Raw genomic sequence first — 115,343 nt, 5'->3', positions numbered from 1 at the left:
AGGCACCAAAAATATGCACAATACAAGGACTAGGATTCCTATAAAAATAATAGCTAGCTTTAAAAAGAGTGTCGTAACTTGTTTCATAAAAGCACCTCGCTTATTTAATAACAAAATGATTTTATCACATAATTTATTTTTTAACGATAAATATTAGTTGTTTTTTATTATATTATTATTGTTAACAAAATATCCTTTTCATTTCAACAAAAATAAAAAGCATTTCTCATTACAAAGAAATGCTTTTACTTTAAAATATTAATTTTATAAATCATGTTATTAAATTTCTCCTGAACTCCCTAATTTAATGGTTTTTTTTCACACAATACAATTGATTTTATCACAACTAAAGATTCCAAAAGAAATTATATTTAATATAATTTTTAAACTCCCCCATTCACTAGCTCGTTTATCGAATTTAATTTGGAAGAAAGCTTGATAAACCATTCTTCATCCCCTGTTAATAATGCAAGGTCTATAAGATAAAGGATTTGTTCCTTGTTTATTGCTTTTGATTCAGGGAGTTTTTTTACGTGTTTACTTAAAAAGGACATTGTTCTACTTATTGTATCCCTGTTGTCACATTTAACAACATTAACCTTAACTACTTCCCCTACATGATCAAATGATTCAATATAACCAAGTATTAATTCACCCTCTACTGATATTCCTCGAACCCAATCTCCTACTTTTAAAACAGGATTATTTGACATCATACTTTTTCACCTTCCTAGAAATGATTTTAGTATTAATTTATTAGGATTCGTTCCTCGTTTTTTAGAGACGACAAACAAGATACACAAAACAACTCGAACTGTAATGTTTTTCATTACATTTAGACATTAAGAACTCCACGGCTATATAGAAATTAAGCCGTTTATCGTTCTTGATTGATTAGATCGACTACTTCTTTCATCGTATAGTTCTTTAAATATTCACCTAGATGTTCTTCAGCACCTAAGAAAATAGTGAAAAGAACTTTTCGCATATTCGAGCCTACAATACACTGGTCATTCGATTCTGGACATTTAGGTTGCAAAGCACCTTCTGAGGTTATTTGATAAATATGCCAGAGATTAACTTCACTTAAATCTCGAGCGAAAATAAAACCTCCACCAATTCCCTCTTTTGATTGTATAAACTTATGTTTTTTTAACAAACTTAGCACTTTGCGAATGCGTACTGGATGAACACCTGCACTTTCTGAAATAGCATTGCTTGTTGACATCCGGTCTGGCTGTAGTGCTAAATAAGTTAAACTGTGAATGGCCAAGGTAAAGTCACTGTTCATGGTCTTCCTCCTACGATATAAATTGCTAATCACTTTTCAACTTACTGTAACTATAAATATTACAGATAGGTTTGTCAAACGTTAAGATTTATAAATAATTTTTACTATGAAGAAATACATTCATTTATATTCTATACGAGCTCACCGATGTCTATTAGTTACATTTATCTTTTTGAACTACCTATTATCATTTATGTTTTTTAAGTCTAAAAATAATTTTAAAAATCCCACTGTTTCTTGACTTGTTCTTCTGCCAACTGTTTAATTTTTGTCCAGATTGTATCTTTGCTCACAATAACATTTGTTTGATAATTTCTATTTTTATAATTCACTGTAACGCATACTTCAATCATCTCTTGCTTCCTCCTTTCAAAAAATTTCACTTATTTATATTTAATCCCTGAAAAATTTTGGATTTAGCTAGAATCTCTAACCTATAACTTCACTTTTTAAATAATCAAACTTAAAAACCCCACTGTTTCTTGACTTGTTCTTCTGCCAACTGTTTAATTTTTGTCCAGATCGTATCTTTGCTCACAATAACATTTGTTTGATAGTTTCTATTTTTATAATTCACTGTAACGCATACTTCAATCATCTCTTGCTTCCTCCTTTCAAAAATTCCCTTTAAGAAATATTACTTATTAATTAGCCAACTTTTGCAATTCTATGTTCAGAACTGTTCGAACGCTACGTGGTAAAAATTTACGAATTTCTTCCTCGTTAAAACCAATCTGCAATCTTTTTTCATCCAACATTATTGGGCGGCGCAACATTTGAGGATACTCAATTATTAATTTATAAAATTCATTAAGCGAAAGCGCCTCGATATTTATATTTAATTCCTGAAAAATTTTGGATCTAGTTGAAATAATTTCAGTAGCCCCTTCTTCAGTTAAACGAAGAATTGATTTAAGTTCATCGACTGTAAGAGAGTTTGATACGATATTTTTTTCGGTATAATCAATTTGATTCTCTTCAAGCCATGCTTTTGCTTTTCGGCATGAACCACAGCTTGCTGTCGTATATAAAATCACCATATTTTATTCACTCCTTTAATGTTCTTTATCAAACGTACAATTATTTTAAATATGGATTATTGAAATGTATTAAAAAAAATTACAGTTTAGAATCAAATTCACGTAATGTTATTTATTCGACAATGTTTAATTTATCTCAACTATCCGTTTCCTTTTAAAATGATGCTTTCATACAATTACTGTATCTACATTTTACAGACGATGACAACTTACTTCTTAAAACTATACTGTAATTTTAAACTTTACAGTTAGATTAATCAACTGTTAAGTCTTGGATTAAATCTATCAACGTAACAAATCGTTTTCTTTTGTGTGAATGTCCCCATAGTTATTATTCTCACCAATTTCAAATGCACTTCAAAGTATATTATACTCATTTCTTGCTTACATGTGTTATTATGGAATATATTTAGCACAATAAATAGTACGCACTTTAAAGTATTATAGGTACTAAAAAGTAACATATAAACTTTCTAGTCATGTTCTGTTTACTCCTCTCTTACATTGGTTATTATGAACGATATTTAGCACAATAAATAGTACGCACTTTAAAGTGTTATAGGCACTAAAAAGAAATAATTTTAGTATTCAAACGTATGTAGGCCCAAAACTGTCATCTAAATTCATCAAAGGAGTTTTTTTATGAAAACATATAATATTCCTGTAGAAGCGACTTTAGAAGTTATTGGTGGAAAGTGGAAAGTTGTTATCCTTTGTCATTTAAAAAAAGGAACAAAAAGAACGAGTGAATTAAAACGTTTAATGCCTGGTATTACACAAAAAATGTTAACACAGCAATTACGTGAACTGGAAGAAGACGATGTAATCCAAAGAAAAGTATATGATCAAGTACCACCGAAAGTAGAGTATTCTTTAACAGATTACGGTTCATCTTTAGGAGCCATACTCGATTCCCTCTGCGCTTGGGGAGAAGGTCATCTTGAAAAAAACGGGAACACATCCATGCTTATTACAGCTGATGAATAATAAAGTGAAACTTTAATCAGTGGGGGGTGTTCATCCCCCACTGATTATTAGCCTTCACCAATCGGGCTTTTATGGGCAGTGAGACTCCCACCTAACCTCTTTGCTTTCGCTGAATTTTGAGGTGGGAGTCTCACTGCCCTCAAATAGCGGGATACCTATTCCTCTATTTGTGTAAATTCTATCGAAGACATAAAAAAAGGTTGAGACACTACTTGCCTCAACCTTTTTTATGTCTCTTTATAACTTTTTGCGGTAATAACTGTTTCAAATTCAAAGGTTTCTGGTAGATGATCGGCATAAGAGTACTCGAATGTGCGTCCATCCGTTAAGTAGGCCACTTGTTCAACTCTCATTAGGAAATCTTGATTTGTTAAGTTCATAAACTGCTTTTCTCGATCATCTGGTCGAACTCCTTTAACCCTGACAACGGATGTCCCTACTTCAAGACCAAGTTTATTTTGAATGTGTGAGTATATCGATTCCTCTAAAACGGAAGCTTCAACACCTGGGATGACCGAAATCGGCATCCACGTATGCTCCATAATCGTCGGAATGCCGTGGATGATTCGAAGGCGGATGATTTTATAGACGAAATCACCGATTAAAACTCCCAATTTTTCAGCAACAATTTCATCGGCACCGACAATCGTAAACTCGATAATTTTACTTTCTACCTCACTGCCGTAAACAGCTTTCGTACCTGTTAAAGTTTGAATCATTCGTGCCTTTTCCTGTTGACGCCAATCTTGAACCACGGTTCCACTTCCACGCCTGCGGATGATGTAGCCATCTCTGACTAACAAATCCAGCGCTTTTTTAATAGTAAGTGCTGAAACGCTAAATTCTTCAGCAAGGACGGGGCTACTCGGGATTTTTTCGTTAATTTTATATTCGCTGTCTAAAATTTGCTGTTTAATTTTTTGGTAAATGCCGAGGTATTTTACTTGTGTTGATCCACTTGCCATTTCCATACCTCCTTTATACTGTATTCCCTCTTCTATTCATTCAAATGTAAAGCCTCAAGTTTGTAAACAGAAGGTGATGGAGCAGCAAATCCGTTTTCCAAGATTTCAATATTCGTTACTGCTTCTTCGTCTTTCACAAGTTTTGGTGCACCATTTACGATTGTTTCATACGCTGCATCATAGAAACGACCGTAATCACCAAGCGGCGTTTTAATTTGTTTTTCAATCCAATCACCGTTTGCGTTACGATATTTAGCAATTCCATAGTACATCGGCGAATCTTCACCAAATCCTGCACTCTCAGGCATAATACCCGCTTTCAGATCATTTTCCTGCTGATCTTCACCGTATTTAATAAATGAACCATTTGTTCCATGAACGATAAAGCGTGGATAATCTTTCGCTACAACATGGTTTGTTTTCAATTTAATTTTCAGCTGATTGCCGTAATGTAGACCAACATCGAAATAATTATCAACCGCACCTTCCACTTCATTATTACGAATATCGTATGTCACCGTATCCGGACGGCCGAATAGTGAAATCATACGGTCCATCGTATGAATACCTAAACTGTAAAATGAACCTTCTTCTTTTAGACCTTCGTGAGTGATTGAACCAGGACGGAAATAATCAATATGTGATTCGACCTCAACAATATCACCGAGGAATCCTTGTTCCACAACTTGCTTCACAGCTAAGAAATCACCATCAAAACGACGGTTTTGATAAGGCATAACTACTACACCTTTCTCTCGTCCTAAAGCTAATAATTCTTTCGCATGTTCAACTGTATCGCAAAATGGTTTTTCAACGATAACTGATTTCCCAGCAAGTATAACTTTTTTCGCCAATTCGTAGTGGGTATGCGCTGGCGTACAGATTGTCACTACTTGAATTTCTTCATCATTCAACAATTCGTCCAAATCAGTAGTGAAATAAACACCTTTCTCCGCATATGGAGCCGCTAATTCTTCATTAATTTGGCGTGCAAAAATTGTTTTTACTTTTATATTTTTACGTGTGTTTACATAAGGTAAGTGATAACGGTTAGCTGATTTCCCAAATCCGATAAAGCCCATTGTTAATGTCATGTTCTTCAACTTCCTTGCTCATAAATTTTTGTTTCTACATTTATTATATACCTTCAAAACAAAAAGTATATAGTTTTATACTTAAAGTTATATACCAAATAAAAAACCGAGATAGAAATCATTTTCGATTTTCATCCCGGCTTTTTACTTTAAGTTATATATCTGTTAATTTATATATATTTTTTTACGATGAGATTATTTGATCTTATTTATACATATATGAACGTGTCATAGGAATTGTATCATTTACGCCTTTTGTAAATACAAATTGATGTAAATCAATATTACCTGTGAAGAACGAAGCTGCACATGCATTTAAATATAAGCGCCACATACGAATGAATCGCTCATCTTTCGTTTTGCGAACTTCCTCCAGTACGTTTTCAAAATTTCGGGCCCAATGTTGTAATGTTTTCTCGTAATGTCTGCGTAAGCTTTCCACATCAACAATGAAAAATTGTTCGTTTGTCATGTTCGTGATTAATTCGTTAACAGCAGGAACATATCCGCCAGGGAATATATACTTTTCAATCCAACCATTCGTAGCACCACCATTAGCCGGAGAAGTAATACAATGAAGAAGCGAAATTCCTCCATCGTTTAGCAGTTCATTCACTGTCTCAAAGTATTGCGTAATGTTGTCTTTCCCTACATGTTCAATCATACCTACACTAACAATTTTATCAAATTTACGATTCTTAATATCGCGGTAATCAAGTAAAGATACTTCAACTAAATCCGTAAGTCCCTCTTTTTTAATTCGCTCGGAAGTCTTAGCATATTGTTCCTCACTTAACGTTACCCCCATCGCTTTCACACCGTACTGCTTAGCGGCAGCTGTAATGAGCTCACCCCACCCGCAACCAATATCTAATAGCGTATCACCTTTTTGAAGGTTCAACTTTTTCAAAATATGATTCACTTTATTATGCTGAGCTGTCGTTAAAGAATCTTGCTCATTTTGAAAATACGCACAAGAATACGTCATTGTTTCATCAAGCCATAATTTATAGAAATCGTTCCCAATATCGTAATGGTGAGCTATATCTTCTTTATTTTTTTGTTTTGAAAAATTCCATTTACTTTTGAAATATTGCAACTTACTATCACCTAAAAAGCTATCTTGCCTTTTATAAATAGATTGAATTGCTTTTTCAAGATTCCCCTCAATTTCAAGGTCCCCATTCATATATGCTTCACCGAATGCAATAGAAGGATCCTTAGCGATTTCTTTTTTGGAAAGCGGCTTATGGAATGTTACATGAAATTGAGGTTCCCCTTCTCCATATTGGATTGTTTCTCCATTCCAAAGTGTAATTTGAACTGGATCTAAAAAAAGATTTTTAAGTATTTTTTTATAAAAAAGTTCTTCAACCATCTAGACATCTCCTACTAAAAAAATTGAACAAAAAACTATACTAGTTAATAAGTTTTTTTGAACATAGCTTAAAACCATTATGACTTCTTGCTACGAGTGTCATTATAAAACGGTTATATTATGAAGCATAGTACGTACTTTAAAGTGATGAAGGCACTTTTAAGTACCTATTAAAGCCTTAATCAATTATTCATCACGGCTAAAACAGTCGTTAATATGGTATAGATCCTTACTTTTACTTTCTAAATTTTTAGTATTACATATAGAGATTTCACTTAACTTTACTATTTTTTCTATCTATGCATTGTTCTCCCCATACGGTCAATTGATTTAATACATTTTGCAAAGACCACCCATAATCAGTTAAGGAGTATTCTACTCGGGGTGGAATTTCTTTATAGATTTCACGTGTAATCACACCATCATCTTCCAGCTCACGTAATTGTTGCGTCAACATTCTAACAGAAATTTCAGGAATTAGACGCTGCAACTCACTCGTTCGCTTCGTTCCTTTCGTTAAGTGACATAAAATGACGACCTTCCATTTTCCACCGATAATTTCTAAAGTTGCTTCTATCGGTATATTATATTGTTTCACGCGATCTCCCTCCTTTTTTCTAAATTTCTTCTCTATTGTTACGTAAAAATAACTAATTTTCTATACGGTACATTTTAGTTCCTACAGCACAAAAAAGTACCTATATTACCAAAAAGGAATTATGCCGCTTAAAAATCTCCTTCTATACAAAAAGAAAAAACGAACATATTCTCGTTCGTTTTTTCCTTCTTTATTCAGCTACTGTTATAAGCATAGACGTGTTACCATTCTTTTCAAGATGATTTTCTCCCCAGTTACAAAGAGAATCGAGTATAGAATCTAAAGAATGACCGTAATCAGTTAAAGAGTATTCTACTTTTGGTGGCACTTGGTTATACACTTTTCTTTCGATTACACCATCTTCTTCTAGTTCCCGTAATTGTTGTGTTAACATTTTTTGCGTAATACCAGACATTAATTGTTTTAATTCGCACGTTCTCTTTTTGTCTTTCTTTAAATGACAAAGGATAACTACTTTCCACTTCCCACCGATAACCTCTAAAGTCGCCTCTACAGGAATATTGTATGTTTTCATATAAAAATCTCCTTTAATAATGTTATAAGGCAATTAAGCTAAAGATTTAAATATTACTTTTAAGTATCTATAGCACCTTAAAGTACGTACTTTTTATTGTATTAAACATGTTTCATAATAGCATACGTAAACAGCAGATGAGTAGTACGGCACCAAAAAGTACCTGTATTACTTTTTAGTATCTATATCACTTTAAAGTACGTACTTTTCATTATGTAAAATACATTTCATAATAGCATTTGTAAGAGTTGAGTGAGTCATGCAGTGTTAGAAATTACCCATGTTATCTTTTAGTGCTAACGTACTTTTTTAACTGTTTATATACTTTTATCATGCCTTTTGTCAGACAATAAAATGATATATATATTGATTTTCAAATATATTTTAGGAGGATATCTATAATGAGTAAATTACTAAATGAAAAAATCGGTTTTGGTACAGCACCACTAGGAAATATGTACCGTAATATCCCAGAACAAGAAGCAATCGCTACAGTGGATGCTGCTTGGGAGAATGGCGTTCGTTACTTTGATACAGCTCCACTTTATGGATCTGGCTTAGCGGAGATTCGTCTTGGTGAAGCACTATCAAAAAGAAATCGTGATGATTACTTTTTAAGCACAAAAGTAGGTCGAACGATTTCAGATGAACTAGAAGATCCATCTGCACGTGATTTAGGTGAAAAAGGTGGACTCTTCGAATTTGGTCGTAAAAATAAAATGATCAATGATTATAGCGCAGATGCAACACTTCGTTCTATCGAGCAAAGTTTGAAACGTTTAAAAACAGATCGACTAGACTTTGTTTTCATTCATGATTTAGCACAAGACTTTTATGGTGATGAGTGGATTTCACAATTTGAAATTGCTCGAACAGGAGCATTCCGTGCGCTAACACGCTTACGTGAAGAAGGCGTCATTAAAGGCTGGGGACTTGGAGTAAACAAAGTAGAATCGATTGAACTTATGCTTGATTTAGAAGAAGCGAAGCCAAATATATCTTTACTAGCTGGTCGTTATTCATTACTAGACCACGAGCGTGCATTGCAACGAGTAATGCCTGCAGCTGTTAAGCATAATATGGATATTGTTGTTGGTGGCCCATATAGCTCAGGTATTCTTGCTGGAGGTGCTCACTTCGAATATCAAAAAGCATCGCCAGAAATTATTGCAAAAGTTGAGAAAATCAAAGCTCTTGCAGATCGTCACGAAATCAGCATCAAAGCTGCTGCATTACAATTTTCATTAGCAAATCCAGCAGTTGCTGCTGTTGTTCCTGGTGCAAGTAAACCAGAACGAATTGTAGAAGATCAAAACGCCTTAAACACAATAATTCCAGTAGCATTCTGGGAAGAAATGCGCGAACAAAAACTAGTAGCACCTAATGCACCACTACCAATCAACGTAAAATAATTTGAAACCTTAATCAGTGGGGTCATCCACCACTGATTATTTGCTCGCAAATATCGAGATAAAAAGGAGCGTAATGAACATGGCACATACTACTACATCTATGGAAGTGTTCGGTTCACCTGAACAAGTATGGCAATTAATAGGCGGTTTCAACTCCCTTCCAGACTGGTTACCTTATATACCTAGCAGTAAATTAACGGAAGGCGGTCGTGTACGTCACCTAGCTAATCCAGATGGTGATACGATTATAGAACGCTTAGAAGTATTCAATGAGAAAGAACGCTACTACACGTATTCAATCATGAATGCACCATTCCCAGTCACTAATTATCTATCTACAATCCAGGTGAAAGAAGGTACTGAAAGTAACACATCATTAGTAGAGTGGTCTGGCACTTTCACCCCTGTAGAGGTTAGTGATGAAGAGGCAATAAATCTGTTTCATAGCATCTACAGCGATGGACTGAAAGCATTGCAGCAAGCATTTCTAGATTGACTACTAAAAACAATGAAAAGCAAAGCGATATCGCTTTGCTTTTTTATAAAATCCCTTTTAACTTTTCACCAATCAACTTCGCTACATACTCATACCCTGCTGGTCCAAAGTGTAGCCCATCTCTTTCATCATTTTCTACAAATGTTTTATAATTCCGTTCTTGAATCATTTCAGCATACAAATTTAGAAAATAGCTTCCTGTTTCTTTCGCCACTTCCTCTACCACGTCTGCATACTGACCGAGCACTTTATTTGTTCTATTATGCTGTCTTTCTTCATCAACTGGTGCAGGACTAATAAGCAGTACTTTACCTGACGAAATATGGTTCACAATCTTCTCTAAATTTTCTTTGTATGCTTGTAATGACCCTTGTGAAAAAGAAACTGCATCATTCGTGCCAAGAAAAACTGTTACGAAATCTGGTTTATGTGATAATACATCTTCTTCAATCCTATTTAACGCATCGAATGTATTATCACCTGGAACACCTGCATTCACCACTTCCCAATTTGAGAATATCCTTTGTAACCTTGGTGTTAATCTAGGTGTACCATCAAAAAATACATCTTCAGCTGTAATACTATCACCGAAGCATACTAACGTTTTCATTAGACTTGCTCTCCTTTTACGTATGAAATAACTTTCCTTCTACCGCCTTAATATATCTTTCAGCAGAACGTTCCACTGCCTCATTTGCATTCTCTTTTACTACGCGATGAAAAGCGTTGTATAAACGATTAAACTGTAACGACTTCACTCGATTCACCATTTCTTCCACTTTTCTCGCTGGTAATGGAATTAAGTTTGGATAGCTGTACATAAAACTTACCCATCGCTCATCCGCTACAACTTGAATAATATCACCTGTTAACAAAATTCCTTTTCCATCATTACCTTCTTCCCAATGTAAGACAGATCCACCTTTAAAATGACCTCCTAAACGATGAATGACCAATCCATCAGCTAATTGTAAAGACTCACCAGACCAATAAATAATACGACTACTCGGGCGCATCACCCACTCTTTATCATCTTCGTGTATATAAATTGGTACATCAAATGTCTCTGCCCATTCTACTTGCGTTGAATAATAATGAGGATGAGACAATGCAATTGCATCTAATCCGCCAAGCTCTTTTATTTTCGCAATTGTCATTTCATCTAAATAAGTAATGCAGTCCCATAGTAATCGATATGATTCTATTTTCACTACAAATGCTGTTTGACCGATCGCAAACCCTGGTTTTGTCGTAATACTATAAAGCCCGTTTTCTTCTTCGATTATTTCATTTTTATATGTATCACTTATTTGCAAGTTTTCTAAAGTCGTCCAAGACTGCCCTTTCGGATTCACATATTGCCTTTCTTCATCACAAATATGACAACTCACCGGTTCCTCTACACTCGCTGCATACTCCACACCACACGTTGTACAAACGAAATTTTTCATCATAATTCCCCCTATCCCTATATTTTTATTAAGCTGATTTTTGTTGATACTGATCTGCTTTTTTATTTTCAATTAATAAACTTATATAAGTAAGTAAATAAACAGCTGTAACCGACAATGGAATCACCGTAAATCCTTTTTCTGCAAACAGAATCCCGCAAACTGACGTCACGAATACAGTCCCTACTGACAATAGACCATAACTTTTGCTTTCATAAATCCATACGTACGGGATAAAATGAACACCTATTAACATTGCTACTACAAAAGGTAACCATTCTGGAAATTGAAAATAGGCAAGTAATACAAGCGGAATATTCAATACATTTATCCCACCAATTAATCCTGCCAAAATCCCTAACGGATTTCCTTTCGCAAACATATCAATTTTCAATATAGCAGCTATCATTAAGCCGACAGGAAACACACATCCCATACCGATTAAATATACCCACACCACTTGTTTTTCAGAAAGAACAAAGCCCGTTATACTCATAACCATCCAAAATAAAACACCAGCTAATATAATCGGTAATCCTCTCTTCGTTTTGATTGCTAAATCCTTTTTCGCTTCTGCAATATTCATCTCACCATCTCCCCAAAAATATTTGTGCTATAAAGTAGTCTCAACCTCGCCCATCCAATAACGCCAAGCTGCTAAATAATCTTCTAAATCTTTCGGGTGGTGTCTTAAACACGTATCTATCCGCAAATATAAACCTATGACCATTTCTTCATATAAATTACGGTCTTTTCTATGAAATACACTTTGTTTCATCACATAATCAATTGCTTCTTTCGTTAAATCTTCCGGAGTTGAACAAAACGCGTAAATTAAATCGTATATAGGATCTCCTAATACTGGTAAAGGATCAATTACTCCATGTAACCTATTCTCTTGAACTATAAAATTATGGAATCCGAAATCGCCATGTAATAAAAATGGCTCATCTATTCCAGCCCCTCTATTCGGACTATTTGCTAACTTAAAAACAAGTCTACATTCTTCATCACTTATGTACGACTTTACATTTTCGTGAGCTTCCATCACAGTTACTGTTAAAAATTCATTCCAAGATTGAACCGTACTGTCCTTCCATCCCCAGCCACTCACCTTTGGAATTTTTTCATACTTATTGATAACATCCTTTACAAGTTTGCACAGTATACTTCGTTTATGGCCAGATTTGCACGAAGTAGTCCCCTCAAGAAATGAATAAACAATATATCGACTTAACGGATCCTTATATAAAAGCTTTGGAAACGCATCATTCTTTTTATAAAACTGAAGAAAATAAGCTTCTTCACGTATTACATCCGATTCATTCAGTTTTACAACGTATTGTTCATCCAACAAATATATCGTACTTGTCGTTCCCCCGTTCAAACCTTTCATGTTTTTTGGATAATGTAAAATAACCTTCTCTTTAACTAGTTGTGCAGCGATTATTGAAATGTCCATTCCCTCACCCTTGCACTCTGAATATTCCCTTAATTCAAAAGGAAACTTTACTATTATTTGACAGACATAAGGGGATTCCTCCCACCCATCTTAATATAACAAATTACACTTTCATTACTTCATCATATAATTCATTCCATTTATGATATTGCGATGCGATTTCTTTATTCCAAATGATCTTCATTTAATCTAGTAATTTCTATTGCACGATCTCTCTCTTGTAATTTACGAGCCAAACTTTCTACACCAAACACTTCTGTAAATGTGTGGCTACCTACTATTAAGTTGATACCTTTAAATTTTGCATGTTGCACTGTATATAATGTTTTTTCTCCTGTTATATACGTATCACAACCTTTTTCTAATGCTCGCTCAATCAAATTTGTATTGTTACCTGCACCAGTTAAAATCGCAATCCGTTTTATTGGTTTATCGTGATTCCTCCAGCTCTTCACTTTCTCTTCCATTCTTTCTTCAAGTTTTTCAACCAAGTTTGAAAATGCAATCGCTTCTTCAAATTCTCCTATTCCAGGTAATTCCTCTTCCTCATACGTAGAGTATTCTAGAATTGTATCTATCCCCATTTCCTTAAATAATGACGTACACGTACCAAATTCAACAAAATCTAACGGCAAATGAATCCAAAAATGATTCATTTCATATTGTTTTAATTTCTCAATACAAGCCTCTTCCATGCCAAACAAAAAACTCCAAGGAGCATGATGTGTAACTATCATATCGACTCCATTTTTATACGCTTCCTCAATCGTCTCTAGTGTCAAATTTGTTGTGTAACCGATTTTATGAAACTCCTCTTTACTTATATGAGTATAACCATATTCATCATCGCCGTATTTATGAAGATGCTCTCCAAATAGCGATTTTATATGTTCGTTAAACTGCGTTATATTCATTTTCATTTCTCCTTTCATTTACTTTTATATTTCATAAATAAGGAAATACTAAATAACAACGTTACATACATATAGGAGGACAATATGAAACCTGAATTTTTAAAAGCTGTACATGATGCGATTGGAAATGTCGAACACATTCATATAGAAGAAAGTGGCGCAGACAGTTTACTTATTCACCACGATGATGCGCAGCAATTAAAACAAGTTGCTGAGACTTTAGAAAATAATAATTTTCGCTCCGCTTTAAGAACAACGGGAAATGCTTCATATATTGAAGTGTTGAATAGATAAGGAGAAGTCCCGGTTATATGCCGGGCTTTTTCTAACCCTCATTAAAAATTTTATAATAAAGCTCTATCTCCGTTTTCAACAAACAATTATTTCTCCAAAATATCCTCTGCATCTTTTGATTCGACGTATGTGTGCTCCCAATATAATAAGTAGCACCCATTTCCTTTAACATATGTAGAGATTGAAGATGTAGTTGGGAAGCAATTCCTTTCCCGCGACAATAAGGCATTACCCCAAAATAAAATAACCGTCCTTCACTTTCTGTTCCAGATTCTATATGCGGTATGGACATACCAATTGGCTCATTTTTATCATAAAAAACAATACATGACTTTTCCCAGCCCTTACCTAACTCTGTTTGCACTGAATAAAAATGCTCATCGATAGTTAAAATTGAAGTTTGATTCCCTGAATCCAACATACATTGTTCCCAAATATATTTAAATTCTTTTTCTGATAATGTTTCTTCTATTGAACAATATGTATATTGTTTTTCAAGCGCCTCTACATTGTTTAACCCTCTACACACTTCTATTTTTGCTGCGTGCAAAGAAAAACCTGCATCAAGTAACACTCTCGCACTTGAGTTATAACCATTAAACCTTTTGTTTAATACAATACTCGCTCTTTTTAACTCCCAGTTAAAACAAACCTCTTCAAATCTACATATCTTCTCTGTATAAGTTTGTACATCATAAAGAACATCCTCTTCTATTTCTTCAATTGTGACTGCATTTGGTAAGCCATTTAATACTTTTTTAGAAGAGCCAAATAAATTTTTGATAACTGTAAGATCGTTCTTCACCACTTCGTTTCCCCTACCCCTGGTTCAATACATTCACCTGAAGTTTCATTTATATCTCACCCTCGGTTATTGATTGAATATTCTTTATCATCTTACACAAAATACAAAATTTAGTAAATTATTATGTTTTTTATAAACAAAAATCCAGTTATACATACTACATAACTGGATTTCTCATTATTTAATACCCTTTTTATTTCGCAAAAAAAGCATCCCTTAATTCCCTCTTCAACACTTTCCCTAAAGCATTTTTCGGTAATTCTTCCATAAATACAACTTCTGGTATTTTATAGCTTGCCAATTTTTCTTTACAATGCTGCATAATCTCTTCTTCTGTTAAAAATGTTTGAATGTCTTTTACAATATACGCTGTTGGAACCTCTCCCCAAAAATCATTGGGAACTCCAACTACTGCAACTTCTAAAACACCATGTATTTCATGAATAATATCTTCTACTTGGTCTGGATATACGTTGTCACCACCGCGTATAATAACATCTTTATATCTTCCCATAATATGCAAGAATCCATCGTCATCTATCATGCCAGCATCGCCCATGTTAAACCAATTATCTTTTACTACCTTCTTTGTCGCCTTTTCATTATTCCAATACCCTTTAAACATGTATGGACTTCTTACATGTATCTCTCCAACTTCATTTGTTGTTAGTTCATGTCCTGTTTCTGGGTGAACAATTTTTAACTCTACATGTTTTAGTGTTTTCCCTACAGAAGACATCTTTTCTTTTCCCATCATTGGATGCCATGAAGTTACAACCCAACCTTCTGTACTACCATAGCCTTGCACCATATAGATTCCTTTTTCCAAATATTTTTGAATGAGCGTTTCTGGCACTTTTGTTCCACCGCTTTGTGCTACTTTAAAGGTTGAAATGTTACGTTCTTTTTTATTTAGTTCATCAAGCATGTAGCTATAAACAGCCGGGAATGCAAGCATCGTAGTAATTTTCTCTTCTTCAATCTTATCCCAAATAAGAGTAGGATTCGAATCAGCTAAGAAAATCATCGTAACACCATGATAAATGCAATTTAAAATAGAAAGCACGCCACTCATATGAAACAATGGATGCACGGATAAAAAGCGTTCACCTGCTGGAATTTCTCTTTGTCCCGCAACCTCAGCAAAATAGTGATGTAAGTTTTTATGACCAATTACACATGCTTTTGCCTGTCCAGTCGTTCCTGAAGTAAATAAATAAATTGCATCATCATCTTCATGAACTTCTACGTTCGGTTCTGTCATCGGCTGTTCTTGTAATTTTAATTCAAATGAACCGAAGCCTTCTTTTGTCGTTTTAATTACATAAGGAATTTCTTTAACGGCATCAATTTTTAATAAAATTTCACTAAATTCTTCATCAATAACTAATACTTTTAATTTCGCTTCTTTTACAATCGTTTCTAGTTCATAAACAGTAAGCTGATGATTTAGCGGAATAAATACCGCTCCAATTTTTAAGCTTGCCATCATAACGCTTGGAAACGGGTGATTATTTTTGCATAAGATTCCTATACGATCCCCTCTTTGCACACCGTTATGTAACAAATAATGCGCAAACTGATTTACTCGTTCATTATACTGCTGAAATGAATATCTTTTTTCTCCGCCTACAAGCGCTTCCAAATTTGGTGATTGCATTGCTCTCTTTTGTAATAATTGTCGCATCGTTCTCAAGTAAAACTCCCCTTTATATATGTTAGGGTTTTTATTTTATCAGATTAACTATTAATTTACTAAAGATTACACTTAGTGAATTTAAAACGAATAAAGTGAAACTTTAATCAGCCCTCACCAATCGGGCTTTTGCAGGCAGCCCAAATCTCACCTAACTCCCTCGTATTCGCTGATTTTTGAGGTAGGAGTCCTGCTGTCCACAAATAGCGGGATTTAAAAATAGCCATCTACTTATCAAGTAAATGGCTATTTCTCCTTATATATTAGAATACTTCTTATTCATCACATATTGCACATACTCAGGCGCACTATTATTAATCTCTTCATCACTTAGCTTATATTCTGCACCATATAAATAAAACGAAGGTATAAATTCCATTCCCGTGTATAAGCTTGTAGCGTGAAATGGTTTCGTCAACTCAATCATTGTGATCCCGCTATTTTCATAGTCTGTTTCTAATCCACCTATAGAAATAGCTACACCAAACTCTTTTCCCTTCACTTTATCCCCTTTAGATCCGTAAGCAAATCCATATGTTAATACATCGTCAAACCATTTTTTTAATAGTGGTGGTGAGCTGTACCAGTAGAATGGAAATTGAAATATATATCGGTCGTGTTCTACTAATAGCTTTTGTTCCTCTTCAACATTAAACTCCCAATTTGGTGCCGCTTTATATAGTTCATGCACCGTAATTTCATCAGAATGTTTCTCAAGTTCTTCTACCCATCTTTTATTAATTCGAGACTTTTCAATATCAGGATGTGCTACAATTACAAGTGTTTTCATATATTTTCTTCCCCCTTATAAATAATTCAAACCCTTTAGTATTAGTATGAATGAGTCACATATAATTGAAAAGTACGTACTTTCAGGTACTATAGGAACCTTGAGGTACCTTTGGAGGTGTTTTATGAATCAAAATGATGACTGCCCAATTGCAACGACACTCGATGTAATCGGCGGAAAATGGAAAGTTTATATTTTATGTGTTTTGATGGATGGAAAAATGCGAACAAATGAAATTAAACGAGAAATTCCAAACCTTACACAAAAGGTTCTTACACAGCAACTGCGGCAACTTGAAGCTGATGGGATTATCCATCGTACCGTATATCAAGAAGTACCACCAAAGGTTGAGTACACACTAAGTGAACACGGAAAATCTTTAATGCATATTATGAATGAACTATTTGAATGGGGAAAAGATCATCAGATGAAAAGATTAAATGACTAAAAGAATTCTACCTACTTTGTTACATCTTCTATACAAAGAATTCTTTTGAAATTTTGTAATAGGAGTATTGTCACATAACTATTAAGTTAAGAAAATAGATTACCCCCATTTGATATAGATTCATACTTTTAAGAGTTAATAAAGAAGAAAACTAGAATTATGGGGGCACAATCTTTCTTAACGTTCCAGTAGAAAATTCATGATATTAACAAGATTTGATTTGCTTACTGGCTCAGCACGCCCTACTACACAAATATCAAAATCAAATCCTTCCATCGCTGTAATTAAAGACCTCAATTTTTCTTTATCTAAGTGGCAATTATTATAATAATCCACTCCAACAGCATCGCCAATAAATAATACTTTTTCTTGAGGTACAAATATGTAAACAGAATCGTCACTATGTGGAGAGGTTACATGATGTAATTGTGCAACAATACCTCCTAAATCAATTTCCATATAACCGTTGAAGGAAATATCGGAAGTCACTACTCCTATTTCAGATAACAAAGGATACTCTTTACGTATACAAGTATCTACAAATTCAATCTCAACCTCTGCTACTCTCTTTTTCATTTCAGAATCTGTCCATTCCCACATAGCCAATTCTGCTAATTTATCATTCGTTCTTTTGTGGGCAATTGTAATTCCTTCCACTGCATGCATCCCTAAAATATGATCCCAGTGCCAATGTAGAATTACAATTCTTTCCAGTTTCCTTAATCCTTCATTACGCACAGCTTCATTAAACAATTCAACATGATCTTTAGAGTTACCTGATTCTACCATTAAAGAACACTTTTCTCCATACCTAAAATATTAAAGACTGTCTTTTTCTCTTAACAGTGGAACTTTCACCCGTTTTTCTGTAGGAGGATAAACAAGCGAAGCAGGATCACTTGAGTTGGAAGCTTTTGATACAATCCGATATAGGTTTCGTGAATTTCGTGTGTTTATCCTGGTTGTAGCTGGAATGGATTTGGCAATTGTTACAGAAAAAAGAACCGACATTCTTACAAATCTGGAAAATCAAAAATGGTTGTTTATGAAACTTTCTATATTTATGCTTAAAGTTGGTGCTACTTCTTTATTGCACTAGATAGTAATGTAATTTATAATACGTTTAAATGATTAAATTATTAAACGGAAGGTAATGTTAACGAAATGAACTGTAATGATAAAGTAATGCATATTTTAGAAAATTTAAGACCATGTTTCCAAGGGTTGGGAGATCCAACTCGTCAGCAAATTGTATCGCTTTTAATTGATAAAGATAGCTTGAATGTGACGCAAATTGCGGAGCATATTCCCATGTCAAGACCTACTGTATCTCATCATTTGAAAATATTGAAACAATCAGGGTTACTTCGAGTTCAGAAAAAAGGCACTGAAATGTATTATTGTCTTGAATTTAATGAAACAATAAATCTTTTAAAAGAACTTGTTTCTTTAGTTGAAGATGAATGTAAGAATTAGGTACTCATTTATAGTTTAGGGACACCTTTTGTCCCTTTTTTTAGCGACATTATGTTGAAATGTTTAAGTTTTTAATCATTTAAACTTATAATCTCATACTAATTAAAATGGAGGTTTCAGATGAATAAGAAAACTGTGTTAATTGTTGGTGGGTATGGTGTTGTTGGTAGTCAAATTGCTCAAATTTTACATGATCGACATCCTGATTTGGAAATTAGATTAGGGGGAAGAACCTTAGGGAAAACGTTACCTTTTGAATCAGAGAGAGTAAAAATAGTCAATGTAGACAATACAACAGATGATCCTTTAAGAAATTTGGATGATAATTTCACAGTAGTTGTTAATGCAGTTAATGACCCGCAAGATAGACTACTTCTATCTGCAGTTCGAAAAAATTTTCCATTGGTTGACATTACTCGTTGGACTGAACGCTTTAAGAGTTCTATTGATCGATTAAAAAATGTTGAGGTCCAATCCCCTGTTGTATTAGCTTCAGGGTGGATGGGAGGGACAGCAGCCCTTTTTGCTAAAATTTATTCAAAAGATCTTCAAGAGGTTACGGTTGATATCAACGCACTATATTCTCTTCAAGACAAAGCAGGGCCAAATTCAACAGCATATATGGACCGGTTAACTATTCCATTTGAAGTTAAAGCTGGAGAGGGAATGCGACAGGCTTATCCAATGACTGATCCAATCAAAGTCCGCTTTCCTAACGGTTATATAACCAAATGTTATCGTTTGGATACTCCTGATCACGTAACCCTGCCAGAATCAATTCATGCTGTTTCGGCTAACTTTCGTATTGCTTTTGATAGTAAAATATCTACATATGGACTGGTCTCTCTGGTGAATACAGGGATTTGGAAAATGATTAGCGGAGAAAAATTTACCGATTTGCGGAAAAATATTCTCTATAAACCCGGAAGAGGAAGTGCACATAACATAGTTATTCACCTTAAAGGTTATGATGCTACTGGTGTATTGCATAGTCGATGTGTGAACATATCAGATCCGTTAGGACAGACCCATCTTACCGCTTTAGGAGCAGCTGTCCAAGCAGAGAACATTTTACAAACATCTGATATTGTGGTTCCAGATTCTGAAATTTACTTTCCGGAAAATCTATTAGATTTGGGTGTGAATCCATCTGCAATTTTAGATTTTTATAGGGAATATGGGGTTACTATTACGAAAGAAGATATATAAAAGGTACCGTTCTATTCGTGGTAGTACACATATGGCTATCAAGCTAAAAAATACAACTATATCAAAAATGAGAGAATGTGCATCTTCATGTGAAAATGTACATTCTCTCGTTTTGCGGTGTTATAAAATTATTAGGCTGATAGGCATGGGCAGTATCCCCCAAAACAAAAAATTCTTTTGGGAGATTTATTTTGTTAGCTTCATAGTCATTATGCATCGTCACATCACTATGAAGCTAACAAAACGCTGACTTCTCAAAAAAACTAACTGTAGGGAAAGAAAATTACATATTCTTATAAATATAGCTCTTGTATAAAACTCTTAAAAATTATAACCACAGAACTACTTTCGTAGCATCTTCTTAATTTTGAAGTCTAGAAAGTCAGCATTTAAACTAAGCTTGCTAATATCGCTTTTGTACGATTGTCCGTTACCTCATAATAAATTTCTAATCCTTTTCGAGTACCTGTTACGATTTTAGCAGCCTTTAGTTTGGATAAATGTTGACTAATTGTACTTTGGGGCATTTGTAAATTCCCATACATTGTTGTTACATTTGTAGCGCCTTTTGCAAGCATTATTTTTACTAAGGATAAACGGACAGGATGTGCCAATACCTTTAATACTTCAGCGATTTCTACATACATTTCTTTTTTTTCTTTCATGTTTCTTTCTCCCCTTTTATATAAATATTAATGATATCCATATATATAATTCGTAAGCATATATGTTTTTGTGTCCGTCATTTTAAAAAAATATAAAAAAACTTTACCCCGAAAACAAAGGAGTGTCTTAACATAACGTTTCACTATCAGTAATGAATAGAAATTTCGTTATGGAAGCAGAAGGTTTTATGTTACTACTCTATATTCAACTAGCTAAAATCAATGAAAAAGAGAGCAGATAATCTGCTCTCTTATGATGCCTCCTTATGTTCCGTGGAATGTTTAACACTCCCCATTCTCTTTAGTTTATTCCACCCTACTGCTACTCCTCGAATCGATGAGAATATAGATTTAATGACTACATACGTCATAAATTGACGATAAATAAAGCGTTGTAAAATTAACCATGCTAATGGTTTTGGATTCTCTTTCTCTAATTTAAATGCAAATAGTGAAGCGAGAAGATCTATGACAAAGAATACAAGATAAAATCCTAATACTTTTAGCGGATTGCTACCAAAAAGCCCCATAATCATTAATATATCTGCTAAAGGTGCAATAAATTGCAGAACATATTGGAATAACCACATATTGGGCAATGCAATAAATCCTAATGCTTTATATTTGGAATGAAACAGCGCTTTTCGATGTTTCCAAAGACATTGGAGTGTACCGTATGACCAACGATATCGTTGTTTAATGAGACTTTTCACATCTTCAGGTGACTCCGTAAAAGCATATGCTTTTTCTTCATATACAATTCTATGTCCTTGACGTAAAAATGTAATAGTAAGATCCGTATCTTCTGCCAATGTGTCTTCGCTTAAATAACCAGATTCAACTACATTCTTTTTACGCCATGCTCCAATCGCTCCAGGAACAACTGTAATACAATTTAACTCATCAAAAGCTCTACGTTCTAAGTTAAATCCTGTAATATACTCAACATGTTGCCAAGTAGTCAATAAATTCCGTCTATTTCCAACTTTAACATTCCCTGAAACTGCCGCTACATTATGATCTTCAAAGTGTCTAATCATTAAAGAAATAGCATCTTGTGCAATAATAGTATCCGCATCTAACGTAACAATGATTTCTCCTCGTGATTGCTGAAACCCTAAATTCATTGCCGATGATTTCCCGCCGTTTTCTTTCTGAATTAAACGAACTTTAGGATGCTTATAAAATGTTTCTTCCATTACTTTTGACGTACCATCTTTCGATCCGTCATCCACAACAATAACTTCAAACTCTCTATAATCACTATCCAAAATGGAGCGAATCGTCTTAGCTATCACCTTTTCTTCATTATATGCTGCTATGACAACAGTAACGAAAGGTTGATAAGAAGAATTAGTAAATAAGCGAGCGCTTACTGTCTTTTTCTGCTTGTATGCAAAATAAATTAAAAATAGGAATCGAAAAATACCTAATCCAATAGCAATATAAAAAATCGTTGTTAATATATGCTTTGCATATCCCGCTCCTGAAAAGACAGCTTTATTGTAAAGTAAATATTGCTTACCCTCAGAAGAAACAGGTGGCATAACTTCATCGCGTTCTTTATTCATTAAATCTGAAATTGTTACAAAACTATATCCATGCTTTTTAAGGTCTTTAATAATGATCGGTAGCGCCTCTACCGTATGGGTACGATTCCCTCCTGCATCATGAAGAAGAATAATATTTCCCTCTCCCTTATAAATCGGATTAAGAGTACGCTTTACCAATTCATTTGTTGATGGCGTCGCCCAGTCCTCAGGATCAACTTTTTCTGCCACCATTGTATAGTTCATATTTTGCGCACGCAAAATAGGCATTATTTCATTTGATGAATCTGGATTAGCATCCGCTTCATATGGTGGCCTAAATAAAACAGTAGAATGTCCAGTTATTTCTTGAATTAGACGTTGCGTTGTATTCAGCTCTACTTTTGTTCGTAGTAAAGACGTATTAGCTACGTTAGGATGCTTGAAGGTATGATTACCTATTTCATGTCCTTCATCGTATATTCTTTTCACAATACTAGCATTTAGTTGCGCGTTTTCACCAAGTACAAAAAAAGCTGCTTTTATATTATTCTCTTTTAATATATCTAGAATTTCCGGTGTGTATTTAGGATCTGGTCCATCATCAAATGTTAATACTACTTGTTTTCCTTTTGGTTTTCCATAACGTTGCACTTCGTATGCAGATGGTAATGATTGATATACTTCATCTGTAAGATAACCATTTTTACCTGCTTTATAATCTCTTAATCCATTTTGTCTTTCATTCTCAATCTGTAAAATTTCACCTTGTCCTGAATAATTCACTTCATCTAAACTAGCAATTTTATGTAATGCATCAGGATTATTTTGTACTTCAATCGGATTTTTTAAAACTTTCCATATAGTAGGATCTTCTGCTCCTAATCTCCATAGTGCAAACCCCTTTGCATTGTTGTTCATTGCTATTTTCACTTGATTATAAAGAGTAACACTATCTAAGAACCAAGCAGTATGTTCTTTCTCTTCTGTTTTATATCGAAAATAAGGGTTTCCACTCATCTTATCCCATTGAATTTTTATATTTGAATCGTGAGCCATTGCCATAACTTCTGAAAAAGTTAAAGACTTCGCAGCTTCTTTACTATTCACTTCCCAATCATATCCATAGTTACCGAAAGCAACTATAAGTTTCTCAGACGGTATATCTAGTTCATTGAGCGTATGTTCGAACCATTTATTTGAAGCAATTGGTCCTGGCGCCCCTGCACCATAGTGCTCGTCATACATCATTACAATCATTCGATCTATTACTTTGGCTAACGCACCATAATCGAAAGCTGTATCATTAGCAGGGACATCTTGCGTAACGAGCAAATGATGTTTATGAAAGACCGTAGTAAGTTCCTGCATGAATTTTGTTAAGTTTTCTCTATCGCTCTCGGGTATTGCCTCAAAGTCAATATTAATACCCGAAAATCGATTCTTTTCAACTTGCTTTACTAAATCATTAATAAACTTTGTCTTTACATCATCTGGGGAATTCAGTAACTTATGAACAAGTCCACTATCAGGGCTTGAAGCTTCCTCAGTATAGTTAGTAAGCAAAGGCATAATCTTCACTTGATTTTTTTCTGCCAACTTTACTATCTCAGGTTTTATCTCACTTCTAATCGTTAAATCTGCTTTTAAATGATACCACTCTGGTACTAACGTAGTTAAGGAATCGATATTTTCTTTTAAAGAAGCTGTACTATTTTCATCCCAGTTTACATAAAAACCATAAACTTCTTTAGAGTTTTTACTATCGTTCGACGTATTAACCAAATTTTTATTATCCTTCGTTTCGGTACTTGGTTTGAATTCTTCCTTCTTTAACTGCTGATCACTAAGTTTTTGATTAATAGGTACAAGTTTATTATCTTGTTGTACAGCGGTATTCATATTTGGAATTTCTGGCGTTGAAAAAATACTTTGAAAGAAAAAATAAAATACAATACTTAAGCTAACTATTGCGATACATAGCAACCAACTAAAAGCTATGTTTCTTCTTCCTTTCGGATCATAAAAAACAGGCTTTACTTTATCTTTCTCTTGTTGAATTTTTTTCTTCATTATATCTTTTACATACCCCTTCTTAATAGAAATATAGAATAATAAATCCTATTAGCTTTGAAATAAATCTCTCACTTCCATTTTTTATGGATTCTTCTTTTCATTCCCTTACTGATGTCCTCTATTTCCTTGTTGAGACCCTCTTCCGTTATTCCCTTGTTGATTCCCATTATTTCCTTGTTGAGACCCTCTTCCGTTGTTCCCTTGCTGATTTCCATTATTTCCTTGTTGAGACCCTCTTCCGTTATTCTCTTGTTGATTTCCATTATTTTCTTGCTGAGATCCTCTACCATTACTTTCTTTTATTTGCTTCGATGGCTGTTCCTCGGTTTTCTTTTGTTCTTTCTGCTCTGGCTTCTCGTATTTTTTTTCTTTTACAGAAGACAAGTCCGCTGATGCATCAGGAGATGACTTTGGCTGCGATTGCACCTCTTCTTCGTTTTCCACTTGATTAGACGGCAAGGCAGGTGGAGTAAGCGCTTTTTTCTTCTCTTCCTCTTGCTTTATATAGACACCTGTGCCAATTCCTGCTTTCCTAGCATTCTCTCGCACTTCCAACGTACTGCTTTGATATACGACTGTAACATGTTTTATTTCATATTCTTTCTTTAATTCCTTCATTTCCTTTTCTAACTGTGGTTGTAACGCCTTATCTTTTGTAACAGCTGTTAGCATCACTTGTTTATCATTCGTTAAATACTTATCTTCTTGACTTTGCTTTATAATAGTACGTATTACGTCTTGCAACTGTTTATTTTCCCACCGTTTTATTTCTTTTAAAATACGCCTTCCATCATCATTACAAGCTTGCAAATCTATAACACGAAGATCCTTTGTTACACTCACCTCTAAACTTGGATTTATATCAACTGAGACATAAGCAAATACTTTTTCTTCCGGTTGGTTGTAGAAAAATAACAACGCGCATAGAAAACAAGCAACAAGTAATGATGCAGGCTTTAAGAAAGAAGGCATCGAAAAACGCGATGCTCTTTGCTCTTGCTCATCAAATGAGATTTCCTCCCCAACCATGTAAGAATTCTCTTTTCTTTTACACGTAATAAACTCTCCATTTTGTGTTAAAACAACTACGCTATGTTTTTTTATATCCATTACAATTCCTTTATTCATCATGCTTCCCTCCTCTTATATAATCAAGAATGTATGTATAGTTGTTTGCAAAGATAATACACATTGCAATGATATATTTTCTATGCCTCTCTAACGTTTTACGACTTACCCTAACACGCGGTTCAATATGTTTAAGCGGTAGCTTTTTCTTTCGGAACAGCTCTTCCATCATTTCCTCGTCTTTTATAATTATCTTTACTATTTCTATTAAATGTTCACGCGTATCACGATGCTTAGGAGATTCTTTAGCAAGCTCTGAAAATGTGATTTTAAACTCAGCTAGCACATTTTGAAAATGAAGAATTTCCTCCTTACGGTTACTATTTTCCATCTCTTTCATATACTCCGTAAGCGACACTTGCATTTCTAACATTTCCTCTTGCTTATCTTCTTTTAAAAAGACAAGATTATGTTTAGACTCCTTGCGTATATAGTCAATTACATCTCTTTTTATAAGAAGATCAGCAAACGCTAAAAAGGATTTTCCTTTTGTATATGAATACTGTTCAATTGCTTCGTTAAATGCAAACAATCCAATGCTATATTCATCATCCTGTTCTGTAATATATCGGCGGCAGACAGACGAGATTGATTTTCTAATAAAAGGCTGATACTGTACGATAAACGCTTCTTTATCTCCTTCGTTGTTTTGTATGTTACATACGACATCTTCTATTTTCGGTTTTCTTAAGATCTTCATTACTAAACTCAACACTTGTAATCTCCCAGCCTCCTTCAAATAGCAAAATGGCCACTAAACAAGTGACCATTTAACCAAATTTTATTAGTACTTTTCTTTGGTCTTGTCTTCTTGCTGTTAGTTATATTTTTCGAGTCTAACTTTTCCCAACGTTTTCTCTCGGCACTAAAGTTAAGTTTGTATTTTTATCTACTTTCTTATTTTCTACCGTTCGTTTTGCTTATTCTTTTTCTATTTTATCTGCAATCCTTAAATAACTCTTCTCTATATCATTGGTAATTTCATCCTTTTATTTCAGATGCTCAACTTAATCTAGTAATTTTTATTAATACTCTGATATTCTTTTATAGTGATTTTTCTTCTATTTATTTTTTCACTATATATATTCGGAGGAATACATAGTTTTATGGGGGTCAAAAAATATTTTTTATAAAAAATAGATATTAATTTCAAAAATAAAAACCATTAATTTGAAGAAGAGCTAATCAAATTGATGGTTTTTTTGTAGTATCTATTAAATTCAGTTGTGCTCTCATTATATATTAGACAACCAACTGTTCTCACTATTTCCTACCGATTTTCTCAAGCGTTACCTTTCTTGATTATCATAATATGTCTTATCTGCAGATTTTCTATCATTTCCTTTTAGATAAGCTAATATTACTTTTGGGTTTTTAAGTAAGGCCCAATCTCCATATGTATCAAATCTTCTGCATGAAGTTATCATTCCATTTTTAATAGTACCGAATTTCTTATTATTTCGCTTTCCCCACTCTTTTAAACGTTTAGCGAAATCTGCATCTTCTGCCATAAGCATGTTTTCATTAAATCCGTTGATTGCCATAAAGTCTTTTTTATAGCACCAAAAAATCCCTACAGATATAGCTCCGTACTTAAAAAGTAAGGGGATTATTATTAACATTGCAGAGAGAAATATTCCTAAAGATATTCTTTCAAACTTCCCATTCACCCCACCACCAATGTATTTACCTGAAGCTAAATATTTATCTACATTAGACAACATAGACTCTGTCATTATCGTATCAGCGTCTATAGTAACGATTATTTCTCCACTAGCTATTTTAGCCCCTGCATTTCGAATTTTAGATAAGTTTTTATCGTTATTTTTTAATGTAATACAGTTATAAGATTTTGCTATTTCCTCTGTTTTATCTGTACAACGATTTAAAACAACTATGACTTCCATTTGATCTTTATATGCCTCTGATGCCGTTGCAATTGAATCTAAACATTTTCTAATATACTTTTCTTCATTATGTGCAGGAATTATAATAGAAAATTTCACATCTTTTTTCAAATTGACTCCTGAAGATTCAGTTGTCTCAGTCATAATATCCCCCTTATTTTATAAGATAAATATCTTTTATATATAACGTATATTAACATTTATTAGGTTATATTATAGAAACTGAAGGTAAAGAGGCTCTTACTGTCGACGTTCAAAAGCAAGACGTACAGCAAGACCTGTCAAGACGCTTGCCATAAGCCAACGTTGCACTCGTAACCACGTTGGGCGTGTGCCAAACCATTTGGCAACTTTACTTGCTGTAAATACAATTAGGAGGTTGACGATAAAGCTAATAGTAATTTGCGTAAGGCCCAAAACTGCACCTTGTAGAAGCAACGATCCTTTCTCAGGATCTTCAAATTGAGGTAGCAGTGATACATACAAAATTGCAATCTTTGGATTCAGAAGATTGGTCATGAGTCCCATTAGAAATAATTTCCGTGGTGGTTCATTAGAAATAGTACGAGGTTCCATAATAGATGTAGCACCAGGTTTAATCGAATTCCAAGCTAGCCAAAGTAAATAAGCGGCACCTGCCCACTTTACTGCTTCATAGACAGCAGGAACAGCAAGGAAAAGAACTGTAAGTCCAAACATTGTTGCGATTATATAAATTACAAATCCGAGCATAATGCCCAAGAGAGAAATAAATCCTGCCATACGTCCTTGCGTAATGGAACGAGAGATGAGATAAATCATATTAGGACCAGGTGAACAAACCATGCTAAGTGAAACAAGTGCAAAAGCTAGCAAAGTACTAAAGCTGACCATGAATCTTCCCCCTTTACGTTACATAAAATTTCCTATTGTACATTTTATCATGATTGAGGGGAGAAAAGATTAACTTTACGCACTATTATCGGTAACAAAAAAAGCTAACAACTCAAGATCGTTAGCCCCTACTTTCCATACTCGTGCCTATTAAAATACATCAAACGACTAGATTCTTCAACTTACAATATATTCTCCTTTTATTACAAAAAACGAACCTCGAATTGTTCCAGCTAATTTAGACTTCTGCCTAGCAAACTTAAACTTCTCTGCTAATTCCGTTGGTACTTCCATTCCATCAGAAAGCTTAAATCCAACAGCCCGCTTTTTCGGGTTATCCAATGTATACATGACGTTGATCCCAAGACCATCCTCATAAAAGACGTAGGTAAATTGAATATTTTCCACTTGAAAACATGAAGTTTCTAAAGGTTTCGCCGCAAACTCAATATCGCGTTCTTCTTTCAAAACGCGGTTCACATAATCAAGAGTCTCCTTGCTTTCACTAGCTGGTACAACTATAAACTCATGCTTGTATTTATTCATAAAGTAACGGGCTTCATGAGCACGTAATCCAGCAAGCGCTTCTGACATAGGTGAAGACTCTAAACCAACTGTAGTTACATTTTTAAAATCAACGTTATAGGACAATTTCATCTCTCCTTTTATCTCTTTACTTCCTAACAACCGGAATCCATATTTCACCAAATACTAAACCATTTCGCTGCCCCATCTCGACCGTTGTATTTGGTCCACCAACATAGGCAAAATCCTTTGCTTCTAGTAACACTTGACCAAAAGCAATACCAGTAAGTTTATTACTTAGCTCCTCAGCCGTCTTACCTTCTCCTTTAACTACTACGTATGCCCCCTTAGGAAACTGGATCACTCTACATTCTTCTTGTATTTGTTCTTCTGTCATGACACCAGCATAATACATCATCTTATTATTCACAGCTTCGCTCACGGAAAAAATGTAATCATTTGTAGCTAAAGCTTTTAAATTGTCCAGCCTTCCATCTTCTTTAACGGCCGACCAAAAGTCTTCCTTTTCTTTATTTATTCCAGCAAAGTCGGTGTATTCACTCTTAATTTCAGTTCCAATACCTAAAACGATAAAGCTATCTTTCTCTTCTAACGTATAATTTTTCATATTCAAAACCTTCCTCTTTTTTTATTAATCAAACGATTTATCTTTTCATCTGATAAGTTTATAATATCTTTAAATCATGTCAAAAAATGATACTGTTTAGGAGACAAAAATGAAAAAAGTTGAACGGATTAATACGATCATGCGCTATATTAACAACCGCTCCCACTTTACTATTTCTGAAATTATACAAGAATTTAACATCTCTCGGTCAACAGCTATTAGAGACATTAGAGAAATTGAAGCTATGGGGATGCCACTTGTCGCTGAAGTTGGCAGGACTGGAGGATATTTTGTTATGCATAACTCTATCCTGCCCGTCGTTCGCTTTACTGATAATGAAGTGAAAGCTCTTTTTATTGCCTTTATGGCCACAAGAAATCAACAACTTCCTTATCTAAAGAGTCGTCAGTCTTTAGCTGAAAAACTACTGGGACTTATCTCAGAAACCCAGCAGGACGACCTTGTTCTTTTAAATCAAATCTTACTTTTTGGAGGAACTAATCCTCATAACCCCGATTTACTTGAGCTTTCTGACCTTCCCCATCCTATGTTAGAAAAACTCATCCAAATCCTTCTTTCGGATAGCCATTTATTGATTACTATCAATGAAAAGGAGGAAATCAAATCTTATCCAATTTATTTACTACACCTTTATCAAGAAAAAAGCCATTGGATAATTGAAGGCTTTGACATAAAAGAAGAAAAAAAGAAGATGTTTCTTGTCGATCATCTTATTAATATCGAACCCTATACGACGAAAAAGAGATTAAGTAAGAAAAAGATTTTAGAAAAACTAAGTAAGAAGGACGAAGCAATCAACCTTGTACTTGAACTTGGTCCAAAAGCGATTGCCCAGTTCAAAAAATACCATCCTTTCAAAATTTCAATTTCTTATACAAATCCTTACCAATCTACAGCCATTTTAAAAACTTTTATCAATGTTAACAGTCTCGATGAATTAACAGAAATAACGAATTGGCTACTTTTCCTAGGTAAGGATATCAAAATTAAGGAAATGCCTGAAGACGTGTTAGCAGGTTTACAAGAGAGATTATGCTTATACTTCCCATAAACATTGAACAGTTAAAACTCATTACATCGCTTTTTTAAAATCCTATTTTCATTACATGCTCCCATATAAAAATAAAAGCACAATTCTTATTCCAGAATTGCACCCAATTATTGTATACAGTAAAGGTATTATATCGACAACTGTTACCTTAAAAACATGACAAATAATGAAAGCACGGAAAGTCTTCCCGTGCTTTTCTAAATATATATTATTCCGGATGATTTAGTTACCTCGGTACTTATCCTAACTGACGTTTAAATGCTTTACTAGCGAAGAAGTAAGCAATAACCATGATTCCCACGCACCAAGCAAGGGCAATCCAAATATCGTTGCCAACAGATCCTTCATATAAGAGAGCACGAATCGCATTCACGATTGAAGTTACAGGCTGGTTCTCAGCAAACGCACGAACAATTTTTGGCATCGTTTCAGTAGGAACAAAGGCAGAACTAATAAATGGTAGAAAAATTAGCGGGTACGAGTAGGCCGTCGCCCCTTCCATAGACTTCGCTGTCAGCCCTGGAATAACAGCAAGCCATGTTAGCGCAAGCGTAAACATTCCGAGTATCCCAGCAACCGCGAGCCAATCTAGCATGTTAGCGTTGGAACGGAACCCCATTAAAAGTGCAACAAGGATAACCACCACGATAGTAAGCACATTTGCAACAAGTGAAGTCAATACATGAGCCCATAATACCGATGAACGCTTGATGGGCATAGTAATGAAACGTGCCATCAATCCGCTCTTTACATCCGTAAACAATCGTACGGAAGTGTAAGCGACACCAGATGCGATAGCCATCAACAAAATTCCCGGTAATAAATAATTGACGTAGTTATCCGTTCCTGTCTGTATGGCACCACCAAATACGTAAACAAATAACAGCATCATCATAATCGGTGTAATCGCTACCGTAATAATCGTATCTGGACTACGCATAATGTTTCGCATTAACCGTCCTAATAAAACCCCTGTTTTGCTTTTCATTTACATCTCCTCCTTTTTTCCAATGATCGCAAGGAAAATTTCTTCCAATGTCGGTTGCTTCTCTATATACTCTACTTTTGCTGGCGGAAACATCTCTTTTAATTCAGTAAGAGTACCAGTCGTAATAATTTTTCCGCCATGCAAAATAGCGATACGGTCCGCCAGTTGTTCTGCTTCCTCCAAGTACTGAGTCGTAAGCAAGATCGTTGTGCCACCACCAGCAAGTTCCTTGACGGTATCCCACACTTCAATCCGTGCTTCAGGATCCAGCCCTGTCGTTGGTTCATCAAGAAAAATGACTGCTGGCGTCCCAATCAAACTCATGGCGATATCAAGTCGGCGCTTCATCCCTCCCGAATACTGGTCAGCCCTCTGGTTAGCTGCATCAGTCAGGCTGAATCTTGCAAGCAAATCGTCAGCGACTTGAGCGGGATTTGATACTCCACGCAAATCGGCAATCATCATTAAGTTTTCTCGCCCGGTGAGCATACCGTCTAAAGCTGCGAACTGTCCTGTGAGACTGATGCTTTGGCGAACATGGTCTGGTTGACGTTGGACGTCAAAACCGCCAATACTTACTTCGCCACTATCTTGCTTCATTAACGTCGAGAGGATATTGACCGTCGTCGTCTTGCCAGCTCCATTTGAGCCCAGTAGTGCAAAAATTTCGCCACGCTGCACCTCAAAATCCACGCCCTTTAACACCTCCTTGTCTTTAAAAGATTTTTTTAACTCTTTTACAGAAATCGCTGCATTGCTCATATTTTTTCCTCCTTTTAAAAAATGTTTTTCACACATAAGTTGCATACACCCCTCTATTCAGTAACACTTAGTACCTAGTTAAAAATATAACTGAATAGCGATGGTGGCAATTCACATTTGTAACCAGCTAATCAGTCGGTATTACCTATTGCATTTATTTTTTTCTCAATTGCTTCATGATACTCTCGTTCAAATCTTCACGATACTTAGAGACATACGTTTTAGCGTTTGCCACTAATTCGTCAGCAAAAGATGCCACGTCCTCGCCAGTGATTTCAAGCACTTGTCTACCTTCCGCCGCACCAGCTTCAAACAAATCGATTAATTCATACTGAATGTGCAGCATATCCATCCCGTTACCCGCTGAGAAATTCCACATGTAGTTTTGAATTTTCTTAAACACAAATTGGTAATCCTCCGGTAAGGCTCCAACCCGTGCCATCATCATTCTGTACTCTTTTTTATCACCAATTAATTTTTTGAACATTTCCATCATATTATTTTTCCTCCTTTTTTATAAAGCAGAACAAGAAACTCCAAAAACGTTAGACGCAATAACTTATTTTATGAGGCTAGTTTGACTTCAAGACGTTAATTTTTGATGATACAAAATCCCATTTTTCCCAAAACAATTCAAGCTCCTGGCGGCCAGCATCATTAAGTGAATAAAACTTACGGGGTGGCCCCATATCTGACGGTTTCTTTTCAATATTCACAAGCTTTTTCTTCTCTAATCGTACAAGGATAGTATAAACCGTTCCTTCCACGACTTCGGTAAACCCAAGATCATTCAGATGACGAGTAATCTCATAGCCATACGTTTCACGGCGGCTAATGATTTCCAGCACACATCCTTCCAACGAACCTTTCAGCATTTCAGTTAAATTTTCCATATTATGATCCTCCTCTACCCCCTATTCTGTCTGACTTATATTCAGTATCACAGAGTACTAAGACGAATTTTTCACTGAATAGCTTTTGTGAAATCATACTATTCAGTATTACTTATTACAACTACATTGTATGACTAAGTAGCAGTGGATGTCAACTGATTTTCAAAATTTTTCTAAAATCCGCTATTACCTATTGTTTACTGAATACGTTTTGAGAAACAACACTATTCAGTATTACTTATTACAACTACATTGTATGACTTAGTAATGGCGGATGTCAACTGATTTTCAAAATTTTTCTAAAATCCACTATTACCTATTGGATACAACCTATTTTCTTTCTGAAGAAGCCCCTCCACATACCTATCCAGCTAAGAAAAGAAAATACCCCAAAACAAAAAATCTACACTTTTTTATTTTGGGGCGCTATAATATTTCGAAGTTAGTGAATATGGATGGCTCTCCTTATTCATAAGACGGATTATTTTTTGTTCTTCTACTATTGTACCTGTGTATCTAATAAATTAGTTTTTGAATACATACAAATTCTTTATAAAGCCACTACTACATGTACAACATCTTTTCGTTACGATAACATCATAGCCATATCTTCTGCTGCAGTTGTAATTAGTTTTAAACCAAATGTTTCTTGTAATACATCAAGCACACCAGGTGAAATAAATTCAGGCGCTTTTGGACCGATGCGAATATCTTGAATGCCAAGACTAAATAGCCCAAGTAAAATGGCAACCGCTTTTTGTTCAAACCATGATAGGACAATACTCACTGGTAATTCATTCACTTCACATTGAAAAGCATCTGCTAAAGCGGCCGCTATTTTCACTGTAGAAATTGAATTATTGCATTGTCCTAAATCAATATAACGCGGGATCTCCGTACCAGGTACAACACCGTAATTTACATCATTAAAGCGGAATTTCCCACAAGAAGTTGTTAAAATAACCGTTTCTGGGGGCAGTGACGTTGCTAATTCACGATAATATTCTCCGCCTTTTCCTGGAGCATCACAACCTGCAATGACAAAGAAACGCTTTATTTTTCCTTCCTTTACTGCCTCAATAATTTCTGGAGCTAATGATAATACTGTATTATGATGAAAACCTGTTACTAACTGCTCATCCGACTCCATATGTACTTCTGGAAGTTCTAGCGCTTTTTGAATCAATGGTGTAAAATCATCATTTTCAATTTTTTGTACGCCCTCTAGTCCTGCAATATCATATGAAAAGAATCGGTCAGAGTAAGATCCTTTAATCGGCATAACACAGTTCGTTGTAGCCAATATAGCACCAGTAAATTTTTCAAAAAGACGTCGTTGATCATACCAAGCCTTACCAATATTTCCTTTTAAATGTTTATATTTTTTCAATTGTGGATAACCGTGTGCTGGTAGCATTTCAGAATGCGTATAAATATTAATTTCTTTTCCTTCTGTTTGCTTTAATAATTCCTCTAATGCAAATAAATTATGACCAGTAACTACAATTGCCTTACCTTCTACATGATTTTGTGTAATTTGAACAGGCTCTGGAACACCAAAGTGATTCGTATGTGCCTCATCTAATAATTCCATCACTCGTAAAGCTGATTTCCCAACTTTCATAGCCATATCAATATGTTCTTGTTCATTAAAATTAGAATTTGTTAATGTCATATATAACGCTTCTTGCGTTGTAGCATCTACAAATGCATCCGTATAACCTAACTGAGCAGCATGCGTACGATAAGCCGCAATTCCTTTTAGTCCAAACACAATCGTATCTTGTAAACTTGCAATTGTTTCATTTTTACCGCAAACACCTATTACTTTACATCCGCCTGTTGGCGTTTGTTCACATTGATAACAAAACATTATCATCCCACCCTCTCCCAATCATTCCTTACAACCTAAGCATAGTACCCAGTGAGATAAAAGGATGTGATATCAATCACAATAATATATGAAAATTTGTGACAGTTCATATTGTTGACATAATATTTTTACTGCCTTCTTATATTAATACATAGGAATAATCATTTATTAACATAATATATAGACATCCTTTTAAGGGATACAAATACCATATTTATCCAAGGTTTCACAAAATTCCCTTTACTAATGGTACAATTAAAGTTATGGAGGGATAATATGGTATATATGATGTTTTATTATGGAATACTGTTTCTTATACTCGGTATTGCAATATTTCTGTTTATTATGGCTGGGTCACGAAAAATTAGGAATAAAAATCTTTCATTCGTAATGATCGGTTTAGGGATAAATATACTTGCAAGTCCAGTGGCACTTTTTATAGGGGTGATGGCAACAGATTCTCCATATAGTACTAGACTTGATTTTTGGAAAGGATTTCTCTTTATTCAAGGAATACCTCTTTTCTTACTACTTATAGCTTTCATTTGGTGGTTTATTCGTCCGCCAAAAGTAACAGTTCAAACGAGTATTAAAAAAGACCTTGAACAAGATAGTAAAAGCACTAAGAAAAAAAGGAAACGAGGCCGTCCAATTACTGCCTTACGTATTGTAATTCCAATTATTTTAGTAGTAGGCTGTTTTTCTTACCTTTTGTATTTATACGACGTTACACTTAAAAAAAGTCAGTCTCCAAATAGTATAAATACGATTAAAGTAGTAAAAATAGATTCAGACTCTTCTCATGGTTCCTTTCCTGTCAGAATTAAATACGGCTTATGGGAACATTTTGACACAAATATTGCAAATGACGGGGAACGTCTCGATTCCTCAAACGTTTCCGTAGATTGGAAAAACGATTATGAAGCAACGATAACGCTACGTGGAAAAGAAACAGTACCTGAAGTTGTGGAATTTAACATATCAAATAAATCCAATGGTTCTGTTTTTAAGAAGGTACAAAAAGTGGTCAGTTCCTTTACCTTTCAAAAAAGTGAATCTCCAAATCTAATAAATATTATCGAGTTTAGAGAAACAATAAAATCAAAAGGACCAAGCCCCAGTTCAACTGTAAGAATCTATTATGGGAAAAGGGGGAGCATTTTAGAAAAATATAAAGAGGTCACTCTTAAGGAAATGTATACGACAGAGAACTTCAATATCAATTGGAGCAACGATGAACAAGTACAGGTAGATGTATTAGAGGAAAATGTAATAACATCTACCATCGTGATTGATTTGTCAAAGTAAATTTATTTTTCACATGTTATAACTGTTTCCTACATGGCACACGAGAAATACATAGTATATACAACTAAAAAGATTTATAGACATTATGAGCAACCTCTTTCTTTCTTTACAATACATTTACACTATCTTTACATTATTTACATTATTTATATGATATATTTATATAGAAACTACTTAAGAAATTTCATGTACATTTTATCTTTATGATCTCTTATCTGATTGATAAAAAGATCATGTTATATTTTTATAGCAGGGGTGAATTAGGATGACTGAAACTTTAAAAACACTTATAATGCTTGATGCTACTTATGTTGTTATAGCAATTATGACGGTACTAGTATTTGTATACTTGGAATTAAAATCTCAGTAATATATGCTGGCGTAATCGACAGATTCAGCATTTAAATATAGTTAGGAGCAAGAGAGGAGAAAATTATTTCCCCTCTCTTTTTTCTTCCCAAAATTTCTTACATCTACAATAAGCTTCATCATTATTTTATTCTTTGTTCCTTATTTCAACAAATCCAGTGTATGTAAAAGCAATCCTTTGTCCCCTACTTCACCATGTCCAGGTAGTACTACATTCATATTTCCATATCGCTTCAACACATTTCCAATCGATGTGGACCATTCATTTACATACGCATCAGCAACATTCCCTAAATCTTTCGCTTCAGCAGATTTCACTAAACAGCCTCCAGCTAAAATTTTATATTGTGGTAACCATACAACGATGTTATCTTCTGTATGACCTTTTCCCGGATAGAACGTTTCTACTTTCATGTTTCCAAACTTCATATTCGTAATTGTTTGCAAGTCTCCAAGCGGCTCATCGTATCCATTTTTCTTTGCTAGTTCCGCGGTTAACGCTGTACTATGCGCTTTAATCCCTCTTTCTTTCAACGTTCTTATTCCGCCAATTCGATCAGCGTGCGCATGTGTAATAATGACATCCGTTACTCGCTTCTGAAATTTCTTTTCTACCATCTCTATTAGTTCCTTCGTTAACTTATCATCCCAAGAAGAATCGACAAGTACTAATCCTTTAGAAGTAGTAAGAACTAGACCGTTTGAAGGAACTGCTTCTTCGTTAAAATAACCTAACTCCGTATGAACCCATACATTTTTATTTAACTGAGAAATTGAAATGGTTTCTGTCTCATTTTTTATTACTTTTTGCTCTAGCTTTTGTTCCGCTTTCACAGAAGAAATTGTGCTAACAAATTGAGTTAACCCTAGTAAACTTACACATACCCCTACTTTTAATAATGTAGTCTTTTTCATTTCCTCCACCCTTTCTTTCAAACTAAATAGTTATTACCTATATTAGACATTTCAGCTCAAATGTTTGTTCCATCTTTTCTTACATATTTTTCATGTAATGAATAAAAAAGCATACAACATTCTGTACGCTTCAAAACTTAATCTTTCATTCCATAATTCTTAAATTCTTCCTCATTCCCACAAAATACATTCAAATCAATATACTTTTCTTTCCCGTTATACCCTCTTAACCTTCCACGATTTGTGTATTGCCAAAACGTCCAATTTCTTTCATCCGATAAACTCGGTTTTGTAAGAACACTACGAATCCATATATCACATTGAGGATATGCATCTTTTATGTACAAATCATACGCCTCTTGAGTTGCATACAATATTACTTTCTTGTCATAATGTTTTTCTAGCATTTTTACCATTACTGTCAACTCTTTCTCAACATCTTCACGATGAGGTGGATTATCTTTTTTATTAGCATAAAACTCAACATCAATTACCGGTGGCAATGCTTGTTTATATTTTGGAACGGTTCGTATATATTGCTTTGCTTGCGTTTCACCTTTACTATCAAAACTAAAAAAATGATACGCTCCGGTGCGCATACCTGTCTTATTTGCATTCATCCAATTTGTCGAAAAGTACTCATCCACAAACGCACTTCCTTCAGTAGCCTTTATAAACGCAAACTTCATATTTTGTTTTTCTAACTCTCTCCAATCTATCTCTCCTTGATAAGATGCGACATCTACACCTTTTATCTCATATTTGTCCGCACTGAATTGATTCGGAATGAATATACCTTGAAAAACTAAATAAGCGACAACACCCATTACACTAATTAAGGTTAAAACTCCTCCTATAATAAACTTCTTTTTCATTCATATCCCCCATCTTTGCGCATTAAAATTCTACCTACCATTCACGTTTTTTATTAATCATCATTTTTTCTTCAAACGCCTTCTCTAAATCAATATTTAGTTTATTCGCTAAATCACATACATTCCAAATTACATCAAACATTTCTAAACCGATTTCTCGTTTCGACTCTTGTATTTTATCACGCTTTAAAATAGCTTCTGTTAATTCCCCTAATTCCGCCATTGCATACATCGTGCGCTCTTCAATTGTTGTATGTTGAAACCCTTTTTCTTTACTAAAACTTGCTACATATCTCTGGAATTCTGAAATATTCATACTTAATCTCCCTTCTTCACAAATGCCAGTTTTCTATTAAACTTAAAATCAAAACTGGATTTTGTTAAATTATAACATTCATACTATAATTTATTTATAGCCCATTAACGGAGGTGTTTCTGGTGACTCTCTTCGCATATCCATCATTATTTATTCTAGCAATCATTTCATTTGCACTAGCATATTTCATCGGAGTAAAGCAATACACTTGGCTCTTATCAGGATTCAATGAACGACGCGTGCCGGATAAAGTGAAGTTATCAAAAATAGTCGGTCTTTATAATTTATTTGCTGGTGTTATTGCCACAATTGGCAGTGTCTTCATTACTCCTAATGTTAAAATAATATTTCCCATCATTATTATTGGCCACGTTATAATTGCTGCTTATGTAAATACACGTATGGTTCAGTAAAAAAGATCATCCAATTAGATGATCTTTTTTTATAACTTATCAACATATTGCTTCGCTTCTAACAATGAAAAACCAAAAGCCTCTCTCACTCTCTTAACTGCTGTAATCGTTTTTCCATCTTCCACAAGCTGGCGTAATTCTTTATTAATTTCATGTTCTCTTTCTACAATTCCCATTTCTTTCTTAATTACTTGTAATCTATCTTCAATCCGCTTTAAACGCGTATTTGTTTTCTTTTCGATTTTATTTAATTTTTCAACGATATAAATGAATCCAAAGGCTGCTATCGGTATAATTATCCATAATTCCATAAACGCTCCCCCTTATTAGTTTTCATTTGTTTTACTTCACTAATTTATGTAAATTTTACCACAAAAAACATTTAATGTATAATAGTAATATACAACACTATTGATAAAACCTATTATTTTAGGAGGACACTTTATGAAAAGATTTTTGAATACGTTATTGCAATTTGTAGTTCTTTCAATCATGCTACATTTATCATTTGATATAGTTGGTTGGCTTGTTTTCAGCGCACCAATTGAAAACAAACAAATCATCATTTCTTTAATAACAACCTCATGGCTTATGTACATGTACAGAGATAAATTTTTTAGAACATATACTTCGAATTAACTTAAAATAAAAAAACACTTCATCAATATAAAATGAAGTGTTTTCTTTTTCTCTCTTTCTCTCTATTTATTACTGTATAATAAAACTAATATTCTATCTTTTCTAAAGAAGGAGTCACTATGAACTTAAAAAGTAACAATATATATGAGAGAATGAACGAATATTCCGTTGCAGGATTAAGCCTTGCCGTTATACGTGACGGTAGACTTGATGAAACTACTGCCTTCGGAACACTTGAATCTGGAACAACTAGAACTGTCAATACGAATTCCATATTCAATTCTTGTTCTATTAGCAAGTTCATCACCGGCATACTCACACTAAAATTATGTGATCAAGGCATAGTACATTTAGATGAAGACGTAAATGATAGACTCACATCTTGGAACATCCCTACTAATCTATTTACTCTACAGAAAAAAGTCACGTTGCGAAACTTATTAAGTCACCAATCTGGGATGATTGATCCTCCTAATAGTTTTGAACATTATACACTTGCACAAGGGCTACCAAGCATGTCTGAACTCCTTGCTGGTAAAACATTATATTGCCCAGTACCTATAGAAACAACTTATAAACCAGAAAGTGAATTTCACTACTCAGATGCAAACTTTTGTATAATCGAGCTACTACTTGAAGATATTACAGGGAAATCATTTGCTCAGTTATTAGAAGAACATATCTTCCAGCCACTACAAATGAAAAATAGTAGACTCTTCTCTCCCGAAGTCATAGATAAAACCGATGATTTTGCTTGCGGTCATAATAAAGATTGCACCGTTACAAATGAGAAGTATCTATTTTATCCATTCGCAGCTGCTTCAGGTATTTGGACAACACCAACTGACTTATCAGCTTTAGTTATTGAAATCATTCATTCCTTACAAGGAAAGGGCAAACTAAAACTTTCTCAAAAATTAGTAATAGACATGATTTCTCCTCAAGGTTGCTCAAAATGGACTGGATTAGGTGTTTTTCTAGATGATCCTAATGAAGAATTACAGGTTTATTCACTCGGATGGGGCGTTGGATTTCAATGTATGATGGTTTGTTATCCATACTGCGGGAATGGTGCTGTTATTATGACCAATTCCGATTTAGGTGTTCATCAAATGGAAGGGATCATTGGTGAGGTTGTAAAAACGTTATCCTTATAATGAAAATAAAGAAGCTGTTCCTTCCAGCTTCTTTACCTATATAACATTTTTCGCAACAATTTTAATATGTTCTGGTGCGATAATTTCAGTTATACTTTCTTGAAAATCTTCACGCAACATTTCTTCAATATGTTCTAGTTGCACTTCAACATGAGTACATTCTAAATTATGTATGTTTAATAATGCATAATGATCTTTTTTCTTAATTACTAAATATTGATTTTCCTCTGTTACGAGCATTGAACCTAATCGGACTCCTAGTAGGCGTTGATCATCAAACTTCATAATTACTTCTCCTTCCTTCACATATATATAATTAGCATACAAATAATTATATTTATGGAAATTCCTATAATGTAGACTATATCATAATTTACTAAAATATAAATATCATTTTTCTTCCCAATGAAAATTCCTATTTTTTGATATATTTCGATACAAAAAAACTTTCTCAACAAAAAATAAGAATTTTCAGTTTTTTATTCCGTGAAAATCTATTATAATAAAGTTAATAAATGTTTGACCTCTCCTAATTCATGTACATATGGATGATCAGTAGTTGCTGCTACTGATCTATTTTTTTGATTTCAGAAAGCAAATATGCTGCATCCTTTCCTACACCACAAATAAGTGCAGAACCCCTTTGAGATTGCCATGGTAAACCGATATAATACAATCCTCTTACTGGACTAATCCCCTTTACATGATTAGGACATCCATTCCCATTCACTGCCCTTTCTATTTCAATCCATTTATAATTCTGAATAAAACCTGTTGACCATATAATGCTTTCTGCACTATACGTGCCACCGTTCTGAAACATAATGTTATTTTCTGATGCACTTACTACTTTTTCCTGTAGCTGTATTGCTCCATTACGAATGAGTTCCTTACCTTCAAATCCAAAAATGGGATCCTTTCTCTTTTGAAACCATTTCCCCCTCTTTGTATTTACTTCGGCGTACAATAAACCCAATTTTTCTAACCAATTAAAAATACTTTTTCTAAAAAGATGTAACGGTAAATACGTTAAAGGATGACTAATAGACATTGTAACTTCATGAGTCTTTGCCAGTTCTACTGCAATTTGCATTCCTGAATTCCCGCCACCTACTACTAGTACTTTTCCCTTAGGGATTTGTGATGGTGATTTATATTGTGATGAATGTATTTGATAAACATGCGATGAAAGATGTTGTGAAAATGAGGGAATGAATGGCTGCTGAAAACCACCTGATGCGATAATAACTTTTTTTGATTGTAATATTTCTTTAGAAGTATGTAATTCAAATATTTCTTTCTCTTTCCTTATTTTTAAAACTTCCGTTTGCAATTGTACCGGTAGTTGAAAATACTGTGCATATTCTTCTAAATACATTGTAATTTCATCTTTATGTGGAAATTCATTCTTTTCTCCTTTTAATATCATCCCTGGTAAACTGCTATATTCCCTTGGTGTGAAGAGCTGCAAAGAATCATATCGATTTCTCCATGAATCACCAATCCGATTTCCTGACTCAAGTAGTAAAAAATTATATCCTTCTTGCTTCAAGTAGTATCCCATTGTTAATCCAGCTTGACCCGCTCCGACGATAATTGCATCTAACATCCTTTTCCTCCTTCTCATTTCACATGAATATATGCTCATTTGTTCATATGTTTTATCATACGATTTATTTTTCAATAATTCAATCTGTTTAACAAAATGAAAAAGAGCAGTTCACTACTTTATGAACTACTCTTCATTCCATTTATTTAATACGTAATTACACTGCACTATCTCTGAAAAATTTATATATTAATCCCTTCCGGTTCTACCATCTCTCCTCATAAAATACGATTCTATTTGAAAACGGATCAATTACAGTTAGTTCGATTGTATCCCAAGGTGTTTTTTCTATATTTGGCTTCGAATAAGCATATTCTTTATTCAATAATATAGAATGATAATCCTCTACATTATCTATTTTGACGCGAATCGCACCGCCTGGCGAAGCATCTCCATGATGTTCTGATAAATGCATTACAGCATCATGTAACGAAATTTGTATATATAATGGCATATGTTCCTCATAACGATGTTCCCAATCCATTTTAAATCCTAAAAAATCCAAATAAAATAGCTTTGCTTTTTCAACATCAACAACTCTAAATATAGGTGTAATCATTTATAATCCTCTCCTACTTATAAACATCTGCCGCCAATTCCCTCAATACATCCACATTCACTACTTCAAAACAACCATTGTTCTTTTTTATAACCTCTTTATCACAAAAAATATTTAATGTGCGCAATAAATGCCGATAACTCGTTCCTAACAATTCAGCTGTTTCCGTTAAATTCCCACTAAATACAATTCGATTTCCGTGCTGCACTGCTCGTTCCCCTGCTGCTAACATGTAACTTGCAAGTCTGTTTTCAAGTGGATATAGTAAATTAATTGTACTATTTTTCGAAAGTCGATTTAACTTATGTGCTAACGATCCGCAAATACATCGTAAAAATTTCGCATCATAAAATAGTTGATTTCTCACTTTCCCTAAAGGCAAACCAACACAATATGAATCTGCCATCACTTGTACGTTTGAAGCAGTCTTTTGAGAATGAATTAACTCAACATCCCCTAGCAGCTGCAAACTATCATAAAAGCATAACAATACAGATTTCCCGTTACTTAACGTATTAAACGCTTTCGCTTTTCCTTCAACAAAAAAATATAAATAATCTATCTCTTCATTTTCTCTACAAATAAACTCATTCTTTTTAAAAAATATAAGTTCCATATACGGTTTCATATCATTACTAAAAAAGGAGTCAATATTATTTTGTTTCATATACTCTGCTAATTTAATTGAATTACATACTTTCTTCATAGTTCCCCCGCCTTTACAACTCATCCCCATTGTAATCAAAATTTTCTTCTTCCACTATGACATATGTCATAGTAATACACAATTTTAGCATGATACAGTCATTACAAATATGAAAATTAAAGGGGATATTACATTGTATAACTTTCTTTCTGTCTTTATTGGTGTGCTCATCGCCGTTATGCTTCCACTGAACGGGATTTTATCTGAATTAATTGGCAAGTACACAGCGAGCGTTGTCATTCACCTTGTCGGTTTAATTGCAGTTATCTTCATTTTAATCATAAACAAAAATAAAATTCATTTTAATAAAAGCATTCCACTTTTTTTATATAGTGCTGGAGCGATTGGGGTATTCACTGTTCTTTTTAATAATATAAGTTTCTCCGTCCTTGGTGCCTCTATTACGATCGCATTAAGTTTACTCGGTCAATCTATTGCTTCCATCGTTATTGACCATTTCGGTTTATTAGGAATGAAGGTTGCAAAGTTTGAAAAGAAAAAACTAATTGGATTATGCTTCATCTCTTCCGGAATTATAATCATGACAATTTATTAATGGAGGCAAGAAAATGTTATATATTACTATCGCTATTTTAGCTGGTGTTTCTATCGTTGTTGCTAGAATTATTAACGCGAATTTAGCAAAGGAAATTGGCAATTGGGAAGGTACCTTTTTCAATTATATTACTGGATTATTTTTCTCCGCTCTATTTTTAATTTTCAGTTCAGATTCATTTTATATTCCAATTCATACGTTGCAATCCATTCCTATCGCTGTATACTTAGGCGGATTAGTAGGCGTTATCGTCATTTCATTATCAAACTATATTACTCCTAAAATATCTGCATTTTATTTAACGTTACTCATCTTTATTGGACAATTATTTGCGGGCACTATCATTGATTTCTTCCTATCAAATGAACTATCAATCGGCAAAGTGGTCGGTGGAATTTTCGTATTAATTGGGCTTACTTACAATTTACTCGTTGATCGCCCTATAAAAACTGTGAAGCATAACCAAGTTCAACTATAATACTTTACGCTTGCCTATCATATATTAATAGAAAAGCTCTTCACACGAAGTAATAGAGAGGAGAATACCCTATTAAGAAAATCATTTTATTGCTAGGTAGTGCATTGATTATTTTTGGAATCATATGGTTTTTCAACTTTGGAAAATCTATTCAAGATTTCTATACAGCAAGTAAACCAAAGAAGAAAGCTACTATCATTTCAACTCAAAGGGACCCAAATGAGCCCCCTGTCTTTTTAGGAAAACAGGAAATAAAAGATATACATGTCGAGTCAATTAAAACAAAAAAGGATATCTTTCTTACAAAAACAGATGAAGTAAAAACGTTTATTAACAGTATGGATACCGCCAAAAAAGGAAAATTAACATTAGATGAAGAAGGATCAGATTTAATAGATTGTGATATGTGGATTACTTTCGAAGATGGAACTTATAAAAAATATTTCATATGGGTAGTTGACCATCATAGTAACGAAGTGATGATTGCTCGGCAAGATACTCCTGATGATGTAAACCTTACGTACTATCAATTAAATGAAGGTAGTTCAAAAAAGGTTTATAACTTATTTAAAAAAATTATTTAAACAAAAAAGTCATGAGCACGTAAGCTCATGACTTTTTGCACTATATATATTCCGGGAACACTTTACAGCTCTTTTCCTGTTCTATATCATGTCCAAAGAAAACAATTGGATTCTCTTTCCTAACAATTTCTTTTAAACGCTTAATTGAAGATAAAGCTAATTCCGAATCAACCCCCGCGAACGGCACTTCATCTTCAAAATTCTCTTTCGTATACGATGCATCAATCGTTAATAACACTGGGCCAGAGTTTTCCGTCTCAATGAATAGTGACTGATGTCCTGGAGTATGTCCTGGCGTATACAATAATTGAACACCTGGTACGACTTCATAATCCCCTTCAATGATTTTGTAGTTTAAATTCGGCAATATACATTCTTTCAAATATTCTTCACTATGTTGTGCCGTCTCATATTCAGCACGCTGCACAAGAATCGGTGTATTTGTAAAAGCACCATTTCCCCCTGCATGATCAAAATGCAAGTGAGAACTAATAATATAAAGAAGGTCTTCCGGCTCATAACCAACGCGTTTTAAAATATTCACGATCCTATCTTCTTCAGTCATTTTCGGTAAAATCTGCCCTTCAACAAATGTACCGTCAAATAAATTTTCATTATTAACCGCACTTTCTGGCATACCTGTATCTACTAAAATTGGCCCTTTTTCTGTCTCCAATAAATAACACCATACTGGTAAGTTTAATAAATTCCCCGGTGTGAGCGTACTATTAACAGAAGAATGATCTAACATACAACGACCAGCTGGCACGAAATAAAGCTTCTTTACCGTCATTATGTATCCACCTTTACATTTCGTTTTGAATAAAACAATACAGTAAAAAATTCTACTTTTTAGAAATAAACTCCTTCTACTCTTTCATTCCAGCATACAAAAAAATGTACTTTTTACATAACAGCATTTCACCATCTATAATAAAGGAGTAAATGATTCTTACTTTAATGGAGGGACTACAAATGAAAGCAATTGGTTTACATGAATACTTACCTATTGAAGAAGAAAACAGTTTAATTGATATTGAAGTTGAAAGACCTGTTGCTATAGGAAGAGATATGCTTGTTAAAATTAACGCGATTTCCGTTAATCCAGTTGATGCAAAAGTTCGCTCTCCGAAAGATAAAAAAGAAGATGTAGCGAAAATACTTGGCTGGGATGCTAGTGGTGTTGTCGTACAAACTGGCGAAGGTTGTACGTTATTTAAAGAAGGCGATGAAGTGTTTTACGCTGGAAGTATTACGAGACAAGGTACATATAGTGAATACCACCTAGTCGATGAAAGAATCGTTGGTAAAAAACCTAAAACTTTAAGTGATACTGAATCTGCCGCAATTCCTTTAACAGCTATTACGGCGTGGGAAGGTTTATTCGAGCGTTTAGGCATTAATTACGCTAAGAAAAGCGAAAATACATTTAAAAACATTTTAATTATCGGCGGAGCTGGTGGTGTCGGTTCAATCGCAATTCAGCTTGCGAAATGGGCTGGATTAAATGTAATCGCAACTGCGTCTCGCGATGAAACGATAGAATGGGTGAAAAACTTTGGAGCTGACCATACAATTAACCATCATAAACCTTTAAAAGAGCAACTACAAAGCCTTGGATTCAACGATGTAGATTATATTTTCTGCTTAAATAATACAGATCAGCATTGGCATGGTATAGGTGAAGTAATTAAACCACAAGGTAAAATTTGCTCTATCGTAGAAAATGAACATCCTCTTGAAATGGGCATTCTAAAAAGTAAAAGTGCGACCTTTGTTTGGGAGTTTATGTTCACAAAGCCGATGTATGAAACTGGTGATATGATTACGCAGCATGAACTATTAAATAAAGTGAGCGAATTATTAGATGAAGGTATTTTAAAGACCACTTTAAATGAAACATTAGCACCAATTAACGCTGAAAACTTAAAGAAAGCACATGCATTACTTGAGAGTGGACGTACAATTGGGAAGATTGTATTAGAGAAGTTTTAATAAAAAAGTCCGATTTCTAAAGAAGAAATCGGGCTTTTTTTACCTTTATTTACTTGAAATCTCTTGATCATTTTGAGTATCTAATGGCGCTCGCTTCCCTATTCCGAAAGAATAGAAACTAATTGTAACGATAGCTAAGAAAACAATACCTACAACTAGTGAGATACGAGTATCATCGTTAAACCACATTCCGATTAATACCATAATTAAAAAGGCAATCGTTAAATAGTTTGTAACAGGAGCAAATGGCATTTTGAACGGATGATCCTTCATCTCTGCCCCTTTTTCTTTTCTAAAACGAATTTGACTAATTAAAATGACGAACCATGGTACCATACCTGGAAGTACACTCGCACTATACACATATACGAATAAGTTTTTTGGCGCAATATAACTTAAAACTACACCAACCGCTAAACCAATTATTACACCAACTGTACCAAATAATGGAACACCGTTACTAGAAATTTTCGTAAAATATTTCGGTGCTTGTCCATTTACACCTAACGTATACAGCATACGTCCAGCACTATAAATACCACTATTACAACCAGACATCGCCGCTGTAATAACAACGAAGTTAATAAGTCCAGCAGCTGCCGTAATACCAACCTTCGCAAAAGTTGCCACGAACGGACTACCAATTGTACTTAATTGATCCCACGGATACACAGTTACAATAACGAAAATAGCACCAATATAGAATATTAAAATACGCCAAATTGTACTTTGAATCGCTCTTGTAAGTGTCTTCTTCGGATCTTTCGCTTCACCAGCAGTAATCCCAATTAATTCCACACCTTGATATGCTCCAACTACAAGTGATAATGCAAAGAAGAATCCTGAAAAACCACCTGTAAAGAAACCGCCATTTGACCAAAGATTAGATATGCCAATCGCTTCTCCGCCGTTACCAATTCCGAAGAAAATAAGGCCAAATCCAGCAATAATCATTAATAAAATTGTAACGATTTTAATCATCGCAAACCAAAATTCAAATTCACCAAATGACTTAACAGAAATTAAGTTAGCTGCACCAAGAATAACCATTGCAATCACACCTGGTATCCAAGCCGGTAGACCTGGGAACCAATATTGCATATACGCTCCAACTGCGATAATCTCTGACATCCCAACGATAACCCACTGGAACCAGTTACTCCACGCTGTCATATAACCAGCTAACGGGTGAATATACTTATGACCGAACGTCGCAAATGAACCTGTACTTGGCTCCATATACAACATTTCTCCCATGGCACGCATGATGAAGAAGATAAAAATACCTGCAATTGCATAGGCAAGCATTACTGACGGACCTGTCCACTTAATCGTGCTAGCTGAACCCATAAACAAACCAACACCAATTGTTCCGCCTAAAGCAATCATTTGAATATGACGTGCTTCTAAACCTCTTTTCAATTCTTTGTTTGCCACTTCACTTCCCCCTCTTAGATGATTCATAGCCGCATTTTAAAATAAGATGCTTTCCCCTAATTCCTTTTGGCCTGAAAATGATGAAGCAAACGTCATTTTACACTAGCTTTAAAGCTATCCTAAAATCGTTTTTTGCCTCTTACAAAATTCTCAAAACCTTTCATCTTCCAATATTCTATAAATCTTAAAATTACTTATTTTATATTAATTCATTTATCTGAAAAATTCAATTATTTTTTCAATAAATTAATATACATAATTATGTTTAATTTTTAACTGAATTAGCAATAAAATACATCTATTCAAAATGGTGCCGATATGAATATTATTACAATATAAATAACCGAGGAGAGCAGTTCTCCCTCGGCTTCATATATCATATAACTCAATATTTATAGTTGCTAACGTATTTTAAAAGAATTTCATTCCTATTGCTACTAGCATTTTCAAAATTTATTTTCATACTTTTTAAACACTCTATTAACATCTCAAACAAGAATACAATATATTAGTAAAGTTACATACCATATACACCCTTAGCAAAGACCTCCTTATCAAAGCGAACAAATTTACTCTGTACTTCCATTTCAGCTGCTTCATATACGCGAGGTGCGCCTGTAATATTTTCAGAATCTACATTCAGTTGAACTTTTAAAATCCCTTCTTCGTACAATTGACTAAATGCATGGTGTAATAGTGATAATCCTAACCTTTGTTTCCGCTTAGAACATCTTACACCTAGGTGCGTAATTTCAGCTTTATTATCAGTACCCTTTTTACTAAATATAAAACCAACTACCTCATCCCCAGCCATTGCTAGTGACCATAATGTAGGATGAAACCCATCTCTTTCAGTACGTTGCAAAAACTCTTCTAACGTAGAAGGTTGCGAATTCCAGTGGTCCGCAAAGGCTTCATTAAAAGCTTGATGTAATCTCCCATCATCCACACCCTGTATGTAATGTCGCACTGTAACCCCATTTGGCCATATTAGTGATGGAACATTCCCCTGCAATTCAATCCCCATCCCCCACCAAATACGAGTTGGAATAAAACCAGCTTCTTCTAACATTTTTTTCTCATAGAAATTATTTGCTTGTGTTACAATCTTGCCATTCAAGCGAGACGAATTACTAACAAGCTCCTTAGCCCGCCCTTCAAGCTTTGACCATATTATTTGTTCAATACCTTGATTCATATAATTAGAATGAATAAGTACAGCAGATGGAAACTGTCTTTCACTCCCTGTCAAAATACCATAAGCAATTATTTCTTCTTCATTCATAACAACGTAAGAACTTTTACTAACATCAATACCTTTCCATGAGTTCGTAATATCCTCTACCGTTGTATCAACTTCACCGTAAATGGCTTGATCATAAATTGTACATAGTTTTAAAATTTGTTGTAAATCTTCTTGTGTAGTTGCTTTAACATTTAGACCGTTCATATTGTACCTTCTTTCTTTTTAATTAATTTAATTTTAACTCTATTCTAATAACTTATTAAAAAATAATAAAAAAGAGCCTCATTTTCCAATGAGACTCTTTTCCTAATACATAATTAAACTGTTTTTTCATCTCGTTTACCAACAATAAACACCTTAGTAAACACCAACATGATAGCTACAATAGCTAGAAAATAAAGTGGCATCACCAGTAACGAGCCCGTATGAAGTTGACTCATTCCCCAAATTGTCACCGTCACTATTATATAGTACCCTAAGCTAAACAATGCTCCAGCTGTACCAATGACATCTTGAAAATCTACTAATGCTAAACTTAAACAGTTAGGTAATGCTACCCCAATTCCTAATAGCAATATAAACATCGCTACTAAAAATCCAATCATATATATTATGTTTGGATTTGATCCAACTGAAGTAATAATAGATAAAGCGACTGCTCCACCTGTCATTACAAAACAACCGATATATATAATTTTCTCTGGTTTATAAGTGGTAAGTAACCGCTTTGAAACTTTCGCTCCAATAATAGAAGCGGAAGCAACAACAATTCCTAGAAATCCGTACATACTAGGCGATAACTGAAAGTATTCAATAAAAATAAACGGCGCTTCTGCATAATAGCTAAATAAAACGCCATTCGCTCCTCCAATTAATAGCCCATATGTTACTACTTTCGGATTTGTAATCAACCGTTTTAAAACAGAAAACACATTTATTTTATCCGTTACTGCACCCGTTTTTGTTTCTGGAAGAGAAACAAACGTATACAGCAAAATTCCGATACTCATAACTACTAAACTTAAAAATACTATTTTAAATCCAAACATTTGATCAAGAAAGCCACCAATTAACGGTCCTATTGCTGGTGTAAAAGCAATGACTGCCGAAATTTGAGCAAACATAACGTGACGTTTATGCCCTTCTACACTTTCACGAAGAATCGTTTGCGTCACAACTGATCCTGCACTTGCTCCAAACGCCTGAATAAAACGACTTAACAATAAAAATTCAATGGAACTTGCAATAAAGCATAAGAAGCTCCCCGCGCCATATATGACAATTCCAAGTAACATCGCCGGGCGACGACCAATTATATCGGATAACCATCCAATAAAAAATACACCTAAAGCAAATCCAGCAAAATAAACACTAAGCGTTAACTGCACCTCATTATTGCTTACATGTAACGCCTTTGAAATGTCTGGTAAAGACGGTGTATAAATTGTTTCACTAATTTGCGGAAATGCTACAAGAATAATCATTAACCAAAGTGATGGTACTGAGACTTTTTTCATTTTTCATACCCTCCTATAACTTTGAAAATCTCAGAAATAAAAAGACTTTCCTAAGCTACGGAACAGGAGGGGCCATTATAGAAATCCGATCATAAAACAACAAAGAAAACACCTCAATTACGTATGTTAATACTTATAGGAGGGTAATATTAACATTGATTTTTAAATATACTTTTTCAATTATATTACATATTATCTCTACTTTTCTAGTGTTGATGCCTTGATTATTTGTTAGAAGATTATCATTTTTATATTATCTGAAAACTAATTCATTTCAAAAAACAGTAAAAAGAGCTGATTCAAAATATAGTTTAAGTCAGCTCTTTTTTAGTACTTTTATGCTGATCTATTTTGTTTTTCTCGTGTTGCAAATTGTTTTTCACTACGATTCCCCATAAATCTAAAACATAAAGATAGGTGCAATCAGAGAAAATTTAACAAAAATAATTTATGAAGCATTTGAAGATAAACTTTTATCTGGAGTAAGACCTTTCCGTTAAATATAGCGTTTATAAAAGGGATTAGCCGTACATAAGACGAGCGCCTAAAATACAATTCTGTTAGAAAATTTTGCGCTATATTCTCTTTTATTTTATTTATGATAGCTGATTAATAACACATTCTAAAAATTTGTCTACCTTTTCTTTTGATGTCTCCGGCGCATGATAACCAATCGTAAATGTAAGTCTTCCATTATAAGTGCTTGCTCCCATTGAAAAGAATGGTGCATACATAATGGGTGATGTCATATACCCGTCCTCAGCTTGAATTTCACCAAACTGAATAGGTTCATCAGCGATCACCCCGAAATTTGTCATTAATGGCAACGCCATCCCCATCTGTACAGCCTGCTCGTATTGCTGATTATACATTTCCTTCACCGTAGATAGCTTCATACCTGCCAGTATCTCCATTCCTGCCGCTGAAGAAAGACCTGGATTTTGGCCCTTTATTTTATCCATTGATTGTTTAACTCGAACAAGAGTCTGATTAAATGATTCACCATCTTCCATTTTAATCACTGGCATTTCCATTCCGGATAAGTTGCAAATAGCACCAGTCGTATAATTAGGCAGATATCGACGTAAATCAATTGTCAAACCGATCATTTTTTCTGCGGTGCGAGGTTCTGCATACACAGTGAAATGTGATAAAGCACGGAAGTATGCAGTCATGATTACATCATTCAAGGTAGCCTGTTGTGCTTTTGTCCATTTGGTTAGACATAGAGTTTGTTCACGGCTCAACCGCCCTACAGACATTTTTGGGGATTTATTTTTGTTGGGTTGAGATGGAAAAGACCATAACGATGCCTGCTGTTCTTGGTTAGGACGATACGCACTTTTTACGTCCGATATTCCAGCATATTTGAATACATGTGATTGATCTCGAAAACTCTCATTTCCCTCACCAAATTCCTTTATAATTTGATCCTTAGATCCTCCTAAGGAAAGGTGCGTATAAATTGCTCCAAGCAAATTAATATATTCCTTGACTCCTGCACCATCTGAACATAGATGAGATAATTTCACAACTAACATATCTGTTGTAGTGCCTCGTAATAATATTGTTTGAACCATAGGCCCCTGAATACGATCACCAGGTTCCTTAATAAAATCTATTGCCATTATTTCAAGTTCTTGATCATTTCCTTCAGCAAAAAAGCAAATAGATGAGTTAGTACCAGATGAATGTTCCTCCCAGTAAGGAATATCATTTTCTACAAATCGGCTATTCAAAACTGGCTGCAATTGTAACGTTATCCTTACTGATTGTTCAAGTATTTCCTTTGATAGACCTACAGGAAAATAAAGAACCGCATTAATTTGTTGATCTGCAGAATAAAGACCTAATAAATAATTCATTCGATCTTGAGGTGTTACTGAATACTTTCCTTGTTCCATAATTTTGTCCCCCTTTTAAGATTTTTTGTATAACCTTATGCTCCATCTAGTTGTAACTTTTCTAGTCATTTTTCTTCAAAAGCTAATAATGCTTATTTTATGAATTTTTTCACGAAAGCACCTTTTCCATACTGCTTCCATTCTTTTTGCAGCTCTTTGTAGGTGATATGCCCATTATTTTATTGTTATCGATATCCCCTACCCTTCAACAATATCAAACAAAAACGTTTTTAGTCTATACATATACAAACATAATATAATAACGTTTACAAATTATCAATAAAACAAATAAATCATTTTTTATACCTGTTAATAAAAAACAATAATATAATACGTTTATGGATTACTTCATAAACAACAAACAAGACGCCACCCAAATCGTGGGAGCGCCTAGAATAATGCTACAAACTTAATGAAATCTATTTATCCTCACGTCATTTATTTCTTTGCTTCCATACCCCATTCTCTTTACGATAAGTATTCTTTCCATTCATGAATCCAGCTGTATTACCAGGAATGCTATATTTCTTATTTTTAGCCTTCTTCTTCATCCTCTTCTCTTCTTGAATAGCTTGTAAATCCACCTTCCATTGTTTCAACAAATCCTTTTTACGTCGCATCGAATTTGTACCCCTCAGATTTAAATATAAATCTATTAATCATATTATATAAATTTTATTATTTTCTCAATACAAAAGAGGGCACCCTCGCCCAGGTGCCAAGAGATACATATATATTGAGATAACTAACACGCTAGAAAAGACTTCAACCGAATCAAGGCAACACCCATTGATAATTGCTATTAATTTAATCATTAACAAATATATCTGGCCCCTTCTTCAACATGTACGAGAAGCCCGAAATAAATACAACACTAAATATAATAATAGAAGACCACATATTAAAATGATATTCTTTACCTGCAACCAAATTATATATGTTATGGACCAAGAAATTAGCACCTATAATAATTCCACCTAACATTGAACTAATTAAAATGCTCATTAAATAAAACTTAAGCTTTTGAAACATTTCCCCTCTACCTCTTTTCTAAAATAAACTTTATTTAGGTTATCCTAGAAAATTATACCATTTAATTTCCAAATGTTATTAAAGCTATATTTTAATTAAGGTTATTTTAAGGAAGGCATCATTTATTCCAATATCTAGTTTGTTCAAATTTTCGTTTAACATGTACCAAATTATGTTTTTCCTTCTAAATAGACCAACAATATATTAAAATACTTTATATATCAAGGAGGTTTATCATGATCAACTTTCATAAAACATTCCCCATCTTAGGATTCTTTTTATTTCTATACAGTTTTATCAGCATCATTTTTTTATTACTATTCCTTAGCGTTTAGTAACAACACGTATAAGTATATATTTAATGTGTAATTTCTATATTAAAAAAGAAAAAACAATAGTTTTGGATGCTTTTCTAGTTTTATTTTAAGATACCTCTTTGTAATCTGTAATAATTTGCTGACTCTCATCATCATTATCAATTTCTTTTCTTAAGTATTCAAAGGTAATTTCGATTTCTTCCTTACTCTCATAATAAATCCCTTTTGTACTTTTAATTTCTGGGTCTAGTTGTTTTCCTCTGTCTTGAAGCGGGTTTATTTCTGCTCTTACGAAAAGGCTTTTTAGAATTTCAAAAGCCAGAAAAAAAGTTTTGGATTACACTCGAATCTTTAATTCTAATCGGAACAGCCTGGATGTTAATAGGACTTTTTATGTAACCTACATAATCAGTAAATCCCCTGAATAAAACTCCATATTCCGTCAACACTGTAGATGACATTAGATTTTTCTCCTTGCTCCCCCTTGGAGATGAGCAGTTAGCTTTTGCTAACTGCTCCTTTATTTATAACAAAAAGTAAGGTAAAAGTTACTCTCATTTTAATTAAACAACTTACTATCAATCCCCCTTCCTTTAAACCCTTGTTGCTAATGTAGTCATTCTTTTCTTATAAATTAAGCTTGCCACTGTTAAGTAATATTTGGTCATTGAGAAAAAATAAAAAGATAATGAATCGTAATTTTTTTACAAATCATCATCTTTTATTTTCCGTATTTTAACACTCTGTAAATGCATTAGCCCCAAAATAGCGTACTTTTATAATTTGCCGATGATGAAGCTCATGACCAGCAATAATGTTTGCTAATGCACGAACCGTAACTTCAGAATTGTTCGCAATTCCCCTTTGTAACCAGGCATCTTTATCTAAACTTTTAAGTAAATGCACAGTAGATTGGCGAACAACTGTTAAATTCGTAAGAAGATCTTGCATAGATTGCTTATCAAAAGCTGCTCTAAGAACATACATATCGTCATTATAGCCAGGAAGTTCTGCTGTCTCACCTCTTGCTATGGACAGCAAACGATATGCCATAATACGTTCAGCATCTGCAATATGACCGATTACTTCTTTTATACTCCATTTATTAGGAGCATATCGAAAATGTCCCTCACTATCAGAAATATCCTTCAATAAAAGATTCGTTTCCTTCATTTGTTGCTCTAGAATATGTATGATATCTCCATCTGGTACTAATTTTATGTACGTTGAATAGTATGGGTTATATTCATTTGTTCCTGGTCTCTTTTGCATACTTACCCTCCTCAGTATTTCATTTACACCCTACTTCAAAATGTTATCACATTAATCTAATTATTTGAATTACAAAACAAACGGTCTCCACATATGTTCATCAACTTAAGGTAAGCGGTTTGATTCTATTACAAAGTTTTCTACATGAGGCTACAATCTAGAACATTTTTCAACAGATCCATATTGTTCTAGTAGTAATTAAAAATTTTAAAACTAAAAAAGGACTCTATTTATGTAGGTCTGTTTTTCAGTATTTATAATTGATTTGTATCTAAAAATAAACATTCTATACGTATACATGCATAGTATGTTTTATCTAACTGCTATATGCTTTGTGCCAATTATAATATGAAGGACCTAAATACTCTTTTCGTTGACAAATAATGCTCGGTTCTCATAGTATCCATTCCTAATTAGATTTAGTTTATAAAACTCGTTTAGCACATTGTTTCAGTTTTTTTGCAAAAAATAGGTTCGTCCTCCACCTTCATTTAACGCTTGGAGGAAAGCGATTTCTCATTCGTATAATAAAAAGAGGGAGAATTGCCCCTCTTTCGTTTATATTGAGCTATTTTACAAGGTTAAATCATCCCTTTTAATATCAATCCTAAAACTGACATTACTATCGCACTAATAATAATTCGCAAAATCCAAGTTGTGTTTGTACTTATTTTCTCTAATTGCTTATTGATTGTTGCTATGTCTTTCTCATTAATAGTGGTACGCGTTTCTAAAGTACGAATGTCTCTCATAATTTCTTTTTGCTCTGCTTTTAGGCTGTCAATTTTCGCGTAAACATCTTCCATATATTCACACCCTCTGTTCATCTTAATAGAAAAATTTATATATATTATGAGACAACCCTCTTACCCGTGAATACATTCCATATATTCGCGCACCAAATTATTTGTACAATCTAATTGAATTACTTACATGTTTCCATTCTTCTATATAAGTCAGCGTTTAGATAATATGCGATATGAATAAGCATTGAATTATTCTACTTTAAGAACGTATCCTGAACACTCTTTATATGCCGTTTCATAAAGACTTTCATCTTATTTAAAGGCTTTTTTATTTCTTTAATAACAAACAAGGTGCAATCCAACATACGGGAGCACCTACAATAATTACTATTATTTAAATCACCATTCTCATATTTACAACTCATTATAGTCAGTATAATTTTCTGAAGGAATTCTCTTTTTTAGCTGCTTAATGTAAACTAATATTAATTCGAAATAACTGTAATGATAAACTTTCTAGAACAATAAATATACTAGCTGAAACGGACCTATAGCCGATATTTTTTCCAGTAACATTAATGGTGATTTCAGCTAAATTCGTTTGAATATTATTTCCCTCAAAAATCTTATCTTCAACCTTTACAATATCTGCTTTACAATCTACTTCTTTAAAGGTTTTCAGTAATTTTGTTTCTAATAAACTAAAATCAAAGTTTTCATCTTTTATTACGGCAAATTTAATCTTCATATTGATTTCCTCATTTTTAATAAATTAAAATCATTAAATCAATATAAATATATATTATTCTATTAATTAATTCAAAATATACGCTTTATATGTATCATTACTAAATATCATTTCTAATGAATTAAGTGCAAAAGAAACGAAATAAACAAAGTCTCTCTTTCAACCACTTAACCAATTAATTTAGAATCCCCCTTGTGTCCAATGTCTAAAATTTTTTCATTTTAAACCCGTAGATAACATTACTAAACCACTTCACGCATTCTGTAGCATTGGTAATAACAATATAATGAAGCAGATTAATATTAGGAGTACCACTTATGTTTAATATAATGCGGCTCTAAATTATTTTGCTCATTGTTGCTTTTTTATTTCTCACTTGAAACTTATGTAATAATACATATTTCAAATAAATTATCATCTTCCCCGTATTTTTATGATTGATTTTTTGTTCATAAATTCGTAACACATATACATGAGTTATCATGCTAAAATTAGTTTATTCAAAAAAATTATTCTTAATGAATCAATAATTTTTAATACCCTGTTTAAAGCCTCGCCCCCCTGCGAGGCTTTTCCTATTTAACTAGAGTAGTAGTTGTGCTGTTACGCATTCCTATCTTTAGCTATATACTATAAATAACACTGCATGTTCATTTTAACTTTTCAGCATCAGCACACGTAAAATTCTCTCCTGCATCATTTGATTTACAAATTTTATTTATCGATTTTTCGGTTATTTTTTCATTCTCATTAGAAACTCGGTCTAAATCCATTCGAAATACTTGTTCCGGATTCTCCTTTGAATTTCCTTCAATATGAATTGTACGATCGAACATCTCAGCCGTGAAGCTGCTAGATGTATTTATCATTTCCACTCCATTATTTTCACCTACATAGCGTTCAACTACTTTTTCGGCTGCCTTTAATTGCTGAGATGTAGGATACGGTATAGATTCCGCTAAAATAACTACACCTACTAAATAAGTAATATACAAACCACCTGTAAACAAGATAACTTTTTTTACTGTTTTATTAATCATGCTCTAACTCCTTTTTCTTCTTTTGCTATTAAGATATATAACTTTCCTAATTTCTATCAATTTCTTTTTAGTACATAACATTCGTTTTACATTTTATAAAAAGCACCTCTCTTACTAATTTTCAATTTGATATTAACACGATTTTTATCGTTTTTCAATAAATAATTATTATATAACATTTTATTTTTACTGTTTTTTAGTTTTAGTTGAATCTAAAAACAACCGATTTATTTAATTGCACTACATCATCAGCAAGTTTAAAAATTTGTTAATCACTAAAATAAAAAAGAGCAACTATATGTAAATACCCCTCGATATATCTATGTAGGTTAGTAGGTTAGTCGTTTAGCTTCAGCACTCACTCTATCTGAGAATACTTTACCGAATATTCAATATAATGTTAAAATTGACCCAATTAGTATTTTTGTCTATCACTGTATAAAAAAGTACAATAAAGAAACGTCAGTACTTTCACAGTTAAGTAAACGCAAACTTGTTCTTCTATCTACTTACTATTTAAGGTTAATAGTGACATAACCAGCTCAAAAAATTCGACTTAAATTCATTAATGAATGGAGAGGTTTATATGAAATTAAAAGACAAAGTAGCAATCATAACTGGTGGTGCAAGCGGAATTGGCGAATCTACCGTTCGTCTTTTTATTGAAGAAGGTGCAAAAGTAGTTATCGCTGACTTTTCTGAACATGGAAAAGACCTATCAGATGAATTGAACGCAAATGGATATGATACGTTATTTATTAAAACTGATGTAACAGTAGAGGCAGATATTAAACAACTAATCCATGAGACAGTAAGTAAATACGGTAAATTAGATATTATGTATGCAAATGCCGGCGTTGCTGATGATGCACCGGCAAACGAACTGTCCTATGAAAAATGGAAGAAAACCATTGATATTAACTTGTCTGGGGTATTCCTTTCTGATAAATATTCGATTGAACAATTCCTTAAACAAGGTACAGGCGGTGTCATCGTTAACGCTGGTTCGATTCATAGTTTTGTTTCATTACCTACCCCAACAGCATACTCCTCTGCAAAAGGTGGCGTAAAACTATTAACTCAAAATTTATGTACTGCCTACGCTAAATATGGAATACGTATTAATGCGGTGTGCCCTGGCTATATTGATACCCCTTTGCTTGGTAGTGTTAATCCTCAACAGAAAGAATATTTAGCTTCCCTTCATCCACAAGGCAGACTTGGAACACCAGAAGAAGTGGCTAAAGCTGTCTTATTTTTAGCAAGTGATGATGCTAGTTTTGTTAATGGTACAACACTTCTTGTTGACGGAGGCTATACTGCACGTTAATGAAAAAATTTCAATGCACATCTCTAAGAAATATAGTCTTTAACAAGAAAAAGCGCCATCACAAGTGACGGCGCTTTTTCTATGTAAGAGCAACTAGAAGATATACTTCTAGCCTACTCCCATTTATAAGTCCAAAATTGTTCAAGTTGCAGCCATTTCAATGTTGCTGCATCTTTGTTTTTTATTTTTGCATGTGTTTCTTCAAGCATTGCTTCTGTTTGTGAACGATGCGCGCCTAGTGCAGCTAATTTATGTTCAAATACTTCACTAATATTATTTACAACATCCGGTTCACCGAGCACCGCTTCACGATTTCTCGTAATCGCAACCGCATGAATAACTGGACGTTCTTCTTTTGGCATACGTGATACAGCGCGAACGACAGCGCGGCCAAATGCATCATGATCTGGATGTACGCCGTGTTCTGGATAAAATGTAATAATTCGAGATGGATTTACTTCTTGAATTATCGCTTCGATTTTATCTGCAACGAAATCAACATCTTCAAATTCTAACGTTTTATCATGGAAACCGAGCATTCTTAAATCTTGAATCCCCATCGCTTCACATGCATCTTTTAATTCTTTTTCACGGATATTTGGAATCGTTTCACGGTTAGCGAATACATTCTTCCCCATGTTACGTCCCATTTGTCCAAGAGTACCACATGCATACGTTACAGGTACTCCTTGATCTGTTAATAAGCGAATTGTCCCTCCCGCAGCAAATGCTTCATCATCTGGATGCGGAAATACAACAAGTACATGTCTCTCCATAAGTTTCCCTCCTTCTTACTTAAATGGCGTTAAGCTTAACTCAAGCGCTACCGCTAAGCGACCTTGGTTATCATGCCCTGCTAGTAATAAACGCTCTTTATCGTCTACTTCCCAGTGCGTAATACCTTCTGCATATACCCAGCCATGATCCATTTTCAAACCAACTCGGTATGGGTTTGTTCCAGTTATTTTCCCGCGCTCAAAGCGAATAATTGCATTTCGAATGAATGCTCCAACTGTCATCATCTTTTCATTAAAGTGTGACGCATACGCTCCGTTCGTTGTTTCTAAATGAATATATACATCTTTATTTACAAAACGTTCAATTTCATTTTGAATAAGAGAACTATCTTTTACTATTTCCATCGGAATTCACCTCTTTAAACCATTTTACGCAAAAATAATGTAAATTGCTATCTCTATATTAGAGGACAACGCTCACTTTTCCTAATAATTTGCACTGTGTTTTGTTATTTTTTTTATCATATGTGGAATTCAGAATTTTTCCTTCACTTCGTTAAATAGTTTTCTTTCTTTTTTGAATTTGCTACAATATATTTTATCCCGTATGAATGCATCTGGATACGTTTTGACAATTGAATACATATTTTAAAGAAGGTGACTCGCTTGGAACAATCAGCACATGAAGTAGCAAATTGGCAATATTATTTTGCAATTGCCGTATTTTTAGTTACTTACGGTTTTATTATTTCTGAAAAATTGAATCGTGCTGTAATTGCACTATTCGGTGCTGCTATTATGATTATTTTTGGAATTGTAAATTTACACACTGCTTTCACATCACATATTCAATGGGAAACGATCACCCTTTTAATCGGGATGATGATTCTCGTACATATTACGAGTCAATCAGGCGTATTTGAATTTGTAGCTATTAAAGCAGCAAAAGCAGCTGACGGAAAACCGATTCGCATTTTATTATTACTATCCTTATTAACCGCCGTCGGTTCTGCATTTTTGGATAATGTAACGACTGTTTTATTAATCGTTCCTGTTACACTATCCATTACACGTATTTTAAAAGTTAACCCTGTTCCTTATTTGATTTCAGAAGTACTGTTTTCAAATATAGGTGGAACAGCAACTTTAATCGGTGATCCACCGAACATTATGATTGGATCAGCTAATAAGCATTTAGACTTTAATGCCTTTTTACTAAATTTAGCTCCAATCGTAATTATTATTTCTATCGTTACAATTGGCATTATTTACTTCATGTATCGTAACAAACTAAAAACAACGCCTGAACAAATCGAAAAACTAATGGCGTTAAACGAAAAAGATTATATTAAAGATCAAAGCCTCCTTTTAAAATCGATTACAATTTTAGGACTAACTATTTTAGGCTTTGTACTTCATTCTATTATTCATGTAGATGCTGCCGTTATCGCAATGACTGGTGCTACACTTCTTATGTTAATCGGCGTAAAAGAACATGAAATAGAAGATATATTTGCCCACGTTGAATGGGTAACCATTTTCTTCTTCGCCGGACTATTCGTTCTCGTTGGCGGATTAATTGATATCGGACTTATTTCTTCACTCGCAAAAGAAGTAATCGACGTAACAAATGGCGATATCGGTTTCGCTGCGATACTTATTTTATGGGTATCTGGCATCGCATCTGCGACAATTGACAATATTCCATTTGTCGCAACGATGATTCCTCTTATTCAAGATTTAGCTACTGGCCTCGGATTATCTGTTGATTCGCCGCAAATCGAAGTGCTATGGTGGTCGTTATCTCTTGGAGCTTGCTTAGGAGGTAACGGAACATTAATCGGAGCATCAGCAAACGTAGTTGTTGCTGGTATTGCAAAACGTGAAGGACATGGATTTTCTTATATGGACTTCTTAAAAATCGGTTTACCGTTAACAATCATTGCACTATTGTTATCACATGCTTACATTTATTTACGTTATTTAATGTAGAAGTTGTACTGCATGAAATTCTATCGTCAAATACAAAAGGTTTGCAGCATAGTGCTGCAAACCTTTTTTCCATCACCAAAATATACCGATAATTGCTAATCCACCTAATATCATACCACCAATTTGCCCAACGATTGCGGGTGATAGTTGAACACCTTTCCTCACTTCAACAACCGGTCTTTCGTGCCTTAGTTGCTGCACTTCGCTTTGAAGTTGATGTACACTTCCGTGCAATTCTTTAATTAGCTCTTTTAATTCAGCAACCTCTTCATTTACTGGTTTACTTTTTTCTAAATTCATTTTGCATAACTCCTTATAAATTCAATCAGTACACTGTAAATTTTCGCCAATTTTCATTATATCTCCTGCATACTACATATATAATTTTGAATGTTTTTTCTAACCTTGCTTCTCCATCCATTCATCCCGCAATATCCCCATAATGATACGATCAAAACACTTCCCATCTCTTTGCACTGCTTCTCTCATACAGCCTTCTATCTGAAAACCCATCTTTTTATACAACTCAATAGCAGCTTTGTTATAAGAAATAACATCAAGACCAACCCGGTGTAAATTTAATTCATAGAAAGCATACTTTAAAATAAGATGGATTGCTTCTCTTCCATATCCCTTACCTCTATCATTTGCATCTCCTATACCGATGGCTAATAAACCCGTTCTGTTATTCCACTCCATGCCATGAATTGCAACAAAACCAATTAAACGATCATCTTGAAGTGTTCTTAACATGAAAGAAACACTATTCGATCTCCGTCCCTTTAATAGGCCATCACTTGCTATTTCTTGTAACGATTGCGGGAATGCTACATCTGTATCTACATTTCTTAAATACTCACTATCTTCTTGCCACATAGCCATTACTTCAACATCTTTTTCTCTACTAGCTGATAATTTAATCGTTTTATTTTGAAAAAGATTCATTGTCATTTCAAACTCCCCCTTTTTAAGTAACGGGGATACTTATTTTAGCCTATTTATCCCCTTGTTCCATAAACTGCTTTATAAACGGGATACTTACAATAAGCGCTGACATTGGCACATCTCCTCTATACTAAATTAACTTCATTGTATAATTTTTCATTTATTCTAACAATAAGAATTACAAAAAGACCCTCCAAATTTAGAGGGTCTTTCCTAATAGCAAAACTGTATTATTTCGTAAACATTTTCTCCGCTTCATCCATCGCCATTTTGTTTCCTAAAGCAGAATAGTCAAGCCATGGTTGGTCATTAATAGTATATACGTGCTTACCTTTAACAGCTTTTAAGTCTTTCCAAATTGGTGTTTCTTGAAGTTGTTTAAATGCTTCTTTCGCTTTATCGTCTCTATTTACAACAACGAAAATCGCATCTGCATCAAAGTCAGGTAATACTTCTTGTGAAATGACTTCGAAGGGGCGGTTTCCATCAATTTTCTCTACACCATTTGCAGGCTGTAATCCTAAGTCATTGAATAAAATTGGTCCCATCGGTCTTTTCGTACTAAATACACGTAACTCTTTTGCAGTAACGCGAATTGCCATTACTTTTTCGTTATTACCCAGCTCTTTATCTATTAAATTTTTCACTCGTTTTGATTGTTCTTCATAGTCTTGAATATATTTATCTGCTTCTTTCTCACGGTTTACAAGTTTACCTACTTCCTTTAAATGATCTCTCCACGTACCTTCATCTAAATTAAAAGTATGTGTTTTTGCAATTTTTTCGTATTTCGCTAAATCTTTGCCAGCATATTTTTCATCCACATAAATTTCAGATGGCTTTAATTGTAGTAATGCTTCCATATTCGGATCTGCTACAACCCCAAGTTTCTTCGTATCTTTCAACTGCTCTTTTGCGTGCGGTAAGAAATCTTTTAAATCTCCACCAATAACAGAACCTACTGGTGTAATTCCTAATGCAAGTAAATTGTTCGTTAAGTGAATAGACATGGAAGCAATTTTTGGATCATTACTTTTTTCCGTTTTTTGCGTTGCCTCTTCATTAGATTTCGTTTGACCACATGCTGCTAATACTAAAATACACATAATGCTAAATAAAATAGTAAGTTTCTTTTTCATATGTTCTCCTCTTTGAAGTAGTTATTTTGTTTTTGTAAGTAAATAAAGAAAATACGGTGCTCCTAAAGCCGCTACTACTACACCAGCCGGAATAGAATTCGGCTCAAATATAGAGCGTCCTATCGTATCTGCGAGCACTAAAATAATCATTCCGATTATGCCAGCTAACGGAAGGAAGTGTTGATAGGTAGTACCTACTAACTTTCTTGCGATATGCGGAGCAACTAAGCCGATAAAGCCAATCCCCCCTGCCATCGATACACTTGCGCAAGATAATCCAACCGCTGTAGCTAAAAGTAATAACCGTTCTTTTTGCACAGAAACACCAAGTCCTGCTGCTACACTATCACCTAGTGACAATGCATTTAACGTTTTAGATTTTAGCCACGCATAAGGGGTTAGTATGAAAATCCAAGGTAATAATGCCAGGACATGAATCCAATCCCTTCCCCACACGTTACCAACTAGCCATCTAGAAGCGAATGTATACGTCTCATCATTTAACTTGAGAGAGAAAAATAGCGAAATTGCACTAAAGCCAGCTGAAACTGCAATACCAATGAGAATAAGTCTAATGGGAAGTAAACCTTTTGACCGATCACTCGCAAGTAAAATAATAAGAAATGCAGCTAATACTCCTCCGCCAAATGTAAATAACGGTATTAAAATGGATGCACTCTCATTAATAGAATGAAAGAGAGTAACAAATACGATAAGACCGAAAAATGCACCTGAATGCAACCCTAAAATACCAGGATCTGCAAGTGCATTACGGGATAACCCTTGCAAAATCGCACCGGAAATACCAAGACCAATACCGGCTAACATCGTGATTATTATTCTTGGCATACGATAATCATATAGCACGGTTGCACTCTCAAAATCACCATAACCCAAAAGTGTTTCAATTACTCTAAGTGGCGCTATACTCAGTGTCCCTGTATTTAAACTAATTAAAATTACAGCGATACTTATACATCCGAAGATTGTAGTTACAGTAATAGCTCTCTTTTTATCCGTGTTAAAAAGATCCTTCACTTATAATTCCCTCCCAACTTTACGTGCTATATAGAGGAAGAACGGAACTCCAACAAGAGCTACCATAATCCCTATCGCAAGTTCCTTAGGAGGATTTACTGTTCTTGCCCCTAAATCAGCTACAACTAATAACATAGCTCCTAATAATGCTGACATAGGAATAATGAGTCTATAATTAACACCAACTAATTTTCTAGCAATGTGCGGGATAACTAGTCCTACAAATCCAATAGAACCAACAGCTGAAACAGAAACACCTGCCAGAATAACTACTATAATCATCCCTAGTATTCTCGTTCGGTTCGTTTTCACTCCTAAATTTGTAGCAACATCATCTCCCATTGATATGAGTGAAATAGATCTTCCTAACACTATCGCAAAAATAATCGTTATAAGAATAATAGGGACTAAAAATTTCAAGTGTTCCCACTTAAGCCCTGCAACACCACCAGCATACCAAAACGCTAAATCTTGGCTTAAATCATAATAAATCGCAACACCTGAACTTAATGAATGTAAAAGCGCTGCCATAACCGCTCCAGCAATCGTTAACCTCATTGGTGTTAACCCGCCTGATGTTGCTGATCCAATAACAAAAATAAGTACTGTACTTAAGACAGCTCCAATAAAGGAAACAATCATTAAATAGGAATACGGCATATGTGGGAAAAAAGCAAAACTAAGTGCTACTACAAACATCGCACCTGCATTTATTCCGAGTACACCTGCATCAGCTAAAGGATTTCGTGTTACACCTTGCATAACAGCACCAGCAACCGCAAAAGCTGCCCCTACAACTGCTGCACCAATTACTCTCGGGAGCCTTAATTCATAAATAATTTGGTGCTGTGTTAGTTTCGGATTGTAATCCAAAACCGCTACCCACACCGTTTGTAAATGAATATCCTTTGCACCAAATGAAATGGCTAAAAATATAGATCCAATTAAACATAAAATTGTTAAGCTCATGAAACATATGAACTTAATATGTATCCAGCGGTTATTACCAGCATGTACAGTAGACTTATGTAACATGTTTCATTTCATCCTTTATATTCAGTTGTTTTTTATAATTATTTTTTATTTATAATTAATATTGATAATAATTATCATTTTCATTTAGATATTATATCCCCACTTTTTTTAAATAGCAAACTATTTTTTACTTTGTTAAAATATTAAAATACTTATTACAATTCCCTTCTAAAACTTACAAATACATGCAAAATAGACTACTAGCTTATTTTTAAAATCGTAGTATACTTAGTCATTATTTCGAGTTTTCTAACAAACTTATCAAAGGAGACCCAATGTTCTATATAAAACAATTACTACATTTCACTTACGAACAAGCATTATCTTGTTTATTCCCAGTCACTATTTTTTTAACACTAGCCCTTTCAAAAATCATTTCTATCCCAGGGTTATATCGCTATGATTTCATACTCATCGTATGTCTTCTGATGCAGTGGATTATGTATAAAACTGGTCTTGAAACAAAGGATGAACTAAAAGTAATTACTGTCTTTCATTTAATTGGACTTTTACTAGAAATATATAAAGTACATTTCGGTTCATGGAGTTATCCTGAAGAGGCATATTCGAAAATTTTTGGAGTTCCACTTTACAGCGGTTTTATGTACGCAAGTGTCGCAAGTTACATATGCCAAGCGTGGAGAAGATTGCATTTACAAATGCACCATTGGCCAAAAGCCCTTTTTGCCATACCGTTAGGAGCTATAATTTACTTCAATTTTTTTACACATCATTTTCTATATGACTTTAGATGGGTATTAACTTTACTTTTATTCATCGTTTTCTTTCGGACATTTGTAGAATTTTCATTGCAAAGCGTTACATATAAAATGCCGCTCGTACTCTCATTTTTCCTTATCGGATTCTTTATTTGGATTGCAGAAAACATCGCTACTTTTTTCGGAGCATGGCAATATCCAAATCAACGAGAAGCATGGAACCTCGTTCACTTAAGCAAAATTAGCTCATGGTTTTTACTCGTTGTTATTAGCATTATGATTGTTACGCAGCTAAAACATTTGAAGGAGTCGAAAAGATAATACTGATTATGTAAAAACAGTTAGCCCCTCGCTCATTAGAGAGTGAGGGGCTTTTTTAGTAATATTTTTTAAACCGTCCCTATCAAAGGAGTTATAAATTCATCATAATTTACAAGAGCATAAGCAGTTGCACATTATGAACTACTACTAGCAGAAGAGGTTGCTGCAGATGAAGCGGCAATCGTTGCCATCATAGCTGCCTGTTGTGCTTGTATGAGGACTTCTATCATTGTTTGTAAACCTGTGTTGGTAGCTTTACTTTCCTCACCTTTCTGACTTACGAACAGTTGAATAGCAATAAGGATATTTGTATCTGTATGCCAACGGAACAATTTATCCCCCTGCAATTTTTCAATAAATGCTTTAATAGAATGAATCTCTTTATCTCCATCTTCAAGTAACGCTAGTAGCCCGATAGCTGGGTAATGCATCTGTTTCACTTTTACCTTTTCTTGCTTTAATAACTTCCATATGTTTGTGCATGTTGCAACTAACATCTCTTCACGGACATCCTTCTTTAGTGAAAGAATGTGACTTAAAAATTGAAGATCATTCCCTTTACGCAAACCAGCTGTCGCTAGTTTCTGATAAAGACGTTCCACTCGGTCCATAAGTGTTTCTACATGCTCTGATTGTCCTGCTAATAAAACTGCGAGCGGATAATCATTTGTACTTGTAAGAAAGAGGTGATCCTTTTTCATGCGTTTATATACTTGCATCGAACGCTGAATGTGCGCGCCATGTTGTTCATCTTCTTCTGTTAAAAGCACAGCTGCTGCGAGATAAGTAAATATACTCCGGCTAAAGCCACCGGTGACCAATTGTTCATATAAATCTAAAAACGTCCGAAAAGCTTTCTTGTAATCTGTAAAGTGAATATCTAATGTTGCGGCCACTACAAAACGATGATAAGACTTTAAGTATGAAAACATCCCTACCTGATTTTTAATATAACTACTAATTTCTAAAAAACGTCCGAGATCAAACAATTTATCACTACCTGCATACATAGCAGCAATCATCATTCCTGTTCGAGAATCACTCGTTTTCCATTTTAGTTCTCCCTTTAACTGTACATATGTATGTTTATATTGCTCCAACTTTTGTTCTAATGTAATCATAGTATTCACCCCTATTTCTAGTTCTTCTCTATTATTATACGTATATTCCATATTTAGGAATACTATAATTAATAATCACACCATAAAAATCATGAAATTCATTCATCCCTATATATTGTTTTTTATTTTTCTTCATCAGCATCAAGATGATAATCCCTAATCCTTCAAAAAGTTATACAAAAAAGGTAGATAATAATTTATCTACCTTTTTTGTATATATTATTTAACATTACACCTGTATTGCTTGTTATATGCAATTAAGACTAAAGAGCTTTAATAATTCGTTCCATCGCCTTCATTTGCCCAAGATGATCCGCTTCATGATAAAGCATCATACCGTAAAGCTCCCCTACTGTTTCTAATCCTAGGAATGGTTCTGGAAGTTTATTTTCAAATACTTCTGCTGGCATTTCGTTAATACGCTTCGCTTGTTCTTTTAATTGAGCCGTTAACACTTCTAATGATGGCCCTTCTGTTTCCCATTTAGATGGTCGTGTACCATATCCAAACATACCTGGGTATTCAGTTGGTAATTGTTTAAATTCTCTTCCAAACATGAAAGTTTCTGCTGCCGTTAACACGTGACCAATATGCCAGCGAATTGTATTGTTAAAGCCATCCGGCTGCGTATCCGCAGTATTATCATCTAACGTTTCCATGAATTTCAGTAATGCTCCACGCGTTATTTCAAATTGTTTTAAACCAACTAGTCTATTCATTTTATCGCTCCCCTTTTTTATGTACAATTTATTATGAACTAAGAGTGTTCAACTTATTAAAGTTTCACCTTGTATAATCTATCAGAAACAATTAAGAAATACATCTAATATGCTTAGTAAAAATAATAACAAAGGTTCACTCCTCATAAATATAGAATTACTTACTGCACAAATATTTTAGTAAACAAAAGAGGAGTGTAGTGGCATGTTACATATTTTAAAACAACAATATAGTCTTATTAGCTCTACAAGAGAAACTCTATTTTCGTTTTTTGAAGAAATCCCACTAGAAAAATTACATAGCACAATTCCTAATTTCGGGAGCGGCAGTATTATAAAGACACATATTCATGTAGCCGATTGCTATCGATACTGGCTTGGATCATTCGCATTCAAACAAAAACGAGCAGACTTTTCCTTTGCCAGCGATTATGAAGTTGAGCATGCAGATCTCGAAAAAGTTCGTACTAGATTTAAGTTAGTAGATGAGGTTGTACTACGTTTTTTAGATGAATATAATGACCGATGGCTCGAAAATATAGCAAATGAAGTAAAATGGCAAAAAGAACCTTGGAGCACAACTCCGCTATGGCTTTTAACTCATACAGAGACACATGAATTTCATCATAAAGGACAAATTGTGTCGATGGCTCGTCATCTTGGATATGCTCCTCCTAATACAGACCTTAGTTAATTCAATGGACCATGATTACTGAAAAGATTAGAATGAATACAAATCGAGCATGTTTTGAAATCCAATCAAAACATGCTCTTACAATATTCTACCTTACAATTTTCATATTCCTATCAATACCAAATAGTCTCCGCATAATTATAAGCATCACTATTCGGAATAGCATGTTTCCCCTGCGCTTGCGCCTTTCTTGGATCTAAATCATATACCATTGGCGTATAGCATGATGTTTGTCCTTTATTTACAACACCATTTCCTCCAGCACTTCCGCAAGTGTATGCCTTTCCATCTGTTTTTCTAACAATCCTTGCATCAGCTTCGTTATTATAAACTGCTGGGCGGGTTACAGTAACTTTTGCCCATGCTGTCTTACAAGTCGTGCTAAATTTTAATTCTACATAAGAATTTGAATCAATCCACTTCTTTTCTTTCGTTACTGCGGATTGATCACAGCTGTTATAGTAAGAACTTTTCCCATCATATGAATGATCTTCTGCGTATGCTTTATCGCTATTAGTCGTGCTAAACATACTAGTTACAACGAGTAAAGATAGCAATAAACATGCACTCACCTTTTTTAATAGCTTCATATAATTTCACTCCTTTATTAATAACGTGCTGTTTTACCGTAACCGTTATTAAACGTAACCGCTTCAGCATCTGCTGTGTATCCGAAATCTGCAGTTAAATCAAATACCATTCCAGTATACGTGCTCGTTTGACCTGTTTTTATTGTGCCGTTCCCCTGGTTAGAAGTAACTGATTTTTGGAATACACCATTTTTATATTTATTTACAACTGCGTACGCATACACTCCTCCCGAAACAGCTGGTGCTGGTTGATCTAAAACAAGCTTAGACCATGCTGCATGACATTTATTACTGTAACGTAAATATACTGTCCCTACTTTTTTACTACCTTCATAAACTGCTGTAGACTTTGCATTAAATCCATCTGCATCACACGTTGTACTTCCCCCGTATACTTTCGTTGTTGCTGGATTTTTTCCGTCATAATAACTACTTAAATCAGTAGCTGCCAATGTACTTCCTTGGAAACTAAATAATACACCTATACTTGCCGCACTTAACACGCATACTTTCATTAACTTTTTAAACATATTAAATTCCCCCCTCACAATAAGTACGTATACTAAAGACAATCTATCCCCTATGTAAGCCCTCCTTTCACGCTTCCTAGAGGCATCTTACAGAAACGAATAAACGTTGTAAATTCCCTTATGATTATTGGAATATACGAAGAATTTTACTTATCCTTGTAAAAAAAAAAGTTGAGAAATACACATTTTATAGCATTCTTTATTTAAAACATAAAAGAACCGATACTTGTTATATTCAAGCATCGGTTCTTTATACAAAATTGCCATTTTTTCTTTTATATAAAATAAATATTTCTCCACTTAATCCGTTGTAAAAAACTCCCTCGTTACATCAATAAATTGCTGCAGTGGCGCTGTCATCCATTTATCTTTATGCCAAGCAATTTGTGTATAAATCGGAGGTATTGTTTCTTTTAACACTAACTCCTTTAACGTCCCTTCCCGTATATCTTTTTCTACTACTATTGCTGGCAAAACTGCTATACCTAAATCCGCAATGACACATTGTTTAATTGCCTCGACACTAACAAACTCAATCTTATTTGCTGGATATACGTCTTCCGCACGAAATAACTCTTCAAATAAAGTCCGATATGAGCACCCTAGTTCAGTTAACAAAAGTGTTTCACTCTCTAAATCTTTTATAGAAACGGAAGCCTGTTCGAGTAAACAATGCCCTGGAGCCGCTACTACTTTTAATTCTTCTTTCATAAATGGATCCACATGCAAAGCATCTTCTGTTTTACATTCGTCCAAAATAAATGCAAGATCGACTTTCCCCTCCATCAATTGTTCCTTCGCATCTTTATTGGAATGCGCTGGTTTAAATATAAGCTTTATTTTGGGGAATTGTATTTTAAACCTCTTTAATATAGAAGGAAGCCTATATGTACATTGACTTTCTTGTGCACCAATTATTAACGTACCTGCTATTTCCTCATCATCTTTCACAGCCGTCTTCGCTTCGTTACTAAGTGCGATTATCTTGTCCGCATATAGTTGAAACTTCCTGCCCGCTTCAGTTAAGAAAAGACGTTTCCCTAACCTCTCAAATAGTGGTGTACCGAGCTCAGCCTCTAACGTTTTAATTTGTGCTGTAACACTCGATTGGGCAAAGTTTAATTTCTTCGCAGTTTGTGTAAAGTTCAAAGTTTCCGCGGCTATTTTAAATGTAATTAATTGTTTTATCTCCATTTATCATCCCTCTTTTCAATCGGTATTTCCGATTGATTTCATCGAAATAATCCTCTTTGTCTATCGATGTTTATATTGTATGATAAAGAGCATCGACAAACAATAAAATGGAGGTATTCCATATGAAAGCACTTTGTTTCGAACAGTTCGGAAATCCAGATGTACTACGATATAAAAAAACACATGATCCAATCATAAATTCAAATGAAATTCTTGTCCGCACGAAAGCAATCGGTTTAAACTTTGCTGATATTTATAGACGCCGCGGTGATTATCATCTCGCTGGTAACCCGCCATATATATTAGGTTATGAAGGGGCTGGTATTGTTGAAAAAGTAGGAGCTGACGTTACTACTATCAATCCTGGGGACCGTATTGCATTTGCTGACGTCCCATTTGCAAATGCAGAATTAGTTGCCGTTCCATCAGAAAAAGCCATCCTACTTCCGGATTCTATTTCTTTTGAAACAGCCGCTTCTGTCTTATTACAAGGTCTAACGGCACATTATTTAACGAAAGATAGCTATCAAATAAAACAAGGTGATACAGCTTTAGTCCACGCTGCGGCTGGTGGCGTTGGTCAACTTCTTATTCAAATGATTAAACTACAGGGCGGAACAGTAATTGGTCTTACGTCATCAACCGAAAAAAACAAAGTAGCCACGTTAGCTGGGGCTGATCATGTATTTTTATATACGGAAAAATGGCATTCAAAAGTACTTGAAATAACAAACGGCACTGGAGTAAATGTTGTATATGAATCAGTAGGTTCTACATTAGAGGAAAGTTTTAACGCTACTAAAATTGGCGGTACTGTCGTATTTTACGGAATGGCTGGTGGTAATCCTGCGCCAGTTGATCCGCGTATGCTTATGGATACTTCAAAAACTTTAACTGGTGGAGACCTTTGGAACGTGCTTACTACTTTTGAAGAACGTAAGCAGCGCTCTACTCAATTATTCGATTGGATCACTAGTGGAAAAGTAAACATCGCGAGTCCTACTACATTCGCCTTACAAGATGGTGCTCTTGCACATAAATTATTAGAGAGCAGAAAAAGTACTGGGAAGATTTTATTGATTCCATAATCGTTCATATTTAAAAAGGAAGCTAGAATATATTTCATTGCTTCCTTTTTAAATGTTATTAATGTTCCATTTTGCTTCTTTTTAATAACCCTGTTATTTATATTTTTTATTTCTATACTTCTCTTTCTAGGCCCCTCATTTTTAGGTTTATAAAATAAATGAATCTAAATATTAAAGGAAAGAACAAACCTCCGGATATCAACGACCCAATAAATACAGTATCAATAAAAGAAAAAATCCCAAAGAATAGCATTCCAAAAAAATAAAATACAACTGCACTCCAATAAATAAAACGTGGAAACTTAGTTTGGAACGAATCACCTTTTTTACACGGTTTTCCAAATAAAAAATGAACGAATTTAATCAACATAATCACTTCTCCATATAATTGTTAATATCCTTTTCTTCTTAGAACTGAGCATAAATCACATACTATGTATCTTTTTCTTTGAGTTTTCCGACAACGGGGTTATTAGCTATGTCGAATACAGTAACCTTTTACTCATATGTTTCGCAAAGGCAACAATATATTTTTATTTCAATACAAATCGCCTATCCCCATTATCATGTTGCAATTCAAACAATACTGGATTACTAACAAATCTTTTTAACAAAACGTCTGCCTCATGATCAGTTATTTCATTGGGAATATTAATGCCACTAAATGATGTTGAGGAAATTAGTGTATGAAAATCATATTTAAATTCATAATCACCAATATACGCAAGTGCCAATTGCCCTTTCCATTTAATTTGATACGTCTGTCCTTCTAATCTAGTAAACTTAATATTATGAAAGGCTGACGCATCATGTCCAAGTAAATAAACGTCAAATGCAGTTAAATCTAAATCTAAGTTCTTCTGCTCATCTTCGGATAAAAAATCAATTGCAAATCTCTTCCCATTTAGCAAATCCAAATCAAAAGGCACCTCATCACTTCCTACACGAAACCCTTTAAAATCCCATTCTTCTGATGACAAAGTACAGCTATGGAAGTTGTTCCATACAATCTTCGCGTGCCAGTCATCAACATCTTCTCCATCTTCTTCATCATCTTCCAAATCTTCCTCATCATAATCCGCAGTCTCTAAATGTAAATCAAAATACAAACCAGCTACACCATTTAACTCTTCTTCCTCCGCATATTTAAAATGTGCACTCCACTTAAAATTAACAATTCGATGACCTTTAGGCCACGGGTTGTCCACAAAATATATTCGATCCATATTTACACGTTCCTTATTTTGTTTTATTTCTCGTAAACTCACTTAAATTTCGAGATGAAATGTAAGACTAGACTAATAGCCCTCCAATAAGCTGCAAGACAATTTATTGTTCCTACTCTCTTACTATATCACCACAATAATTTTCATAGTGTATTTTTAACAGAATATTCCGATTCAAATTAACAAATGATATACTGAAAAATAAAAAGAAGCTAGATTTTCTAGCCTCCTTTTCTTATCTCTATTTGAGATTTAATTATATTTCCACACTTTCTTTCCCTTTTGCAACATACCTCATATCTCCAACCGACTCGACGATGTATTCCCCATCTTTATATAAAATTTTCGTTACACTTGCATTCTCTACTCCAAGTTTTGTTTTACTACTATCTATCATTTCTATTAAGGCAGTAATCAAAAGCCCATGAACGACAACTAAAACGTTACCGCCTCCATTTGCAGCAGCTTCTTCACTAATTTTATCAATCTCTGTTTTTATACGGGCAGAAAATAATTCCCAATCTTCCGCTTGTTTCGTAGGATCTGCTGTTCTAATAAGATTAATTACTTCTTGAATAGAAAGCTTCATAAGTTCTTCTGGTGCTGCAACACCCGCAGCTTTTCCAACCGCATCCCACATATTTTCAAGTTTTTCACCTTCAAAAATACCAAAATTTAATTCTCGTAAATTTTTTCTTTTCTCAAGTTTCAATTTTGATTGCTCACTATATTTTAATACTAAATTAGCAGTTTCAATCGCTCGGCCGCTATCGCTACTATACGCATTCGTAAAATGAACATCTTTTAATCCTGTTCCTAAATTTGAGGCAACTTCCACACCTTTTTCTACTAACGGAGAGTCTGCCCAACCTTGCGCGCGATGGTTCGTATTTAATATTGTTTTACCATGTCTTGTAACATATAACGTAACTACATTCTCATTGCTATTTGTTTCTCGCTTATTCATTCTATTCTCTCCCTTTACGTTTCTATATCAATTTTACCACCTCAATTATTCATTGAGCAAAATATACGTCAGTAGATCTGCTGAATAAAAAAAGCTATCTTTCTGTATATCTCTACAAAAAGATAGCATCTTTTATGATTACATTTCTTAGCCAATACTTCTACTCAGCAAAAGCACTCGAATATTGTACAATTCCTTCTACACCTTGAAGAGTGTTCTCTCTTAGCTCCATCACCATAAATACTTCATCTGGCACTTCAAATGGCGCTTTTATATTCCACTGACTTGCGCGTTCAAAACCGAATTTCGGATAGTACTCTGGATGCCCTAATACTACAACTGACCCGTATCCTAATTCTTTCGCTTTTTCTAAAGCAGCCGTGATCAGTTTTCCGCCAATTCCTTTCTTCTGATGGCCCCTAGCAACTGAAACTGGTGCAAGTGCTAACGATTCTACAGAAGTTCCACCTTGTTCTATTGTAATTTTCGATAACATAATGTGACCAACTATATCTTCATCTACCGCAACAATTGATAACTCCGGAACAAACGCGTCACATTCTCTAATACGTTTTACAAGTTCATGCTCTTTTTTATCACTAAATTCTTCATTTAAAAATGCCTCTTTTACAACTTCTTCTGTCTTTCTATAATCATTTTTTTGTTCTTGTCTAATCGTTACCATTCTATATTATCCTCTATTCTTTCTTATTTCTTTTTGGATTTTACGAAGTGCTTTTTTCGATCCCCGCTCTATATCATGTTGCATTTTTCTTTCTTTATAATCAACAAATAGTGTACTTAAATCGTACCCTTCTGGATATAATTCTTTCGCTGCTACCTCTAAAGTAATGCGTTTTACATTCACTTCAACGAATTCACCGTTATAATATACAACGACGTTATAAAAATTATCTTTTTCCTTATAGATGATACCAAAATCATCATAATCCAATAAATTCACACGGTCGCCGACTTTGTACTCATAATGAGATTCTCTTTTCTCTTGCACAAATTTCGGTTTTCTAATTTTACTTTCATTCACTTTTTCTATAACGTATTCTTTATTTCCCATATACTCCTTCGCTCTTTGCAGTACATGTTCTTTTACGTTCATTTTATTCGCAATCCAAAGCGCATTACTTTCACCTGATTTACCGATAACTAATTTATAAAGTGGCTCTAGTGTTTCACTATTAAATTGCATTGCTGCATTCATAAAATCACCATGCATTTCTGAAAAGCGTTTAATTTCACCGTAATGCGTACTCGCAATTGTAATACATCCCGCAAGGTAAAATTCTTCTAAAATAGATATCGCAAGCGCCGCGCCTTCATTCGGTTCTGTACCGCTCCCTATTTCGTCAAATAGTAGTAACGTATTATTATTTGACATCCTCATAATTTCAGACAAATTTTTCATATGAGATGAAAATGTGCTTAGTGCATTTTCGATACTTTGATTATCACCAATGTCTACAAATACATTTTCGAAAATAGCAATTTCCGTTTCTTTATCTCCCGCAATATGAAAGCCTGACATTGTTGCTAATGTTAATAGTCCGATTGTTTTTAACACAATTGTTTTGCCGCCTGCATTTGGTCCTGTAATAATTAAACTACGATACTCTTGACCAATTTCAAAGTTTAACGGTACAACTTGCCCTGTTAAAAGCGGATGCTTACAATTCATTAAATGAATGTTTCCGTGATCGTTTAGCTTCGGTTCTATTCCATCGATTGATTTACTAAACTTCGCTTTCGCAAATACCATGTCATATTGACTTATCAGTTCCATATTAATTTTTATACTATAAATATTTTCTACTACCATTCCTGATAGTGTCGCTAATATTTGATACTCTTCCATTGCCTCTTCTGCTTTCAAACTTGCTAGTTCCACATTTAGCTTTGTAACCGTATGTGGTTCTATAAATACAGTAGAACCTTTTGCAGAAGCTTCAACAATACTCCCAGCAACTTGATTTTTATAGGAAGATTTAATTGGAATCGTATAACGGTCATCCTTTTTACTAATAAAGAATTCCTGAATAAATTTCTTATTTGCACTACTATTTAAAAACTTCGTTAAACGCTCTTTTATTTTTCCATCTACAGAATCGATATTATTTCGAATTCGTTTTAACTCTTTACTTGCAGCTGCATCAATACTATTTCCTTTAATTGAAAAGTTAATTTCCTCTTCAATGCTTTTATATTCAGTCATTGAATTTGCATAGGAAGCTAATACTGGTGCAAAAAATTCTTTATCTAACATAAACTTTTTAATCTTTCTACATCCACGTAAAAAGTCTGAAACACTTACTAATTCCTCTGGATCTAAAATCATCCCTTTTTCTAATTTTTGAATTGTACTCGCGATATTTGAAATTCCGAAAAAAGGCACATGTCCTTCTGCATCTAATATAGTCCTTGCTTCTGTCGTTTCATTTAAACGATTTCTCACTACTTTTATACTTGTACTCGGCTCTAATTTATTTAATAATTCCTTACCTAATCCACTTACACAATAAGATTTCACTATTTCCTTTAATTCGTTATATTGTAACTTTTCAAAAGTCATCGTATTCATTTTGTTTCTCCTCACTATGATTGATGTTTATCATAAATGAAGATACCTACTCATTAGATCCCAATGAGTTTTACATTATTCAATTACTATTTTTATACATTTAAAACATATACAAAAAAGCTGCGGGGATACCGCAGCTTTTACATTTACAAGGCATGTGTAATAACATATGAGGAAATAAACCATAAAAAACGGATGGCAATCCTCTCATTACACGCTTTATAAAGTATTGTAGGTATCTTCATAGGTTTCGAAATAAACGCATGACAAAATTAGGGGTATGATATACATGAAAATCCCCTGGTCTTATCCGATTTATTTCATTAAATTTTTCCTATTTAATACCTACCGCACTCACAAAAAGCACCTCTCATTAATTTATATTTTATGGTCATTGAAATCTAATTTATTGAAATCATCATACTATATGTTTTGCAAGAAGTAAAGGTGTCATACTTTTATAACTATACAGAATGTAAAAAGAAGAGGTAACTTATATTTCAGTCTACCTCTTCTTTTTTATCACCAATTTACTGTTGAACATATATGGAAACAGAGCCTCCACTTACATGGAATTGCCCCCATCCATCTTTATTAATTGTTACAGTATTTGTTTGATTACCCGTAATATCGTACCATACTTCCCCAGCGTTATTCTTTCCAACATCCATCCACTTTGATCCTCCTGGTCCATCGGAGATTAATGTCGCTAAACCAGACTTAGCATGTACACTATCGCCTTCTCTTGTCCAGCCAATCACATCTGGATGGTCTAAATAATCACGCTGCGTACCATATGCAAAGTTTTTTCGTGCCGTCAAAATTGGATCAATTTTATCTTTTAACGCTGGAATTTCATAACTACTATTTCCGCTTGTCCCATAGTAATCACCATAGAAAACTGAAGGATAGCCCTCTGCACGAGTTAAAATAAATGCATATGCCAGCGGCTTAAACCACGGACTTACTACAGATTCCAATGACTGCCCAGGTTGAGAATCATGATTCTCAACGAGAGTAACTGCGAGTGCAGAGTGATTTTTCATTACTGTTCCATTTAAAATATTTCTCATATCATAATTCCCATTTCCTGTTGAAGCATAATGAAAATTATAATGAAGCGGTGCATCAAATACAGATTGATTATAATTGACTTTTGCCAAATAATTGTTTAAAGTCTGGATATCATTTTGCCAATATTCAGCCACCGTAAACATTTCTTTCCCCGTTTGCTGCCTGACATGATTTACCCAATCGCGTAAATATTCATGATCAATATGTTTAACAGCATCTAAACGAAATCCATCTAAATTTAATTCATTCGCATACCACTTCCCCCAATTTTTCATCTCATTCGCAACATCTGGATGATCAAAATCAAGATCTGCATACATCAAATAATCATAGTTTCCATTTTCGCTAGACACTTCCCAGTCCCATGCTTTACCTATGCCCCTAAATTTATAAATTCGATTTAATTTCCTTCCTTCATCCCAATCCGTTCCGTCAAAATGATACCATTTCCATTTGAAATTAGAATAAGCATCTCTGCGCCCCGGAAAGTTAAAACCCGTCCATGCACTAATTTCATAATCACCTGATACTTCAATATTTCGATTGTTACGGTCTACCTCAACAGCTGTTACGGTTTCAGTATAATCAGCCCCACCTTTATGATTCATAACTACATCACCATATACGTCGATGTTTTGTTTATGTAAAGCGTCAATTGCAGATTTCAACTGTGCCTTTGTCCCATATTTCGTCCGCACCGTTCCTTTTTGATTGAACTCCCCTAAATCATATAAATCATAGGCCCCATACCCTACATCATTTTGCGAAGTCCCTTTATATGCAGGTGGTATCCATACAGATGTGATTCCCTTATGAGCTAAACTTTCAGCATCAGAACGCAAACGATTCCAATGATTCCCATCATTCGGAACGTACCACTCAAAATACTGCATTAATGTTCCATTATTTATCGTTGCTGCTTCTGCCTTATTCCTCCCATATATATTAGGAAAAAGCAAAATAAATAATAAAAAGACTACCGTAATCCTTTTCAACATATTTACACCATCCCCTTCAAGAAAACGTTTGCATAATTCATTAAAATTATTATAATATTCGTTCTACAGTTAGTAAAGTAACAATCTTTTAATCTCTCACATTATTTTTCAAAATATGAATTTAACTATTCCACAAGTACCCCCACATAGTTTAAAATTCACATCGTATTTAAAATTGTATACAATTTATCTATAAAAGTATGATGGAGGGATTTCTATGACAGACTTTCAAAAACAATTTTTCGCACGTTTACATATAGAAGAAAAAGAAACCATATCATTTGAAGATTTATCTCAACTTATGTATGGAATGGCGCAAACTGTTCCATTTGAAAATTTAAATGTTCTCGAAAATAACTTTAAAGAAATATCAAAAGAGAATTTAAAAGAAAAAATTTTAGTAAACAACCGTGGCGGTCTTTGTTATGAACTAAATCCTACTATGTATTACTTTCTTAAAGACTTTGGATTGGATGTTTATTTAGTTTCAGGAACAGTTTACAATGCTGCAAACTCTATATGGGCTGTCGATTCCGGACATATCGCAACTGTTTTAAAACATCATCATGAACTTTATTTAATTGAAGTGGGGTTCGGATCATACTTACCTCTTGCACCTGTTCCTTTCTCAGGTGAAGTCGTTCACTCAGTAACAGGAGATTATCGTATTCGCAAAGAAACAACTGCAAAAGGAAATTACATTTTAGAAATGCGTAAAAACAATGAGTTTCTGAATCAATCTTCTGCTGATGATTGGACATTAGGCTATGCATTTTATATAGAAGAAGTGGATGAAACGAAAGCGAATGCAGCACAAAAAATCATCGTTGAACATGAGGGCTCACCATTTAACAAAGTACCTCTTATTGTAAAACTTACACATGACGGACACGCTTCTTTAACAAAAGATAGCCTTACAATAACAAAAGACGGTAAAAAATCTAAAGAAGAAGTTACAGACGAGCAATATACAAACCTTTTACATTCGAAGTTCGGAATTACACTATAACTGTTTAAGCCTTGCTATTTACAGCAAGGCTTTTCAATTTTCAGCAGGGATTTTTTGCAATTTGTTGTATTTCATAGTTATATAGGAATATGACTACACGTTTAGAAAGGAAATGATTATGACAGAACTTAAAGATCGATTACAAGTACCCGATAATGAAAAATGGAAGTTAACAGATATTTACGATACGATTGATGATTGGGAAAATGATTATAAAAAAATAGAAATGTTAACAATTGAACTAAAAGAATTTAATGGAAATATTCACGATGGCAATCGTTTATTAGCTTATTTAACAAAGAGTGAAGAAATATCTAGCATATTATCTTTAATGTTCGCTTATGCGCGATTACAATCTGATCTTGATACACGCGATACTGACGCCCAATCCCTTGTCGATAAAGTATCACAATTACATGTAAAGGTAAGCGCAGCGAAATCATTCTTCTCCCCATTCTTACTTAGCGTAGAAGAAAACACTTTACACTCTTACATAGAAGAAACGGAAGGGTTACTATACTATAAAGAAGACTTATTTGAATTATACCGTTATAAAAAACACGTATTGAATAAGGATCAAGAAGAAATTTTATCCCAAATGGGTGAAGCACTTTCCTCTCCGCAACATACATTTGGTATGCTAAATAATGCAGATATATCATTTGGTGAAGTGACGAATGATGATGGAAAGAAAGTGAACTTAACACATGGAATGTATTCAAAGTTAATAGAAGATGAGAATCGTGAGAAACGTAAAGAAGCTTATAAGGCATATTACAAACCGTATGTTCAGTTAAAGAACTCAATCGCTTCTACATTATCTTCTGCTATTAAAAATAATGTTACTGTTTCAAAGCTAAGAAAATATCCATCAGCTTTAGAGAAATCATTATTTGGCGATATGGTTCCGAAAGAGGTATATGAAAACCTAATTGATACAACGAAAAAAAACATTCAAACATTACATACATACAATGAAATTCGTAAAGAAAAATTAAATGTAGACGAACTAAGACAATACGACTTAAGCGTCGATTTAGTACAAGGTGTAAAACAAGACATTCCATATGACGAAGCGTTTGATACTATGATTGCATCACTTGCTCCTTTAGGAGAAGAGTATATTGAAACATTAAAAGGTTTTAAAGATAAACGATATATAGATGTGAGAGAAACGCCTGGAAAACGTTCGGGTGCTTATAACTTTGGGGTATATGGCGTTCACCCATTCATTCTTTTAAATCATCACGATGATCTAAATAGCCTTTTCACACTTACTCATGAGTGTGGTCACGGTATGCATACGCATTATTCACACGGATACCAACCAAGAATTTCTGCACACTATTCCATTTTTGTTGCAGAAGTCGCCTCTACAGTAAATGAAGTGTTATTAATTCACTACTTATTAAAAGAAGCGAAAGAAACGAACGTACGTAATCATTTAATTAACTACTTTATCGATAGCTTTAAAGGTACTTTCTTTACACAAATCATGTTTGCAGAATTTGAAAAAATCACACATGAAATGGCCGAACAAGGTAAACCATTAAACGCCCAAGTCTTTAGCGAAATTTATGAAAAGCTATTTAGAGAATATAACGGTGATTCACTTGTATTTAATGAAGAAGTAAAATATGGATGGTCTAGAATCCCTCATTTCTATCGTCCATTTTACGTGTACAAATACGCAACTGGATTCGCCTCTGCCATTCAAATTGCCGATAAATTATTAAGCGGTGATCCAAATGCACAAAAAAACTATATCGAATTCCTTAAAGGTGGAAGTTCTGACTATCCATTAAACCTACTGAAAAAAGCTGGTGTTGATTTAACTACGCCAGAACCGATTGAAAGTGCATTAAATCGCTTTACTCAACTTGTTGAAGAGTTTTCAGCATTATAAAAAAAGCATGCAGAGTATATACTCTGCATGCTTTTTTCATTCGAATCACTTTATTCTACATGTTGCTGCGTCACACAATGAATCATACCACCATACGCATACAGTGCATTTACATGAATACCAACGATTCTTCTTCCTGGAAACTGCCCTTCAATGATTTGCAGTCCTAACTTATCATGTTCATCACCGTATATAGGAACCAATACAACTTCATTTCCAATATAGAAATTCAAATACGAACCTTTACAGTCTGCCTCTTTTACCACTTTTCTTGTTACTGGTACTGGGATGAGTTGAAATGGACTTCCATCTATATTTCTCGCTTGTCGCAATTCTTGATAATGCTTTTCTTGCGCATCCAAAAGGTATGCCTCTCCTTCCCCGAAAGGATCATATTCATAAAGAATCGTATTTTCATTTACAAAACGTGCTGCCCCATCAATATGATAATCCGTATCTTCATCATAATTATCTTCACCACGAATACCAGTTATCCATATAAAATTCGTTACTCCTAAATACTTCGTTAACTCCATTTCAATCTCTTCCTGACTTAGTGTAGGATTTCGATTTTCATTTATAATAGAAGTTTTTGCCGCCATTAAGGTCCCGTTTCCGTTTATCTCTATTCCTCCACCTTCTAGACAAACACTTGCTGCAACTTTTAGGATGCTATACATTTCACTTATTTCGTCCGGAATAACAGCATCATTTTCATACGGATATTTATCCCCCCAACCATTAAAAATCCAGTGCGTTAAGCAGAGATTTTCTTCCTTATCTTTTACAAATATCGGTCCATTATCTCTTATCCATATATCATCAGTTTCTTGAACTAAAAAATCAATTTTATCCATATTTACGTTCTCTTCAATTAGCTTCGATTGGACATGTGTTTTTTCTTCTTCATCATATACAACAATATGCACATTCTCTCCGTAATGAAGTTCCTTCGCCATCGTTACCCAAATATCATCTAACTTAGCTCTGTAACCTTCACCTCTATGCGTTTTATCATGAGGCCATTGGAGCCATGTCCCCTCATGTTTCTCCCATTCTGCAGGCATATAAAACAAACTATTTTCTATATTTCTCATACATGTTCACCCCTTCTCTAAATGTAAGTCCAGTCTATACTTTGACATCGTGTTAAGGTCAACATCAATATATTCATTTGCTTGTAACTACTTCATAACGTTACTCTTTATTCTCCCTTGTGATACACTACTTCTCCTTGTAAAACTGTCATTAATACTTTCACACTCGGAATCTTATCGACACTCATTTTAGTAATATCCTCATTTAGTATTACGATATCAGCCGATTTTCCTACTTCAATTGAGCCAGTAATCTTATCAAGTCCTAGTGCCTTAGCTGGCTTAATTGTATAAGCATCAATAGCAGCCTGTACATTAGACAAGCCTTTCTCATCAATACTTAATGCGTTCGAAATCGTCACAAGTGGATTCAATTCATTTACATCCCAATCACTACTAAGTGATACATTTGCACCTGTTTTCCAAATTTGTCCTAACGGCATAATTCGTTTCATTTGCTGGTCTGTAAAATACGTACTTGCCCAGCTTTGTTTAGGATCTTCCGCAAAATCATGACCGACTTGAAAATCAGCGCTAACTCCTAAATGAGCAAAACGATTCATATCACTATCTTCTACCATTTCCACGTGCGTAAGCGTATACGGCTGTTTTGCCCCTTCTTTTTTCGCTGCTTCAATTGCATTTAAACTCTCTCTTACTCCACTATCTCCAATTGTGTGAATAAGTGCACCGTAACCAAGTTTATTAAGTTCAGTTAACCACCATTTCATTTTTTCTTCTGGAATATAGTTCAAACCATACGGGGTTCCTTTAAACCACTCAAATTTATATTTTTCAAGCGTTTTCGCTGTACTGTTAATACTAATTCCATCACTATACATCTTCACTTGATTAATAAGCATGCGTGACGACAAATCATCTCGCTTAATCTTTTGGAAATACTCGATTTGTTCTGCTTCATTTAAGTTCGGATACACCCACGGACGAAGTACTACTCGTGACGTTAACTTTTTCTCATCATTTACTTTATTCCAAACATCTAACCAGCCTCGTTTCCAATAGAGACGTCCATCCCCCACTGTAGTAATACCATTCTTCGCAACTTCATCTAAGCCGTCCAGCAAACCTTCATAATTTTTTTCGAACAAATTCGGTTGGGCATTCCATGCTTTTTCCATTACGATATCTCCAGCTGTATCATAAAGAATACCAAACGGTTCTCCTGTTTCTGGATCCCGAATAATTCTTCCACCTTGTGGATCTTTCGTATCTTTATTTATCCCAGCCAACTCCAATGCTTTCGAGTTAACCCATACAGAATGAGAGGTTCTTTCCATAATTAATACTGGATTATTAGGAAATAGCTCATCAAGAACTTGTAATGGCGTTTGTTGTTCTGACTTTTCATCCATATTTTTTAACAGCTCTTCCAAACTAAATCCTGTTCCACTTATCCATTCCCCATCTTTCACATCTTTTTTACAAGCATTTAAATACGAGCGTTGTTCTTGCAACGCAGCATCTGGTGAGACACTGCAATTCCCTGCTGCTGGTGATTTCGCTTCAAAAATATGATTATGATTATCCACAAAACCAGGAAGAAGTTGACGTCCTTGTAGATTTATCACTTTCGTATCTTTATTAATCAATTTTTCTACATCCTTATTTGAACCAACAAAAGTAATTTTCCCATCTTTAATCTCTATAGCTTCTGCCATTTCTTGCTTTTCATTAGAAGTGTAAATTGTACCATTTTTAAACACTACATTTTTGGGCAACTGACCAGGTAGAGCAGAGCTACCATTCTCACCTTCTCCTACTTCAGGCGTACACGCTGAAATCCATACCATACTTAGAATCAAACAAATAATCATGATTTTTCTTTTCATATTCTTTCTCCTTTTTATTATGATAAAATGAAACTTTAATTAGTGGTGGACTCCATCCCTCACTAATTATTTGCCCACATCCATCAGGCTTTTACGGACAGCCTGACTCCAAAAAAATAGCGGGATAAATTACTTTCGTATATAGAATAAGGATTGACATAATGTTAATGTCAATCCTTATTCTCATTCTATTTTCGTAACTAAAAAACAAATTTGTGTCACATACTCTTCTGTTAAACAATCACATTCTGGTCCCTTTATATAGACTTCATATGGATGACTCTCTATTATATAGCCATTCCTTTCAACCCACTCTTCTAACGCCATATAAGCATAACCTATATAGTCATAGCTGCCATAATGCAAAGTGGTAACAATTTGATGCTGCTTTAGCCTTTTTATGTCGCACTCTTGTAATACACCTTTATTATCTTCATCCATAATCGGAATTCTTAATTCTATATGGCTGCGATTTGGAATATACTCTTCATCATAAAAAACTGTAGATGGAGAACCGACTATTTGAAAGCTATTTTTTTGTAGTTGTTCATATAAGTCATAAAAATAATCATCCATATCGTCTATATCTATTTGTAACTTTTGAGCAATTACTGTTATTTCATTTCTCATTCCAATTAATACATCGTAACTTCTATGGCGAGCAATATTTAGACCTTTATTCATATTTACTATTTCATTCATTTCTGAAATAACCTGTAAATTTTGTTTCACTTCATGAGATAACTCCATAATTTGAGATTGCATATGTTCAACAAACGAATCTTGATCTGCTGACTGGAGAATGATTTTAATTTTTGGTAAAGGAAACTTGTACTCCCTCAGCTTTTTAATTTTTAACGCTACTTCCAGCTGCCCTTGTTCATAATATCTATATCCATTTACCGGATTCACATATGCTGGTTTTAATATCTCTTCTTTGTCATAATGCCTTAGCATCCGTGTACTCATTTTACAAATTCGTGAAAATTCAGTAATTGTATACATATAAATACCCCTTGAATACATTTTCTTATAAACTTATTCATCCCGATTGGTATGGGCTAATAATTAGAGGGGATGGCCTCCTCTAATTAAAGTTTCACCTTATTAAAACCAATCAAAAATTTTTCTAATTGAAGAACTTTCACCCTGATTGCTCAATCTTTTCATTTTTGAAGGCAATAAATGACTCGGACAATACCACGTTAAACAATTCATTGCACCTCCCATAGTCGATATTTCTCCTACATGAATTTGAATGACTTGTTTTTCCGTATGCTGTTGAATATATCGTAAAACTTCCCCGTCTTTTGCTAATCCAAACTTAGGAACATAAAGGGCGTCACATGTTTCTAACATATTTATATATAAACCTTTTGCCGATGCAATTTCTTGATCATATTGCCCTTTCTCTGTATATGACGAAGGAACAACGATAAATTCAGCTTCTGGCATTTGCTCTTGAATAATCTCTTGCACATGATATCTAAATTCATTATCACCTAGAAAATCACTAATAAACATTGTGTGTTCATCAATAAATTTAACCATTCCGTCCGCGTGCGCAAGTACATCTCCTTCTTCAGCAGGAATAATAATAACCCGGCTTACATCTAAATCCCACTCTAATTGCTCAATTATTTCCTCTTCCGTCCAATCATCGTTGTCATCAAATATGCGTTCTGTTAATATAACAGTATCTTTTTTATTCCAAATAAGATTGCCACCATCCAATATTAATGGTGATTTCACATACTCAAATTCATTTTTCTTCAACCATTTATTAAATTGTTGATCTAAATATCGCCCTTGATCCTCTGGTAAATAGTTTGGGTAATATTTAAATTTAACAAGATGATTCGTTATAACTGGCGCAACATCTCTTAGCCAAATATCATCATACTCAAAGAAGTTTGTATGAAAGTCTTGCTCTTCAACAGATAAAGATATAAGTTGATCGGTAAATGATTTTTTTTCATTTAAGTATTCATTAAAGTAAATAATGTCTTCATACAATGGTTGATAATATTCATTCGATTCATCTGGTATTGCAGTAAAAATAATGCCACTATGTTTTTGTTCCATTTTATTTACCTCGCTTTTTAATAATGATTACATAACTGATTTCAATCAGCCAACTATTCCCCAATCCATTTCTCTTTTCATTACAATTTTTGAAACGTGCACATTTCATGAATGGATTATAGCACGGAGAAATATTATATATTTATATAAAAAATATATAGCTGTCGTTAAGCCGTAAAGTAACTCTTGACAAGATTTGAAAATAACGCATTTCAGACAACATTAAAAATATAATCATCATACCCAATGAATGATTAGCTGATTTTTTTATCAAGATTCATATCCATTACTTCGAACAAACCGTTTTGATTACATAGATCTAATACATGTGTTTCTACTCCTATACAAATCCCTTCTAATGGGAGATCGTTTGGGTCCTGACCAAATGGATCTTCAATTTCAACCCCTATTGCTTCAATCCCTATAAATGCAAAACTTATAAACGTAGTTGCAAGTACTGTAAACCACCCAAGACTATCAACAAGTCCGATCGGTAAAGTCCCGCAAAATATGAGCAGTAAAATTTTAATATGAGCAAAATATGCAAATGGGATAGGCGTTGTTTTAATACGATCACATCCACCCACAGCCGTAAGCAAATTATTCAAATCAGCTTCCATATTAATTATTACATTTGGATGAAGTCGACCCGTTTTTAAACCTTTTGATAGTATAGTTTTTAACATAAAAACTATACTAATTGGTAAATGAATAGATTCCGCCAATATTTCCTTTTCCTTCTCAGAACAAATATTAAGCAATGCTTTTATTTCAGTTAGATCTTTATCGTCTCTCAAATGCCCTTTCGCTATCTTAGGAAAAGCAATTAATAAATGTAAAAATTTTAGCTTTTCCTGATCCGTCTTTTTCTCTTCAGACTCCCAATGACATAAGAAACTAACTGCTAAATTTCTAGTAGAAGCACTAATCGTGCCAAATAACTTTCTACCCTCCCAGTATCTATCATAGGCAGTGTTCGTACGAAAAACTAACAGTAGACCTAAAGCTCCTCCAACAATTACCCAAGGAGTTTGATTAATTTTTATTGCTACATAATAGTAATTAATCACAGTGATTACTGTTGAAATGCACATATATAATAAAATTTGCGGGAAAATATCTCTTACAACTGTTCCCTTTAATGTAAATATTTTATGTAAACTATTTTGATTATTGTAATGTACCATATTTACAAAATCCCTTTCTTTTTTAATCTTTTATCCTTAAAAATTACGAAAGTATACAATTAAATAGTAAAATCATAAACCCTATCATTACGAAACTGGTGAAAATTATTTCTTTCAATACTCTTACTCCTTTTTTTCCAAAAGATATACCACTTTTTTAATTTAAACAACAAATGTTTACTATTCTAAATCACGACGCATTATTTTAGAATTCGCAACGAATAAAGCACTAATTAATACAAGAATCGCGCAGGCGTATAACAATATATCTATTGGACTATCATGATTTATAATAATGAGACGAACGATAGCTGTTATACCTATATATATAAAATATCGTAATGGAAAATGAAAATTCATTTGAAAATACTTTATAATCATTACGATGAATTCAAAATATAAAAAGAATACGACGATACTATCGATCAAATGATAACTAGATTCCTCACCATTTAATTTCAGTTCTTGTATAAATTGAATGACTTCTTTCACAAGAAACACACTTAGAACAACCCCTAAACAAATCAAAGCTACATTTAAAATGTACTGTAGAACGATAGGGAAAAACGAAAATACTATTTTTAAGTTCTTTAACACAAACATTTTCTCCTTTTCCATATAAAGTGAAACTTTAATCAGTAGGGGGTTTGTTCACCCCCTACTGATTATTAGCCCACACTAATCGGGCGTTTATGGACAGCCCGACTCCCACCTAACTTCTTTTTTCGAGTCGAGTTTTAAGGTGAGAGTCTTACTACCCGCAAATAGCGGGATAAAACGAAAAGCGACAATACACTATACTCCGATTATCATTATATTAAAACGTTTTATTTTTACGAATAATAAAGCATGACAAAATAGGTAAAGATAGTATTTCATCTATTTTGTCTATACAGCAGTATAACGAAACTCCAAACGATTATTTCAATTGAATTGGTTGTTGTTGTGTCACACAATGAATCATACCGCCATTTTTATAAAGCTCTCTCACATCAATACCTACTACTTTACGATCCGGGTATAACTTCTGAATCGCGTCGTTTGCGATTTTATCATTTGGATCATTATAATTAGGCACCAATACCACTTTATTCCCAATATAATAATTGATATATGATCCCTTATAATCAAGAGTTTTCCCATTTTCTAAAGCAACCTTGTCTTTACTAAGTGGTAAGTATTCATACTTATACTTCTTTCCTGAAGCATTTTTTGCATCCAACAATGTATCCATATCTTTGTTAGACAAACCCCATTCGGCTAGGTCGTCTTCTTTCATCGTTATAATAGTAGATTTATTATGGAATTTAGCAAATCCATCAATATGAAAGTCCGTAATATCTAAATTAGGTACTCCATCTAACCAAATAAAGTTTGACACCCCAAGGTCACTTATATATTTTTCAATTTCCTTTTCCGATAAATCAGGATTTCTATTTTTATTCGTTACAGCACTTCGAGTTAATAAAGCAGTCCCATTGCTATCTAATTCAATTGCGCCACCTTCAAGGACAAATTTCCCCCAATCAATTCTTTCAATCCCTAATTGCTTACTAACGTTCTCACGAATACGAGCATCATTTTTGTAAGGTGTTTTATTCCCCCAACCATTAAATGCTGGATCTAATATTTTTAGATTTTTATCATTATCATAAACAAAAATTGGTCCACTATCTCTTGCCCATACATCATCCGTAGGTGCTATAAAGAAATCAATCTTCTCCATATTTAGCCCTTCATCTGTTAAAAGCTTATTGATTCTCTCTTTTTCTTCCTGGTCATATGCAACAATGTGGACTTTTTCACCCTTAGTTAAAGCACTTGCCATCTTAACCCAAATAGGTTCAACTTCTTGTTGATACTCTTGACCATATGTGTATTCATGTGGCCATTGTAGCCATGTACCTTCATGTTTATCTGTTTCATCCGGCATCGTGTATTTTCCAATCTTTTTCTGTACCTCTACCTTCTCATTCTCTTTCCCTTTTGCATTTTCATTTCCACCTTCATAAGAACATCCACTTATAACCGTTGTAGCTAATGTAGCTATCAAACAAAACTTCACTACTTTTTTCATTTTCTGCCCCTCCTGTTCTTGTCTTCAATAATGTAAAGCTTCACATAGTGTGAAGCTCAAGCTTTTTCATCGATGTAAAAATTACCAATTATCCTCCCACGTGATAATCGTAAAATTCCAATAAAAATAGAGGGCATTCACAAAGTAACCCCCTCTATTTAACATTACTATTTTTTAACTTCCTTCATAAATTTATTCTAATCTTACTCTCTTCTCATACTTGCTTGTTCACTAAATAAAACATTATTAAATAAAAAAAATCGGTATTGATCATTTCATATCAATACCGATTTTTAAACATTTATTTTTCTTCTATTAAATCATTCGCCATTTTTCTAAACTCTTGATTAAACGTATCATTCATACCATTCTGTACGTTAGAGAATAATATAACAAACGTTCGTTTATCCCAGTTAAAATTATTAAATGTGTTCCAACCAGCTAATACCCCATGATTATGATAATAGTCTGGGTAAATATAGAAACTAAATCCATATTTTCTTGCAGGTGATACAGTAAACATATCAGATAAGCCTTGCTTAGAAAGCAATTTCCCATCCATAATAGCCTCATCTAATTTTTTCATATCTTCAACAGTCGTATACATTTCACCACAACCATATAGCCAGTTCATTTTTAAGCGAGGCGCATCTATTAATTCATTATCTTTTTTCGTATAACCTTCCGCTAGGAAAATATCTTCTGGAAGAGTTGCCCCCATTCCAGATTCATGCATTCCAACAGGATTAAAAATATTTTCTTTCACATATTCAGCAAGCGGTTTATTCGTAAGCTTTTCGACAATATACGCTAACACCATATAATTATAATCTGTATATTTCCATCCTGTCCCTGCAGGAAATTGTAACGTTTGCTCACCAATCCACGTTACTAACTTTAAACGTGACGCTGCATCAACACTCCCTTGCCCCTGTTCTGGTAACCCGGACGTATGTGTTAACAAATTTCGTAACGTAATGTTTCTATCTGCCGGAAACGATGGAATATACTTATTGACATTGTCTTCAATATTTAATTTCCCTTTTTCTCTTAGTTGCATAATAGATATTGCAACGACTGTTTTCGTAATGGAACCGATACGATACTTCGTTCTTGGCGTTGTTAACATTTTATCTTTCACATTCGCATAGCCGTAACCTTTTCGTAAAATCACATGACCTTTGCTAGCTACTAGAACACTCCCATTAAACCCTTTATCTTTTAAATATTGATCTAGTTTTCCCGCTGCACTTTCATAGCGTTTTTTCTCGTTTATACTAACTTCTTGCTGCTCGTCCTTTTGCTTATCAATTATATTCGAAAATGCCTTTATATCATATTTTTTATCTTTCTTTGCATGTATTAGTGCAACGACACTCCCACAAAAAACAGCAAAAATAAAGAAAACGATTAACCATTTCTTTAACATAATAGGAACCCTCTTTTTCTAGTTTCACTTAACGTGCATCCATTCTATTCTATACCTTGTAATTTTCAGATACTTTATAATATTACTTGCTATTCTCTTTATTTAAATTAGATTCCTTTTTATCACATTCAACTTTCAACTACTCTCTATTGTATTTCTTTCTTAAAAAATATCCAGCATACAATCGGATGCACCTGACTATAATTTCAATTTCTTATGTAACATTTGTTACACATCATACAGAATGGAGATGTAATATGAAAAATACCGATAGACGCAATCGTTTAGATGATAGAATGTTTCATTATCGGATAACAAAGAACAACATAGTTTTAATTGAATATTACGGAAAACAAATTATGATTTTAAAAGGAAATGACGCTGAAAAATTTTTAAACAAAATAAATCATGCAAATAACGATAAAGAAAAACAACTGATTATGGCTAAAATTACAGGTAATTTCAAAAGAGGAAATGAACGTAATTGAAAACGAATCTCATTTTCTTTTTTGATTATACAGCATATTCAATAAGAAATGTCGCTCATATGGCATTTCTTTATATTTTCTTCACCAAAAATTCACATTGCTAACTTTCCTTTATTTTTTATTCTCCCTATATAAGCTGAGTACTGAAATACTTAGTAATACAACTATACACAACCACGCATACGTATACCCTTTCTGATCTACAATATACCCAAATAAGACAGGTGCAACAATAATAGCAATTTGATTTAATGTAAGAGCAAAACTCACTGTCATCCCTACAGATTCTTCACTTGCCGTTTCTGCAACTTCAATAATAAAAAGACTGAACCAGCCAATCGAAAAGAACCCTAACAATGCACTTACAACATACAAGAACTCACTCCTTATTGTATGTATATTCATTACTAACATAAGAATAAAACAGATAGAAGTGCAGACCGATATAAATAAAGGGATGCGCCGGTTTCCCTTATAACACAAATCACTAACAGCTGCCAATGTAATACGGCCAATCATTCCAGAAAAGAACATAACTGAAAATACTTTTCCGGCTAAAATAGGTGTAATTGATTGTTCCATTACTAAAAAATTTATAAAATGTCCAACTAACACCATTTGTAATGAAATCATGCAAATACCAGTTATATAAATTGGATACAACGCTTTTTTATGCATCACTGATTTTAACTGCACCCAAAAAGAGGTTTTTATACGTTCTTCTTTCCCTTCCTTCCGAACACATGAATCTCGATAAAATATAGAAAATAAAAGACCACCTATTATACAAATGCTTCCTATTACATGTATCGCATAAGACAAATTATATTTTATTACAAGTAACGGAATTAATACTCCCGCTAGTACACCACCAATAGGTATACCGGCTTGCCTGATCCCCATTGCTAACCCACGATTTTCTTTTGAGAACCATTTTAGTATCACTTTACTTCCTCCCGGCTGGGAAACACTATAAAACATTCCTACTAACAAAAGGACAAAGAGTAACCCTTTAAATCCATTTACTATATTAGTCAGTAAGAGCGAACCTCCGAGTAAAAATGAACTGATAGTAATTAACCATTTTTCATTATATTGATCAAGTAGCTTCCCAACAAAAAGCATGCAAAATAGCGGTCCAATATTTACAACGCTTACTAATAACCCACTCTCCATATTCGTAAGTGCGTATTCTTCCTTCCAAAATAAAGCGAAAGCTCCGACACCATACGTTATAAGTGTCGCTGTCGTTTGAGCAATCGTCGCAAAAATTAACATCATCCACTTATAAGTACTGTTCACATTCTCTTTCATTAGCATTAAGATCCCTCCATCCCCTTCCATTGTATGAAATTTTTGATATTATATAAAATAAATATTAATCATATAATCCATCAAAAAAATTGATACCTTTTTCGGAGGGATGATACGTGGACATAAAAGATTTAACTGTTTTTTACGAAGTTGCAAAAGAAAGAAATATATCTCATGCTGCAAAAAATTTAAACTATGTACAATCTGGCGTAACGATGCGTATGAAACAACTAGAAAACGAATTAGGTGTGCCTTTATTTTATCGAAATGGAAAAGGTGTTACTTTAACTTCTAACGGCGAGATTTTATTAACATACGCAAAACAAATCATCCACTTAATGGAGCAATCTGTTAAAGCGGTCCAAAGTAATGGAACCGAACCAAAAGGCACTTTAAAAATCGGATGTACAGAATCCACAACAGCTGTTCGGATTCCTTCCATATTAGCGAACTATTATGAGAATTACCCACAAGTCGAATTAGTTTTAGAAACAAATACGACGGAACAGCTAACCCATCTCGTATTAGACCGAAAACTAGACGGAGCATTTATCGCTGGAACTACTCAGCACGCTGAACTTCGTGCAAATGTATTTCGTGAAGAAGAATTAGTTCTCATTAGCAAAAATCCTTTATCCTCTTTCCAAGACATAGGAGACATGAATTTACTTACCTTTAGTCACGGTTGCTATTATAGAAGGTTATTAGAAGACTGGCTTCAAGAAGAAGGAATTTCACCTAAACGAGTTTTAGAGTTTGGAACGATTGAAGCGATACTCGCATGTGTAAAATCAGGTATGGGCATAGCAATTATGATGAAATCTATCTTAAATGGTCATAAACATGACGTATCATTCAACCCTTTACCAAATAGCTTCAAAAAAGTTCCTACTACTTTTATTACGAGAAAAGATATTTTTCACTCAGCTGCATTACAAAAATTTATGGAGATGACTCACAATGCGTGAAAAGAAAATACGTGGTATGAAACGAAAAACAAATACTATGATTAAACGAATTGAATAATATACGAATACATTCCCTTCTACTTTCTATCATAATCAATATTGGTATATGCCTTTACCTGTTTCACAAGCTTTTATTAACTCTCAAAAAACCCCTAGGAAAGTAAAGAGATTGTGTATTCAAACTTTATTAAATCAAGCAAATCAATTATTGAAAATGAAACCGAACGACACAAATACATATCGAGTTGTAGTTATGATTTCCATTGCAGATTTATGGCGCTCTCAAATTATCATATTTAAAAACGATGACTACTTTCATACTTTTTCCCGTAGAAATAGTGAATTTCAAAAATGGATTCCGCTTTCAAATGAATCTGTTTTTTGGGAAAAATGGGGAAATACAATTTGTCAAACCGTCAAAACATTGCACTTTCAAGAAATCATTCATGACGAAGATGAATGCTCTAAAAAAGAGATTTGGTTTATTGGAGAATTAGCGTGAAGAAGGCACTGAACTCTATTATTTGAATCTACCCTGAAACAGTAACCACTCATTTTACATCATAGAAAAAGGTATACCTAAAATATTGGTATACCTTTTTCCCTATTTATTTTCCTTTTAAAACACTATGTAACCGATCCGGATAATTTGTAAACATTCCTGTAGCACCCCATTTAATTAACAATCTCATATCTGGTTTCTCATTAATTGTATACGGATGAATAAGCAGGTGATTTTCCCTAGCCTTTTTCATATATGACTCATCAATAATTAACTCTCCATTATCATTACGTAAGTTTGGCCCAATACCGACTGCATACGTTTTAATTTCTTGAAAATCATCATTCGTTACACTTTTCGGCTCATGTGTAATGCCAGACCATTCAACAATCTCGTTGTTATCATTTGGATAATACCAAAGTAGTTGGACTAACGGAATATTTTCATTCATACTATGAATCTTTTTTAAGCTATCTTTACTAAATGATTGAATCATAACACGGCTAGAAGACATGTTCTGACCTATTAAATTATATTTTTTTAATAACGCTAATAATTTCTCTTCCATTCCTGGATACACATCTGGCGATTTTGTTTCAATATAATACTTCATACTTCTTCCGTACTTCTGAAAGATTTCTTCAAGAGTCGGAACTTTTTGACCAATATACTCTTGCTTAGCCTTTTCTGGATAAGCTTTATTGAACCATGACCCTGCATCTAAACTCTTTATTTCACTTAACGTTTTATCTCGTACTTCACCTGTACCATTTGTAGTTCGATCAACTGCTGTATCATGCATTGCAATTAATTGGCCATCCTTAGTTAATTGAATATCTAACTCCAAATAATCCGCTTTCATTTTTTTCACTAAATCATAAGAAGCAAAAGTGTGCTCAGGTGCATGTCCACTTGCTCCGCGATGTGCAATATTTAAAAACTTATTCGTATTCCATTCATGCTTCCCTTCTGATTTCGCATGAACAGCTCCCCCAGCAAAGACACTTCCCGTCATAAAGAAAATAACTAAAACGCTAATAATTTTTCTCATCCTTTTAACCCTTCCTACGTTGCAAATTTCAACAAGCTAATGAGATTTACACGAAATAGAAGACATACTTTCATTATTTTTATAAGCCTATATTAAAATTTCAATCTTACAAATATATTTTCTCTATGTTATTAATAAAGAAAACTATTACTATACTATTTCATTCCTATAGCCTCCTTTTCACATGTAACTCCCTATTGTGTACGGTTCATTCAATAAAAAAAGCCATAATTTATTTAGAGGACACTCCTGTATCCCTAAATAAACTTATGGCTTTTCTCAAATATCTCCGGCCTCTATTAACTTGTAGAAATTAATCATACCAAACCTATTAAATTTTGTGAATATGATTTTTTAATAAAGTAAAACTTCAATCAACCAAGTTTTATGCATCCTCCATTGAGTATTAGTTCACACTGATCAGACTTTTATGGACAATGATTAGCTATAATGTCTTTTTGTTTTTATCAACTATTTTATTTACATAATATTATTATCTTTTATAACAACTTTCATTTTTTACAATTCTTAGTTAAAAAGTGGATAATTTATATACAACCACACTTCCTTATTTATTTGAAAATTTCATAATAAATTGTTCATAACCTCTTCAAGTACTGTGTTTATTGGAGATATAACCTCTTTCCCTGAACGCCACCCTATAAAGCCATCAGGTCTAATCAATACAGCACCTCCATTCTCTATCCCATATAATTTGCAAAAAACATCTTCTTGAGCAATAAAGTCTCCACTTAGACCAACTCGATACACTTTTATATTTATTCCTAATTTAGATGAAGCATCATGTGCAGCTTCATCCCAAGAACAATTTTCTATTCCTGTAAGTAATACAAAATTGTTACCGAATAAGTCTAGTATAGAAGCTTCTTTCCCTTCATACACCCCAAAAAAATGTGGTGCTCGCGTGCCAGGTCTTCCGTTCAGCTCTACTACATCCATTCTATGCGGAGTGTTGGAGTCATCTATAATCGCCTCTGAACAATACTGATACCCAACAGTTACAGCTAAACCATCCATATTATTCAAACTGCCTTCCTCTCTATTCGCAGCACGAAATAATAAACTACTCGCATAATCCGTCGTTAATTTTGCAACAGGGTATCTCTCATCATGGTATGTTTCTAACAATTTCGGTTTTGCTTTCCCTTTTATAACAGCAGCTAACTTCCAGGCTAAATTATGCGCATCTTGTATTCCCGTATTTGAACCAAATCCTCCTGTTGGCGGCATAATATGTGCAGAATCACCAACTAAAAAAATGCGATTTTCTTGAAATTTTATCGCTGTACTTTCACTCGCTTCCCACGGTAGAACACTTAATATTTCTGGTTCAACATTTGTACTTCCAATTGCTGTTTGAATAATTTGTTTACAACGTTCTATATTGAAATCCTCTGGCCCCTCTCCTTTTAATGGATCGTAGGCTACATGATAAATCCATTTTTTTACGTTATCAACCGGGATGAGTGCACCAAGAACCTCCGTATGAAGTACCATAGAAAAACCGAATGCGTCTCCTTGTATAAACTCACTTAAATCAGCTTCAAAATAAATATTCATATAATAGCCACCAATGGTTCCACGACCCTCAGTTTTAATCCCTAACTGCTCACGTATTTTACTTTTCGCCCCATCTGCTGCAATTACATAATCACAATGTATGACACTCTCTTTTTCTGTTTCACGATCTCGAATCGTTGCTTTTACCCCGTTCTCATTTTGTTCAAATAAAATTAATTCATGATAAAAAGATAGTTCTCCGCCTAATGTCTTCGCTTCTTGTAACATCATTTCTTCTAAAATAATTTGATAACAAGCAGTTTGTTTTGATGCGCTAATCTCTTCTATTTTTTGAAGTAACTTTTCATCGTTTCCATACTGAGTGGCTCTCATTTTTTCCAATTCTTCCTTATTCGCCTCAGCTATTGTACGAACCGCTATTCTTCCTCGGCAATTTTCTAGTGCTTTCCCCGCCAATTTAATTCTATTTTCTAAACCTAATTCTCGAAATAACTCCATTGTACGTAAAGTAAGCCCGCCTGCTTTCGGATGAATTGCAGTAGACGGATGTCTTTCAATAAGTAAGTACCTAATATTATGTTTTGCAAGAAATAACGCAGACGCTAATCCTGATAATCCCCCTCCAACAATTAAAACTGGTACATAATTTGCTTTCATATATTTATCCTCCACATCATTGTTCTGAGCTCAGTATCATAAATATAATTAAAAAAACCATTAAAATATAGACTTATATTTCATTTTGAATTATCATATAGATAGATTACGCCCCAAAATCCCTTTTACCTTTTCATACATCTATAATCCACCTGAATTGTGTGTGTATGAAAGAGTAAAACAAAAGAACTTACTTTACGTTGAGCCATGTTTTATTATAGAAATCAAAAATAATACAAAAATTATAAGCGATCATAACCTTATGGATTATATAAGGTTGCGATCGCTTACTTTATTGTTAAATCATTTTTCATTTTTAAAACTTCATCTATTGAGTTATGTAATCCTTCCAATCCCTTTTCTATCCCTCTATAATTTTCAACAATAAAAAATTCATTCGTCTCGATTTTCTTTCCCAATATTGCAGCTCATACAACAATCATGTAGCATTATCGTATCGATGCAATGGTTCATCATCTTAAACCTTTCGACTAATTTATTGGAGGCAAAGTGATTGAAATGAATAAACAAGAACAATTAAATGTTATAAAAAAAGATTTTATTGATTCTCAAAAAGTATTATTGGCAATTGGCGATGAAACAAGGCAAGCTATTTTGTTAGTTCTCATGGAAACGGAATGTCAAACCGGATTACGTGTAGGAGAAATTACGAAGCAAACACACCTTTCCCGCCCAGCAGTATCACATCACCTTAAGATTTTACGAGAAGCTGGTATTATTTTAATGCGAAAAGAAGGCACAAAAAACTTTTATTATATTGATATACGTACAAAATTAGGTTTATTAAAAAATCTTGTGTTAGATATTGAAAAGCTGTTGCACAACTTTTATTGAAATAAAGATACGGTATTTGGAGGTATAAGAAATGAAAGCAATGATAATTGATAGATATGGAAAAGTCCCAATGCGTATGACAGAGGTACCTACTCCTGAAATAAATGAGTATGAAGTGCTCGCAGAAATTCATGCAGCTAGCATTAATCCAATTGATTTTAAAATACGCGACGGAAAAGTAAAAATGTTACTGAAATATGAAATGCCCCTAATACTTGGTAATGACTTTTCCGGTGTCATCGTAAAGATTGGGGCAAAAGTGACTAACTTTAAAGTCGGTGATGAAATATATGCACGCCCAAGAAAAAATAAGATTGGTACTTTCGCGGAGTATATAGCCATTCATGAAGATGATATAGCTTTAAAACCTAATAATTTAAGTTTTGAGGAAGCTGCTTCGATTCCACTCGTTGGCTTAACATCATATCAAGCATTACATGACATCATGCAATTACAAAAAGGACAAAAGATTTTAATTCACGCTGGATCCGGTGGTGTTGGTACTTTTGCTATTCAGTTAGCAAAAATAATGGGTGCCACTGTTACAACGACTGCTAGTGAAGCTGGTGCGAATTTAGTAACATCTCTTGGCGCAGATGAAATTATTAATTATAAAACAGAGAAATTTGAAGATATACTAAAAAATTATGATGCGGTATTTGATACAATAGGCGGTGCAACACTTGAAAAATCATTCAATATTATAAAAAGCGGAGGAAACATTGTTTCCGTTTCAGGCATGCCGAATGCTCGCTTCGGTAAAGAATTTGGTTCAGGATTCTTTAAAACTCTCTTATTTTCATTAGCCAGCAAAAAACTTACCGCACTTGAAAAAAAGCATAATGCTCAATATTCATTTTTATTTATGAAGCCAAGCGGGGATCAATTACGTACTATTGCAAACTATATTGAAGCTGGACAAATCAAACCTGTAATCGATCGAGTTTTCCCTTTTGAAGATGCTCAAAAAGCAATGGAATATTCAGAGTCTGGAAGAGCAAAAGGAAAAATAATTGTAAAAATGAAATAATAATAAAACCTCCATTTTCTTAAAATGGAGGTTTTAAATTTGCTGTTAAATAGACATTGTGCAATGAAGTCCTTACAATAGATTGCAAGGGGAAATATTATATTATACTTTTAGTTAACTTTACAAAGAATACATACGTACAAATACATATCCTAATTACAAAAGAGGAGGAGATAAAATGACTAAAAATAATGAAGCTGGTTGGAATTTAGATAATAGTTATACGACTTTACCACAATCATTTTATACAGAAATCCCCCCTACTCCCGTAAGTTCACCGGAGCTAGTTAAACTAAATCATTCACTAGCAATATCTCTCGGCTTTAATCCTGAAGAATTGAAAAAAGAAGTTGAAATTGCTATTTTCGCTGGTAATGCACTCCCTGAAGGAGCTCATCCATTAGCTCAAGCGTATGCCGGTCATCAATTCGGACATTTTAATATGTTAGGCGACGGCCGTGCCCTTTTAATTGGCGAACAAATTACTCCTTCCGGTAAACGTTTTGACATTCAACTGAAAGGTTCTGGCCCTACTCCGTATTCACGCCGCGGTGATGGTCGTGCTGCACTCGGTCCGATGCTACGTGAGTATATTATTAGCGAAGCAATGTATGCACTTGATATTCCGACTACTCGAAGTTTAGCAGTTGTCTCAACTGGCGAACCAACATATCGTGAAACAAAGTTACCCGGAGCAATTTTAACTAGGGTTGCTAGTAGCCATATACGTGTTGGCACATTTCAATATGCTGCCGCTCGTGGTTCTACCGAGGATCTTCAATCACTAGCTGACTATACGATCAAAAGGCATTATCCAGAAATTGAATCTCATAAAAATCCATATACTGCATTACTACAAGAAGTCATTAAAAGACAAGCAAGTCTTATCGCTAAATGGCAACTTGTTGGATTTATCCATGGTGTAATGAACACTGACAATATAACGATTAGTGGGGAAACGATTGATTACGGTCCTTGTGCATTTATGGACAATTACGACCAAGGAACCGTATTTAGCTCTATTGACACACAAGGCCGTTATGCATATGGAAACCAACCATATATGGCTGCTTGGGATCTCGCTCGTTTAGCTGAATCTTTAATACCTATCCTACATGAAGATGAAGAAACAGCATTAAAGATTGCACAAGACGAAATTTCAAAATTTAGCGTACAGTATGAAAACAATTGGTTCCTTGGAATGAAAAAGAAATTAGGACTATTTAGCAACGAGGAACAAGATCAATCACTTATTGAGCAACTTTTAAAAATGATGGAGAAATATAAAGCGGATTATACAAATACCTTCCGTTCTTTAACTCTCGATACGTTAGAAAATACCCCTCTATTCGAAAGTCCAGAATTTAAAGAATGGTACGGACTATGGCAATCTCGATTAGAAAAACAAGAAGAATCAAAAGAGAACGCCTATGAGATGATGAAAAATAATAACCCGTCGATCATCCCAAGGAACCACCGTGTAGAAGAAGCATTAGAAGCAGCTGTTACAGATGGAGATTATAGCGTAATGGAGAAACTTCTTGAAGCTTTATCAAATCCTTATGCTTATTCTGCAGAGCAAGAAGAATACTGTGTTCCACCCGTGCCTACGAATCGTCCTTATCGTACTTTTTGTGGGACTTGATTGCAATTAAAAGAACATTTCTAATTATATTTACTGTTAACAACAAACTTAAAAGGTGGTTTCAATATTGAAAACACCTTTTAAGTTAACTTATTTAATGTCCACTTTTAAAATCAACTAAAAATGCCGACTTCAAATCAAAAATACTTCACTCTATATTTATACATGTTCTACTACTAAAAAATCTGGTTTTGCAGGTGCAGGCGTATCTCCATGAGCAGCATATTGTTTTGTATCAAGGTTTAATATCGAAAAATTTTCATGTGCCTCTTGTTTAGATTCAGCTAAAATACCGCCAATACTTAAAGATACAACACCAGCAACCGCTAATCCCATAATAGTTAATCCGATTTTTTTCATTATTTCAACGCTCCTTTGTCAAATATTCTTTTTCTCATTTCATAAGCCTTATAAAAATACTTTTCAGCCTGTTCTATATTGCCTTCTTTATGAAACTCTATTGCCAGCTTTTCAGCATATTCGCAGATATATTCGGTTAAATTTTCTCTTTCAAAGTAAGCAAAACTTTCAAGTATAATTTTTTCTACGTTTTCTGCTTTTAAACATTGACAAAATTCCTTTAGAATTAAAAAATGATACCTATATTCATCATTTTTTAATTCTTTACAAACTTCCAATCCAATTTCAATTAACTCTTTTGCCTTTTCTATTTCTCCTATTTTATAATATTCTCCTGCCTCTATAAAAATAGCTTTATAATGATTCGGCATTTTTTTAGAAACTTCTGATAAGTGCCTAATAGCTAAGACTGAAAGGTTTTGGCTCGCATACAATAATCCCAAATTATGCCTTATTCTTAAAACTAGTGTTTCAGCATCTTTTTTTTGCAAAGTATTTAATGCTGAAACAATATACTCCTCTGCTCTTTCATGCTGTTTTAATTTTGAAAAAGATAATCCCAAAACATTTTCACATAGTGCTACATTCATTTCATGCCCTGCATGTTTTGCAAAGATATCCCTTGCTTTCGAAGCATATTCAATAGCTGAATATGCTTGATACATTTGATATTTTAATGTAGAAACTCTGTAGTTCAACTCTGCTTGTTCAACTTCATCTGGAATATGCTTTAGTAATCCTTCCGCTTTATCAAAATAGTTACTCGCTTCACTATAATTTGAGAGAATTGTAGAATGTATGGATTTGAATAAATAATAATAATATTCTAAAAATTCATCGTTCGGTTTAGGCAACGAATCCACTTTATCAAAAGAATTTTTTGAAATACCTATACCATCAATTAGCACTTTATATCGAAAATCTAAAAGATAATAGTGAAATAAAACATTTATATCTTCTTCGATAATATGTAGCTTTTTATCAATCTCTTCCTTTATTTTTTTCGCTTCACTTACTCGTTGGGCTCTGATATTTTGGTACCAATCATTCAGCATCTTGGTAATTAATTTATTACCCGTGATTTGTATATTCATTGAAACCCCTCCCCCTTCTCTTTAATTATTCTAAAAGTAACACAATTCAATTATTTATATCCATATTTATATATATTTCTCAACAATTGTTTGAAATTCAACTCCTCAATTTATTATTTGTCCACATTACACCCATCTCTTATAACCTCTGAATATGAGTATCCTTAAAATCCGTCTCATATTTCAATCCATATCCAAACATTCGATCCATTCCAATATGTGCTGTCCATATTAAGCCAATCATTAGAACGGTATCTATCTTAAAATAGACACCTATTAGAACAATTAATATGGATATGATATATGTGTGACATACATTATATATTTTAGCACCAACGTGATTATTGATCCCATATGCTAACATTGATAAATCCGGCGCTAAAAGGAATACAAAAAATATAATCCAACCAAATTCATATATCGAATACATATAAATCGTGGCTAAAAATACAATCAGTCCTTCAAAATGTACAATACGTTTTTGCATTTTTTATCATTCCTCTATTTCAAATGAAATGCGCGTCTCTTATTTTCCTATATTTATTGATAAATTTTTATCAATAAAGTTCCCCTTTGCATTTTTTGACCAAACAATTGCTAAAATTGGTCCTGCAATGTTATGCCATACTGCCGCTAATACACTTGGGAGTGCAACAGCACATTTTGCATTCCTACTCCTATTGAAATGGCTCTTCTAGTCCCTTCATCTAATCCAAGTACGAACGCAGTTATATACCCGAGCAAAAAACCAAATGCATTATGGAGCATCACTGCAACAAAGATAAGAAGACCTGAAGAAGTAATGCTACTTACATTTGCTGAAACAATTGCAGAAACAATAATGATAATTGCTATAACCGATATTAAAGGTATTACAGTCATTCCTTTATTAACGGTATAAGGAAAAAACTTCTTCACTAATCATCCCAAAATGATAGGCACGATAATGCCTTGTACGATAGAAAGAAACATAGACATAGCATTTACTGGCAGTCATTGCAATAGACAACGCTAAATTTCCTTTTGCTAAATAAGCCATAACATTTGATGCGGTGCCACCCGGTACTGAACCGAACAACACTAATCCAGCTGCTAATTCCGCTGGTAGATTCATAACGTAGGCGAGTACGTATGCGACAAGTGGCATAATAATAAACTGAGCACATACACCGATAATAACTGGCAATGGTTTTGTAGCGATGATTTTGAAATCAACAGTCTTTAATGTTAACCCCATCCCAAACATGACAACCCCAAGTAAAATTGTTATGTAACTAGTTAACCCGAGAAATGGCGTGGGAATGAAATATGCAATAGCTGCAATACAAATAACCTAAAATGCAAAATACTTTCCAGCTATATTACTTATCGCTTCTAGTACTTTCACCCAATCATCCCTTATCCTTTAACTGAAACACCTTATTCGGATTCAAAATATTTTGCGGATCAAGAGCTTTCTTTATTTTCTCCATTACGAATAATGCCGCCCCATGTTCTTCTTCTTGATACTTTCGTTTTCCGACTCCAACGCCATGTTCTCCCGTGCACGTTCCACCTCGTTTAAGAGCATATAGAACGATACTTTCGTTTATTTCGTCTGCCTTCTTCACTTCTTCTTTATCCTTTGTATCAATCATTAAGAGTACATGGAAATTCCCATCTCCAACATGACCGAGAATACCACCAATAAGACCTACTTTATGTAATACCTCTTTCGAATGGTGAATCGCACCAGCTAATTCTGAAATCGGCACACATACATCTGTACTCATTAGTTTTTTGCCAGGATAACTATGCACGTAAGAATACGCTAAGTTATGTCTTGCATCCCATAATTTATTTCTCGCCGCAGTTTCCGTCTCAAACGCGATTTCTTTACATTTATGATCAAGAACGATTTCTTTCGTAAATTCAATATCTTGCTTTAGCCCCGCTTCATTGCCATGAAACTCTAAAAACAGTGTAGGTTCTTCTCTATAACTTGTTTCATTATAATGATTTACTTGTTTCATAGATAATTCATCAACAAGTTCAATTCTGGCAATTGGAATACCTGCTTGCAAAATATGTATAACAGCCTCTACTGCATCATTTATAGTTGGAAACGATGCTCTCGCTGCCATAACATGCTCTGGTATACCATATACTTTTAAAGTTAATTCCGTAAAACATCCAAGCGTCCCTTCTGAACCTACGAAAATACCATTTAAATGATAACCTGATGATGACTTCGCTGCTAAATTCCCCGTATGTATTACGCCTCCATCAGCTAGAACCACTTCTAAATCACGAACTTGATCACGCATTACGCCATACTTAACCGCTGTCGTTCCGCTTGCATTTGTAGCAGCCATTCCACCTAACGTTGCATCGGCTCCTGGGTCTACACTAAAAAACAATCCATACTTTTTCAATTCTTTATTAAGCTGAGAGCGGGTCACTCCTGGCTGTACTCTCACAAGAAAATCCTTCTCCCTTATTTCAAGTATTTTATTCATAAGAGAAAAATCCATTGTGATCCCCTTTTCATACGGAATTACATGTCCTTCTAAACTAGAGCCTACCCCAAATGGAACGACAGGTTTTTTATGCTCACTTGCTACTTTCATTATCCCGCTAACCTCTTCGGTCGTTTTTGGAAAAACAACTACATCAGGTAAACTACTAGCATGATATGATTCATCTTTACTATGTAACTCTCTTACTGTCTCATTTATTACTACTCGATCTTCAGGAAGTATATCCTTTAATTCATTTACTAAATGCTCAATTGTTATTTCCATAACTAACTCTCCTTTTTTAATTTTAAAATAAGTATACCATTTTTATACAAAATAATTAGAAAAATAAGATTATTGAACTTTAAGCATACAAAAAAGAACTTGCAGCACCCGCTACAAGTTCTTTTCAAACTACATTTTATATGACTTCTTTATTAACAACATAAACCAAATTAATGTTACTGCCATCAATGAATGAGAGAAACCTACAATATACGTTAGCCCTTTAAAATCCGCTCCATTTAATTGAAGAAGCCCTCTCGCTGCCAGCGAACCTAACATTAAAGTTAATGCAATGTTATGTAAAACAAACCATTTATTAAATCCTTTCACTTCATGAAACGCGAATACTTTTGCTAATCCTAAAGCAATTAAAAAGAAGAAAAAACCAAGTACAAGTGTATGTGTATGTAAAAGGTTTAATAAAGTAGAGCCTAAAATCCCTTTATACTTCCCATACTCCCTAGCAAATATTCCTGACAATAAACCGATAATTAAATACGTAAACGATGCATTATATAATTTTTTCATTATGTACCTCCTTGAGTAGAATGTGTAGTGTGTCATATTTAGTAATAATGATAGTTATATAGTAAAAACTCCTAGTCACCTAGGAGTCATTGTATAAGTATCTCACTCTTTACAATCAAATCTAATTATAAAATATCCTTTTATACAAAACAAACGAACTTTATGTGAACAAGTAGAGCGTAAATAAAATATGTTGCACTTTTGTATTACGCAATCCATACTAATTGTTATAACATTTAAAGGTGGTGCAATACATTGATAGTTCTTGAAACTGAACGACTCACTCTTCGTTGGCTCGATATAAATGATGCTCCGTTTATTCTTGAATTAGTAAACGATCCTGCATGGATTCAGTTTATTGGTGATAAAGGGGTTAAAAACTTAGAAGACGCAAAAAATTATATCGTAAACGGACCAGTCGATATGTATAACAAACTCGGATTTGGCCTTTACTTAGTAGAAAGAAAAGAAGGTCTCACGCCACTTGGTATGTGCGGTCTTATTAAAAGAGATTCATTAGAAGATATTGATATCGGCTTTGCCTTTTTAGAAAAATTCCGTTCAAAAGGATATGGCCACGAGTCTGCTTCTGCGGTAATCGAATACGGTGTACAAAAACTTGGACTGAAACGAATTGTAGCAATTACTTCTATAGATAACATCACCTCAGGAAAGCTTTTAGAAAAAGTAGGATTGCAGTTCGAAAAGATAATTTCAGACTCAGGAGAAGATTTAAAATTATTCGGGTATAACGCGTAATAAAAAGGTCACCACTCATGGTGACCTTTTTATTATTTTACTGATTTTGTAATAATCTTTTGAGTTACATTATAGTTGTATCAATTCTTGTAATTACCAATATTCCTTTCACATCACATTTTTGGAACTTTATAGAAATAAAACTTCCACTTCTAAATTAATTATATTAATATATTAAATAAAGGAAGTGAGAATAAATGGAACAACCACTATTTTTGTTAGTTCTTCAATTCATTGCAATTGTATCGTATATGGAATCTTGTACAATACCGTATTGAAATTAAATATGCCTAAATGGACTGCACATATGGTAGCTACGGTCTTTTCTCTTGGTATTGCCTATCAAGCTTTTATAAATTTCATTTGAAAAACTTTTGTAGCAATTACTTCTACAAATATTGTTGATGCAGTAAAGCTTTTACAAAAAGTAGGATTGCAATTTGAGAGGATTATTTCATGATTAGGAAACGTAACCATTTTTTATAAAGTCTGTCCAGGGCAAAATAATGAAGAATTTATTTCCACTAGAAATATATTTGCATAACAAGGAATGAATTTAATTAATCCTGCAACAAATTTCATTTTAGATCAAAAATACGTAAGAAAATAAGCACATCTTGTTATAAAAACAGATGTGCTTATTTTTTAATTTCTATGCATTTTTACGTTTTAAGAAAATCACTCCACCTACAATTAACAGTAATGCGCCTGCAGCCATAGAGATCCAACTAGTAAGGTTAGTACCTGTTTGCGGTAACCATCCAATTTTAGATTGAATTTCATTCTTAGGTTGTGGTTGTTCTTTTACTTGCTCTTTAGGTTGCTCTGATGTTGGAGTATTTTTATCTGGATTCGGCTGTTCTGGTTTAGGTTGTTCCGGTTTTACCTCTTTGAATTTCACTGTTTGTCCCTTATCTTCAATGTCAACGTGAATAGCTACTAAGACACTATCTTGATACAGTTCTTCAAATACTACTACTTCTTTACCTTGTAATGCAGAAGCATTACATGTGAAATCTAATGTGATAGAACCATTTTTCTCTTTTGCAGTAAACTTAGATTCTGCTGTTACTTCTTTACCTTTAACTAATAATGGTTTGTTTGTTGCTTTATCCATTAGTTTACCTTTTACAACGTACTCTTTACCCACGATTAAGTCTTTGTATTCCACTTTATCTTGGATTGTTACAGATTTTGTAGCGTCTAATTCTTTAGAACCATCAGCTTTGTTTGTAGCTGTTGTTTTTATTGAAGGCTCTACAAATCGAACTGTTTGACCTGCATCGTTAATGTCTGCATGAGTTGCAATTACTTGACCTTCATGTAATAAGTCTTCAAACACGACTACTTCTCTTCCTTGCTGTTCAGCACCAACAAAAGTAAATTCTACTGTTACAAAACCATTCTTTTCTTTTGCAGTAAACTTAGTCTCAGCTATTACTTCTTTACCATCAATTAATAATGGTTCTTTAATAGCTTTGTTCATTAATTTACCTTTTACAGTGTACTCTTTACCAACAACTAAGTTAGTATACTCTACTTTATCTTGGATAGTGATAGAATCATTTGCATGAATCTCTTTTCCACCATCAGCTTTGTTTGTAGCTGTTGTTTTTACTGAAGGCTTAACGAACTTAACTGTTTGACCCTTGTCGTTGATATCAGCATGTGTTGTAACAATTTTTCCGTTTTTCAGTAACTCTTCGAATACTACTACTTCTTTTTCTTCTAAACCAGTTGCATCAAATGTAAAATCTAATGTAATAGAACCATTTGCTTCTTTTGGTGTAAACTTAGTTTCAGCTGTTATTTCTTTTCCATTTACAACTAATGGTTTATTAGTTTCTTTATCCATTAATTTACCTTTTACAGTGTACTCTTTACCTATTTGTAGATCTTTGTATTCCACTTTATCTTGAATTGTTACAGACTTAGACGTGTGCATTTCTTTTGTGTCATCTGTTTTATCAGTAGCTGTTGTTTTTATTGAAGGAATCTTTTCATCTTTGACAATATGTTTAATGATTTGACCATTCTCTTTGATCTCAAAAGAGAACGTTTCTTCATTCAATACATAACCTTTTGGTGCAACAGTTTCTTTATATGTGTATTTTCCAAATGGTAACTTTTCAAACTTCGCGATACCTTTATCGTCTGTTTTTCCTTTTACTACTTCTTTTCCTGCTTCATTATAAATAGTAAACTCTGCATTTGGAAGTTTGTTGTTTCCATCAGCTACATCAACTTTTGTAATTTCTAGATCACCTTTGATAAGATGATTAACTGCTAATAACTCAATAATTTTCCCATGTTCCTTTATTTCGAACATAATCGGTTCTTTAATAAGAACGTAACCGTTTGGAGAAGCCTTTTCTACAAATGAATATTTACCATATGCTAAATTTTTGACGTTAACTTCACCTTTTTTATCTGTCTTATATTCACCAATAACTTTCCCACTTGCATCTTTTAACTCGAATACTGCACCTTCTAATTTTTTGCTGATATCTTCATTATCTACTTTAAGTAATTTTACACTACCTTTTACTTCGGTATTTTCTACTGTAAAAGTAAGTGTTTTATTGTGCTCTTTAATTTCAAAAGGATACTTTGTTTTATTTTCAAGATATCCATTAGGTGTTTTTGTCTCTAAGAAATAATACTTACCATACGTAAGATCCTCAACTTTTGCAATTCCATTTTCTTTTGTTACTACTTTTTTCACTTCTTTTCCATCTTCAGTGAAGACTGTGAATTCAACATTTGGCAAAATCTTTCCTGAATCACTAAGTTTTTTTATTTCGATGTTACCTTTTACTTTATTGTTTACTACTTGAACAGCTCCTGTTTCCCCTGTTTTAACTTCAATAGTTTGTGGTTTATCACCTGAAACATAACCTGTTGGTGCTTTAATTTCTTTTACTGTATATGTACCAATTTGTAGGTTATTTAATTCTGCAGTACCATCAGCACCAGTCGTGATTTTTCCAACTGATTCATTATTTGCATTAAAGACTTCAAATACTGCACCAGCTAGAACTTCCCCATTTTCTCCAACCTTTTTAATTTTTAAAGAACCAGTTGCTTCCCAATTTACTGCAAGATCACTACTAAGTTTTTCTTCATTTCTTTCTAATAATACTGTAGCATTCTGAACAGTATCCGTGCCGCGGTAAGCAATTGCTTGAACTTTAGTTAAATTAGCAGCAACACTTAAATTAAATTCACCTGTTTTTGTGTTCTTAGGAATTTGGATACGGAATTTTTCCCCAACTGAAAGCTGATCTCTCACTTCACCATTTTCACTAACAATTTTAACTCCATTAGGGGCATTTTTCGCTACTACCTTATAAGAACCACTCTTAGCATTTGTTTGTACTGTGTATAGATTCGTTTCAAAGAACTCACCCTTTAATTCTGCTTTTTGCTTTTCAGCAGGAATCACATTCATAAAAATATCTTGCGTCTCTTCACTATTATTAGCATTATTAATAATAGCCTTAGCTGCTTTTTCAACATTTTTATTCTCATGTTTTAATTCATTTACATCAAGTTGACCTAATGCATTCCAGACCGCAAGCTGAGTTGCATAATGCGCTTCATTTTCATTAGCTACTCCCAGCTGTTCAGTACTTTTTTGTGGGAAACCATTTAATAAGACCTTATATACTACATTATCTGTTTTCCCCATTTCAGGAAGATCTTCACCATTTGGTGATTTTAATCCAAGAGTTAAGCAATAAGCAATTTGACCGCTTGAATTTTTAATAAATTCAGTCCGAATGTACTTACCTAGACTATTACTATAACTCCATTCCATTGAATATTTTTCATGCGTCATAACTTCTGCACTAGCCCTTGGTAAAAACACATTAAAGAATAATGCCAGTACTGATAATAATGTAAAAACTCTTATAATAACTCTCTTACTCAATTCTGAAACCTCCCTAAAATAAATTTATCTGAGTATATATCGCAATATCTAAAACATTCACGAGCAACCCGATTATCATTATAAAACAAAAAATTACAAATATTAAATATTTTTAACTAAATAGTCATAAAATTTACACATTTTAATATTTTTCAAGTTTTCAAATGAGTTTACTATATACAGATTCCAAAACACGACTGCAATTAACCAGATAAATATGTATGTTAAATATGTAACTAGTAGTTCTTTTGTTCAAGTTAGTAATCTTCTATTTTATCCAACCATTACTGTAAGAAAATCCACCCAATTGCTTTTACCTAATAAATAAAAAAAGGCATCAAAAGTTTCGCTTTGTAATCATATATTTTGGCATATTTAATTATCTTTAAAAGAGGCCACTATTTAAATTACTAGTTTACTTCTTTCCATTCTATTTATAAATATGTACAATTTCTTCAACAAAAAAAGTTTCCTATTTTATATGAGGAAACTTTTTACGTAGTATGAACCTAAAAACCTAAAATCCCTATAATTTGGCGGGCCTTAGCATTATCAATATAATAATGCATCTCTAATCCTCGTCTTTCTGCACGGAGTACGGTTCCCTTTAATTTTGATAGATGTTGTGAAACAGTGGATTGCGGGAGTCTTAATATTTCCGTTAACTGTGTAACATTACACATTTTATGGTGCATTAATTCATTTACAATTTGTAATCGAACGGGATGTGCCATTACCTTTAATACATCTACATCTTCTTCACTAATTTTAACTCGATTTCTATTGGATAGTAATGTTGTCATTTCGCATTCTCCTTTATTATTTATTTCTATTTTCCTATTATCCTTATAAGTAGTACTTATAGATGATTACCATTTGTCCTGTTGAGAAAATATATTCTCTTTCTTAAATAAAAAAAGACCCCTATCCTGAAAAACAGTAATTACTACTTCAATGAATTAATGTCCTCTAATTTTCAGTCAAACTATATTTTATTTTGGAAAGATAATTTCGTAGTCTATTACATGATTTTGAGCTAGGTTTAACATACTTTGTTAAACGAAAAATCTATAAGAAATCTTCCTTCATTTCGCCTTATACAACTTATACAACTTATACTATTTATTTCTCAACACAAATAAACGAAATTAAATTTCCAATAATGGTAACTTCAGCTGTTAACTATCATTCCTTTTAACTTTCCCCAATTAAAAATAACCTTTTCTTTTCATTTTCTTGTTACCCCGAATAATATGTACCCCTCTTTTACTCTATTAATTCATTATTACACTCCTCCATTTAGATATAAGGGGAACTTCTTATTCAAAGAATTAATTATGCAACATTGCATTTGATAATCACTTTCGTTGTAACTATAATGATTACAGCATTACTATTAATCCAAATATTCTACATGGAGGTTTTATTATGTTCAAAAAAATTATTGTATCTTCTATGGCGCTTACTATGTTCGGTGGAGCTGCAACTATGCTAGAGGTACCTAGTGCTCAAGCAGCTTCTTATAACTCAACATCATCCTCTTACTTTGATGTCACTCCTGAAGAGGCCGCGGCTTTCTATCAATTTCAAGACTATAAAAAATTAAAAGTATTTATGGATGACTTTGAAGCTAGAAACCCTTATACTCCTGGTGGAGGCTACGCTCAAGGTAGTGTACGTATGCAAAAATTCAACGATGCTCTTAGAGATGCTAAATTAACAAATATCTACCAAGAATTTATTAGAATCTCATACTACAATCATTATCCAGAACCAAAATAATAACCACGGATAAAATGTTTATTATTTCTATAACTTAGCCTAATTTTAAATGTATAGCCTAAAAATAATGATTAGAAACCACTCATATAAGAGTGGTTTTTCTATTTCCCTATATAATTTAGCTGCATGTTAAGTCACCTTTATTTTGAAATCTTTCATAATGGACATTCTCTCGTTTACACAAACTAGTAGATTAGCGAAGAAAATATCAAAATGTCTTTATAAGTGGTTGGAAGTAATTCTTTTCTGTTTCATAACAAAAAACGAGCACCCTCTCACAATTACATTGAACTGCACCCCAATTGTTAGACACCGTCTAACAATTGGAGGTGCAGTTTTTCTATGGTTAAATTTACAGCTGAT

General features: G+C 33.9%; 119 protein-coding genes and 3 pseudogenes (1 of these 122 running past the window's edge). 32 read left to right on the top strand and 90 right to left on the bottom strand.

What is annotated here, in order from left to right:
• The 6 genes from JDS98_RS20830 to spxA form a co-directional block, all read right to left on the bottom strand.
• Positions 1-87, bottom strand: the start of a protein-coding gene (locus JDS98_RS20830; protein WP_087970325.1) for a DUF2975 domain-containing protein. It extends 396 nt beyond the left edge of the window; the window shows 87 of its 483 coding nt (coding positions 1-87); its start codon is at positions 85-87; the stop codon falls past the left edge of the window.
• A gap of 296 nt (positions 88-383) precedes the next feature.
• Positions 384-716, bottom strand: coding sequence for an IDEAL domain-containing protein (locus tag JDS98_RS20825; protein WP_000987479.1), 333 nt, complete (start codon positions 714-716; stop codon positions 384-386).
• A 161-nt stretch (positions 717-877) separates the two neighbouring features.
• Positions 878-1,291, bottom strand: a complete 414-nt coding sequence (saiR, locus tag JDS98_RS20820; protein WP_001083461.1) for an Rrf2-family transcriptional regulator SaiR — start codon at positions 1,289-1,291, stop codon at positions 878-880.
• A 218-nt stretch (positions 1,292-1,509) separates the two neighbouring features.
• Positions 1,510-1,644, bottom strand: coding sequence for a BA3454 family stress response protein (locus JDS98_RS20815; RefSeq protein WP_000573526.1), 135 nt, complete (start codon positions 1,642-1,644; stop codon positions 1,510-1,512).
• A 110-nt stretch (positions 1,645-1,754) separates the two neighbouring features.
• Positions 1,755-1,889: a BA3454 family stress response protein gene (locus JDS98_RS20810; RefSeq protein WP_000573527.1), complete on the bottom strand. Its 135-nt coding sequence runs from the start codon at positions 1,887-1,889 to the stop codon at positions 1,755-1,757.
• Positions 1,890-1,935: 46 nt separating this feature from the next.
• Entirely contained in the window at positions 1,936-2,331 is a 396-nt protein-coding gene (gene spxA / locus JDS98_RS20805; RefSeq protein ID WP_000236192.1) for a transcriptional regulator SpxA, read from the bottom strand.
• Positions 2,332-2,973: 642 nt separating this feature from the next.
• Between spxA and JDS98_RS20800 the strand changes: the two genes are divergently transcribed.
• Positions 2,974-3,318 carry a winged helix-turn-helix transcriptional regulator gene (locus JDS98_RS20800; protein ID WP_000860824.1) on the top strand — a complete coding sequence of 115 codons (345 nt, stop codon included), beginning with the start codon at positions 2,974-2,976 and terminating at the stop codon, positions 3,316-3,318.
• A 227-nt stretch (positions 3,319-3,545) separates the two neighbouring features.
• Here the strand turns inward: JDS98_RS20800 and JDS98_RS20795 are convergent, their stop codons facing one another.
• The 5 genes from JDS98_RS20795 to JDS98_RS20775 all read right to left on the bottom strand — a co-directional run bounded on the left by JDS98_RS20795 (position 3,546) and on the right by JDS98_RS20775 (position 7,888).
• A complete protein-coding gene (locus JDS98_RS20795) occupies positions 3,546-4,283 on the bottom strand; it encodes a GntR family transcriptional regulator (RefSeq protein ID WP_000146294.1) in 738 nt (245 codons plus the stop codon).
• 32 nt (positions 4,284-4,315) lie between these two features.
• Positions 4,316-5,377, bottom strand: coding sequence for an oxidoreductase (locus JDS98_RS20790; protein WP_000176622.1), 1,062 nt, complete (start codon positions 5,375-5,377; stop codon positions 4,316-4,318).
• Between the two features lie 205 nt (positions 5,378-5,582).
• Complete coding sequence (locus tag JDS98_RS20785) at positions 5,583-6,755, bottom strand: cyclopropane-fatty-acyl-phospholipid synthase (protein ID WP_098911666.1); 1,173 nt, start codon at positions 6,753-6,755, stop codon at positions 5,583-5,585.
• A gap of 271 nt (positions 6,756-7,026) precedes the next feature.
• Entirely contained in the window at positions 7,027-7,353 is a 327-nt protein-coding gene (locus JDS98_RS20780; RefSeq protein WP_098911667.1) for a winged helix-turn-helix transcriptional regulator, read from the bottom strand.
• 190 nt (positions 7,354-7,543) lie between these two features.
• On the bottom strand, positions 7,544-7,888 hold the full coding sequence (locus JDS98_RS20775) for a winged helix-turn-helix transcriptional regulator (RefSeq protein ID WP_087970319.1): 345 nt from the start codon (positions 7,886-7,888) through the stop codon (positions 7,544-7,546).
• A gap of 401 nt (positions 7,889-8,289) precedes the next feature.
• Between JDS98_RS20775 and JDS98_RS20770 the strand changes: the two genes are divergently transcribed.
• On the top strand, positions 8,290-9,300 hold the full coding sequence (locus JDS98_RS20770) for an aldo/keto reductase (protein WP_087970318.1): 1,011 nt from the start codon (positions 8,290-8,292) through the stop codon (positions 9,298-9,300).
• Positions 9,301-9,379: 79 nt separating this feature from the next.
• Positions 9,380-9,796 (top strand): SRPBCC family protein, encoded by a 417-nt coding sequence (locus tag JDS98_RS20765; RefSeq protein ID WP_097959805.1) that lies wholly within the window; start codon positions 9,380-9,382, stop codon positions 9,794-9,796.
• 43 nt (positions 9,797-9,839) lie between these two features.
• On the opposite strand, the gene JDS98_RS20760 is transcribed toward JDS98_RS20765, so the two are convergent.
• The 5 genes from JDS98_RS20760 to JDS98_RS20740 form a co-directional block, all read right to left on the bottom strand.
• Complete coding sequence (locus JDS98_RS20760) at positions 9,840-10,406, bottom strand: SGNH/GDSL hydrolase family protein (protein ID WP_199634280.1); 567 nt, start codon at positions 10,404-10,406, stop codon at positions 9,840-9,842.
• Positions 10,407-10,422: 16 nt separating this feature from the next.
• Positions 10,423-11,250, bottom strand: a complete 828-nt coding sequence (locus JDS98_RS20755; protein WP_199634279.1) for an MBL fold metallo-hydrolase — start codon at positions 11,248-11,250, stop codon at positions 10,423-10,425.
• 25 nt (positions 11,251-11,275) lie between these two features.
• Positions 11,276-11,833, bottom strand: coding sequence for a DUF7010 family protein (locus JDS98_RS20750; RefSeq protein ID WP_087948727.1), 558 nt, complete (start codon positions 11,831-11,833; stop codon positions 11,276-11,278).
• A 27-nt stretch (positions 11,834-11,860) separates the two neighbouring features.
• Entirely contained in the window at positions 11,861-12,709 is an 849-nt protein-coding gene (locus tag JDS98_RS20745; RefSeq protein WP_199634278.1) for a phosphotransferase, read from the bottom strand.
• Positions 12,710-12,873: 164 nt separating this feature from the next.
• Entirely contained in the window at positions 12,874-13,623 is a 750-nt protein-coding gene (locus JDS98_RS20740) for a Nif3-like dinuclear metal center hexameric protein (protein ID WP_070173544.1), read from the bottom strand.
• A gap of 84 nt (positions 13,624-13,707) precedes the next feature.
• Between JDS98_RS20740 and JDS98_RS20735 the strand changes: the two genes are divergently transcribed.
• The gene (locus tag JDS98_RS20735) at positions 13,708-13,917 is read left to right on the top strand and encodes a hypothetical protein (RefSeq protein ID WP_000801649.1); all 210 of its coding nucleotides are present in this window, start codon (positions 13,708-13,710) and stop codon (positions 13,915-13,917) included.
• Between the two features lie 31 nt (positions 13,918-13,948).
• On the opposite strand, the gene JDS98_RS20730 is transcribed toward JDS98_RS20735, so the two are convergent.
• The 3 genes from JDS98_RS20730 to JDS98_RS20720 all read right to left on the bottom strand — a co-directional run bounded on the left by JDS98_RS20730 (position 13,949) and on the right by JDS98_RS20720 (position 17,208).
• Positions 13,949-14,725: a GNAT family N-acetyltransferase gene (locus tag JDS98_RS20730; protein WP_199634277.1), complete on the bottom strand. Its 777-nt coding sequence runs from the start codon at positions 14,723-14,725 to the stop codon at positions 13,949-13,951.
• Between the two features lie 190 nt (positions 14,726-14,915).
• A complete protein-coding gene (locus JDS98_RS20725; protein ID WP_199632191.1) occupies positions 14,916-16,418 on the bottom strand; it encodes a class I adenylate-forming enzyme family protein in 1,503 nt (500 codons plus the stop codon).
• 256 nt (positions 16,419-16,674) lie between these two features.
• Positions 16,675-17,208 carry an NAD(P)H-dependent oxidoreductase gene (locus JDS98_RS20720; protein ID WP_087970313.1) on the bottom strand — a complete coding sequence of 178 codons (534 nt, stop codon included), beginning with the start codon at positions 17,206-17,208 and terminating at the stop codon, positions 16,675-16,677.
• Between the two features lie 124 nt (positions 17,209-17,332).
• Here JDS98_RS20720 and JDS98_RS20715 point away from each other — a divergent pair, with 124 nt between their 5' ends.
• Complete coding sequence (locus JDS98_RS20715; RefSeq protein ID WP_001072968.1) at positions 17,333-17,656, top strand: winged helix-turn-helix transcriptional regulator; 324 nt, start codon at positions 17,333-17,335, stop codon at positions 17,654-17,656.
• A gap of 177 nt (positions 17,657-17,833) precedes the next feature.
• Here JDS98_RS20715 and JDS98_RS20710 read toward each other — a convergent pair.
• Positions 17,834-18,451, bottom strand: a pseudogene (locus JDS98_RS20710) (MBL fold metallo-hydrolase); the annotation flags it as partial.
• A gap of 109 nt (positions 18,452-18,560) precedes the next feature.
• Here JDS98_RS20710 and JDS98_RS20705 point away from each other — a divergent pair.
• The 3 genes from JDS98_RS20705 to JDS98_RS20695 all read left to right on the top strand — a co-directional run bounded on the left by JDS98_RS20705 (position 18,561) and on the right by JDS98_RS20695 (position 20,341).
• Positions 18,561-18,755, top strand: a complete 195-nt coding sequence (locus tag JDS98_RS20705; protein ID WP_087970311.1) for a hypothetical protein — start codon at positions 18,561-18,563, stop codon at positions 18,753-18,755.
• Positions 18,756-18,820: 65 nt separating this feature from the next.
• Entirely contained in the window at positions 18,821-19,132 is a 312-nt protein-coding gene (locus JDS98_RS20700; RefSeq protein WP_000995770.1) for an ArsR/SmtB family transcription factor, read from the top strand.
• Between the two features lie 120 nt (positions 19,133-19,252).
• A complete protein-coding gene (locus JDS98_RS20695) occupies positions 19,253-20,341 on the top strand; it encodes a saccharopine dehydrogenase family protein (RefSeq protein ID WP_199632189.1) in 1,089 nt (362 codons plus the stop codon).
• A gap of 389 nt (positions 20,342-20,730) precedes the next feature.
• Here JDS98_RS20695 and JDS98_RS20690 read toward each other — a convergent pair whose 3' ends face one another.
• From JDS98_RS20690 to JDS98_RS20655, 8 genes and pseudogenes are all read right to left on the bottom strand, one after another.
• Positions 20,731-21,006: an ArsR/SmtB family transcription factor gene (locus tag JDS98_RS20690; protein WP_000660068.1), complete on the bottom strand. Its 276-nt coding sequence runs from the start codon at positions 21,004-21,006 to the stop codon at positions 20,731-20,733.
• A gap of 251 nt (positions 21,007-21,257) precedes the next feature.
• Positions 21,258-24,608 carry a trifunctional glycoside hydrolase family 18/polysaccharide deacetylase/glycosyltransferase family 2 protein gene (locus tag JDS98_RS20685; protein WP_199634276.1) on the bottom strand — a complete coding sequence of 1,117 codons (3,351 nt, stop codon included), beginning with the start codon at positions 24,606-24,608 and terminating at the stop codon, positions 21,258-21,260.
• Between the two features lie 111 nt (positions 24,609-24,719).
• Positions 24,720-25,742, bottom strand: a pseudogene (locus JDS98_RS20680) (anti-sigma factor domain-containing protein); the annotation flags it as partial.
• Positions 25,732-26,454, bottom strand: coding sequence for an RNA polymerase sigma factor SigI (sigI, locus tag JDS98_RS20675; protein ID WP_033663078.1), 723 nt, complete (start codon positions 26,452-26,454; stop codon positions 25,732-25,734). The pseudogene JDS98_RS20680 and the gene sigI, both read right to left, overlap by 11 nt.
• A gap of 574 nt (positions 26,455-27,028) precedes the next feature.
• Entirely contained in the window at positions 27,029-27,790 is a 762-nt protein-coding gene (locus JDS98_RS20670) for a glycosyltransferase (protein ID WP_087970306.1), read from the bottom strand.
• A 96-nt stretch (positions 27,791-27,886) separates the two neighbouring features.
• Positions 27,887-28,519, bottom strand: a complete 633-nt coding sequence (locus tag JDS98_RS20665) for a LysE family translocator (RefSeq protein WP_087970305.1) — start codon at positions 28,517-28,519, stop codon at positions 27,887-27,889.
• A 177-nt stretch (positions 28,520-28,696) separates the two neighbouring features.
• A complete protein-coding gene (locus JDS98_RS20660) occupies positions 28,697-29,206 on the bottom strand; it encodes a phage tail protein (protein WP_097959798.1) in 510 nt (169 codons plus the stop codon).
• A complete protein-coding gene (locus JDS98_RS20655; protein WP_000801055.1) occupies positions 29,193-29,672 on the bottom strand; it encodes a GyrI-like domain-containing protein in 480 nt (159 codons plus the stop codon). Before JDS98_RS20655 ends, JDS98_RS20660 begins: the two co-directional genes overlap by 14 nt.
• Positions 29,673-29,781: 109 nt before the next feature.
• On the opposite strand from JDS98_RS20655, the gene JDS98_RS20650 reads away from it, so the two are divergent.
• Positions 29,782-30,744 (top strand): helix-turn-helix transcriptional regulator, encoded by a 963-nt coding sequence (locus JDS98_RS20650; RefSeq protein WP_097879023.1) that lies wholly within the window; start codon positions 29,782-29,784, stop codon positions 30,742-30,744.
• Between the two features lie 238 nt (positions 30,745-30,982).
• Here the strand turns inward: JDS98_RS20650 and JDS98_RS20645 are convergent, their stop codons facing one another.
• The 5 genes from JDS98_RS20645 to hcp all read right to left on the bottom strand — a co-directional run bounded on the left by JDS98_RS20645 (position 30,983) and on the right by hcp (position 35,260).
• A complete protein-coding gene (locus JDS98_RS20645; RefSeq protein WP_097959797.1) occupies positions 30,983-31,732 on the bottom strand; it encodes an ABC transporter permease in 750 nt (249 codons plus the stop codon).
• Complete coding sequence (locus JDS98_RS20640) at positions 31,733-32,494, bottom strand: ABC transporter ATP-binding protein (protein ID WP_097959796.1); 762 nt, start codon at positions 32,492-32,494, stop codon at positions 31,733-31,735.
• Positions 32,495-32,648: 154 nt separating this feature from the next.
• Positions 32,649-32,990, bottom strand: coding sequence for a DUF1048 domain-containing protein (locus JDS98_RS20635; protein WP_000970406.1), 342 nt, complete (start codon positions 32,988-32,990; stop codon positions 32,649-32,651).
• Between the two features lie 76 nt (positions 32,991-33,066).
• Positions 33,067-33,387, bottom strand: a complete 321-nt coding sequence (locus tag JDS98_RS20630) for a PadR family transcriptional regulator (protein ID WP_000429482.1) — start codon at positions 33,385-33,387, stop codon at positions 33,067-33,069.
• 586 nt (positions 33,388-33,973) lie between these two features.
• Positions 33,974-35,260 carry a hydroxylamine reductase gene (gene hcp, locus JDS98_RS20625; RefSeq protein WP_097959795.1) on the bottom strand — a complete coding sequence of 429 codons (1,287 nt, stop codon included), beginning with the start codon at positions 35,258-35,260 and terminating at the stop codon, positions 33,974-33,976.
• Between the two features lie 276 nt (positions 35,261-35,536).
• Between hcp and JDS98_RS20620 the strand changes: the two genes are divergently transcribed.
• A complete protein-coding gene (locus JDS98_RS20620; protein ID WP_199634275.1) occupies positions 35,537-36,568 on the top strand; it encodes a hypothetical protein in 1,032 nt (343 codons plus the stop codon).
• A 510-nt stretch (positions 36,569-37,078) separates the two neighbouring features.
• Here the strand turns inward: JDS98_RS20620 and bla2 are convergent.
• The 3 genes from bla2 to JDS98_RS20605 form a co-directional block, all read right to left on the bottom strand.
• A complete protein-coding gene (gene bla2, locus JDS98_RS20615; RefSeq protein WP_199632529.1) occupies positions 37,079-37,852 on the bottom strand; it encodes a BcII family subclass B1 metallo-beta-lactamase in 774 nt (257 codons plus the stop codon).
• A gap of 137 nt (positions 37,853-37,989) precedes the next feature.
• The gene (locus JDS98_RS20610) at positions 37,990-38,727 is read right to left on the bottom strand and encodes a glycoside hydrolase family 25 protein (protein WP_098911839.1); all 738 of its coding nucleotides are present in this window, start codon (positions 38,725-38,727) and stop codon (positions 37,990-37,992) included.
• Positions 38,728-38,761: 34 nt separating this feature from the next.
• Positions 38,762-39,043: a MazG nucleotide pyrophosphohydrolase domain-containing protein gene (locus JDS98_RS20605; RefSeq protein WP_087970296.1), complete on the bottom strand. Its 282-nt coding sequence runs from the start codon at positions 39,041-39,043 to the stop codon at positions 38,762-38,764.
• A 122-nt stretch (positions 39,044-39,165) separates the two neighbouring features.
• Between JDS98_RS20605 and JDS98_RS20600 the strand changes: the two genes are divergently transcribed.
• Positions 39,166-39,456 carry a DUF3784 domain-containing protein gene (locus JDS98_RS20600; protein ID WP_087970295.1) on the top strand — a complete coding sequence of 97 codons (291 nt, stop codon included), beginning with the start codon at positions 39,166-39,168 and terminating at the stop codon, positions 39,454-39,456.
• Between the two features lie 29 nt (positions 39,457-39,485).
• Here the strand turns inward: JDS98_RS20600 and JDS98_RS20595 are convergent, their stop codons facing one another.
• A complete protein-coding gene (locus JDS98_RS20595) occupies positions 39,486-39,767 on the bottom strand; it encodes a hypothetical protein (protein ID WP_097959791.1) in 282 nt (93 codons plus the stop codon).
• A 133-nt stretch (positions 39,768-39,900) separates the two neighbouring features.
• Here JDS98_RS20595 and JDS98_RS20590 point away from each other — a divergent pair, with 133 nt between their 5' ends.
• Both JDS98_RS20590 and JDS98_RS20585 read left to right on the top strand, forming a co-directional pair.
• On the top strand, positions 39,901-40,095 hold the full coding sequence (locus JDS98_RS20590; RefSeq protein WP_097959790.1) for a hypothetical protein: 195 nt from the start codon (positions 39,901-39,903) through the stop codon (positions 40,093-40,095).
• 119 nt (positions 40,096-40,214) lie between these two features.
• Positions 40,215-41,252 carry a serine hydrolase domain-containing protein gene (locus tag JDS98_RS20585; protein WP_173781184.1) on the top strand — a complete coding sequence of 346 codons (1,038 nt, stop codon included), beginning with the start codon at positions 40,215-40,217 and terminating at the stop codon, positions 41,250-41,252.
• A 36-nt stretch (positions 41,253-41,288) separates the two neighbouring features.
• On the opposite strand, the gene JDS98_RS20580 is transcribed toward JDS98_RS20585, so the two are convergent.
• The 4 genes from JDS98_RS20580 to JDS98_RS20565 all read right to left on the bottom strand — a co-directional run bounded on the left by JDS98_RS20580 (position 41,289) and on the right by JDS98_RS20565 (position 44,126).
• Positions 41,289-41,537 carry a hypothetical protein gene (locus JDS98_RS20580; RefSeq protein ID WP_000666941.1) on the bottom strand — a complete coding sequence of 83 codons (249 nt, stop codon included), beginning with the start codon at positions 41,535-41,537 and terminating at the stop codon, positions 41,289-41,291.
• A gap of 280 nt (positions 41,538-41,817) precedes the next feature.
• Complete coding sequence (locus JDS98_RS20575) at positions 41,818-42,861, bottom strand: flavin-containing monooxygenase (protein WP_087970291.1); 1,044 nt, start codon at positions 42,859-42,861, stop codon at positions 41,818-41,820.
• Between the two features lie 205 nt (positions 42,862-43,066).
• Positions 43,067-43,420, bottom strand: a complete 354-nt coding sequence (locus JDS98_RS20570; protein WP_087970290.1) for a glyoxalase superfamily protein — start codon at positions 43,418-43,420, stop codon at positions 43,067-43,069.
• Positions 43,421-43,433: 13 nt separating this feature from the next.
• A complete protein-coding gene (locus JDS98_RS20565; RefSeq protein WP_000754844.1) occupies positions 43,434-44,126 on the bottom strand; it encodes a cyclic nucleotide-binding domain-containing protein in 693 nt (230 codons plus the stop codon).
• A gap of 109 nt (positions 44,127-44,235) precedes the next feature.
• Here JDS98_RS20565 and JDS98_RS20560 point away from each other — a divergent pair, with 109 nt between their 5' ends.
• The 3 genes from JDS98_RS20560 to JDS98_RS20550 all read left to right on the top strand — a co-directional run bounded on the left by JDS98_RS20560 (position 44,236) and on the right by JDS98_RS20550 (position 45,744).
• Positions 44,236-44,682 carry a DMT family transporter gene (locus JDS98_RS20560; RefSeq protein ID WP_002155830.1) on the top strand — a complete coding sequence of 149 codons (447 nt, stop codon included), beginning with the start codon at positions 44,236-44,238 and terminating at the stop codon, positions 44,680-44,682.
• 13 nt (positions 44,683-44,695) lie between these two features.
• The gene (locus JDS98_RS20555; RefSeq protein WP_000965809.1) at positions 44,696-45,160 is read left to right on the top strand and encodes a DMT family transporter; all 465 of its coding nucleotides are present in this window, start codon (positions 44,696-44,698) and stop codon (positions 45,158-45,160) included.
• 89 nt (positions 45,161-45,249) lie between these two features.
• Positions 45,250-45,744, top strand: coding sequence for a hypothetical protein (locus tag JDS98_RS20550; RefSeq protein WP_140158559.1), 495 nt, complete (start codon positions 45,250-45,252; stop codon positions 45,742-45,744).
• Between the two features lie 40 nt (positions 45,745-45,784).
• On the opposite strand, the gene aiiA is transcribed toward JDS98_RS20550, so the two are convergent.
• Positions 45,785-46,537 carry a quorum-quenching N-acyl homoserine lactonase AiiA gene (aiiA, locus tag JDS98_RS20545; protein ID WP_199634274.1) on the bottom strand — a complete coding sequence of 251 codons (753 nt, stop codon included), beginning with the start codon at positions 46,535-46,537 and terminating at the stop codon, positions 45,785-45,787.
• Between the two features lie 182 nt (positions 46,538-46,719).
• Between aiiA and JDS98_RS20540 the strand changes: the two genes are divergently transcribed.
• Positions 46,720-47,739, top strand: a complete 1,020-nt coding sequence (locus JDS98_RS20540; protein ID WP_000643743.1) for a zinc-binding alcohol dehydrogenase family protein — start codon at positions 46,720-46,722, stop codon at positions 47,737-47,739.
• A gap of 45 nt (positions 47,740-47,784) precedes the next feature.
• Here JDS98_RS20540 and JDS98_RS20535 read toward each other — a convergent pair whose 3' ends face one another.
• The 10 genes from JDS98_RS20535 to JDS98_RS20490 form a co-directional block, all read right to left on the bottom strand.
• Entirely contained in the window at positions 47,785-49,176 is a 1,392-nt protein-coding gene (locus JDS98_RS20535; protein WP_199634273.1) for an amino acid permease, read from the bottom strand.
• A gap of 517 nt (positions 49,177-49,693) precedes the next feature.
• Positions 49,694-50,626 carry a GNAT family N-acetyltransferase gene (locus JDS98_RS20530; protein ID WP_199634272.1) on the bottom strand — a complete coding sequence of 311 codons (933 nt, stop codon included), beginning with the start codon at positions 50,624-50,626 and terminating at the stop codon, positions 49,694-49,696.
• 113 nt (positions 50,627-50,739) lie between these two features.
• Positions 50,740-51,939, bottom strand: a complete 1,200-nt coding sequence (locus tag JDS98_RS20525; protein ID WP_000758027.1) for a multidrug effflux MFS transporter — start codon at positions 51,937-51,939, stop codon at positions 50,740-50,742.
• 596 nt (positions 51,940-52,535) lie between these two features.
• Positions 52,536-53,843, bottom strand: coding sequence for a condensation domain-containing protein (locus tag JDS98_RS20520; protein WP_087970286.1), 1,308 nt, complete (start codon positions 53,841-53,843; stop codon positions 52,536-52,538).
• Between the two features lie 434 nt (positions 53,844-54,277).
• Entirely contained in the window at positions 54,278-54,463 is a 186-nt protein-coding gene (locus JDS98_RS20515; protein ID WP_001253135.1) for a hypothetical protein, read from the bottom strand.
• A 187-nt stretch (positions 54,464-54,650) separates the two neighbouring features.
• Positions 54,651-54,875, bottom strand: a complete 225-nt coding sequence (locus tag JDS98_RS20510; RefSeq protein ID WP_000486799.1) for a hypothetical protein — start codon at positions 54,873-54,875, stop codon at positions 54,651-54,653.
• Positions 54,876-55,927: 1,052 nt separating this feature from the next.
• On the bottom strand, positions 55,928-56,464 hold the full coding sequence (locus JDS98_RS20505) for a DinB family protein (protein ID WP_199634271.1): 537 nt from the start codon (positions 56,462-56,464) through the stop codon (positions 55,928-55,930).
• Positions 56,465-57,045: 581 nt separating this feature from the next.
• Complete coding sequence (locus tag JDS98_RS20500; RefSeq protein WP_000390466.1) at positions 57,046-57,270, bottom strand: hemolysin XhlA family protein; 225 nt, start codon at positions 57,268-57,270, stop codon at positions 57,046-57,048.
• Between the two features lie 409 nt (positions 57,271-57,679).
• Entirely contained in the window at positions 57,680-57,958 is a 279-nt protein-coding gene (locus JDS98_RS20495) for a hypothetical protein (RefSeq protein ID WP_087970285.1), read from the bottom strand.
• A 650-nt stretch (positions 57,959-58,608) separates the two neighbouring features.
• The gene (locus JDS98_RS20490; RefSeq protein ID WP_097959786.1) at positions 58,609-58,998 is read right to left on the bottom strand and encodes a hypothetical protein; all 390 of its coding nucleotides are present in this window, start codon (positions 58,996-58,998) and stop codon (positions 58,609-58,611) included.
• Between the two features lie 586 nt (positions 58,999-59,584).
• Between JDS98_RS20490 and JDS98_RS20485 the strand changes: the two genes are divergently transcribed.
• Positions 59,585-60,328, top strand: coding sequence for an SDR family NAD(P)-dependent oxidoreductase (locus tag JDS98_RS20485; protein ID WP_097959785.1), 744 nt, complete (start codon positions 59,585-59,587; stop codon positions 60,326-60,328).
• Between the two features lie 113 nt (positions 60,329-60,441).
• Here JDS98_RS20485 and bshB2 read toward each other — a convergent pair whose 3' ends face one another.
• Positions 60,442-61,104, bottom strand: a complete 663-nt coding sequence (gene bshB2, locus JDS98_RS20480; RefSeq protein WP_000439466.1) for a bacillithiol biosynthesis deacetylase BshB2 — start codon at positions 61,102-61,104, stop codon at positions 60,442-60,444.
• Between the two features lie 15 nt (positions 61,105-61,119).
• Positions 61,120-61,470, bottom strand: a complete 351-nt coding sequence (locus JDS98_RS20475) for a YojF family protein (protein WP_000407039.1) — start codon at positions 61,468-61,470, stop codon at positions 61,120-61,122.
• Between the two features lie 261 nt (positions 61,471-61,731).
• Here JDS98_RS20475 and JDS98_RS20470 point away from each other — a divergent pair, with 261 nt between their 5' ends.
• Positions 61,732-63,057: an ArsB/NhaD family transporter gene (locus JDS98_RS20470; RefSeq protein WP_199634270.1), complete on the top strand. Its 1,326-nt coding sequence runs from the start codon at positions 61,732-61,734 to the stop codon at positions 63,055-63,057.
• A gap of 72 nt (positions 63,058-63,129) precedes the next feature.
• Here the strand turns inward: JDS98_RS20470 and JDS98_RS20465 are convergent, their stop codons facing one another.
• The 5 genes from JDS98_RS20465 to JDS98_RS20445 all read right to left on the bottom strand — a co-directional run bounded on the left by JDS98_RS20465 (position 63,130) and on the right by JDS98_RS20445 (position 67,214).
• On the bottom strand, positions 63,130-63,357 hold the full coding sequence (locus tag JDS98_RS20465) for a coiled-coil domain-containing protein (RefSeq protein WP_001047523.1): 228 nt from the start codon (positions 63,355-63,357) through the stop codon (positions 63,130-63,132).
• Between the two features lie 99 nt (positions 63,358-63,456).
• Entirely contained in the window at positions 63,457-64,008 is a 552-nt protein-coding gene (locus tag JDS98_RS20460) for a GNAT family N-acetyltransferase (RefSeq protein ID WP_000178484.1), read from the bottom strand.
• A 224-nt stretch (positions 64,009-64,232) separates the two neighbouring features.
• Positions 64,233-65,141, bottom strand: coding sequence for an iron-hydroxamate ABC transporter substrate-binding protein (locus JDS98_RS20455; RefSeq protein ID WP_098711094.1), 909 nt, complete (start codon positions 65,139-65,141; stop codon positions 64,233-64,235).
• Between the two features lie 21 nt (positions 65,142-65,162).
• Positions 65,163-66,179, bottom strand: a complete 1,017-nt coding sequence (locus tag JDS98_RS20450; protein WP_000653815.1) for a FecCD family ABC transporter permease — start codon at positions 66,177-66,179, stop codon at positions 65,163-65,165.
• On the bottom strand, positions 66,180-67,214 hold the full coding sequence (locus JDS98_RS20445) for a FecCD family ABC transporter permease (RefSeq protein ID WP_097959783.1): 1,035 nt from the start codon (positions 67,212-67,214) through the stop codon (positions 66,180-66,182).
• A 275-nt stretch (positions 67,215-67,489) separates the two neighbouring features.
• Between JDS98_RS20445 and JDS98_RS20440 the strand changes: the two genes are divergently transcribed.
• Complete coding sequence (locus JDS98_RS20440; protein ID WP_097959782.1) at positions 67,490-68,254, top strand: DUF817 domain-containing protein; 765 nt, start codon at positions 67,490-67,492, stop codon at positions 68,252-68,254.
• 134 nt (positions 68,255-68,388) lie between these two features.
• Here the strand turns inward: JDS98_RS20440 and JDS98_RS20435 are convergent, their stop codons facing one another.
• Complete coding sequence (locus JDS98_RS20435) at positions 68,389-69,426, bottom strand: DUF4003 domain-containing protein (RefSeq protein WP_106080640.1); 1,038 nt, start codon at positions 69,424-69,426, stop codon at positions 68,389-68,391.
• Between the two features lie 212 nt (positions 69,427-69,638).
• Positions 69,639-70,094, bottom strand: a complete 456-nt coding sequence (locus tag JDS98_RS20430; protein WP_001081127.1) for a DinB family protein — start codon at positions 70,092-70,094, stop codon at positions 69,639-69,641.
• A gap of 205 nt (positions 70,095-70,299) precedes the next feature.
• Here JDS98_RS20430 and JDS98_RS20425 point away from each other — a divergent pair, with 205 nt between their 5' ends.
• Positions 70,300-70,788 carry a DinB family protein gene (locus tag JDS98_RS20425; RefSeq protein ID WP_000902421.1) on the top strand — a complete coding sequence of 163 codons (489 nt, stop codon included), beginning with the start codon at positions 70,300-70,302 and terminating at the stop codon, positions 70,786-70,788.
• A gap of 113 nt (positions 70,789-70,901) precedes the next feature.
• On the opposite strand, the gene JDS98_RS20420 is transcribed toward JDS98_RS20425, so the two are convergent.
• From JDS98_RS20420 to JDS98_RS20410, 3 genes are all read right to left on the bottom strand, one after another.
• Positions 70,902-71,378: a DUF2690 domain-containing protein gene (locus tag JDS98_RS20420; RefSeq protein WP_199634269.1), complete on the bottom strand. Its 477-nt coding sequence runs from the start codon at positions 71,376-71,378 to the stop codon at positions 70,902-70,904.
• Positions 71,379-71,395: 17 nt separating this feature from the next.
• Complete coding sequence (locus tag JDS98_RS20415) at positions 71,396-71,908, bottom strand: DUF2690 domain-containing protein (RefSeq protein WP_000473739.1); 513 nt, start codon at positions 71,906-71,908, stop codon at positions 71,396-71,398.
• A 300-nt stretch (positions 71,909-72,208) separates the two neighbouring features.
• Positions 72,209-73,102 (bottom strand): LysR family transcriptional regulator, encoded by an 894-nt coding sequence (locus tag JDS98_RS20410; RefSeq protein ID WP_199634268.1) that lies wholly within the window; start codon positions 73,100-73,102, stop codon positions 72,209-72,211.
• A gap of 122 nt (positions 73,103-73,224) precedes the next feature.
• Between JDS98_RS20410 and JDS98_RS20405 the strand changes: the two genes are divergently transcribed.
• Entirely contained in the window at positions 73,225-74,190 is a 966-nt protein-coding gene (locus JDS98_RS20405; RefSeq protein ID WP_199634267.1) for a quinone oxidoreductase family protein, read from the top strand.
• Positions 74,191-74,302: 112 nt separating this feature from the next.
• Here the strand turns inward: JDS98_RS20405 and JDS98_RS30330 are convergent, their stop codons facing one another.
• The 6 genes from JDS98_RS30330 to amyS form a co-directional block, all read right to left on the bottom strand.
• Positions 74,303-74,560: a hypothetical protein gene (locus tag JDS98_RS30330; protein WP_000905653.1), complete on the bottom strand. Its 258-nt coding sequence runs from the start codon at positions 74,558-74,560 to the stop codon at positions 74,303-74,305.
• 163 nt (positions 74,561-74,723) lie between these two features.
• Positions 74,724-75,416 carry a hypothetical protein gene (locus JDS98_RS20400; RefSeq protein ID WP_098000553.1) on the bottom strand — a complete coding sequence of 231 codons (693 nt, stop codon included), beginning with the start codon at positions 75,414-75,416 and terminating at the stop codon, positions 74,724-74,726.
• Between the two features lie 256 nt (positions 75,417-75,672).
• The gene (locus tag JDS98_RS20395; RefSeq protein WP_001042058.1) at positions 75,673-76,383 is read right to left on the bottom strand and encodes a histidine phosphatase family protein; all 711 of its coding nucleotides are present in this window, start codon (positions 76,381-76,383) and stop codon (positions 75,673-75,675) included.
• A 160-nt stretch (positions 76,384-76,543) separates the two neighbouring features.
• Positions 76,544-77,068, bottom strand: a complete 525-nt coding sequence (locus JDS98_RS20390; RefSeq protein WP_199634266.1) for a GNAT family N-acetyltransferase — start codon at positions 77,066-77,068, stop codon at positions 76,544-76,546.
• A 6-nt stretch (positions 77,069-77,074) separates the two neighbouring features.
• On the bottom strand, positions 77,075-78,976 hold the full coding sequence (locus JDS98_RS20385; protein WP_098163761.1) for an endonuclease MutS2: 1,902 nt from the start codon (positions 78,974-78,976) through the stop codon (positions 77,075-77,077).
• 530 nt (positions 78,977-79,506) lie between these two features.
• On the bottom strand, positions 79,507-81,048 hold the full coding sequence (gene amyS / locus JDS98_RS20380; RefSeq protein WP_000919648.1) for an alpha-amylase: 1,542 nt from the start codon (positions 81,046-81,048) through the stop codon (positions 79,507-79,509).
• A gap of 217 nt (positions 81,049-81,265) precedes the next feature.
• Here amyS and JDS98_RS20375 point away from each other — a divergent pair, with 217 nt between their 5' ends.
• Both JDS98_RS20375 and pepF read left to right on the top strand, forming a co-directional pair.
• Entirely contained in the window at positions 81,266-82,057 is a 792-nt protein-coding gene (locus JDS98_RS20375; protein WP_098911829.1) for an arylamine N-acetyltransferase family protein, read from the top strand.
• Positions 82,058-82,175: 118 nt separating this feature from the next.
• Positions 82,176-83,963, top strand: a complete 1,788-nt coding sequence (gene pepF / locus JDS98_RS20370) for an oligoendopeptidase F (RefSeq protein ID WP_199634265.1) — start codon at positions 82,176-82,178, stop codon at positions 83,961-83,963.
• 50 nt (positions 83,964-84,013) lie between these two features.
• On the opposite strand, the gene JDS98_RS20365 is transcribed toward pepF, so the two are convergent.
• From JDS98_RS20365 to JDS98_RS20330, 8 genes are all read right to left on the bottom strand, one after another.
• The gene (locus tag JDS98_RS20365) at positions 84,014-85,060 is read right to left on the bottom strand and encodes an agmatine deiminase family protein (RefSeq protein ID WP_098107739.1); all 1,047 of its coding nucleotides are present in this window, start codon (positions 85,058-85,060) and stop codon (positions 84,014-84,016) included.
• 107 nt (positions 85,061-85,167) lie between these two features.
• Positions 85,168-86,910 carry an amidohydrolase gene (locus JDS98_RS20360; protein ID WP_000823348.1) on the bottom strand — a complete coding sequence of 581 codons (1,743 nt, stop codon included), beginning with the start codon at positions 86,908-86,910 and terminating at the stop codon, positions 85,168-85,170.
• A gap of 183 nt (positions 86,911-87,093) precedes the next feature.
• Positions 87,094-87,915 carry a MerR family transcriptional regulator gene (locus JDS98_RS20355; RefSeq protein ID WP_199634264.1) on the bottom strand — a complete coding sequence of 274 codons (822 nt, stop codon included), beginning with the start codon at positions 87,913-87,915 and terminating at the stop codon, positions 87,094-87,096.
• Positions 87,916-88,017: 102 nt separating this feature from the next.
• The gene (locus JDS98_RS20350; RefSeq protein ID WP_000435609.1) at positions 88,018-88,995 is read right to left on the bottom strand and encodes an agmatine deiminase family protein; all 978 of its coding nucleotides are present in this window, start codon (positions 88,993-88,995) and stop codon (positions 88,018-88,020) included.
• A gap of 254 nt (positions 88,996-89,249) precedes the next feature.
• The gene (locus tag JDS98_RS20345; protein ID WP_199634263.1) at positions 89,250-90,182 is read right to left on the bottom strand and encodes a bestrophin family protein; all 933 of its coding nucleotides are present in this window, start codon (positions 90,180-90,182) and stop codon (positions 89,250-89,252) included.
• Positions 90,183-90,362: 180 nt separating this feature from the next.
• Positions 90,363-90,779 (bottom strand): phosphate-starvation-inducible protein PsiE, encoded by a 417-nt coding sequence (psiE, locus tag JDS98_RS20340; RefSeq protein ID WP_000916785.1) that lies wholly within the window; start codon positions 90,777-90,779, stop codon positions 90,363-90,365.
• A gap of 322 nt (positions 90,780-91,101) precedes the next feature.
• Positions 91,102-92,259 carry an agmatine deiminase family protein gene (locus JDS98_RS20335; RefSeq protein ID WP_199634262.1) on the bottom strand — a complete coding sequence of 386 codons (1,158 nt, stop codon included), beginning with the start codon at positions 92,257-92,259 and terminating at the stop codon, positions 91,102-91,104.
• Between the two features lie 301 nt (positions 92,260-92,560).
• Positions 92,561-93,688, bottom strand: a complete 1,128-nt coding sequence (locus tag JDS98_RS20330) for a serine hydrolase domain-containing protein (protein WP_199634261.1) — start codon at positions 93,686-93,688, stop codon at positions 92,561-92,563.
• A gap of 257 nt (positions 93,689-93,945) precedes the next feature.
• Between JDS98_RS20330 and JDS98_RS20325 the strand changes: the two genes are divergently transcribed.
• On the top strand, positions 93,946-94,176 hold the full coding sequence (locus tag JDS98_RS20325; RefSeq protein ID WP_000798812.1) for a hypothetical protein: 231 nt from the start codon (positions 93,946-93,948) through the stop codon (positions 94,174-94,176).
• Positions 94,177-94,287: 111 nt separating this feature from the next.
• On the opposite strand, the gene JDS98_RS20320 is transcribed toward JDS98_RS20325, so the two are convergent.
• The gene (locus JDS98_RS20320; RefSeq protein ID WP_140154009.1) at positions 94,288-95,520 is read right to left on the bottom strand and encodes an MFS transporter; all 1,233 of its coding nucleotides are present in this window, start codon (positions 95,518-95,520) and stop codon (positions 94,288-94,290) included.
• A gap of 86 nt (positions 95,521-95,606) precedes the next feature.
• Between JDS98_RS20320 and JDS98_RS20315 the strand changes: the two genes are divergently transcribed.
• Complete coding sequence (locus tag JDS98_RS20315; RefSeq protein WP_097953774.1) at positions 95,607-96,458, top strand: LysR family transcriptional regulator; 852 nt, start codon at positions 95,607-95,609, stop codon at positions 96,456-96,458.
• A pseudogene (locus JDS98_RS20310) lies at positions 96,451-96,960 on the top strand (DUF3916 domain-containing protein). The gene JDS98_RS20315 and the pseudogene JDS98_RS20310 overlap by 8 nt, the downstream one beginning before the upstream one ends.
• A gap of 106 nt (positions 96,961-97,066) precedes the next feature.
• Here the strand turns inward: JDS98_RS20310 and JDS98_RS20305 are convergent.
• A complete protein-coding gene (locus tag JDS98_RS20305) occupies positions 97,067-98,011 on the bottom strand; it encodes a glycerophosphodiester phosphodiesterase (protein ID WP_199634260.1) in 945 nt (314 codons plus the stop codon).
• Between the two features lie 585 nt (positions 98,012-98,596).
• Complete coding sequence (locus JDS98_RS20300; protein WP_199634259.1) at positions 98,597-100,210, bottom strand: FAD-dependent oxidoreductase; 1,614 nt, start codon at positions 100,208-100,210, stop codon at positions 98,597-98,599.
• A 510-nt stretch (positions 100,211-100,720) separates the two neighbouring features.
• Between JDS98_RS20300 and JDS98_RS20295 the strand changes: the two genes are divergently transcribed.
• From JDS98_RS20295 to JDS98_RS20285, 3 genes are all read left to right on the top strand, one after another.
• Complete coding sequence (locus JDS98_RS20295; RefSeq protein ID WP_000571879.1) at positions 100,721-101,065, top strand: ArsR/SmtB family transcription factor; 345 nt, start codon at positions 100,721-100,723, stop codon at positions 101,063-101,065.
• 31 nt (positions 101,066-101,096) lie between these two features.
• Entirely contained in the window at positions 101,097-102,095 is a 999-nt protein-coding gene (locus JDS98_RS20290) for an NADP-dependent oxidoreductase (protein WP_098226846.1), read from the top strand.
• A gap of 178 nt (positions 102,096-102,273) precedes the next feature.
• A complete protein-coding gene (locus JDS98_RS20285) occupies positions 102,274-103,740 on the top strand; it encodes a protein adenylyltransferase SelO (RefSeq protein ID WP_098911818.1) in 1,467 nt (488 codons plus the stop codon).
• A gap of 159 nt (positions 103,741-103,899) precedes the next feature.
• On the opposite strand, the gene JDS98_RS20280 is transcribed toward JDS98_RS20285, so the two are convergent.
• From JDS98_RS20280 to JDS98_RS20255, 7 genes are all read right to left on the bottom strand, one after another.
• Positions 103,900-104,100: a hypothetical protein gene (locus tag JDS98_RS20280; RefSeq protein ID WP_199634258.1), complete on the bottom strand. Its 201-nt coding sequence runs from the start codon at positions 104,098-104,100 to the stop codon at positions 103,900-103,902.
• On the bottom strand, positions 104,100-105,194 hold the full coding sequence (locus JDS98_RS20275) for a response regulator aspartate phosphatase (protein WP_001025510.1): 1,095 nt from the start codon (positions 105,192-105,194) through the stop codon (positions 104,100-104,102). The genes JDS98_RS20280 and JDS98_RS20275 overlap by 1 nt, the downstream gene beginning before the upstream one ends.
• A 139-nt stretch (positions 105,195-105,333) precedes the next feature.
• Positions 105,334-105,681 carry a DUF4260 domain-containing protein gene (locus JDS98_RS20270; RefSeq protein WP_001172035.1) on the bottom strand — a complete coding sequence of 116 codons (348 nt, stop codon included), beginning with the start codon at positions 105,679-105,681 and terminating at the stop codon, positions 105,334-105,336.
• A 146-nt stretch (positions 105,682-105,827) separates the two neighbouring features.
• Positions 105,828-106,112 (bottom strand): hypothetical protein, encoded by a 285-nt coding sequence (locus JDS98_RS30500; protein ID WP_274605747.1) that lies wholly within the window; start codon positions 106,110-106,112, stop codon positions 105,828-105,830.
• A complete protein-coding gene (locus tag JDS98_RS30495) occupies positions 106,084-106,458 on the bottom strand; it encodes a bile acid:sodium symporter family protein (RefSeq protein ID WP_307838290.1) in 375 nt (124 codons plus the stop codon). The genes JDS98_RS30500 and JDS98_RS30495 overlap by 29 nt, the downstream gene beginning before the upstream one ends.
• A 127-nt stretch (positions 106,459-106,585) precedes the next feature.
• Positions 106,586-107,977, bottom strand: coding sequence for an FAD-binding oxidoreductase (locus JDS98_RS20260; protein WP_199634257.1), 1,392 nt, complete (start codon positions 107,975-107,977; stop codon positions 106,586-106,588).
• A gap of 129 nt (positions 107,978-108,106) precedes the next feature.
• Entirely contained in the window at positions 108,107-108,505 is a 399-nt protein-coding gene (locus JDS98_RS20255) for a DUF2871 family protein (RefSeq protein ID WP_000737892.1), read from the bottom strand.
• A 255-nt stretch (positions 108,506-108,760) separates the two neighbouring features.
• Between JDS98_RS20255 and JDS98_RS20250 the strand changes: the two genes are divergently transcribed.
• A complete protein-coding gene (locus tag JDS98_RS20250; protein ID WP_199634256.1) occupies positions 108,761-109,264 on the top strand; it encodes a GNAT family N-acetyltransferase in 504 nt (167 codons plus the stop codon).
• A 652-nt stretch (positions 109,265-109,916) separates the two neighbouring features.
• Here JDS98_RS20250 and JDS98_RS20245 read toward each other — a convergent pair.
• Positions 109,917-113,198 carry a VaFE repeat-containing surface-anchored protein gene (locus JDS98_RS20245; RefSeq protein ID WP_199634255.1) on the bottom strand — a complete coding sequence of 1,094 codons (3,282 nt, stop codon included), beginning with the start codon at positions 113,196-113,198 and terminating at the stop codon, positions 109,917-109,919.
• 509 nt (positions 113,199-113,707) lie between these two features.
• Positions 113,708-114,001, bottom strand: coding sequence for an ArsR/SmtB family transcription factor (locus JDS98_RS20240; RefSeq protein WP_000209595.1), 294 nt, complete (start codon positions 113,999-114,001; stop codon positions 113,708-113,710).
• A gap of 625 nt (positions 114,002-114,626) precedes the next feature.
• Here JDS98_RS20240 and JDS98_RS20235 point away from each other — a divergent pair.
• Positions 114,627-114,980, top strand: coding sequence for a hypothetical protein (locus tag JDS98_RS20235; protein WP_098911811.1), 354 nt, complete (start codon positions 114,627-114,629; stop codon positions 114,978-114,980).
• Positions 114,981-115,343 lie beyond the last annotated feature (363 nt).

This window comes from Bacillus cereus group sp. N11 (genome assembly GCF_016483605.1).
Lineage (GTDB): Bacteria > Bacillota > Bacilli > Bacillales > Bacillaceae_G > Bacillus_A > Bacillus_A toyonensis.
This window is presented reverse-complemented; position numbering and strand designations above follow the sequence as displayed.

Coding starts and splice junctions, on each gene's coding strand:
- JDS98_RS20575 (WP_087970291.1), bottom strand. CDS start 42,861: ATGTTAGATGCAATTATCGTCGGAGCGGGTCAAGCTGGATTAACAATG.
- JDS98_RS20755 (WP_199634279.1), bottom strand. CDS start 11,250: ATGATGAAAAATTTCGTTTGTACAACGTGTGGTGTGGAGTATGCAGCG.
- bshB2 (WP_000439466.1), bottom strand. CDS start 61,104: ATGGAGAGACATGTACTTGTTGTATTTCCGCATCCAGATGATGAAGCA.
- JDS98_RS20785 (WP_098911666.1), bottom strand. CDS start 6,755: ATGGTTGAAGAACTTTTTTATAAAAAAATACTTAAAAATCTTTTTTTA.
- JDS98_RS20300 (WP_199634259.1), bottom strand. CDS start 100,210: ATGAAAGCAAATTATGTACCAGTTTTAATTGTTGGAGGGGGATTATCA.
- JDS98_RS20770 (WP_087970318.1), top strand. CDS start 8,290: ATGAGTAAATTACTAAATGAAAAAATCGGTTTTGGTACAGCACCACTA.
- pepF (WP_199634265.1), top strand. CDS start 82,176: ATGACAGAACTTAAAGATCGATTACAAGTACCCGATAATGAAAAATGG.
- JDS98_RS20685 (WP_199634276.1), bottom strand. CDS start 24,608: ATGAAGAAAAAAATTCAACAAGAGAAAGATAAAGTAAAGCCTGTTTTT.
- JDS98_RS20305 (WP_199634260.1), bottom strand. CDS start 98,011: ATGAGAAAAATTATTAGCGTTTTAGTTATTTTCTTTATGACGGGAAGT.
- JDS98_RS20240 (WP_000209595.1), bottom strand. CDS start 114,001: ATGACAACATTACTATCCAATAGAAATCGAGTTAAAATTAGTGAAGAA.
- JDS98_RS20320 (WP_140154009.1), bottom strand. CDS start 95,520: ATGGAAGGGGATGGAGGGATCTTAATGCTAATGAAAGAGAATGTGAAC.
- JDS98_RS20795 (WP_000146294.1), bottom strand. CDS start 4,283: ATGGCAAGTGGATCAACACAAGTAAAATACCTCGGCATTTACCAAAAA.
- JDS98_RS20655 (WP_000801055.1), bottom strand. CDS start 29,672: ATGAAAAATTATACGTTAGAAGAGAAAGATAGCTTTATCGTTTTAGGT.
- JDS98_RS20235 (WP_098911811.1), top strand. CDS start 114,627: ATGTTCAAAAAAATTATTGTATCTTCTATGGCGCTTACTATGTTCGGT.
- JDS98_RS20390 (WP_199634266.1), bottom strand. CDS start 77,068: ATGGTAACGATTAGACAAGAACAAAAAAATGATTATAGAAAGACAGAA.
- JDS98_RS20735 (WP_000801649.1), top strand. CDS start 13,708: ATGAAACCTGAATTTTTAAAAGCTGTACATGATGCGATTGGAAATGTC.
- JDS98_RS20825 (WP_000987479.1), bottom strand. CDS start 716: ATGATGTCAAATAATCCTGTTTTAAAAGTAGGAGATTGGGTTCGAGGA.
- JDS98_RS20760 (WP_199634280.1), bottom strand. CDS start 10,406: ATGAAAACGTTAGTATGCTTCGGTGATAGTATTACAGCTGAAGATGTA.
- bla2 (WP_199632529.1), bottom strand. CDS start 37,852: ATGAAAAAGACTACATTATTAAAAGTAGGGGTATGTGTAAGTTTACTA.
- JDS98_RS20490 (WP_097959786.1), bottom strand. CDS start 58,998: ATGATTAATAAAACAGTAAAAAAAGTTATCTTGTTTACAGGTGGTTTG.
- JDS98_RS20255 (WP_000737892.1), bottom strand. CDS start 108,505: ATGAAAAAATTATATAATGCATCGTTTACGTATTTAATTATCGGTTTA.
- JDS98_RS20585 (WP_173781184.1), top strand. CDS start 40,215: ATGAACTTAAAAAGTAACAATATATATGAGAGAATGAACGAATATTCC.
- JDS98_RS20260 (WP_199634257.1), bottom strand. CDS start 107,977: ATGGAAATAACAATTGAGCATTTAGTAAATGAATTAAAGGATATACTT.
- JDS98_RS20650 (WP_097879023.1), top strand. CDS start 29,782: ATGAAAAAAGTTGAACGGATTAATACGATCATGCGCTATATTAACAAC.
- JDS98_RS20740 (WP_070173544.1), bottom strand. CDS start 13,623: ATGAATATAACGCAGTTTAACGAACATATAAAATCGCTATTTGGAGAG.
- JDS98_RS20495 (WP_087970285.1), bottom strand. CDS start 57,958: ATGAAGATTAAATTTGCCGTAATAAAAGATGAAAACTTTGATTTTAGT.
- JDS98_RS20355 (WP_199634264.1), bottom strand. CDS start 87,915: ATGTATACAATTACTGAATTTTCACGAATTTGTAAAATGAGTACACGG.
- JDS98_RS20430 (WP_001081127.1), bottom strand. CDS start 70,094: ATGAATAGACTAGTTGGTTTAAAACAATTTGAAATAACGCGTGGAGCA.
- JDS98_RS20420 (WP_199634269.1), bottom strand. CDS start 71,378: ATGAAGCTATTAAAAAAGGTGAGTGCATGTTTATTGCTATCTTTACTC.
- JDS98_RS20425 (WP_000902421.1), top strand. CDS start 70,300: ATGTTACATATTTTAAAACAACAATATAGTCTTATTAGCTCTACAAGA.
- JDS98_RS20665 (WP_087970305.1), bottom strand. CDS start 28,519: ATGGTCAGCTTTAGTACTTTGCTAGCTTTTGCACTTGTTTCACTTAGC.
- JDS98_RS20570 (WP_087970290.1), bottom strand. CDS start 43,420: ATGATTACACCTATATTTAGAGTTGTTGATGTTGAAAAAGCAAAGCTA.
- JDS98_RS20275 (WP_001025510.1), bottom strand. CDS start 105,194: ATGAATATACAAATCACGGGTAATAAATTAATTACCAAGATGCTGAAT.
- JDS98_RS20350 (WP_000435609.1), bottom strand. CDS start 88,995: ATGGAACAAAAACATAGTGGCATTATTTTTACTGCAATACCAGATGAA.
- JDS98_RS20510 (WP_000486799.1), bottom strand. CDS start 54,875: ATGTTTCAAAAGCTTAAGTTTTATTTAATGAGCATTTTAATTAGTTCA.
- JDS98_RS20630 (WP_000429482.1), bottom strand. CDS start 33,387: ATGGAAAATTTAACTGAAATGCTGAAAGGTTCGTTGGAAGGATGTGTG.
- JDS98_RS20605 (WP_087970296.1), bottom strand. CDS start 39,043: ATGAATATTTCAGAATTCCAGAGATATGTAGCAAGTTTTAGTAAAGAA.
- JDS98_RS20815 (WP_000573526.1), bottom strand. CDS start 1,644: ATGATTGAAGTATGCGTTACAGTGAATTATAAAAATAGAAATTATCAA.
- JDS98_RS20360 (WP_000823348.1), bottom strand. CDS start 86,910: ATGAAAAGAAAAATCATGATTATTTGTTTGATTCTAAGTATGGTATGG.
- JDS98_RS20440 (WP_097959782.1), top strand. CDS start 67,490: ATGTTCTATATAAAACAATTACTACATTTCACTTACGAACAAGCATTA.
- JDS98_RS20410 (WP_199634268.1), bottom strand. CDS start 73,102: ATGGAGATAAAACAATTAATTACATTTAAAATAGCCGCGGAAACTTTG.
- JDS98_RS20715 (WP_001072968.1), top strand. CDS start 17,333: ATGAATCAAAATGATGACTGCCCAATTGCAACGACACTCGATGTAATC.
- JDS98_RS20765 (WP_097959805.1), top strand. CDS start 9,380: ATGGCACATACTACTACATCTATGGAAGTGTTCGGTTCACCTGAACAA.
- saiR (WP_001083461.1), bottom strand. CDS start 1,291: ATGAACAGTGACTTTACCTTGGCCATTCACAGTTTAACTTATTTAGCA.
- JDS98_RS20635 (WP_000970406.1), bottom strand. CDS start 32,990: ATGATGGAAATGTTCAAAAAATTAATTGGTGATAAAAAAGAGTACAGA.
- JDS98_RS20445 (WP_097959783.1), bottom strand. CDS start 67,214: ATGTTACATAAGTCTACTGTACATGCTGGTAATAACCGCTGGATACAT.
- JDS98_RS20540 (WP_000643743.1), top strand. CDS start 46,720: ATGAAAGCAATTGGTTTACATGAATACTTACCTATTGAAGAAGAAAAC.
- JDS98_RS20280 (WP_199634258.1), bottom strand. CDS start 104,100: ATGAAAAAAATCGGATTAACTATTATGGGATTAGCGGTTGCTGGTGTT.
- JDS98_RS20415 (WP_000473739.1), bottom strand. CDS start 71,908: ATGTTTAAAAAGTTAATGAAAGTATGCGTGTTAAGTGCGGCAAGTATA.
- JDS98_RS20690 (WP_000660068.1), bottom strand. CDS start 21,006: ATGAAAGAAAAAAAAGAAATGTATGTAGAAATCGCTGAAGTATTAAAG.
- JDS98_RS20485 (WP_097959785.1), top strand. CDS start 59,585: ATGAAATTAAAAGACAAAGTAGCAATCATAACTGGTGGTGCAAGCGGA.
- JDS98_RS20330 (WP_199634261.1), bottom strand. CDS start 93,688: ATGTTAAAGAAATGGTTAATCGTTTTCTTTATTTTTGCTGTTTTTTGT.
- JDS98_RS20270 (WP_001172035.1), bottom strand. CDS start 105,681: ATGCAAAAACGTATTGTACATTTTGAAGGACTGATTGTATTTTTAGCC.
- JDS98_RS20505 (WP_199634271.1), bottom strand. CDS start 56,464: ATGCAAAAGAGACCAGGAACAAATGAATATAACCCATACTATTCAACG.
- JDS98_RS20580 (WP_000666941.1), bottom strand. CDS start 41,537: ATGAAGTTTGATGATCAACGCCTACTAGGAGTCCGATTAGGTTCAATG.
- JDS98_RS20285 (WP_098911818.1), top strand. CDS start 102,274: ATGACTAAAAATAATGAAGCTGGTTGGAATTTAGATAATAGTTATACG.
- JDS98_RS20345 (WP_199634263.1), bottom strand. CDS start 90,182: ATGGTACATTACAATAATCAAAATAGTTTACATAAAATATTTACATTA.
- JDS98_RS20670 (WP_087970306.1), bottom strand. CDS start 27,790: ATGACTGAGACAACTGAATCTTCAGGAGTCAATTTGAAAAAAGATGTG.
- JDS98_RS20385 (WP_098163761.1), bottom strand. CDS start 78,976: ATGAATACGATGACTTTTGAAAAGTTACAATATAACGAATTAAAGGAA.
- JDS98_RS20475 (WP_000407039.1), bottom strand. CDS start 61,470: ATGGAAATAGTAAAAGATAGTTCTCTTATTCAAAATGAAATTGAACGT.
- JDS98_RS20590 (WP_097959790.1), top strand. CDS start 39,901: ATGAAAAGATTTTTGAATACGTTATTGCAATTTGTAGTTCTTTCAATC.
- JDS98_RS20750 (WP_087948727.1), bottom strand. CDS start 11,833: ATGAATATTGCAGAAGCGAAAAAGGATTTAGCAATCAAAACGAAGAGA.
- JDS98_RS20335 (WP_199634262.1), bottom strand. CDS start 92,259: ATGAAAAAAGTAGTGAAGTTTTGTTTGATAGCTACATTAGCTACAACG.
- JDS98_RS20525 (WP_000758027.1), bottom strand. CDS start 51,939: ATGAAAAAAGTCTCAGTACCATCACTTTGGTTAATGATTATTCTTGTA.
- JDS98_RS20365 (WP_098107739.1), bottom strand. CDS start 85,060: ATGAGAAATATAGAAAATAGTTTGTTTTATATGCCTGCAGAATGGGAG.
- JDS98_RS20515 (WP_001253135.1), bottom strand. CDS start 54,463: ATGCGACGTAAAAAGGATTTGTTGAAACAATGGAAGGTGGATTTACAA.
- JDS98_RS20620 (WP_199634275.1), top strand. CDS start 35,537: ATGGTATATATGATGTTTTATTATGGAATACTGTTTCTTATACTCGGT.
- JDS98_RS20290 (WP_098226846.1), top strand. CDS start 101,097: ATGAAAGCAATGATAATTGATAGATATGGAAAAGTCCCAATGCGTATG.
- JDS98_RS20745 (WP_199634278.1), bottom strand. CDS start 12,709: ATGGACATTTCAATAATCGCTGCACAACTAGTTAAAGAGAAGGTTATT.
- JDS98_RS20700 (WP_000995770.1), top strand. CDS start 18,821: ATGAACTGTAATGATAAAGTAATGCATATTTTAGAAAATTTAAGACCA.
- aiiA (WP_199634274.1), bottom strand. CDS start 46,537: ATGACGGTAAAGAAGCTTTATTTCGTGCCAGCTGGTCGTTGTATGTTA.
- amyS (WP_000919648.1), bottom strand. CDS start 81,048: ATGTTGAAAAGGATTACGGTAGTCTTTTTATTATTTATTTTGCTTTTT.
- JDS98_RS20695 (WP_199632189.1), top strand. CDS start 19,253: ATGAATAAGAAAACTGTGTTAATTGTTGGTGGGTATGGTGTTGTTGGT.
- JDS98_RS20435 (WP_106080640.1), bottom strand. CDS start 69,426: ATGGAATATACGTATAATAATAGAGAAGAACTAGAAATAGGGGTGAAT.
- JDS98_RS20500 (WP_000390466.1), bottom strand. CDS start 57,270: ATGGAAGATGTTTACGCGAAAATTGACAGCCTAAAAGCAGAGCAAAAA.
- JDS98_RS20405 (WP_199634267.1), top strand. CDS start 73,225: ATGAAAGCACTTTGTTTCGAACAGTTCGGAAATCCAGATGTACTACGA.
- JDS98_RS20595 (WP_097959791.1), bottom strand. CDS start 39,767: ATGGAATTATGGATAATTATACCGATAGCAGCCTTTGGATTCATTTAT.
- spxA (WP_000236192.1), bottom strand. CDS start 2,331: ATGGTGATTTTATATACGACAGCAAGCTGTGGTTCATGCCGAAAAGCA.
- JDS98_RS20555 (WP_000965809.1), top strand. CDS start 44,696: ATGTTATATATTACTATCGCTATTTTAGCTGGTGTTTCTATCGTTGTT.
- JDS98_RS20375 (WP_098911829.1), top strand. CDS start 81,266: ATGACAGACTTTCAAAAACAATTTTTCGCACGTTTACATATAGAAGAA.
- JDS98_RS20560 (WP_002155830.1), top strand. CDS start 44,236: ATGAAAATTAAAGGGGATATTACATTGTATAACTTTCTTTCTGTCTTT.
- JDS98_RS20400 (WP_098000553.1), bottom strand. CDS start 75,416: ATGGATCGAATATATTTTGTGGACAACCCGTGGCCTAAAGGTCATCGA.
- JDS98_RS20565 (WP_000754844.1), bottom strand. CDS start 44,126: ATGAAGAAAGTATGTAATTCAATTAAATTAGCAGAGTATATGAAACAA.
- JDS98_RS20460 (WP_000178484.1), bottom strand. CDS start 64,008: ATGACAATGAATCTTTTTCAAAATAAAACGATTAAATTATCAGCTAGT.
- JDS98_RS20520 (WP_087970286.1), bottom strand. CDS start 53,843: ATGGAACAAGGAAAGTATTCAGTAACACCTCAAGATCGAATGAATTAT.
- JDS98_RS30330 (WP_000905653.1), bottom strand. CDS start 74,560: ATGTTGATTAAATTCGTTCATTTTTTATTTGGAAAACCGTGTAAAAAA.
- JDS98_RS20775 (WP_087970319.1), bottom strand. CDS start 7,888: ATGAAAACATACAATATTCCTGTAGAGGCGACTTTAGAGGTTATCGGT.
- JDS98_RS20720 (WP_087970313.1), bottom strand. CDS start 17,208: ATGAAAACACTTGTAATTGTAGCACATCCTGATATTGAAAAGTCTCGA.
- JDS98_RS20610 (WP_098911839.1), bottom strand. CDS start 38,727: ATGAAAAAGAAGTTTATTATAGGAGGAGTTTTAACCTTAATTAGTGTA.
- JDS98_RS20640 (WP_097959796.1), bottom strand. CDS start 32,494: ATGAGCAATGCAGCGATTTCTGTAAAAGAGTTAAAAAAATCTTTTAAA.
- JDS98_RS20465 (WP_001047523.1), bottom strand. CDS start 63,357: ATGAATTTAGAAAAAAGTAAACCAGTAAATGAAGAGGTTGCTGAATTA.
- hcp (WP_097959795.1), bottom strand. CDS start 35,260: ATGTTTTGTTATCAATGTGAACAAACGCCAACAGGCGGATGTAAAGTA.
- JDS98_RS20455 (WP_098711094.1), bottom strand. CDS start 65,141: ATGAAAAAGAAACTTACTATTTTATTTAGCATTATGTGTATTTTAGTA.
- JDS98_RS20395 (WP_001042058.1), bottom strand. CDS start 76,383: ATGAATAAGCGAGAAACAAATAGCAATGAGAATGTAGTTACGTTATAT.
- JDS98_RS20645 (WP_097959797.1), bottom strand. CDS start 31,732: ATGAAAAGCAAAACAGGGGTTTTATTAGGACGGTTAATGCGAAACATT.
- JDS98_RS20810 (WP_000573527.1), bottom strand. CDS start 1,889: ATGATTGAAGTATGCGTTACAGTGAATTATAAAAATAGAAACTATCAA.
- JDS98_RS20790 (WP_000176622.1), bottom strand. CDS start 5,377: ATGACATTAACAATGGGCTTTATCGGATTTGGGAAATCAGCTAACCGT.
- JDS98_RS20325 (WP_000798812.1), top strand. CDS start 93,946: ATGAAAAATACCGATAGACGCAATCGTTTAGATGATAGAATGTTTCAT.
- JDS98_RS20530 (WP_199634272.1), bottom strand. CDS start 50,626: ATGAACGGTCTAAATGTTAAAGCAACTACACAAGAAGATTTACAACAA.
- JDS98_RS20800 (WP_000860824.1), top strand. CDS start 2,974: ATGAAAACATATAATATTCCTGTAGAAGCGACTTTAGAAGTTATTGGT.